The organism is Cryobacterium sp. TMT2-14 (assembly GCF_004402465.1).
GTDB classification, from domain to species: domain Bacteria; phylum Actinomycetota; class Actinomycetes; order Actinomycetales; family Microbacteriaceae; genus Cryobacterium; species Cryobacterium sandaracinum.
In genome coordinates, this window is the sequence record NZ_SOFV01000043.1 from 1 (window position 1) to 113,324 (window position 113,324).

Consider the following 113,324-nt stretch of genomic DNA (forward strand, 5'->3'; position numbering starts at 1 on the left):
CGCCTTCGGCTTCAAATCACCCGACGCCCTCATCGCCCTGGCCATGCTCAGCCTCGGCGGCCACAAACCCGCACTCCCCGGCCGGGTTTAACCCACGGAAGCAGCAGGAGAGCCAAAATCTCCGTCGAATTCGTTCGGCCGGGGGCCGGCGGCGGATGCTTCGCGATGGGTCGGGAGGTTGGGGCGCCTTCAGGCTGAGCCAGCAGCAGCCCCAGCAACAGCAACAGCAACCTCAGCCTGCAGCGGAAGCGCCCGGAAGCTCTCGAAGCGGCGCAACTCCCCGTCGATCGGATCGGTGAAGGTCACCTCGCTCGCCAGGAGCTGCAGCGGGCGGGTGAAATCGTCGAGCGCGACATCCTGAACGACCGGGTACACCGGGTCATCGATGATGGGGATCCCTAGGCCCAGCATGTGCATTCGCAGCTGATGGGTCTTTCCGGTGCGCGGCGTCAGCCGATAGACGCCCGTGTGCTGCAGAACGGTCTCCAGCTCGATCAGCGACTCGGCATTGGCCGGGTCGTCGGTCACCTCGGCTTGCCAGTGGCCGCGCCTGCTCGTGAGGTGGTTGCGCACGGTGACGGGCAAATCCAGATCCGGCCGCAGCGGGGCCAGCGCCCGGTAGGTCTTTTCGACCTCGCCGCGTTGGAACATCGATTGATACTCCCCACGCCAGCGCCGCTCCGTCGCCAGAACCACGAGGCCCGATGTCACCCGATCCAGGCGATGCAACGGCGAGAGCTCGGGAAGTCCCAACTCGGCGCGCAAGCGCACCACCACACTCTGTACAACGTGTCGGCCGCGCGGAATGGTCGAGAGAAAGGCCGGCTTGTCGATCACGACGAGTCGGGCATCCCGATGCACCACGTGGATGGTCCCGGGCACGACTGTCTCATCGGCGAGATCGCGATGAAACCAGACAAAGGTACGCGGGCCGTAGGGGTCGCTGCCCACGACCAGCGCGCCCGACTGATAGGCGAAGCGTTCCCCGGCCAGAAACCCGGCGACATCGACAAACTCGGCGAGTCGCTCGAGCAACCACGCACCCATGGTCGGCCACGGATGCGGCCCGGCCCGGCCCCCATCCGGCGTGCATACCCAGGCAGCGTCAAGCCCGTGGCGCTGTGGCAACGGGGAGGGCGGTGGCATTCACCGATCGTACGCCGCCCGGCAACCGCTCCACCAACTCGGAGACACCGGCGGCGAGCCGAAGCACATGACTGCGAAACCCTACAGGTAGTATGTGAATCGCACCCCAACCACTAGATGTGGTTCTTTCGCCCGACTCAGCGTCCCGCCCGATTGCCGTGGGTACCGACCCAAGGAGATGGCAGCGCGTGCTGAAAATGGAAAATCCCGGCGCAGGAAACCTCACGACCGAGCATGCTCTGGGCGCGCTCATGGTGGCCAAACGGGACGGCCGCCTGCTCGCCTTCGACAACGCCCGCATCTACGCGGCACTGGCCAAGAGCTTCACCGAGGTGAACGGCGAGTTGACCCCGCTCACGCACCGCACCATCCGTGACCTGGTCGCTCGCGTCGACCGCGAGATCGCCTCGCGCTTCGCGGTCGACATCAAGATCTACGAGGTGCAGAACATCGTGGAACACGCCCTGCTGGACAGCAAGGAGTACGACGCCGCCGAGGCCTACATCAACTACCGCATCCAGCGGGACTTCGCCCGCAGCAAGGCCACCGACATCAACCACTCGATCATAAAACTGATCAGCAAAGACGAGTCGGTCGTCAACGAGAACGCCAACAAGGACAGCGACGTCTTCAACACCCAGCGCGACCTGACCGCCGGCGCGGTGGGCAAGGCCATCGGCCTGAAGATGCTGCCCCCGCACGTCGCCAACGCCCACCAGAAGGGCGACCTGCACTTCCACGACCTCGACTACCACCCCTACGCGCCGATGACGAACTGCTGCCTGATCGACTTCACGACGATGCTGAGCCAGGGCTTCCGAATCGGCAACGCCGACGTCAACCCGCCCCGGTCGATCCAGACGGCGACGGCCCAGATCTCGCAGATCATCGCCAACGTGTCGTCGAGCCAGTACGGCGGATGCTCGGGGAACCGCATCGACGAAGTTCTCGCCCCCTACGCCGAGAAGAACCTCGAAAAGCACCTGGTCGACGCAGGCAAGTGGATCGCGGATAAGTCGCAGCACCGGTCCTATGCCGAGGAGAAGACCCTCAAGGACATCTACGACGCGATGCAGAGCCTCGAATACGAGATCAACACCCTGTTCACCTCGAACGGGCAGACCCCCTTCACCTCCCTGGGCTTTGGCCTCGGCACCAGCTGGTTCGAGCGAGAAATCCAGAAGGCGATCCTACAGATCCGGATCGAGGGGCTCGGCAGCGAGAAGCGCACGGCAATTTTCCCGAAACTGATCTTCACCATCAAGCGCGGCCTCAACCTTGCACCGAACGACCCGAATTACGACATCAAGCAGCTTGCGCTGGAATGTTCCACCAAACGCATGTACCCCGACATCCTCAACTACGACAAGATCGTCGAACTCACCGGCAGCTTCAAGGTGCCGATGGGCTGCCGCTCGTTCCTGCAGGGCTGGACCGACGAGCAGGGCAACGACGTCTCCGAGGGTCGGATGAATCTCGGAGTCGTGACGCTCAACCTGCCCCGGATCGCCCTCGAGGCCGCCGGTGACAAGGACAAGTTCTGGAGCATCCTTGCCGAACGGGTGAGCACGGCGCGCGACGCCCTGCTCTTCAGAATCGACCGGTGCAAGGAAGCGACCCCGGAGAACGCCCCGATCCTCTACATCTACGGCGCCTTCGGCCAACACCTGAATGCCGGTCAGCCCGTCGACACCCTCTTCAAGAACAAGCGCGCCACCGTTTCCCTCGGCTACATCGGCCTCTACGAGGTGGCCGCGGCCTTTTACGGCGGTGACTGGGAGTCCAATCCCGAGGCGAAGGACTTCACCGTCGAGATCCTGCGCACGCTCCATGGGCGCACCCAGGAGTGGAGCACCGAGTACGGCTACCAGTTCAGCGTGTACTCGACGCCGAGCGAGAGCCTGACCGACCGGTTCTGCCGACTCGACACCGCGAAGTTCGGCGCCGTGGCAAACCTCACCGACAAGGACTACTACACCAACAGCTTCCACTACGACGTGCGCAAGAGCCCGACGCCGTTCGAGAAGCTGGACTTCGAGAAGGTCTACCCGGCGTACTCCTCCGGCGGGTTCATCCACTATTGCGAATACCCGATCCTGCAGCAGAACCCCAAGGCACTCGAGGCGGTATGGGACTACTCCTACGATCGCGTCGGTTATCTGGGCACCAACACTCCGATCGACCGGTGCTACGCCTGTGGCTTCTCGGGCGACTTCGACGCCACCCCGCGTGGGTTCGAGTGCCCCGAGTGCCACAACGCCGACCCGATGACCTGCGATGTCGTCAAGCGCACCTGTGGCTACCTCGGCAACCCGCAGGCCCGCCCGATGGTGCACGGCCGGCACACCGAGATCACCTCCCGGGTCAAGCACATGCCGGGCGCCACCGGCATCCGTGGGGCGGATGCCGCGGCATCCGTCGCCGTGGATGCGTAACCCCCGGCCCGGCGAGTGGCTGTCGGAGAAACTGAGCCAGCGGTACGTCGGCGACTACAAGCCCTTCGTCTTCGTCGACGGCGAGGGGGTGCGGTGCAGCCTGTACCTGTCCGGTTGCCTGTTCGCCTGTGAGGGCTGTTTCAACGAGGCCACCTGGAGTTTTCGCTACGGGCAGCCGTACACCCAGGAACTTGAGGATCGGATCCTGGCCGATCTCGGCCAGGAGTACGTACAGGGCCTCACCCTCCTCGGCGGGGAGCCGTTCCTCAACACAGGGGTGTGCCTGGCCCTCCTCGACCGCGTGCGCCGGGAGTTCGGCACGTCGAAGGATGTGTGGTGCTGGACCGGCTACACGTTCGAAGAACTGTTGCGGGAGAGTGCGGACAAGCTGGCCCTTCTCGGCACGATCGACGTTCTGGTCGACGGTCGGTTCGAACTGGCCAAACGCGACCTCAAACTGCAGTTCCGGGGCAGCAGCAACCAGCGGATCATCGACGTTCAGGAGTCCCTGGCCAGTGGACAGGTGACGCTGTGGGGCGGGCTCACGGACGCGACCGGCACCTTCGAACAGATCGAGAAACGGAACCTGATCTAGGTCAGAACAGCGGCCAGGGCACCGCGGGCATGTCGCCGCGCGGCGCCGGGAACCGCCCTTCGGAGCGCAACCGGTCGCAGCGTGCAGCCAGTGCGGCGATCTCGGCGTCGGTGAGCAACCCGGCGAGGATGTCGCCGAGCTCGCCGGTCAGCTGCGCACTGACCCGGTCGATCCCGTCCAGCTCGTCGGCGATGAGCTCGTCGCCCAGCCAGCCCCAGAGCACGGTGCGCAACTTATGGTCGACGTGAAAGGTGAGGCCGTGGTCGATGCCGTGACGGTGCCCGTCCGGCATCGCCAGGATGTGGTCGCCCTTGCGATCGGCGTTGTTCACGATTATGTCGAACACGGCCATGCGTCGCATCGCGGCCGAGTCCTCATGGATGAGGGTCACCGCACGATTGTGCTCGTCCCGGCCGTCGAAGACGCGACGCCAGCCCGGGGTCGGCGCGGCTTCCCACGGGACGAGGTCGACGGCATCCTGATCGGGATCGGTATGCTGCCACAGCTGCACCATCCCCCGGCCCATCGGGCCACCCCGCAGCCAGGTCCGAGGCACGACGTTCCAGCCGAAGGCCTGCGAGACCAGGTAGGCCGCGGCCTCGCGGTTGGCGAGGTTGCCGTCGGGAAAGTCCCACAACGGATTCTCGCCGGCAATGGGCTTGTAGACCACCGTGAATCCGCCGATAGTGCCGAGGAAGGTCGCGTTCGAGGCCGTCGTGATGCGTCCCGTGAGCTCGAGCTCACCGTCGAGCTCACCGTCGAGGGCGGCATCGTGCATCAGGGGCTGCCGGGGAGGGTGCAGGTGTGTCCGTCGGCGTCGATGGGGTTGCCGCAGAGCGGGCAGAGGGGGCGGCCGGCCCCCACCACCTCGCGCGTGCGCTTGGCGAAGGCCCGGGCGGTACCGACGGGCATCCGTACCAGGAGCATCTCCGCCGGCTCCTGCATGATCGCGTCGAGCAGATCCTCGTCGGGCACGTCGTCACTGGCCGGATCGACTTCCACGAGCGGATAGGCCTCAAGCACGACCTGCACGGTCGAGGGGTCCCAGCCCAGGCTCATCCCGCCGGTGCGGAATTCCTCCGCGACGGGCTGATCCAGCGGCTCGTTGTCGACGAGTTCGACGGGGGTAGTGCTTGGGATGCTGAACGGGTTGCCCTCATGGCTCATCAGCTGGTCGAGCATCTCATCGATTTTCTCGGCGAGCAGCGCGGATTGTTGTTTCTCCAGGGCGATGCTCACAATCTGAGCTCCGGTGCGCACCTGCAGGTAGAACGTGCGAGAACCAGGCGGACCGACGGTGCCGATGACGACACGATCCGGCCAGGCAAACTCATGGACGATTGTGGGCATGTGGGTATTTTAGGCGACCGTTGTGTGCGGCGCCTGACCAGCCCCGCCACCCACCGGCGCGTCGGCCAGAGGGGCGCTGGCGCCGAGCCAGGCGAGGTCGCCGGCATCCGTGTTGATAGCGTGCACGCTCGGCCGGCTGGTGCCGAAGCGCACGATCGAAACGGATGCCGGACCCACGTTGATGCGCTGAAAGAGGTCGAGGTGCATGCCGAGCGCATCGGCCAGAACGGACTTGATGATGTCGCCGTGGCTGACCGCCACCCACACCGCGCCCGGACCGTGCTCGGCCTCGAACGCCGCATCGTGACGACGGATGGCCGCGACCGACCGGGCCTGCATGGTCGCCATCGACTCTCCGCCGGGAAAGGTGACGGCCGACGGCTGAGACTGCACTGACGACCAGAGCTTCTCCTTGGCGAGATCGCCGAGGGCTTGGCCCTGCCACTCACCGTAATCGCATTCGGTGATGTCCTCCTCCACCGGCGTCACGAGCGAGCCGGCCTGCTGATCCAGGATGAACTGAGATGTCTGCCGGCAGCGCTCCAGAGGACTCGACACCACGCCGACCAGCGGCACCACGGCCAGGCGCTTGGCCGTGAGGGCGGCCTGGTCTTGCCCGATCTGGTCGAGTCGAACGCCGGCAGCGCGGCCGGCCAGCATTCCGGTGGCATTTGCAGTGGTGCGGCCGTGCCGCACGAGGATGACTGTGGCCATGGGTACAGCCTAGACAGGCAGGGTGGGAACGGAGCCCGGCCAGACGATCTGATGCTTGAGGAAGCCGGATGTCACGTCGCGTCCTCCAAGCTGACCGCCGACACCGTCCACGCGGTGCAGTCAGCTGGACTCTCCGTGACTCAGTCGGTCGGGTCGGTGATGAACCCCTCGTCGATCATCCAGGCATAGGCCACATCAGCGGGTTCCTTCCCGTCGACGTCAACCTGACGGTTCATGCCGCGCAGAACCTCGTCGGTGAGCTTGGGCGAAATCCGGGCGAAGATCTCTTCCAGGCCGGGGGTGGCCTCGATCGACTCGGTGAAGAAGACCGGCGCGACGTTGTACGCAGGGAAAAACGCGAGATCGTCGATCAGAACTGTGAGGTCGAGCGCGTCGAGTCGACCGTCGGTCGTGAAAACCTCGCCGAAGTTGCAGGCGCCGTCGTCGGTCGCGCTGTAGATCGCACCGGTGTCGTAGATTCCGATGTTGCCATTGGGCACCCCGTCAGCGGCGCCACGTTCGAGTCCGTAGTGGGCGAGCATGGGGTTCATGCCGTCCGGCCGGGAGTTGAATTCGGATTCGACGCAGAAAGTGCGATCCTCCACCGGCAACGCAGCGAGTTCGGACATGGTCGTGATGCCGCCGAGCTCGGCGACCGCCTCACTGCGCACAGCCAGGGCATAGGTGTTATTCATCGGGGCCGGTGCGCCCCAGGTGATGCCGTTCTGGATGTCGATGTCATACACGGCTTGCCACATTTTGTCTTGGTCGGCGATCGACTCATCCTGACCGAGGTAGGTCAGCCAGGCGGTTCCGGTGTATTCCCAGAGCATGTCGGCCTGACCAGAAAGAATCAGCTCGCGGGTCGGCTGGCTGCCGGGCAGATTGCTGAGGTCTGTGACGTCGAATCCCGCGGCGGTCCCGGCGAGCACCGCGATCTTGCCGAGCAGTAGCTGCTCCGTGAAGTTCTTGGACGTGACCGTGAGGTCGACGCCCTCGGCGCCCTCGAGCGGGGTGATCGACCCAGGTCCGACCGCGGGAACGTACGAGGTTGCCGGCTTCAGGCCGCAACCGGTCAGAGCGACTGCGGACAGGGTGAGGAGACCGGCTACCACCCCCCAGCGGCCGAGGGACGTGAGGCGGGTGCGAGAAGACGAGCGATACATCTAGAGTCCCTTCGGGCGGGCGATGTGTTCCACAACGCGGCCGACCCAGTCGATGAGCAGGGCGAGCAGAGCCACGAGCAGCGCTCCGGTGACGAGCACGGGGGTGAGGCTGAGATTGACGCCCGTAGTGATCAGGATGCCGAGTCCGCCGCCGTTGACGAACGTGGCCAGGGCCGCGGTGCCCACCAGCAGAACGAGAGCGGTGCGCACGCCCGACAGCATGACCGGAACGGCGAGCGGGAGCTCCACCCGAAACAATACGGCGGCGGAGCTCATGCCCATGCCTCGTCCGGCCTCGATGAGGCGGGCGTCGACCTGCTGCAGGCCCACCATGGTGTTGCGCAGCACCGGAAGCGCGGCGTAGAGCACGAGACTCAGCGTCGCGGCCCAGAAGCCGAAGCCGACCCAGAACGCGAGCAGCACGACGACGCCGATCGCGGGGGCCGCCTGACCGAAGTTGGCGATGGCGAGCACCGGAGCGGTCAGAAACCGCAAGGGTCTGCGGGTCAGGGCGATTCCCAAGGGAATCGCGATGACCAACACGATCACCGCGGCGAGCAGGGTGAGCTGGATGTGCTCCACCGTGTAGACCCAGAGCGCGCCGGGAGCGAGGGTGGTGAGCACGATCGGCGACAGGTTGGCCGTCAGCAGCCAGATCACGAGCGCCAGGAACGCGAGCAGGATGCCGGCCAGCTGGTAGACCAGTCCCCGCCAGGATCGCCACACCGTGCGCGCACGGCTGACCGGTACGCCGGTCGCAGTCGGGTCGCCCGGCGTTTCAACGGCGGAATCGCCGCCGGCAAGGCCCGCCTCTGTATGCGGGGTGCGGGTACTCACTGAACGGACCGCGCGTCAGCGCCGCTGGGATCGGTCTCGATCAGGTCTGCCTCGGCGGCAGACACCTGCGCCTGGAACAGGCCGGTGTTCAGCCCGACGGGGGCCTGGTCTGACTCAAGCACGGCAGCGGACTGTGACCGGGTGATGGCGTCCATCACGGTTTGAACGTCGATGACGCCCTTGAACATGTCGCGGCGGCCCGTGACGAGCGCGGCCCCGGCGCTCGAGACGAGCATCGTGTCGAGCGCGTCATTGAGAGTAGCCCGCTTGCCGACGAGCGGAAGTTTCGGGTCGGGAACGTCGCTGATGACCTCGAGGCGGCCGAGCTGGCGCGCGGAGAGCCACTGGATGGGTCGGCGACGCTCATCGACGATGACCGCGTGGCCGTGGCCGGTCTCGACGACGCGGGCCAGCACATCCGCTGCCCGTTCACCGGGTTTGCCCACGACGGCGTCGCTGAGGCTGACCTCCGCCACCCGGGTCAGGGTGAGCTGTTTGAGGCCGGCGCCGGACCCGATGAAGTTTTCGACGAACTCGTTGGCCGGGTCGCCGAGGATGCGTTCCGGAGTGTCGTACTGCACGAGCTGGGCACCCTCGTTGAAGATGGCGATCCAGTCGCCGAGCTTGACGGCCTCGTCGAAGTCGTGGGTCACGCAGACGATGGTCTTCTGCAATTCTTCCTGGATGTTGAGCAGTTCGTCTTGCAGGCGCAGTCGGGTGATCGGGTCGACGGCGCCGAAGGGCTCGTCCATCAGAAGCACGGGCGGGTCGGCCGCGAGGGCGCGCGCCACGCCGACGCGTTGCTGCTGGCCGCCGGAGAGCTCCTTGGGGTATCGGTCGCGGTAGAGCGCCGGGTCGAGGGAAACAAGCTCGAGAAGCTCGTCGACGCGGGCCGCGATGCGGGCCTTGTCCCAGCCGAGCATCTTCGGCACGATGCCGATATTGGTGGCGACTGTCATGTGCGGGAAAAGTCCTCCGGCCTGAATGACATAGCCGATGCCTCGGCGCAGAGTGTCGCCGTTCATGTCGGTGACGTCGTCGCCATCGACGACGATGCGCCCCTCAGTCGGTTCGATAAGCCGGTTGATCATCTTGAGTGTCGTGGTCTTGCCGCAGCCCGAGGGACCGACGAGCATCACGATCTTGCCGGCCGGGATCTCCATGGTGAGACCGTCGACGGCGGGGCGCGCCTGGCCGGGGAACCGCTTGGTGACGTGGTCCAACAGGATGCTTGCACCGGTGATGCCGGTGGGAGTGACGGATTCTTCGGTGCTGCTGGATTCAGCAGGGTTGGATGCAATGTACTCAGACACGGATACCTCGAGGTGTGGTCAGGCGGCCGAGGCCGACGAGAAGGAGATCAAGAATAAGGGCGAGCACGACAACGCCGATGACGCCCGTCAGCACTGACTCGAGGGAGTTGGCGCCGCCGAGTCGGGATAGGCCGGAGAAGATGAATCCACCCAGGCCCGGGCCGAGGGAGTATGCGGCGATCGCGGCGACACCCATGACCATCTGAGCGGATACCCGAACGCCCGTGAGGATGATCGGCCAGGCGATCGGCAGTTCCACCTGCAGGAGCGTGCGAAACCGGCTCATGCCGATGCCGCGGGCGGATTCCACGATCGATGGAGCGATACCCGACAGGCCCACGACCGCGTTCCGCAAAATGGGCAGCGTGGCGAAGAACGCCACCACGACGACGGCCGGAAGGACACCGAAGCCGAGCGGCGCGATGAGCAGTCCGATGAAGGCAAACGACGGGATGGTCAGGCCGATGGCCGACACCGAGTTGGCGATCCCGGTGAGCGCGGAACTGCGGTAGACGAGTGAAGCCAGCACGACGGCAATGACGGTCGCCAGGATCAGGCACTGAACGACAAGGCTGAAATGCTGCCAACTGCTGAATAGGATCTGCTCATACTGATCCCCTAGAAAGTCCAACACATCAAAACCTCTTCGAGTTGAGAACACACTGATTCACCGCCACCGGCACGGGCACAATGGGAGGCGCGGATGCCGAACTGGATGGGGACGCAGGCTGTGAGCCTTCGGTGAGGGTTGCTGAGCATTCTCGCACGGCCACCCCCCTATTGCCGCAGCGAGATATAACGGACCGGTGTGCGCCTGACTGGCCGACTGGATGCTCCTCTAGGGTGTGAACACCGTTTACGTCAGGAAGCAGCTGAATGAATTTCGATCTCGCAGGCAAGACCGCCCTCATCACCGGCGCCAGCTCGGGCATCGGCAGTCACTTCGCCCGAGCCTTCGCCGCGACGGGGACGAGCCTCATTCTGGTGGCCCGCCGAACCGAGAAATTGGAGGCTCTCGCATCCGAATTGCGCAAGCAGAACGGGATCGACGTCCACGTCATTTCGCAGGACCTGAGCGAGCCCGGTGCGGCCGCCGCGGTCGAGCACCAACTCCTCGACCAGCAGATCACCGTTGATGTTCTCGTGAACAACGCCGGCTTTGGAACCAATGCGCGCCTGGTCGACGAAGACCGAGCCCGCCTTCACGCGGAAATCGCTCTGAACGTCAGCACGCTGGTCGACCTGACGGCTGCCTTCCTGCCGGGCATGGTGGCCCGAGACTCGGGCATCATCGTGAACATCGCCAGCACCTCGGCGTACCAGCCCGTGCCCGGGATGGCGGTCTACGCAGCCACGAAGGCGTTCGTCCTGTCGTTCACCGAGGCCGTCTGGGGCGAGACCCACAACACCGGAGTGCGGGTTTTCGCGGTGAGTCCGGGGTCCACCGACACTGAGTTTTTCGACATCGCCGGTTCGCAGTCACCCGGCAAGCGAGTGCCGGCCTCGAATGTCGTCGACGTGACCCTGGCTGCCATCAGCGCCAGAAAATCGGTGCCGTCCGTGATTGTCGGTGCGCGCAACAGAATCACCGCATCGCTCGTCACGTTCATCCCGCGCAGAACGGTGATCACACTTGCCGGTACGATCTTCCTTCCCCGGGGCTAGCCGATCGGTCTGTGGCTTTCCGAAGGTCAGGTCCAGTGCCAGGTCGAGACCAAATTCGGCCAGGGCACCATCGGCCGGCTTTCGCCTCGCGGGGCACTTCTGACGCCGCCGCGGTGAAGTGAGCGACCGGGCGCGCGTCGTGACCTCGAGGCCGACGGCAACCCCGCATCCCGCTTTTCGTTCTGACCAGACATAGGCATTTCAGTAACTGAAATGGCGTTCCACGCAGTCGGGACTAGAGCAGCGGTCCGCGCCGCGCCGATAGCCCGGCGAAGAGGGCGTGCAACAGCGGGAGCGCGGACACGGCTACGAGCACCGTTCCGAGCACGACATCTTCGGCACGAAGCAGAATGCCGCCGATCAGCAGAGCGGCGAAGAGGATTGCCGAGACGATCTGACGTGCGGTTCGCTCGATGATGACCAAGCGACGCTCGATCCGGGGAGTCTGCACCGAGACGGTACCGTCGTCGAATCGCGTCGTGAGGCTGTCGAGCCGCTGGGGAAGCCGCGCGATGATGGCCGCAACCGACGCCACTTGCTTTGCGGTCGCCTGCACCACGTTCCCGCCCTCGGCGCGGATCAATTGGGCGGAATATGGCTCGACGGAATTCCAGATATTGAAGGCGGGGTCGAGCGAACTGCACATTCCCGAGGTCAGCGACATCGCGCGCACGATGAGCAGAAAGTTCTCCGGAAGCTGAAACGGCAGCGAGCGCACCACATCACCGAACTCGATGGCGAAGGCGCGGAACTCGCGCGGGTCGACATCCTGCAACTCGGCGAAACCCATCCCGCCGAAACGGGCGAACAGCTTCGTCATCGCGCGCTCGAGTTCGGCGGTGTCAGCGGACGGCAGGAGCACACCCACTTCGCGGATGCCGTCCACCATCCCCTTTCCGTCCCGTGACGCGGCGGCGATGAGCAGATTCACCAGGCCCCGACGCAGGACATCGGGCACGTCGCCCATCATCCCGAAGTCGATGAAGGTGAACTTCCAGGCCCGGCCGTGGTCCGCTCCGGGTACACCGGCGGCGAGCGGCGTGACGAAGATGTTTCCGGGGTGCGGGTCGGCGTGGAAGTAGCCATTGACGAAGAGCTGGTCGAACATGACCGCCGCGAAGTCCTCGGCAACTTCTGACGGGTCGATTCCGGCTGCCCTCAGACCGTCGACGTCATTGATCTTGATCGCGGTCACGTCTTGGAGGGTCAGCACGCGCCGCGTGGTGCGCTCCCACACCAATTCGGGAACGCTGACCCGGGGGTCGTCTGCGAAGTTCCGCTCGAACCGTTCGGCGCTTGCCGCCTCGTGCAGGTAGTCGATCTCCTCAAGACTCGTGAACGCGAACTCCTCGACCAGGGCGGGCATGTCGACGCGATCCGAAACGAGACGCACGTGGCTGAGCCAGCGGGCAACACGTCGGAGAGCGCCGAGGTCGACCTCGACGATCTCGCTGATGCCCGGCCGCTGAATCTTGACGACGACGTCGAGCAGGCCGGTCTCGGCGGCATCCAGTTCCGACAGCCGAGCGCGGTGCACCTGACCGAGGGATGCTGCGGCCAGCGGCGAGGGATCGATGTAAGAGAACGCACGCTCGAGCGTCACACCCAGCTCGGCTTCAGCGACGGCCTGGATCGCCGGAAAGGGCACCGGCGGAACCTCGTCTTGCAGACCTTCGAGCTCTTTCGTGATCTCCGGCGGCAGCACGTCGAGGCGCGACGACATGAACTGGCCGACCTTGATCATGAGGCCACCCAGGTCGACCGCGAGCACGTGGAAGCGCTGCGCGATGTGCTGCAGTCGCGCCGATCTGCTTCGTGCCGCGACCCGCGCGAGCCCGACCCGCGGGAGAAGGACCTCGTAACACCACGTCTGCGCCAAATACAGGGCGGCGAACCGCAAAATCCGGCGGTAGCGGGCACGCAAGTCCGCGACGTCGGTCATCTGATCTCCGTGATGCCGACGTGCTGAGGGCACTCGGTCAGTCCTGGGCGAGGATGGCGTACAGCTTGCGACGCGCCTCATCCAGGATGGCGACAGCCTGCTTCACCTGCTCCGGGTTGCCGGATCGCGCGACCTGCGCGGCGGCCTGAGCCAGGTCGATGCCGGCCTTGGGCAGCGCGGCCGCCCGCCCGGTGTCCCGAGCGCTCTGGGCCTCCCACGGGGCCGGCTGGTCGGCCATGGCATCCGCTACCCCGCGGCCTTCGTCCGTGAGCGAGTAGGTCTTGCGACCGTTGGACTCCTCGGCGTTGATGAGGCCCTCGTCCGCAAGCAGCTGAAGCGTGGGATACACCGAGCCGGGGCTCGGCTTCCAGGCGCCATTGCTGCGTTCCTCGATCTCATGAATGATCTGATAGCCGTGCATCGGCTTCTCGGCGAGCAGCGCAAGCACCGCCGCACGCACGTTCCCGCGTGCCATTCTCGGACCGGCCTTGCGGTCGAACTGTCCGCGCAGCTGCTCCATGGCATCCCACATTCCGCTGGGCCAGCCCTCACCAGCACCGCCCCGGCGTGCCCTGAACCCGTCACCCATAAATGAACCACTCATGATGTCCTCCTCAGCGCCGAAGCCATCCGGCTCGACGATAGTTAACGATATATCGTTCGCGACGTGATGGCGAAACCAGGATCAATCTTCTTTCCACCGTCTGGGAGGCGCCTGTGCCCACCCTGCCGCGCGGTAATGTTGACCCCATTGCCGTCGCCTTGCACCAGGACGACGCCCCTGAATCCGAGGAGAACCAGATGTCCGTCGGCCTGCTCGCCGTTGTCGATGACATACTCACCGCCGCTCTCAAAGCTAGCGCGAAGACCGCAGGCGTCGTGATCGACGATGCGGCCGTCACGCCTCAGTACGTTCAGGGACTGTCACCGGCGCGCGAGCTTCCCATCGTGTGGCGGATCGCTCTCGGTAGCCTGTTCAACAAATTCGTCATCATCATCCCGCTCGCACTACTCCTCTCCGCCTTTGCGCCGTGGGTGTTGCCGTGGCTGCTGATCATCGGCGGTACCTATCTGTGTTTCGAGGGTGCGGAGAAAGTCACCGAGTGGTTCGGAGTTCATCACGGCACTGACGACACTGAGATGCGAGATGAGCGAAAGCTCGTCTTCGGTGCTATTCGCACCGACCTCATCCTCAGCACAGAGATCATGCTCATCGCACTGGCGGGTCTCGATCCCGATTTTGGCATCTGGATGACGCTCGGCGCCTTGGTCGTGATCGGCCTGGGGATGACGGCGCTCGTCTACGGTGCGGTCGCCCTGCTGGTCAAGATCGACGACATCGGGCTGACGCTGATGAAGCACCCGGTACGACGGGTCAGACGCACCGGTGCGCGCATTGTGCGATCGATGCCGGCCGTGTTCCGAGTGATCAGCGTCATCGGCACGGTCGCCATGTTGTGGGTAGGAGGCCACCTGGTGATCGTGAACCTGAACGACACGATCTGGAGCGTTCCCTACGACGTTCTGCACGCCGTGACGCAGGCGGTCGAACCTGCCGGACCCATCATTGCCTGGGTCACCGACACCGCGATGTCGCTCGTTTTCGGGCTCATTCTCGGCCTGATCATTGTCGCGGCCCTGTCCGGGATCTCGCGCCTTCGCAAGCAGAATCGGTCCCACCGCGTAACGGCCTGACCCCGTCGCCGGCTGGCAAGCCGCAATCAGCATGAAACGAGGATGTCCCGGTGCAGTTCTCCCTGTGGGTGGCCCTTGTCGGCGCGGGCACTCTGATCAGCTTCACGCCCGGTGCGGGGGCGATCAACACCATGAGCAACGCTCTCAACGCGGGCTTTCGCCGCTCCATCTGGGGAATCCTCGGCCAGCAGGCCGCGCTTCTCATCCACATCGTGATCGTGGCACTCGGTGTCGGTCTGCTCGTGGCCGGTTCTCCGATCGCCTTCAACGTCATTCGCTACGCGGGTGCCGCCTACCTCGTCTACCTGGGCATCCGTCAGTTTCTGGCCAAGCCGGAACTCGATGGCGAGCGCACCCGGGCCCTGAGCGATGAGCCCCGCTGGTCGATGTTCCGACGCGGGCTGTGGGTGAACATGCTCAACCCCAAAGCGATCGTGTTCTTCCTCGCGTTCCTGCCTCAGTTCATCCGGGTGGACAGGCCGATGCCGACCCAGTATCTGATCGTCGCGGCCACCGTCGTTGCGATCGACATTCTGGTGATGTGGTTCTTCTTCGCCGGAACAGCGCATTCATTCGCGCGATTCACCCGCGACGATCACGGCCAGCGCGTGTTGAACCGCGTCTTCGGTGTGCTCTTCGTGGCTGTCGGCGTGCTGCTCGCGGTCCTCCACTGAGGAATCCAAACCACCGGTTGAAGGTGTTTTTCGCAGCCGGGTGAGCAGCCGAAAAATCACATACCAAGACCACTAGGCTGTTCGAAGATCGTCCCATTGGCACCTCGGACGTGATCGAGCGCAAGGAGCACAGATGACGCCTGCCGTGGACGCCGACCTCGTGATACTAGGTGGTGGACTCGCCGGTCTCACGCTGGCCGCCCGGCTGGCCCGAGTACGTTCCGGTTTGCGCGTCGTGGTGCTGGAACCCCGCACGGCCTATCAGGACGACCGCAGCTGGTGCTTCTGGCGACCGGAACAGCACGACCTGTCACACCTGGTCTCACGAAGCTGGAAGACCTGGACCTTTTCGGATGCGGCGGGCCTCACCGTTCGGCATCGGGTACCCGGGCTGGCCTACCAGTACATTCGGGGCAGCGATTTCTACGCGAGCGCGCAGGCCGACATCGCCGAGTCTGCGAACGTCGACCTGCGCCTCGGCGTGCACGCCCAGACGGTCGACGCAGTCCCCGGCGGCGTTCGGGTTGAGACGAACGCGGGCCCCCTACTGGCCCGTCAGGTGGTTGACACCCGACCACGGGCCGCCGAGTCGATGCTGTACCAGAGCTTCGTGGGCTTCGAACTGGAGCGTGAGCATCCGTTGCCGTTCGAGCTCGGCGAGGTCACGCTGATGGGGTCGCTCGACGCCGACGCCGAGGGTTTGAGCTTTGTGTACGCCCTGCCCCTCGGCCGGAACCGCGCGATCGTCGAGTGGACCCGCTTCGGCACGGCGCCGATAGAGCGGGAGCGCCTGGTCGGCGAGCTCGACGAGGTACTCACCGGGCTCGGCCTGGCCGACGCCCGCCGGGTGCGCACCGAGGGTGGCGTGCTGGCCATGGGTCTGGGCCGGCAGACGGCGTCGCCGATCCCCGGGGTCGTGCACGCCGGCAATGCCGGCGGGGCGCTGCGGGCTGCCTCGGGCTACGGGTTCCTGCGCATTCAGCGCTGGGCTCAACTCTGCACGGAGAGCCTGCTCGCTGGCCAGGGGGCGGTGGGCCACCCAGACGAACCTCGGGCGAGGCGCGCCTTCGATCGCATCTTTCTGCAGGCCGTTCGGGCGCATCCGGAACGCACCGCGGAGTATTTTTTCGCCCTCGCCCGCGGCGTTGCCCCCGCCGCGCTGGTACGCTTTCTCAGCGACGGCGCCCGACCCACGGACTACGCACGCATCATCGCGAGCCTGCCGTGGACCCCTTTTCTTGCCCAGGTGGCCGCGCCTGCGGCGTTCAGCCCGGCACAGACCCTGCCGGCCACAAGACCGACGCCGACCACAGAAACCAGCGTGCAGCGATGACCGATCAGACCACTCCTCCCCGTAGCGAGGCCGCCCGCGTCACGCCGCGGCGGCGGCGCGTGCCCGCCGAGACGGTGGTGTTCTCCAGCCTGGCCCTGGTCATTCTGGCCGTGGTCGGACTGGGCATTCCCATGCCCTCGCCCACGGTTCAAATCGTGCTGCTGGGCATCCTCGCCGGTGTGCTGGGCCTGCCCCACGGCGCTCTCGATCCACTGATCGCGCGCCGGGCTGGGCTGTGGCGCACTCCGCTGGGCTTCGCCGGGTTCAACGCGGTCTACATTCTGGTCGTGGTCGGCGTGGTGCTGCTCTGGCTGGTCGCGCCCGTGCTGAGCCTGGTCGCGTTTTTGCTCGTGTCGGCGCTGCACTTCGGCTCCGATTGGAATGCGGACCGGTCGGTCGGGCTGCGTTTTCTCGCCGGATTCGGGCTGCTCACCGTGCCCGCGCTGTCGCATCCTGACCAGGTCAGAGCAATCTACGTGGTGCTGTCCGGTGACGGAGGCGCAGTGGTGGCCAGCGTGCAGGAGTGGCTCGGGCCGATCGCCGTGGCAGGTCTGATGATCGCTGCCCTGGTCGCCCTGCGACACCGGCCGAGCGAGAGCGTTGAGATCGTGCTCGCCACAGTGCTCGGCCTGGCCACAGAACCGCTGGTCTTCTTCGTGCTGTATTTCTGCGCACTGCACAGTTTTCGGCACTTGAAGGGAGGATTCCAGGAGGAGCGGGGCGGCGGACGGCAGACGGCCCTCCTGGTCGTGGTCTACACCGTGGTCCCCCTCCTCGCGGTAGCGGTCTTCCTCGTCGCGTTCGGCCCCGGCGGCGTTCTCAGCGAGCAGATCCTGCAGCTGGTGTTCATCGGTCTGGCAGGGCTCACCGTGCCGCACATGATGGTGGTGACCTACGAAATTCGTCAGCGACGAGCAGCTGGTGCGGTTCTGCTGTGACATCTCCTGCCCGTGCCGAGCGGAACTGTGGTCAGCACTGCGTCGCCCACCAGGGTAATGCCCCCATTCGAGGAGGTCCAGATCTCGGTCGGCTTGCTCGCCGTAGTCGATGACGTACTTACCGCCGCCCCCACGGCGAGTGCTAAGACCGCAGGAATCGTCATCGACGACGCGGCCGTCACCCCACAGTACGTTCGGGTTTTCACACCGGCACGCGAACTCCACGCTGTCAGGCAGATCGCACTCGGCAGCCTGTTCAACAACTTCATCATCATCCCGCTCGCACTGCTCCTTTCCGCATTCGCACCATGGGTGTTGCCGTGGCTGCTGATCATCGGCGGCACCTATTTCTGCTTCGAGGGTGCGGAGAAAGTCACCGAATGGTTCGGCGCCCACCATGAGGCTGACGACACTGAACCGCGGGATGAGCGAAAACTCGTCTTCGGCCCTACTCGCACCGACCTGATCCTCAGCACAGAGATCATGCTCATCGCACTGGCGGGTCTCGATCCCGATTTCGGGACCGGTTTGACGCTCGGCGCCCTGGCGGTGATCGGCCTCGGCGCGCGCATCGTGCGGTCAATGCCGGCCGTGTTCGGGCTCATTCTGGGCCTGAGCATTGTCGCGATCTTTTCCGGAGTGTCGCACTTTCTGGAACGGAATCGGACAGACCGCGTAGCGGCCTGACGAGAGCCTCGCGGGCGTCGGCGTGCTGCTCGCCGTCATCCACTAAGAATCTGAGGATGCTTCTGCGTCTACCCGGGCTGCGAACTCCTCCATGCCTGTGGCGATGTTCTCTTGTCGAGAGTCGTCATCTTCGGGGTTGTCAGGAGCGTCATACGGCCAAGACATGTACACGTTGGGGTCGATCACGAGGAACGCGGCCAGCGAGCTGCTCGGGACCGCTTCATAGTCGCGCACCTGCTCGTCTGACTGGTCCATGCCCATCCAGGCGATACCCGTGTTTTCTGGCAGGACAACCCAGCCTTGACCGCGGAACACCTCGGCGAGATCTGGTGGGACGCTGGCATGCACCTGAGCGAAACCGCGGGTGGTGAGGGCCGGTGCGAGAGTGTTGAGGAGTTCCCGGCACACCTGCGCGGATCCACCGGTGATCAGCAACTCGAAGACGGCGGTGCCGTGATCGCTGACGATTGCATCGTCGATGTCATCGTCGGTGGAGTCTTCGTCGAGCTGATTTTCGTCAACGTAGCTGTCCGGTTCGGTGACAAGAGCGCCGAGAAGCCGGCCGTCATCGGTTTCGGCGACGAGGGCCAAAGCCATGGACTCAATTTGGAGTTCGATGGTGTCGTCGAAATAGATCTCAGGCGCGTCATCGACTTCGGCCTGCGGGTGTTCAGCGAACAACGCGACGAAAGCGGTCCGATGCTTCTTATTGAGGCGTCGGACTCGGAAGCTCAGTTTCTCGCTCATGCTTGAGCCTCTCGACGATGTTCTGCGTGCTGTCATGCTCCGGTATCGGAACAATCGAATTTATCATGCGGGCCAGAGCAACATTGGCACTCCGCTCCACACCCCCGCTCGTCCTGACGCTCATCGTCAGGGAAGCATACTTCCACTTCTATTTCTTGATCTCATGCCGAGACGAAGAGTTTTCGCATGGCTCCAAGGTAGCCCGCTGCCAATGAACGTGGCTACTGTGGCGAGACGTTCGTCTTGCGACCCGAGCGGGGCGAGAAAAACAGAATCGAGACCGATCATGGGAAAACTCGACGGCAGGATCGCGCTGGTGACAGGCGGTTCCGTGGGTATGGGCGCGGCGGATGCGACGCTGCTGGCAGCAGAGGGAGCCCGGGTCATCGTGGCCGACATAGCCGATGACGCCGGACAGGCGCTGGCGGATTCGATTGGCGGCGTCTACCGACACCTCGACGTGGCAGACGAGGCGCAGTGGAAGCAGGTGGTGGCCGACGTCGACTCCACCGTCGGTCACATTGACATCCTCATCAACAACGCCGGAATCGTCGCGTTCACGCCTGTTGCCACCACAGAGTTGGAGGAGTGGAACCGCGTCATCGGCATCAATCTGACCGGAGTCTTTCTAGGCATCCGCTCGGTCGCTGAATCAATGAAAGCTGCCGGCGGAGGCGTCATCGTCAACGTGTCGTCCACCGCGGGAATCATGGGCTACTCCAACCTGAGCGCCTACGTTGCCAGCAAGTGGGGAGTGCGCGGACTTACAAAAGCCGCGGCCCTGGATCTCGGCGCTGACAACATCCGCGTAGTCTCGGTGCACCCGGGCGGCATCCGTACACCGATGACCGCCGGTATGGAAAGTTTGGAGATGTACGCGGGGCAGCCGATCCCGCGCATTGGCGAGCCTGAGGAGGTGGCGAAGCTGATTCTGTACCTGGTCGCCGACGCAACCTACTCCACCGGCACCGAATTCATCGCCGACGGCGGTGCGACGGTTGGGCAAGTCCTGAACGTGTGAGCGTCAGGTCGCCGGTTTCGACCCCTGCGGAGTGACGACCACCTTGCCGAGCGCACACCCTTGTCTGAGGGCAGGGACGCCCATCCGGCGCCCGGTCAGCAGGCCAAGCGCAACGCCGATCGTCGCGACCCCAGAAGCGTGGGCACTGCTCCGCCAACGCAGAAATAGCGGCCGTCCGAAGCAAGCGCCTACCGTGACTGAATAGTCCAACTCGACGATTTGCTGCTTCAGTCGCTTTGTCTCGGCCTGCGCGTCAGAGGCCATTTTCGAAAGGATGGCACAACACGGTCGGGCAGATGATGGGATTTCGATGGGAAGTTTTTTTGGGATTTTCCATCTTCTCGGTATTGCGGTTTGCTCTCCGTGCCGCTTGGATGCTGGAGATGAACGGTTCTCATGTCCCGAGTCAATGATGCGCCGGTTGTCGCGGTTCCCGTCTCCCGTGCGACAGGGGTTATGGTCGCGGTGCTCCGCGTCGGTGTGGCACTGATGTGGATCCAGAATGTCGCCTGGAAGATCCCTCCGGACTTCGGCCGAGCACAGGAGAACGGACTTTACTTCTGGGCGAGCCAGGCGATCGCCCATCCTGTTCTACCGCCCTACTCCTCACTCGTCGAAGCCGTCATCCTGCCCAATATCGAGGTCTTCGGGTGGTTCACCCTCCTCGTCGAAGGCGGACTCGGGGCTTTTCTGCTCATCGGCCTCGCCACGCGTTTCTGGGCTGTCGTCGGCATCGGCCAGACCCTGGCAATCACGCTTTCAGTACTTTTCGCCCCGAACGAATGGCACTGGTCGTACTATCTCATGGCGCTCGCTCACCTCGCGATCTTCGCGACCGCAGCTGGGCGAAGCTATGGAATCGACGGTGTCCTTCGCCAGCAGTGGGTGCAATCCTCAGGGCGCGCGGCCCGACTGATGATGAGGCTGTCATGAGGCGATCACCAGCCGGCTCGAGCGCCTTCGACCGCGCTAGCGTCCTTCTCGGCCTGGCCTCACTTGTGTTTGCGGGCTTTGTGTTCGGCGCCCAGCTTCCGACCGAATTCGACTTCGTGCACATCGGGGCAACTGGTGCTGTCGTTCTATTTGTGAGTGGCACACTCGCCATCGCCGGCGGTACCACTCGGCGCCCCGCGCTCTACGCTGCCGCCGGTGTTCTGCTGACCGTCGCCGCGCTCGCGCAACTCGCAGGGCTCGCGGCGTCTTTCAGGCCGCTGGGGGGCGACGCCTCTACCATGGCGGTCACCGGTGGTCTCGGCCTCGGGCTTCTCATGCTCGCCCGCGCTGTCCGTTCGCTCATTCGCACCCACGATTCCGACGAAAGGTAAGCCGTAATGGACCTGAATTCACGCGTTCAGCCCGTGCTCGACGTTGCACGAACTCACGCCCACGCAGTAGATGCGGATGGGCGTTTTCCACATGAGGCCGTCGCGGCCCTGCGCGAGTCCGGTTTGCTCGGACTCACTCTGCCCACTGAGGTTGGTGGTCTTGGTGCGGGGCCACGCGAGCTCGTCGAGGTCATCAGCCAGCTTGCGGGAGCGTGCGGGTCGACCTCCATGATCTATCTGATGCATGTGAGCGCTTCCATGCCCGTCGCAGCCGCACCGCCAGCGGGGATGCCCGCACTCCTCGAGGATCTCGCCAGCGGTCGCTCTCTTGCCTCCCTCGCGTTCTCTGAAGCGGGTTCCCGCTCACACTTCTGGACTCCGGTGTCGCGCGCGACCTCGACGTCAGACGGAATGCATATTTCGGCGAAAAAGAGTTGGGTGACCTCCGCAGGCCACGCGGATGTCTACATCATCTCTACCGGGACTGCGGATGCCGAGACCGTCGACCTGTTCGCGGTCCCGGCAGATAGCCCGGGGCTCAGCGTTGACCGGCCGTGGAGCGGTATGGGATTGCGTGGGAACTCCTCGAGCCCGATGACCATCGACATGGATTCTTCCGAGGGATTCCGTCTCGGGACGGCCGGTAGCGGATTCGGGCTCATGATGAGTTCTGTTTTGCCGTGGTTCAATCTCGGCAACTCGGCTGTGTCTATCGGGCTCAGCCGTGCGGCCGTCGACGCAGCGGTGAGGCATACGGTGGGAACCCGGCTGGAGCATCTCGACCAAAGCCTGTCAGCGCTACCGACAATTCGGGCGCAGTTGGCGAAGATGTCAATCGATCTCGCGAATGCGAGCGCGTACCTTGATCGGGCCGCTGGTCGCGTGGCTGACCCGCAGGAGGATACCCCCCTATTCGTGCTCGGCAGCAAGGCATCATCGAACGATGCCGCACTGCGAATTACGGATGCCGCGATGCGCGTCTGCGGCGGTGCGGCGTTCTCGGAGCACCTGCAAATAGATCGGTACTTTCGCGATGCCCGCGCGGGCCACGTGATGGCTCCGACATCCGATGTGCTCTATGAGTTCTACGGCAGGGCGATCACTGGCCGCCCACTTTTCGACGCCCCGGAAACCGTCGCAGCACCCGCCGCCCAAACTCGTGACACTGCCTCTACGGGTGCTGCAGCGTGAGTGCGCCCCTGATCATCGGCTCCGTTGCGTACTCTCCCAATGTCGTACCCATCTGGGAAGGGATGCGAGACTACTTCGCCGAGACCTCAACGCCGATCGACTTCATGCTGTTCTCAAATTATGCGAGTCTGGTGGACTCCCTCATCACGGGAACAATCGATCTCGCGTGGAATACCAACCTGGCCTGGGTGCGCACTGTCGCCCAGACGGATGGAGCATGCCGTGCACTCGCGTCCCGGGATACGGACCTTGTGTTCCAGACGGTGTTCGTCGCCCGAGCAGGCAGCGGTTTCACCGGGCTGGAGAGTCTTCGTGGACGTCGACTTGCCCTGGGGTCACGCGATTCAGCGCAAGCCGCCATCCTTCCCGTACATTTCCTGCGTGAGGCGGGGATCGGCGAAACGGATGTCGATCTCACTCGCATCAATAGCGATGTCGGGAAACACGGTGATACGGGCAGGAGCGAACTCGACGCCCTTCGCGCGGTGCTCGAGGATCGGGCGGATGCTGCGGCGATCGGCATCAACACGTGGCAAGCGATCGGTCGCGGTGAGCTCCTCCCCGGCGCGTTCGAGTCCTTCTGGATCTCCCCCGAGTACAGCCACTGCACCTTCACCGCCATGCCGTCGCTGACGATCGACCGGTCGGACGAGTGGGTGGCAAACCTATTCGCGATGGACTGGGAGAACCTCGAACATCAGCGAATCCTCGAGATGGAAGGCCTGCGGGCGTGGGTGTCGCCGAAACTTGACGGGTATGCCTCGCTCATCGCGGCCGTGCGGGAACAGAAAGTATCGGACCGCTGGTGACCGCGAGCCCTCCGGTAGGCGCGGGCCTGCTCCTCGACCTGGTCGAGAACGTGAGCCGGGTGGCAACAGGCCGTACGGCTTCTGTCGACTTCGGGACATGCGATCGGGAGGCCGCCCTGGAACTCATCTCAGCGTGGTGCCTTTCGAGTGGGAATGAGATCGTCAGCATGGTGGGGTCGGCCATCACCGTGCTCCACGGCCGCTCGCCCGACCCGCTCGCCGGGCTCGATCCCGGTCAGCTCCCAGGATCCCGGGTCTGGGTATACACCAATTTCGATTGCAATCTGGCTTGCGACTATTGCTGCGTTCGGTCGTCTCCGAAGGCAGAGCGGAGAGCCATCGGAATGGATCGAGTCCGGCAGATCGCGCACGAGGCTGCAGATGCCGACGTCAAAGAGCTCATCCTCACCGGCGGAGAGCCGTTCTTGCTGAATGACCTCGACGAGTTGGTCAATGCCTGCACGAACAAACTGCCCACGACGTTGCTCACCAACGGCATGCTTTTTCACGGCAGGCGGCGCGAGCGCCTGCGTCGAATGGACCGCTCCCAGCTCGTGCTGCAGATCAGTCTCGACTCTGCCACATCCGAGATCCATGACAGCCACCGCGGCTCCGGGTCCTGGGCCAGGGCCGTCGCGGGCATCCAAATCGCACACGACGAGGGATTTCGAGTCAAGGTCGCAGCCACTTTGCCGGCCGACCAGATGCACGAACTCGCGCCGTTTCACGCCTTTCTCGATACTCTCGGTATCCTGCGGGACGACCAGGTAATCCGCGCACTCGCCCACCGCGGAGTCGCTGAATCCGGCATAGAACTGACCGTTGACTCGCTCATACCCGAGGTGACGATCACCGCCGACGGCGTTTACTGGCATCCCGTTGCCGCCGACCACGACGACCAATTCGTAACGGAAAACATCTTCCCGCTTGCAGATGCGATCGCTGAAGTGACCCGCCGATTCATCGCGCATCGCCGTTCCGCCAACGCAATCTCGGAATGGTTCCCCTGCGCGTGACCGTATCGGCTCGGCGAGCATCCGCGTGGTCTCGGTTCACCCGGGCGGCGAATTCAGGTGGTGTGTGCAACACCGGTTTGATTTGTTCGATTCGAGATTAGTATGGCGAGGTCTTCTGCGGGCGTTCGGTAGCCGTGGCGTGTGCGGGGCCGGCGGTTGAGCTCGGCGGCAACGTTCTCGAGGATCCCGGACCCTACGGCCTCTGGTGGGACCCTCCGGCCTCTGCGGTCGCTGTGTTGCCCGCCCTGACCGCAACGCGGCGGCAACTTCCAAGCGCAACGATCCACGACCTTGAACGTAGCGGGCCTGGTAGATCGTCTCGTGTGACACCTGCATCTCCAGATTCTTCGGATGCTCGACTTTCAGTCGACCCGCAACCTGTTCCGGGCTGAACCGATCAGTGAGCATCACGGTGACCTGTTCCCGTAACGCTAATCCGTCCAGCTTCCGGGCTCTTGGCCGCCGAGCCCTTGCCCAGGTCTGCTCCTGCGCGAGCGAGGGCACGTAGCGGCCGGCGGCCTGTTTTCTGGTCACCTCCCGACTGATCGTCGACGGCGCCCGGCCCAGTGCCGCTGCGATGCGACGCACCCCGTGACCCCGGGCGAGCTGGAATCCGATCTCTTCTCGCTCTCGCAACGATCAAAGTCCGACACGGGCGACACTGAAATCCTGAACCGGTGATGGCAGCACCTTCTGATGCTCGCTTAACCACCGATACCCAGTAGGACGCGACACCCCCGCGGCCTGCGCCGCGACGGCGACCGACAGCCCCGCGTCCACCCCCTCCCAAAGCCCCGTCTTCCCGGTCCATCTTTCCAGTACAGAGGACGTCCATTCTCCCTGGAAAAGCTAGCCCCAGCGCCACGAGTGGCCTACCTTGGGGACGAGCGGAATACCCCGGAGGCCAATTCGCTACCGCCGTATGTCGGCGGGCACCGCTATCGAGTAAGGAAGCTCACCGTGGCATACAACGTCGCCCAGAAACTCATCGCGTCGCACCTGGTCTCCGGGGAGATGGTGCCGGGGACCGAAATCGGCCTGCACATCGACCAGACCCTCACCCAGGACGCGACCGGGACCCTGGTCATGCTGGAGTTGGAGGCGCTGGGACTGGATCGCGCGCGCACGGAGGTTTCCGTGCAGTACGTCGACCACAACCTGTTGCAGGCCGACAGCAAGAACGCGGAGGACCACGACTTTCTCCGCTCCGCCTGCCAACGGTTCGGCCTGTGGTTCTCGAAGGCCGGGAACGGGGTGTCGCACCCCACGCATATGCAGCGGTTCGGCATCCCCGGCAAGACGATGGTCGGCTCCGACAGCCACACCCCGGCCGCCGGCTCGCTGGGGATGCTGGCCATCGGCGTCGGCGGCACCGAGGTGGCCCTGGCCATAGCCGGCGAGCCCTTGTACATCAGGATGCCCGAAATCTGGGGCGTGAAGCTCACCGGACAACTGCCGCCGTGGACCAGTGCCAAAGACGTCATCCTCGAAATGCTGCGCCGGCACGGCGTCAAGGGCGGCGTCAACCGGATCATCGAATACTACGGCCCCGGCCTCGCCACCCTGACCGCGATGGATCGGCACGTGATCGCCAATATGGGCGCCGAACTGGGCGCGACCACCACCGTTTTCCCGGCCGACGCTCAGGTGCAAACCTTCCTGCGCGCCGAACAGCGCGAGCAGGATTTCACCGAACTGCTCGCGGACGAGGATGCGACCTACGACGTGACCGGGGAGATCGATTTGGCTTCTATCGTGCCGTTGATCGCGCTTCCCAGCTCGCCCGGCAACGTCGTGCCGGTGCGCGAAGTGGCGGGGCGCCCGGTGGGACAGGTCGTGATCGGGTCGTCCGCGAATCCGGGCCTGCGCGATTTCGCGATCGTGGCCGCGATCACGAAGGGGCGGCAGTCATTCCCCGGCCTGTCCCTCGACGTGAATCCCAGCTCCCGGCAGATTCTGCAGGACATGACCATCATGGGGGCCACCCTGGATCTGATCGGGGCGGGGGCTCGACTGCATCAGTCCGGCTGTATGGGTTGCATCGGCATGGGCCAGGCCCCAGCGAATGGCAGCATCAGCCTGCGCACGATGCCGCGCAACTTTCCCGGCCGCTCGGGCACCCAGGAAGACTCGGTCTACCTATGTTCGCCGGAGACGGGGGCCGCCGCCGCGCTGACGGGACAGATCACCGATCCGCGGGACCTGCCCGGGCTCTTCGGCTTGGAATATCCCCAGATCACACTTCCGGCGGTGTCGAGCGTGAACCTGGCGATGCTCGAGAAGCCCTTACCGCCGGAGGAATCCATAGCGGTGCACCTGGTCAAGGGCGAGAACATCTCCTCGTTGCCGGTCTTCGGACCGCTCTCCGAGCACATCGAGGCACCTGTCGCCCTGATCGTGGGCGATGACATTTCGACGGATGAGATCCTGCCGGCGGGTGCGCGCGTGCTCCCTTTCCGCAGCAACGTCCCCAAACTCGCCGAATTCACCTTCGACCAAGTCGACCCGACCTACCCGACTCGCGCTGCCCAAACCCGAGATACGACCGGCCACATGATCGTCGCCGGTGCCAACTATGGGCAGGGCTCCTCGAGGGAGCACGCCGCGATCACCCCGCGCTTCCTAGGATTAAGGGTGGTGCTGGCGGTCTCGTTCGCACGCATCCACTGGCAGAACCTGGCCAACTTCGGCGCGCTGGCGCTCCAGTTCGCGGATGCGGCCGATCACGATCGCATCGCGCAGGATGACGTGCTCGTGCTCGACGGGATTCGTGAGGCGCTCTCGAACGGAACGGAGATCCTCGTGCGCAACACAACCCGTGATGAGATCTACTCCGTGCGCCACGAACTCTCGACCCGGCAGATCGAGATGCTCCTCGTCGGTGGCCTCATCCCGTGGCTGCGCACCCGGAGCGCGCGCGGAGCCGCCGTTCCTGAGGAAACCAAATAGGCCCGCAAAGTGTCATTTTGCGGCAAATTTTCATTCTGTGACGGTAACCGCATCCAGTGCCCGACCGATCTCAATATCGCATCTGACGGTGAGTACCAGACCAGCCACGAGGGCGTGTCCGGCGCCGGTGATGCCAGCCGGGGACAGTCGCTCATCGTCTGGGCCTTCGCTGAAGGTCGCGCCGCAGCAGCCGTCGATCGTTTCTTGCAGGTGAGACGCAGCTGCCCTCCCCAAGCCAACGGACCACCCCTTCGCCATCTAATTGACTTTCAACCCAACGGCGGCACTATGCGCCTAGGCCGCGCGGAAAACGGAGATCAACAAGCATGAGATCCTCGAAAATCAGCAGACTCCACGCGCTGGCAGCGTGGCCGGCTCCGAACTGAGAACGGGCGGCACCGACCAGCCACGCGCGGCAATCACAGCACCGTTGACACGCGCACAGCGGTAGCGGAGCATGAGGGAAATGGAAGTTGAGAACGACATGCAAAAGAAGTCGCTCACCGCACTCGTGCGCCACCATCTCAATCACGCACGGGACGCATCCAGCGGTCGCAGCGCGGAGACCGTTTACGGCGGCCACGTGCACGTCCTCCGGCAAACGCTGATCGCGCTCCGTGCCGGGCGACGCCTTGGAGAACACGACAACCTGGCTGAAGCAACCGTGCAGGTCCTCGAGGGGCGGGTCGTTCTCACCTCGGGTGGCGCATCGTGGTCTGGATGGCGCGGGGACCTGATCACGATGCCGCCGGGCCGCAACTCGCTGGAGGCTGTCGAAGACGCGGTCATCCTGCTCACCGTGGCGAAGCTCATCGCTCCGGCGCGGCGTCCTCCGCCGATTGCACTCGGCAAGCCGACGGCAGATGGGGGCCGTGACGGGACGACCGAGGGGGCGGACACCATCGTGCTCGACGCCCGCACCATCCCGCACGCCATCCGGCACGCGGCCGTCTTCGGCGCGCTCGACGCCGTTGTGCCGGGGTTCGCCCTGGACGTGATCGAACCGCACGACCCCCAACGGATGCTGGCGGAACTTCAGCAGAGCCAGCCAAACACTTTCGACGTGAGCTACATCGAACGAGGCCCGGAGCTCTGGCGGGTGCGTTTCAGCCGCGCTTAACCGACAGAGCCGACCGGTGAATTCAAGGAAGTTGTTGGTGGCCAGGAGGCGTTCGATCTCTTGGCGGCCGTCATCGCGCCAAGTAAGTCCGTTCCACTCCAAATATTTCCCCACCTTGACCGCCAGAATCGTCAACAGCACGCGGCACGCTGAGGAGCAACCAAACCACCCGCATTTCCAGTCAGGAGAACCGAATTCCCGTGGAGTAAACGCGATGGGGAGACCATCCCTGCGGATGATCTCCCCGGAAACCGTGTGAATGGCGACTAGCTGAAGGAATCTCCACAGGCGCAACTGCTGCCCGCGTTCAACAGTGGAGACCCAGGCAGATCAGTCACCAGCTGCGGATCGATTTTCCGGGACAGCCCGAGATGAACGTCGTGCACGAAAGTATCTATCGGGCTCTGTATTCGCCGCACGCAAACGGGCTGTCCCGGGGAATGGCCCGTCACCTCCGAACCGGGCGCCGCGGGCGTCCGACCCACCGTCACACGACGAAACGGCGTTCGAGGTTCTCCGGTCCGCTGCTGGGCGAGCGCCCCGTTGAGGTCGACACCCGACTGGTTCCCGGCCATTGCGAAGGCGACCTCGTCTGCGGAACCTTTAACCGTTCAGCCATTGCGACCCTCGTGGAACGCACCACTGGCATGCTCCTGCTCGTGCACCTGAACGGCAAACGCGACGCCGCCACCGTCCGTGAACGCGTCGGTCAGGCCATGTCAGGGCCGCCGGCGCACCTACGAAAATCATTGACCTGGGACCAGGGTTCGGAAATGGCTGAATGTCTGCAGTTTCAGACCGAGACGAACATCCCGGTCGCCATGCTGATTTCCTGGTGTCGGGATATCTCCGCTCCCTGATCCCAGGTCGTCGAGGGGCGCAGCCTGCGTCGCGACGGCCACCGACAGCCCCGCGTCCAACTCCTCCCAAAGCGACAAACGAACGCTCAAAGGCGACAACGGTCGAGCCAACAACAACACCCCACAGAGCTCAGGGTGTTGCGCTCACCACCTGAACTCGCCGACGACCTCATTGGCGTGATGTCCACCTTGCCGACGGCACGCCCTTCTCGGGTCATCATTGTCGACGTAGCGTAGGCGGGTGATTCCCGGCGGCACGGCCGACAAGCTGCACGACCCCTCGTGCAATTCATCGCGTCGCTGGCCGCCGGGGTTACCTGCATCTGGGGTCAGGAAGACGATGTGGAGCGCTCCTGTTTATGGGAGGACATGCCCAGCGGTCGTGAAGAGGCGGTACCACTCCTCACGGCTGAGCGGAATTTCGGACCCTGCGGCAGACTCCACCACTCGCGCGGGCTTGGTCGTCCCCAGGACCACCTGAATGTTGGCCGGGTGCCTGGTGATCCAGGCGACCGCGATCCCCGTCGGCGTGACCCCGTGGGCGGCGGCGATGTCATCGAGGGCGTCATTGAGCGGGCCGTAATTCTCCCGGTCGCCCACGAACACGCCGTCGAAGATGCCGCTCTGGAATGGCGACCAGGCCTGCAGGGTGATGTCGTTCAGTCTGCTGTACTCGAGGAGCCCGTTGTCGCGGTCAATCGACTGGTCCAGCCCTGCCATGTTGGCAGCAACTCCCTGCGCGATCAACGGTGCGTGGGTGATGCTCAGCTGCACCTGGTTGAAGGCCAGCGGCTGGTTGACCGAACGCTTCAGCAGTTCGATCACCCCGGGCGTCTGGTTGGAGACACCGAAGTTGCGCACCTTTCCCGCGGCGTGCAGCGCGTCGAACGCCGCAGCAACATCCTCGGGCTCGACCAGAGTGTCCGGACGGTGCAGCAGCAAGATATCCAGGTAGTCGATGTTCAGCGCCGCGAGAGACTCGTCGACCGAGCGGAGGATGTGCTCCTTGGAGAAATCGAAAAAGCCCTGACGGATGCCGACCTTTGACTGTATGATGACTGCCTCACGCTCTGCGTCCGTGAACGTGACCGCGTCACCGAACCGCTTTTCGCAGCCGTGCGCGCCACCGTAGATATCGGCGTGATCAAAGAAGTTGATGCCGGCATCCCGCGCGGTGCCGACGAGAGCGCGGATCTCCTCATCGTCCATGTCCGAGATCCTCATCATCCCGAGAATGACATTGGATGCCTGCAGATTTGTACGCGGAGGGTTGTATATCTTCATCAGACCATCCTGCCCTACTTCGAATTTTTGCCAGCTCGCGCTCAAAGAAAAACCAAGGGGGAAGAGGGAGCCGAAAACCGAGTGAACTTTGCACCGTCAACGGACGCATGGAATCGTCAAAAGTGGTCGAGAGCGTGTTGGATCTGTCTTCACAAACAGCACTCACCTTGGGCCATCGCCTAGGTGGTGGTGAACCGATCTACTCGAAGAAGGTTTTCTGAGAAAGACCGGCGGCGTTTGCGGACGAGAAGAAGTCCCGTCAGGAAGAGCAGAGTCGCGAGAATTATCGGTTGGCCAGGATCGGCGCCCGTGGCTGCGAGAGATCGACCAGCATCGACTGGCGGGCCGCCTACCACGCCGACCTTCACTGTGACAGTGGCGGTGTCGCAATTGCCGTCAACGTCACAAACTTTGTAGGTGAAGGAGTCGGTGCCGGTGTAGCTGGAGTCGGGCGAATAAGTTACCTCTCCGACATCAGGGTCAACATCGACGGTGCCGTGGCTGGGTCCGGCAACGATCGAGACCGAAGTCGGGTCAAGATCACCATCACGGTCAGTGTCATTGTCGAGGACATCGATGACTACTGGTTTGCCGGTAGTCGTGGTCACGTCGTTGTCTGCAGCAACTGGTGGCGTACTGGTTGCCGGAGGAGCCGTAACCCTGACTGTGACGATTGCGGTGTCGCAACGGTCTGTGGTGTCGCAGATCTCATACGTAAACGTATCGGTCCCCGTGTACAACGAGTCCGCGGTGTATCTGATCTCACCAGAAACAGGGTCGACCGAGAAGGCACCGTGTGATGGCGCCACAGTCACCGACACGGTCGTGACATCGAGATTTGCGTCGACGTCCGAATCGTTGTCCGCGACATCAATCACTAATGTGACACCGGAGACGGCCGGCGAGCTGTCATCAACAGCCACCGGCGAAGACTGAACCACCGGAACTGCAGTGACGTTGAGGGTCACCGTGGCGGTGTCACACACCGGTCGACCATCACAAATGCGGTACTCGAACGAGTCCGAGCCGACATACGAACCCGACGGCGTGTACGTGACAACACCCGTGGTCGCGTTGACCGACGTCGTCCCGTGGGCAGGCGGTGTCGTGACCACGACCGATGTCAGATCCAGGTCGCCATCAACATCAGTGTCATTCGCCGGAACATCAACCGTACGGGCCACCCCAGAAGTCGCCGCAAACGGCCCATCATCAACAGCCACCGGCGAAGACTGAACCACCGGGTTCGTGGCGGTGACGGACTTGGTATACGTGCCGAGATCGGAGTTGTAGTGGTACGAGGAGCCCGAATAGTCGTAGATGTTTGCATTGACAAGACCGGTACCTGGAGCTTTTACCAAGGCTGTGACCGTGACCACGATCGAGTTGCCGCCTGCCTTGCCCGTCCCTAGACAGGACCTGTAGGACCCACTTGTCGTAACCGGGTCCCATGTGCACGCGTTGGCGTAGAAACCGGCGGTCGGCGGACCGCCAGCCCCTGTTTCTGGCTGCGTATAGGTGCCAGTCACGGACAGAATTTCAAAAATGGTGCCGTCAAGTGAGGGCCCAGCGGACAGCTGCTCGTAACCCTGTGTGGCAGTCTTTCCCGTCAGTGAGTAGCTGACTGTCTGACCGACAACAACATTTGTCGGTCCTGTCACGGAGGTCACTGCGTTGCGGTTTTGAGAGACGAGCTTCTCAACGTAAATCTCGCGTGTCGTCGGGGTGCTCACGGTGGTGACTCCCGGGGCCGCAGCCGAAATCGTGAAGCCACGTTTGGCGTTGTAGGCCGCCGCATCGCGTGTGATCTCGACCGTCCACCATAGCTTCGTGCACGAATTGGCAGCGATAGCGGGAACACTTTTTGTCGCAGTGCTGTCGAGATTGATGTAGGTATTGGCAGTCGTCCAATTCCATGCCACGTCAACACCGCTAACCGCCGTGCCGGTTACGTTGCATACCTTGGCACCAACCGAAAACTGGTTGGGCCCTGACGTAACACTGTTGCTGTCCAACCCGACGACGTTCCACTCGGTGGGGGTGATCGTTAGCGAATTAGTAGCGGCAGAAGCGGGTGAAACGCACACAGCGAGAATAATGGCGCTCAGGGCCGTGATCGCACCAACGCGAAATTTGACAGGAATCAAGACAGGGGCCTTTTGCTAGTCGGGTTTCTCGAGGGTGCAAGTTCCTCCGAGCAAGACCATGCCGCCGCTAGGTGTCGGTGGCGAGATCTTGAAGATCCTGTCAATAAGGGTCCGGACTGTACATACCCCAGTTAGGGACTGTGCGGAAGCCGGATTGAGCCAAACACATCGCATCCGACGAGACCGGTGGAACACCGCTACGGGCCCGACGGTCTCGGTATGGGCCACATACTGCCCGAGGGGGCGATTCGCTTAGCATTTAAGATAATCCGACGCGCGTGAACAGGGGCAAACTTGAACCAACCTCCGAGCGATCTCAAGACTTTTTTCGACCGGGCCGATTGGATGCGCAACTTCAGCAAGCCGTCCGAGCCCGAGTACCCGAATCCGTTCGACCCGGCACAATTGAACCATGACCCCGCTCCCCCGCAGCACCCCCGAGGCCGAGGGAATCTCCTCCGCCGCCATTCTCGATTTCATCGCCGCGGCGGAGGCGCAGCTCGAGAGCCTGCACAGCCTCATGGTCGTTCGACACGGTTGCGTCATTGCGGAGGGCTGGTGGTATCCCTTCGCGGCGCAGCATCCGCACCTCATGTTCTCGGTGAGCAAGAGCTTCACCTCGACCGCCGTCGGGCTCGCCATCGGCGAGGGCCGGCTCACATTCGACGACCTCGTCGTCGACCTGCTACCAGACGACCTGCCCAAGCAGATCCACCCGCACCTGGCCGCGCTGACTGTGCGCCATCTGCTCACCATGACCACGGGGCATCCGACCGATACGGTGTCCCTCGCCGACGACTCGCACGGTGACAACTGGGCGCGCACCATCCTGGCCCAGCCCCTCGAGTTCGCGCCGGGCACCCACTACGTCTACAACAGCGGCGCGAGCTACCTGCTCTCGGCGATCCTGCAGCGGCTCACCGGAGAGCGTCTGTTCGACTACCTCACCCCGCGGCTGTTCGACCCGCTCGGCATCATCGGCGCCACGTGGGAGTCCTGCCCGCGCGGCATCGACGCCGGCGGCTGGGGGCTCTCCCTCACGACCGAGCAGCTCGCGACCTTCGGCCAGCTGCTGCTGCAACGCGGCGAATGGAACGGCACGCGACTCGTGCCGGCGGAGTGGATCGACGAGGCCACCCGGGTGCAGGTGGACACGTCGGGCACCGAGCACGACGTCGACGGCCGTCAGGGCTACGGCTACCAGTTCTGGCGGAACCGGCCGACCGGTTACCGCGCTGACGGAGCGTTCGGTCAGGTCTGCCTCGTGCTTCCAGAAACGGATGCCGTGGTCGTGCTGACTGCGGCGCTCCCGACCGCGCAGCGCGCGCTCGATCTCGTCTGGGAACACCTGCTGCCCGCTTTCACCGACCAGCCGCTCGCAGAGATACCGAGTGGTCTTGCCGGAAAGCTGGCGGGCCTCACCCTGCCGACCGTCGTGGGCGAACCCACGTCACAGACGGCGGCGCGGGTGGCGGGCGTCCGCTTCGACTTCGACGATGCGGACGTGACCGCGGTAACTTTCGAGCCGGGACTGCTCACGATCATCCGTGGCGGCGTGGGCCGGCGGCTAGCCTTCGGCCACGGCGAATGGGTGGCATCCGCCGATGCCCGGGTACTGGCGAGCGGCGCGTGGGTCTCCCCCAGCACTCTGGTCGTGCGGGCGCACAACGTGGGCACGCCGTTCTCGCGCACGTACACGCTCGAGTTTCGGGATGACGCGTTGACCCTCGACATCGAGCAGAGCGTGGCGTTCGGGGATCCGCCCCCTACTCGCCTGGTCAGCCGGTAGCTGTGCAGATCCCCGTGGTTCCGTGCCTGAACGTGCCTGCATGATGGCGATCGTGAGGAGACACGGCCAACTACACGGCGTTCCGTATGAATCCGCGCAGATAGGCGCGAAGGACTGGATCACAGACATAGACGATTTCGTCGCGGACTGAAATTTCGTCCATGCCGCAAACCTAGCAGTGTCGAGTTCCATCGGACTTTGGCGGCAGATGCGAGGCCTTCCAGCGAAGCCTTGCCGCTGGCCAACTTCAGCCTGCCCACAATCGCCACTTATGGGTTCCGGGCCCGGAAGCCCCGGCGCGCTGGCCCGGAACGACCCGGCCGCTACCCCTCGATCCCGAGCTTCACGGATCCGCCAACCACATCCCGGTCCCCCAGCGGCTGCGCCGGCCGTGCATTGTGACTGTGTGCGCCTTCAAGTGTGCCGATCTGCTCCGCCAACATCGAGATCGGCGTGCTCGTCACGACCCACTGCACATCCTCGGTGCACGGCGGTGTGGTCAGACTGCCCGAGTACTCGTAGTTGTCCAGCGTCCGCGGCAGCACGGCCGCGATATCCATTGTCACGTCCTCGTCGTCAGCCATATGCGTGGCCCTGTCGATGAACGGCGCCAGGACGCCGGATGTTTACCCCTCGGCCACGAGGATGCCCAGCACCAGTGGATTGCCAGCCGCATCCGCGTGCACCAGGTGCAGCTCGGCCGCCGCCGGCTGGTCGTTCACGGTGTGCTCCGACGGCACGTGGGCGTGCATCTGCTGCAGACTGTACTCGTCGCCGGCGAAAGTCAGGGTCTCGCCCTCGCCGTCGGCCTCGAACTCCACCGCGTGCCCGGTGTCGAACACATCGGCCTCCGCGTCCTCCGCGCTCAGCTGGATGACCGAGCTCGGTGCGGGCATGGTCGCGGGCAGGTCGATCGAGGACTGGGCGGTGCCCGCGCCGCAGGCCGCGAAGCCGGGGTCCACCTCCGCCCACGATGCCGGTCCGCTCGCGCCGTCGCAAGACCATCGCGCCGGCTCCGCCACCGGTGGCTTGCTCGACTCCGGCGTGGGCTGGGCGCAGCCGACAAGGGTGATCGCGGCCACCATGAGAGCTGAGGTGATGAGCCAAGGTCGTGCGGACCTGGGAACTCCTGGAAAACGGCATAGAAAAACGCCACACCGAACATGTGGCGTGACCACTCTTGTGACAGAGCTGCTTTCCCGAATTATCCTCTCGCTGCACCCGGTCTACGGTCACCGCCGATCTCCTGCAGTGCGAAAGCACCTCGCCTGAAATCCCCACGCCCCTGCCGGACATCCCTCAGTATGAGAGTTGTGACCGACACCGATCGCGAGAAGCGAATGCATAACCTCGCCGTGCTCGTCGTCGACCCTGTGCGCCGCTATCTGCACCGACGCACCGACGCCGCGACGGCCGACGACGTGATCGGCGACACTCTGCTGGTGTGCTGGCGCCGCCTCGACGAGGTGCCCGACGACGCACTTCCCTGGGCGATCGTCGTCGCTCGACAGTGCCTCAGCAACGCTCAACGCGCCGAGCGCCGGCGCATCCGTCTCATCGGCCGCATCATTGCCATCGACCCGCCGCCGGCCGCTGCGGACGAGAACCCCGCAGCATCCACCGTCGATGGCGCCGCCAAGACGGCCCGCGTGACCACCGCCCTCGCCGGCCTGCGTCGAAACGACGCGGAGATCCTGCGGCTGTGGGCATGGGACGAGCTGAAAAGCCCGCAGATTGCCGTCGTGCTCGGCATCAGCGCGAACGCAGCGGCGATCCGCCTACACCGTGCGAAGGCTCGCCTCAAGCAGGAGCTACTGAAATCCGGCGACCCGACCGGACATGTACCGTACGACGAAGGGAGCGAAGATGCACGACGATGACCGTGCGCTGCGCGATCAGCTGCGTGCCGCCGATCCGGCCCGCACGCTGCCCCCTGCCTCGCCGACATGGCTCGACCACAGAATGGAGCAGATCATGACCGACCAATCCCCTATCACCACGACCGTCACCCCCACGGCGCCGCGACGCGCCTTGCGGCGGTGGATGCCGGTGGTCGGCATCGCCTCCGGCCTCGCCATCGCCGCCGCAATCGTCGTGCCCCTCGTCGTCGTCGGCCCGGAGCCCACCGTCGAGGCGTTGCAGCCTCCCATGGACGGAGGCCTCGCGAGCGGCAGCTGCCTCAGGCTCGAGCCGGCGACCGTCGCGGCGCAGGAGCAGGCGTTCGCCGCGACGGTGCTGCAGATCCAGGGCGACACCGTTCTGCTGGAGGTCAGGGAGCGCTTCGCTGGCGACGTCGCCGACCGCGTGGAGGTAACGCAGGTCGACGCGATGACCTCCGACTTCTCGGGCGTGCCCTTCGTGGTCGGCCAGAGCTACCTCGTCGGCGCAGTCGATGGAACGATCACCGGCTGCGGCGTCACCGGGGCCGACAGCGCTGAGCTTCGCGCGGTCTACGACGCAGCGTTCCCTGGCTGATCCACGCCCGCGAGCGGATGACGGGACCGGTGCCGGAATCGTCACATCTGGTTTCGGACCCCGCGGCGGTCAGTGAGACCGTTGTGTCGTGCCCCGGAAGAAAACGAGTTTGCCGGATGCGACAGTAACTCACTGCTGCGCCGGGATAATCTCCTGGCCGATCAACAACGATGTCCGACCGACCGGTCGGTTCGCATCTAGGATGGTCCCATGGATCGTCGGTCACTTATTCTCAGCGCAGCCCGAAACCTCACTCTCGAGCGCGGTGTTGTGCCGTCCTTGAACAGCACCGCGAGTGCTGCGGGGGTGTCGAAGGGCGGACTGATCCATCATTTTCCTTCGCGCGCGGCTCTTGTTCAGGGCTTGGCCATCGGGGCGTTGGAGGAGCTCGACGTAGCGATGCTTGCGGCGTCGATGGAGGGCCGGGCGGCGGAAGCCTGGCTCAGGCTTTCCGTGCCGACGGGTGATGACGTGGCTCTGTTCCGAGCTTTAGCGGTCGCGCACCGGGCGGTCGAGTCGCCGGGTGATGACGTCGCTACCGCCGCGCAGGAAGCCGGCTCTCGGTGGGAGGCCATGATTCAGAAGGAAACGGGCGACGTCACACGCGCGCGGGTGATCCGCCTCGTCGGTGACGGACTCGCAGCCAACGTGATCGCCGGCATCGAGCCTGCCCCCACCCCCGCACAACTCGACGCACTCCTCGACGCCCTGATCCCTCGACCCGGTGGTGCGTCAAGACAATGAGTGGAGCGCTACTGGGCGCGATTGCCGGCCTAGCGGCCCTCGACGCCTTCAATCCTGCGACCATCGTCGCCGTCACACTCATCCTGCTTGTTGCACCCAGTCGGCCCGGACTAACGGCACTGGTGACCATTCTCGGCGCGGCCACAACCGTGTTCGTGGCGGGTGCAGCACTGTTTCTCGGCGCTAGCGCAGCCGCAGGCGCCGTCGGCGGCATTGTGCTCGCGCTGCGCTATGTCGCCTTCGGGGCAGCGGGAGCCGCGGTGGTTATCGCTGGCGTTCGACGCTTCCGAACCCGACCCCGCAAACCCATCGAACTGCCCACGTGGTTTACCCCGTGGACTGCATTCCCTTTTGGCGCACTACTCACGGCCGCCGATCTGCCCAACGCGTTCCCCTACTTCATCGCTATCGAAAGGCTCCTCGACGCGCAAGCCAGCACAGGTGAAGCGCTCCTGGTGCTGGCCGGGTATACGGTCATCTACTGCCTACCCTGCCTAACGCTCCTAGTCATCGGCCTGCTCTCTCGCCAACGAACCCATGCGCTCCTGGCCCGCATCACCAACAGACTCGGAACCGGAGACGTCCCAGCGTCACATCCGGCGGCGATCGCGCTCATGACCCTTGGTCTCTTCGTCGGGACTCTGCCTCTCTGGGCTCTCAGCTAACATCGTCCGCCCCTTCTTTCTGGGTCTTCATCCTGTCTGGCCATTCGCGACGCATGGGTCCACTACCTCCTCGGTAGCTTCATCGAAGTGGTACTTCTCATCGCCATTGCCGTAACCGCATGGAAGTGGCCGCCGACTCAAGTCGCATACTCACCGACGTAGGCAACCAACGCGAAGAGCCCGCGTCACAGTCCCACGGACATCCACTCGCGGGAGCAACGACGCCGGGTGCACTGTGCTTGCTGCGCCAATTCCATGAGCGCGGTTGATGTTGCCGGAGATGGGCACTAAATTGTGGATTCCCTGAATTTAACCGTCGTCTTCACGCTTTTCTCCAGTCCAGCCAGTCCATATTCGACCTCACTGCCAACAAAGGGGATGTCCCTTGGATTCATTGAGAAGGCTCACAACCGTCGCACTCGCGGGGTTATCCGTGTTCGCTTTGGCCGCCTGCGGAACCGGAACAGCAGTAACCCCCAACGCGTCCGACGCCAGGGCGAGGTTAGCTCCAGCGGTCGCAATCGTGCCGACAACGGTCGCGTCTGGCGCATTCAGTGAGACGGCGCAGGTCTCCCTTGGGAAGGACGGGGCGCGCTCTACGGCCGGCGCGGCCGGAAGCGGTGACGTGTACTTCCCCAACGCCGGCAACGGCGGGTACGACGTCCAGCACTACGACCTTGCCCTTCGCTACACGCCGCCGACGGAACCCACGGTCCTCACAGGCCGCCTCAGCGGCGTCGCGACCATCACACTCCGCGCGAAGCAGGATCTGCAGTCGCTTAACTTCGACTTACGCGGCCTCGACGTTTCGTCGGTCCGGGTGGACGGCAAGGCGGCGGCACACGGGAAAGCGCAAGGCAAAGACAGCGCCGAGTGGTCACAGAAGCAGGACAATGCAAACCGATACTGGGAACTCACCGTTGAGCTGCGGCCGAAGCTCGAAGCAGGACAGACGACGACCATTGTCATTGAATATGGCGGGATCACCGGGCGGCCACTAGACACCACCGGGGCCCTTTACGGGTGGGTCACCACTGCTGATGGCGCGATGGTAGTCAACGAGCCCGATGGAGCGGCGACCTGGTACCCCGTGAACGACGACCCGGAAGACAAGGCAACTTACAGGTTCCGCATCACGGTGCCGGCCGGTAAGACAGCTGTGGCAAACGGGCTGCCCGCCGGGGCGCCCAAGACAAAGGCCGGCTGGACAACATGGACGTGGCGGGCATCCGACCCGATGTCCAGCTACCTGTCGACGGCGAGCGTAGGCGACTACGCCTTGTCCCGCGACGTGAGTCCGGACGGTCTGCCGATCATCAATGCGATCGACGATGGAGTGACGGGCGCGCCTCTTGCAGAAACAGCGGCGGCACTCGCGCTGCAGCCCCAGATGATCACCTTTCTGGAGGCCCAATTCGGGCGATACCCGTTCGAGTCGTTCGGCGCCATTGTCGACGACGACTCGGTCGACTACGCCCTAGAGACTCAGACCCGCCCGGTGTACTCCGAGGTCGCGGACGAAAACACAGTGGTGCACGAACTGGGGCACCAGTGGTTCGGCAACTCTGTGACCCCGGCTGATTGGAAGGACATCTGGCTGAACGAAGGCTGGGCGACCTATATCGAGTGGCTCTGGGCAGAACATCAGGGCACCGCATCAATTTCCAATCAGTTCGCCGACACGGTGGCATACCTGGACGCAAACGACGGCTGGGCACTCAACATCGCAGACCCGGGTCGCGACAGCCTCTTTGCGAATCCGGTCTATCTGCGAGGCGCGGCTACCCTGTACGCATTGCGCGCGAAGATCGGTGACGACGCGTTCTTCGCCGGCGCCCGCTTGTGGCTGACTGAGTACGACGACTCGAATGCGACCACTGCGGACTTCGAAGCCGTAATGGAAGAGAGCTCAGGCCAGCAACTCCAGACTTTCTTCGACGACTGGTTGCGCGAAGGCGACCGCCCGGCAATGCCCTAGCCACCAGCGCAGTCCCTGGCAAGGAGAACCCGAAGGTTCACGGCTCGATGTGCCCCGAGCAATCGAGCCCGACTGACTTCATGCGCCCGGACAAAGTGAAACACACAGCGTTCGAGACCATCCGACACAGGTGAACACAGAAAAACAGCCGGAGCTACGGCGCTGAAGAAGAACTCGCAGCCACACGAAACCGCAAGATCCACTCAAACCAGAAATCGTTCCTGAGAAGCCTCAGGTGCGATTTCTTTATATTTGCCTTCACTGATCCGGTTGACCGACGACTCTATCCAGTAGCGCTTGCCGAGGTTGGTCTTCCGGCAGCGTCAGGCCTTCACATCTCCGCGCCATCCGCCGTCGGAGGTTCCCTTCGCCTCGATGAACTCCTTAAAGTTCCTGAGGTCTTTTTTAATGGCGTGATCGTCGATACCGAGAGCGGCCCCAGCCTTCTCAAGCAGCCCTGTCGCCTCCCAATCAAGCTGTACCGTCACCCGTGTCTCGTTCGCGGCCAACTTATGGAACGTGACAACTCCCGCGTGGTCAACCTGGCCGCCGGTGCTGTTCCAGGCAACACGCTCGTCAGGGTGCTGCTCAGTTATCCGAGCCTCAAACTCGCGCTCCACGCCACCGACTTTAACCTTCCACTCGGTGAGAGTGTCGGTCACCTGCGTGACGGATTCAACAAAACTGAGAAACTTTGGAAACTCCTCGAATTTTGTCCACTGGTTATACGCGACGGTAACGGGAACGTTGACGTCGACAGTCTCGATGGCGTTGGGCATGATGACCTCCTAATGCGAATTCGACGGATGAAATAGTTTCTGCAATCCCATTCACAGTACCGAAGGCTAATCCAAGGTCAACCCGGGTAAGGAAAAACTCGCGGGAACGAGAAGGTTCCTGTGCGCGGAACCTCAGCAGCGTGAACAGGCGATGGGACGGGCTGAACGACGGGCGAGGGAGACTCTTCAGAATCTCTTTCGGTCCCAGGGCGAAGGGCGACCAAAATGCACTTCAGATCGATGACGATCGCGGCCGTGGGGCTAAGCGACGTCGCCCCGGCACCCAACTCTTGCATGCCGTGCAGAATCGCCTCGACTGCCGCTACGGCGGCATCAAGGGGCGCGCTATCACGCGGGCCATCGTCCGGGGCACGCAAGGTTTCTGCGACTGCGTGCAGGGCATCGCTGAGAACCGGAGGCAGTTCGGGCGGCAGCTCAAGGGGAATCGGTTTACCCCAGATCATGCCCGCAAAAACCTCGGTCAGGTTGCGCACGTGAAAGGTGACGTTCTCCAGGGCCGCGAGGTACTCCTAGTCAACAACAAGATTTCTGCGGTTGAAACGAGCGCGAGGGTTACCCTTACGACTCTCATCGGCGCGTTGCACAGCCGACCTGACGTCTCGTGCCGCGTCCGTGAGTGCGCTGCCCCTGGTCGCCCGGAGTTCACGCTCGGGAGGCCAACTCCCAACCAAGGCCACGCCGATATCGCTGAGGTGCGTGGCGAGGGTGCCTCAAAAACTGCTCAACCGCTCGACCTCCGCCCACAGTAAGCCATCGCATGCCTCCGATAAGGGGGCTGAGGCCGATGACCAGCCAGATCGTCTAAACGCTGGGCTCGCTCAGGATGAGCACGGCCCCGGCGAGGGCGATTCCGAAGGCCAGCCCAGCGAGGGTTTGTAAAGCGCTGCGGAGCGAACGCATGAGGGTTGGGTGCATGCTCAGAAGTGCGCCCAGCGGCGCGTAGTACCGCAATTCCTGAGCGTTTCCAGGGAGGAAAGGGAACGGTGTCCAGGCAATCGCCACAGCAACAGAGATCTCGGTGATCTGGAGGAATCGCGGAGGTTGGAGACGACGACGAACCGACGTCACCGTCTCATGCCGCTGCATCTCTTGCGCTGCTCATTCAAAAAATTATTTCGCGTGACGTTGAGACCAGATCAACTTCTGAGATGCTCTGAACGCTCGTTCGCGCGTTGCTCGCCAGGAATGCATACGATAACCAAGTGACTTTGCCGAACGGATTTCATCTAGCGAACCGAGAGTTCTTTGCCCGCGAGGTGCTCAATGTCGCACCCGAAATTCTCGGCTGCATCCTTCAACGCACCGATGACGACGGCATTGTGACCATTCGAATTACCGAGGTCGAGGCGTACGCGGGTGAACGCGACCCCGGCGCACACGCCTATCGGGGCCAGACGAATCGGAACAAGACAATGTTTGGTCCCGCCGGGCACCTCTACTGCTACTTCACCTATGGAATGCACCACTCGCTGAACCTCGTCGCCGGACAACCAGGACAGCCATACGGTTGTCTCATCAGGGCGGGAGACGTGATGGGAGGTGCCGCCATTGCCCGCAGCCGTCGAGAAAGCAAACCACGAAAAGTTCCTCTTCCCAGTAGCAGTTTGGCGCGGGGCCCAGGCTGCGTTGCCCAAACCTTCGGGGCAACCCTGGCAAACGACGGTGACGATCTTTTTGGCGGACAGTGGAAGTTTTTCGTTCCGGACGATGGCCTGGTGTTACCCCACCGAACCGGACCACGCGTTGGCGTCAGCGGACCCGGCGGCAATGCGACGAATTTCCCCTGGCGATACTGGTTAGCTGATGCGGCATCCGTCTCAACCTACAAACCAGGCCGCCCGTAACCGTGGCTCGCCGTTTGTATGCATTGGTGGTCACGAATGGCTAGATTTTCGTCAGGGCCTCGCCCTTGTGCATCGCCACGTGGTCGGTCGTGTCACTCGTGATCTCGTACTGCGGATCATCGGGACTGCAGCGGTGAGTGTGCCCCTTGTATTCCTCGTCTATCGTATGAATTTTCGCGATGGTGCCGTGCACATGGCCGGCCTCGGAGTTCCAGCGCACGTGATCGCCGACTGAGTATTTTTTTGTCATTGGTATGCCTTCCACTGCCATAATCTTGCTGGATCTTTCGAGCGTATTCGCTGCACCATCTTGCTTCGAATTGGCACCCTCGGGTTTCACTCTTCCGGTGGATACCAGAGGCGGTTACCGTCGACTTTCGCGAAGCTGGTGAGGGTGTGGGGCTTGGTCGAGGTCAGGCTCATGATGTCGGCAACCTGCAGACCGCGAGCCAGCAACGCGTCTCCGATCAGTGATCGGTGACAACGCCAGGGCACGGCCTCGGCACACATGATCGCCACCGTCTGCTTCTTCGTCAGCGCCACCAACTCGTCAACGCCGGCAACGAACTCGGGCGTTTGCATGTAGTCGGCATAGTTGCGAAAGCTTCTGTTACGCCACGCTCCGTTGATAGATGCTTCTGCCGCCGGAGTGTGCCGTAACCCGCCTAGCTCGGGAAGTCGCTGATAGTCAATACCTGCCTCCGGCATGCTTGTGTCGAGTTCGTGTTCCCCAAATTGTGGGTTGTGACGAGACCCGGGAACGGTGCGAACGTCGATGAGTCGTTCGACACCATTTGCTTTCAACATTCCAACGAACTCATCAACGGGATGAGTGGAATGCCCGATCGTGTACACACAGATTCCGGCCATGTTCCCATTGAACCGCAATGCTGAAGCCCGCATCAGAAATGTCAGATTTATGCGCCCGACACTCGGCTCCGCGATAAAGGGCGCAGCCTCGTATGGTGGCATCGCTCTGTTGCCGTCCTGAAGCCGTCGGTAACCTGATCAGTGACGAAGCTTCTTCGTTCCAGTCCGCCGGTTCACGCGGGCAAGGCGAGGATACCTCCGGTGAAGCCGCTGTCACTGGAAGTCCTGAACGAACGGAAGAAAGCATGCAATCTATCCCGGCCCGTTCCGACCATTCGCATGCGAATAAAACTGCAGGGGCTGGTGGTGTCCCACTGACAGTGTCAATGCCGGTGGGCGTAGCCCGGGCTGGAGTCATTGTGCTCCACGAGGTCTGGGGCCTCTCCGCACCGGTCACCGCTCTCGTCGTCCGCCTAGCCGGCTGCGGCTATATCACCGCCGCGCCGCACCTCTACCACCGCATCGCAGACCCCGTCGTCACCAATGGGAAATTCACACAAGCCCGCCGTCACCACGACACCCTCACGAGGGAAGGGCTCACATTTGACATCGAGAGCGCCTTGTCCTGGGTCCGTGCCCAAGGAGCACAGAAAGTAGCGGTAATAGGATTCTCCCTGGGAGGCACCCTCGCATTGTGGGCGGCAGCAACACTGCACATCGATGCCGCAGTCACCTTCTACGGTGCCGGCCTGGCTTCGCCACGCTGGCCTGGCATCCTCAGCGGAATCGATGCCGTACGCGTGCTCAAGGCTCCCTGGTTGGGAATATATGCCGGCACAGACGCCAGCACCCCGGCCCGTGACCTCCAACAGGTGCGCGAAATCCTCACCCACAACACCACGCAATCCGCGGTGGTTGTTTACCCTAAAGTCCGTCACGGCTTCGCCCTGGACCCGGACCTTCCACGCCACGCCGCAGACGAGGCGACAGACGCATTCGAGCGAACATCCCTCTTCCTAAAAACCCATTTACGCTAAACCAGCCAGCCAGTTCCGTAAACGGTGTCGCTCGTCGGTCACCCGGCGCATCACACCTAGCGCCATACGCCATGCACGTGGCCCAATGAGGACGGAATGGCCCATCATCGATACAGCAACAAACCGGGAGCGCATCAAGAGCCGCACCGCGTTATAACTCCACGTCAAGGAGAAGCCCGATGCAACTGGCCGCGTCGTGCTGCGCTGCCCCGCACTGGCCGCCAGCCCGACCGTGACCTGCCCCTTATGAGAACTGCTCAAGACCGTGACGGACAAGATCCGCCCCGCGGTCGACGTAGAAGATCTGCCCGACTTCGCGGACAAGATCTGCAGCCAGCATTCCGTGTCCTTTGACATTGCCAACAACCGGCGCAACGCGGAGGCGTTCGAATACGGCACGAAGGAATGGGATGAATTCCACGACCATGCTCGCAACTCCATCGAGTCCCTGAACGACCAGATCAAAAGCAACGGGCCTGAGGACATCGAGTCCGCCAGGCGCCGCCGAGTGCGCGGATTCGGCGCCGCGCAAATTATCGTCGCCATCCTGCTGACGAACTTCAACCTCCGCAAAATCGCCGCTTTCATCAGCGACAAAATTAGGGACAACGCAAAAAACACGTTCACGGAGAACCCGTCGTCCGCCCGATTCGCCGCCGCGACCGCGAATGGCACAACCCCTACACCGACACCTACCCGGCCGGCGTGATGCGGCCCGACAAGGTCAAACACCTCGCATCGGACGAAACCGGCGGACCACCGCTACGGACCTAACAGTCCCGCTCAGGACCAGATACCGCTCAGATGGCAAAAACACTTAGCATTCGAGACAATCCGGCGCGCGCGCAAACGCTTAAAAAGCTGCAGGACAGCCGATGGCACGACCACAACTCAAGCATCGCGACCGAAATCGGACGCGAGAACCCCTTCAACCAGAAATCGCTCCCGAGAGGCCTCAGGAGCGATTTCTTTTTGTTTCGACCGGACCATTTCGTGAAGAGTTTCGCGAACGGCCCTTTGGTCGGGCTGACAGGATTTGAACCTGCGACCCCTTTAAGGTTCAGGCCTTAACTTCGATTTCGCCAAATGTCTTGGAAAACTCGCGGATTCCCGTGTTTTCACAGGGAACCGGGCGGTTCACTATAACTAACTGCACCCGGTCGATTACGGTCGGCCAAGAATGATTTTGATGGGTAAGCGATGGGCAACTGCATCCACTCGAACCAAGGACGACTGATAGTCGTCTCGACGGTATCGCCCACCCGGAACTGCTGCAGAGTACCCGCGGATTTCCACGGTTTGCGTGTTCAGCCGGTTGTGCAGGAAGCCATAAGCCGATCCGGTCGGCCCAGACCACGTTTTCAGGCGGCTTCGACACTAATGAACCACGGACTATGGCGAATCGAATGATGCCCAGATTAGAAGCAACAACCTGGCCAGCCTCGGAAAAGCTGCCGTCCGTACCGGCTGGCATGCCCGGCAGCGGTCACCGTTGCCGGGTGTCTCGATACTCAGCGACGCTGTAATCCTCTTTCTGGATCTGCAAGTGGACCCACGTTGAAAGCCCTACGACCCGTGGCTCGCGTCGAAGCGTCTCCACGAAGTCGTTCGCCTCCCGCAGAGTATTGAAAACTGCTGTGGCGATGATGCCGAAATCACCCGTCGTCGTGGCAATGAACTCTGCACCCAGTCTGCTCAGGACTTCTACACAAGTGCCGCTCGCTCCCTGGTGTCGCACGCCCAGACCGAGTGCGATCGTGTGTGCGCGGCCAAAATCCCGCTTCGGCACTGCGACCACACGGATTATTTCGCCATCGATGAGCCTCGTCATCCGGTGACGTGCGGAGCTTTCAGGCAGACCGAGCGCCTCGGCAAGCACCCGCACGGGAGCGCGACCATCTCGTTCGAGCGTTTCTATCAGGCGCATATCAAGCTCGTCGAGATAGGACTCATCCTCTGCCTGCAACGTGGGTGCGTAAATATTATGGACGATGCTTTCATAACGGTGCACCTGGATCGAAAGCACCTCGACGTGTTCTCTGATCGCAGCAAGTAACTCGACCAGTTCTGTCTCGAAGCGACATCGCACCTGAACGCACAGCCCCGCATCGCCGGTCGTTGTAGAGACGTAAGTCGTCAGTGATGACCCGACCATTTCTTCGTAAAGAGCACTTGCGTCACCACGGAGAACAATGTGAAGGTGACCCTCGACTTGAAAGCCAAACATGCGCGGATTGACGCTCGCCGTGAATCGCAGCTGACCGCTGTCGACCACTGATTTCACGATTTCAGAAACACGATTCCTGGTGAGCTCGAGCGCCTCTGCAATGGATGAGTAAGACGCACGCCCATCACGACGAAGGTAGTCAATGACGCGATCCTCTTCAATTGAGAACCCTAAGCTGCCCGGCACTTTTCGCCTCGTCTCAAGATCAGGTCCAGGGACTCCTGCACCACGAAAATACAAATCCGTGCGCATTCACCCTGATTGTTGGGAAACTGTATAAATATTCTCCGATTCTGGATAGTCTTTGTCCATAATATCTGGAATTAAGGCCTGAATAGCATCAACAATGGGGCTGGTCGTCGCTCAGGTCAACAACCGCGCCCCGTGCGGACTCTGAGGGGGAACCGTGAAGGTCATTATTGTTGGCGCAGGCCTCGCGGGCCTGACGGCCGCATGGAAGCTGAGACAACTCGGTCATGACCCTGTTGTTCTTGAGGCTCGCAACAGGGTCGGTGGGCGCACGTGGTCAGAGACACTCGGCAACGGTCAGGTCACTGAGCGCGGTGGGGAGTACATCTTTCCCACAGAATCTGCTATTCGTCGTTTGTCAGCGGAGGTTGAGGTTCCGATTCTCACTCACAATGTGCGGTACGCACGGCGAACCGTCAACGGTTCACACTTGAGCCTCAGCGAGCTGAATGCAGTAAGTGGTCGTCTCATCCGCACGCTAGAGCGGATGCTCGCAGATGGCGTGACCAAGATCTCGGTAGACACCGTATTCAAGGAGACGATTGGCTCAGGTTTTCACGGCCACCCGGCGTATCGGCGAATAGCAACATCGCTTGCCGGTGATCCTGAACTAATCAGCGCAGAAGCTGCCCTGATGCATGAGTCCTCGGCCGATGGAGGTTACATAGAGGACGGCGGCCGATTCCTCAGGGGCAACCAGTCGCTCGCCAGTGAACTCGCCCGCTCGCTTGGCCCGGCCATAAGGCTGGAGTCCCCCATAACCGCGATAGACCAGTCGAGTTCGGGTATTCAGGTGAACCTCCGCGACGGCAGCACAGTCGATGGGGACGCTGCAGTGCTCGCAGTGCCGCTCCCAATCCTGCGCACGCTCAACCTCGGGTTCACGCTCCCTGCTACCCAGCGAGCTGCGCTTGACCACCGTTCGATGGGCACGGCAGCAAAGCTCGGCGTTCCTCTGTCTGCTGTCGATGACGACACAGCACTCCAGAGCGCTGATCATGCGTGGTGGTCGTGGCGCTCCATGTCGGTCGATGGGGAAAATCGTGTGCCGGCGCTCTCGTGCTTCGCTGGCGGATCCCGCACACTGAAGTCACTCGATACGGCGAACGGGCCCCAACGCTGGGTTGCCGAACTGAAAAAAATGCGCCCTGAACTGGACATCGACGGGGATGTGCTGCTGACCGACTGGACAAACGACGAGTGGACACTAGGGTCCTACTCAGCGCCGTCCCTCGAATGGAGGCCAGAGGACACGACCGCATTTGACAGCGCGGCAGGGCTCGTTGCAATTGCTGGCGAGCACACCGGCCTCCAACAGTCCCTGAACGGGGCGGTCGTGTCCGGTTTTCGAGCAGCCAGAGCGATCTTGGCCGTCGCAAATGAAACTCAAGATCTGTGAAGGCCGGCCTGGTGGATGCAGCAGACGTGATCGTCATCGGCGCCGGATTCGCCGGACTCGTGGCCGCACGAGAACTCGGGAACAGTGGTCACAGAGTGATCGTGCTCGAGGCTCGCGACCGAGTTGGCGGTCGCACGTGGACCGAGCATGCTTTAGGGCACGACCTGGAACTGGGCGGCACCTGGGTGCACTGGGTACAACCCCACGTGTGGGCGGAAATGACTCGGTATGGTCGGAAAATCGATCGCAGCCCGATCGCCGAAGATGCCTACTGGCTCGGTGCAGGAGGCGCACCAAGAAAAGGCACACTCGAAGACTTCATGGCTCTCATCCATGAAGGGCAACGTCAGGTAGTTGAGGATGCGCTCACTGCCATTCCGCGAGCGGTAGATCCAACAGTCGGCGGAATCACCGAACGGGATGACCAGTCACTACAGCAGCGCCTAGACGAAATACTCCTGGACGATGAGGCCCGCTACGCGAACGAATCTGTGTGGGTCGGACACGTGAACGCACCACTGCACGAGGTCGGTCTCGCCAGCGCTCTACGCTGGGCGAGCGCGGCCGGCGGCCACTGGCCTCTCATGCACGAGGCCTCGTCGACCTATCGAGTAGCGGGAGGCATGTCGTCCTTCACGGCAGCAATCGCCGCGGACATCGGCGGCGACATCCAACTCAGCTCGACAGTCACGGCCATCAAGCACAATGCGCACGGGGCCACCGTCACTCTCTCCGACGGTCGACAGCTGCGGGCGCAGCGAGTGATTATGACCCTGCCCATCAATGCCGTCGATACGATCACCATCACGCCCCCACTCCCCGAAGTTTGGAGGCGCGCCAACCGCGAGCGCGTGGCATCACAGGGAATCAAGGTGTGGATAAAGGTGCGCGGTCGTCTGCCACGGTTCTTCGCTTACGCGTCTCAGCACCACCCGATCTCGGTGCTCAAGAGCGAGTTCATCGAGGAAGACCATTCGATTCTGGTTGGCTTCGGGCCGGATCACACAGCCATTGACGTGAACAGCATCGAACAGGTCCAGGCGGCCGTGGGAGTGTGGCGTGATGACCTTGAAGTGATCGACGTTGCTGCGCATGACTGGATGAAGGATCCCTTGTCGAAGAATACGTGGATGACCCACCGGCCAGGACAGCTCACTCGTGACCTTTCAAAATTGCAGCTGGCGGATGGCGTGCTCCACTTCGCTGGATGCGACACCGCCGATCTCTGGGGCGGGTTCATCGACGGCGCCATAGAGAGCGGGCTTAGAGAGGCCCGCCTCGTTTCGACGTTGCTCGCGAAATGAAGCCATCGGGCCTGATCTGGTGCGGCCCGACAGCTCCACAATCACTCACTCTCTGACCAGAGACTAGGTCAGTGACACTCCTGCATCACCGGTGTCTTCAAGCAGCACCCCGGAATCGACGTTCCAGCTCATTGACGCACGAGTACCCGGCTCCCGCACAACAGCGGAGTGCGCCTCACGAACAGTGCCGGTGCTGCCATCCGGAAGTTGCACCTCGCAACGCCAGGCTGCACCCAAATAGTTTGCGTCCAGCACGATCACTGGCAGCGAGTTCACCTGCGAAGACTCCGGAACGGTGCCTTCATCCTGAAGCGTTATGTTCTCGGGACGAATGAGAATCGCTAGCGAAGCTGAACTCCTGTGGCCGGGAACACGGACTTCATGTCCGGAAATATCCAGGGTGGTCATTCCGCCGAGGGAATCGACCGCCCGGCCGGACAACACCGTAGATTCACCGAGAAAGCGCCCAACAAAAAGGGTCTCAGGCCTTTGATAAAGTTCTGTCGGACTGCCGACCTGTTCTATCTTCCCGTTGTTGAATACTGCGATTCGGTCAGAAAGAGACAAAGCCTCTTCTTGGTCATGCGTCACGTAGACAAATGTTGATCCAACCTCGCGGTGGATTCGTTTGATCTCTTTCTGCAGCCATTCGCGCAATTTCTTGTCGAGGGCACCGAGCGGCTCATCCATGAGCAGCACGCGTGGCTTGTAAACGAGCGAGCGAGCGAGAGCCACTCGCTGTTGTTGACCACCCGAGAGTTCCGCCGGATATCGATCGCCGAATTCCCCCATGCGCACCATATCGAGAGCACCCGCGACCATCGCCTTTTGCGCTGATTTCGCAATCTTGCGCCGGTCCAGGGGGTAGGCAATATTCTCGAAGACGGTCTTGTGCGGGAAAAGGGCGTAATTCTGAAACACCATGCCGATGTCTCGTTTGTGGGGAGGCATCTTGGCAACAGGCTTGCCGTAAATGTGAAGCAGCCCCTCCGTTGCAGTGACGAAGCCAGCGATCATGTTGAGAGTCGTCGTCTTCCCGGACCCCGATGGGCCGAGAAACGTCATGAACTCCCCCGGCTCTACGACGAGGTTGATCGCATCAACGACAGCTTTACTCCCGTAGCGCTTTGTCACATCGCGAAGGCTGATGCCCGCGTCGTTGATCACGCCAATGACCTCAGTATTGAGGTGCAATTGCCGGAGTTCACGTTCGTTTTGGTCTCGTGCGGCAGTGGTACTTTCCGGACTCATGCCGAAACTCGCTTTCTCTTGCGGGTAGCAAATTGTGCGGTGAGCATCACAAGCACTGACGTGAACATCGCCACGACGGCGACGGCAGCGACAGTTGGATCACTCGCCTGAGTCACGCTGTTGTAGATTTTCACCGGCAGCGTCTGCAACTGCGGACTCTGGATGAAGAGCGACAGAATGATCTCATCGAAGGACGTGACGAAGGCGAACAACGCTCCCGCCGTCACCCCGGGCATGATGAGCGGGAGGGTGATGCTGAAAAAGGTGCGTAGACGGCCAGCCCCCAACGTGGCTGACGCCTGCTCCAAGCGAGGATCTACGCCTTGGAGCGAAGCCGTCACATTGAGAATGACCAGTGGCAGCGCAACCACGGTGTGCGCCAGCACAAACCCGGGAAGGGTGCCAAGGAGGTTGAAGCGCAGGAAAAGCGAGTAAAGCCCAATGGCGATCACAATGCCGGGGACGATGAGCGGAGTGAGGAAGTAACTTTCCAGCAACGCCTTTCCGCGGAATTTGACCTTGGACAGCCCGATTGCCGCCATGATCCCAAGCGACGTCGCGACAACCGTGGTGATGAGGGCCACCTGCAGCGATGAGCCCAAGGCGCGCAACCATGATGGGTCGGTTAGGAAGTTCTCGTACCACTGCAAGGAGAAACCCTGGGGTGGAAAATTGAACGACGCCGCCGCGTTGAACGACATAGGAATGATCACCAGGGTGGGAAGGAGTAACCAGAGAACGATGAGAACCGCCAGGGCACTTAGTGCGCGTTTCATTGTCATTTGGCCCGCCCCACAAACAGATTCGCGCCCTTAGACACGCGGCTCAGGAGCGCAAGCACCACGATGGTCGTTGTGAGCATGAAGATTCCAAGGGCGGTGCCGTGGCCCCACATGAGGAAGCCACTGATCTGCTGGTACATGAGTGCAGACATCATGATTTCCTTCGACGAACCCAATAGCGCGGGGATGATGTAAAACCCGAGTCCCAGAATGAAAACCGTTACCGAACCCGCAAATATCCCTGGTCGAGAAAGCGGCAAGTAAACCGTGAAGAATGCCGTGACGGGTCTCGCCCCAAGGTTCGCCGCAGCGGGTAGCAACCGCTTGTCGATCTTGGCAAGCGCGGAATAAAGGGGCAGCACCATGAACGGCAGTAGCACTTGGGACATGCCGAGAGCGACGCCAAAAGTGCTTCGAATCAGCGGCAGTGGACCGATCCCGAACAACGTCTCAAGAAGCCCGTTGATGGGGCCGGTGTCTTGCAGGAGAACCATCCACGCGAGTGTGCGCACCAAGATGCTGGTCCATAGGGGCAGCATGATGAAGAGCTGCAACATATTGCGAGTGCGATCACTCACAATCGTCATCAGATACGCGTAAGGGTAAGCGATGAGCAAGCAGACGAGCGTAACGACGAGCGAGGTTCCGAATGTGCGAAACGCGACCACCATGTTGGTCGGAGTGGTGAACAGCCACACGTAATTCTGGATTCCCAGCGTTGGATCGCTGATGCTCCGGATGAAGACATCAATGAGTGGCGCGAGAAAGAAGAACGAGACGACTGCAAAGGCTGGTAGCAGCAGCAGAAACGGGCGCCAATTCTTTGGCTCTCGAATCGTCCTGCTCGTGTCACCGCCGTCAACGGAGCGATTGCCCCGGCCGCGGATGGATAGAACAGCCATGCCGGTCAGCTGCCGGTAACCCAGCTGGCCCATGCGGCCGACAGGGCATCGTAGTTCTCCACCCAGAAGTCAATGTTCGGAGCGTGCCCGGTCTTGAGATGCTCTGTGGTGAGCCACGTCTTCAACGTCGCGTCAACCTTTGGCTCCGCGTCGACATTCACCGGCCCATAGGAGGTCAGCTCCGTCATGCGTGCCTGCTGTTCTGCGCCGAGGTAGAAGTTCACGGCGGCGAAGGCCGCCTGCGGATCCTTGACACCCTTGGGAATGGCAGTCGAATCGACCATGATCATCCACTCGTCCCACATAGGAGCAACCGGCGCGCCGGCCGCCGCTGCACCGTATCCGCGGCCTGACCACACCAGCCCCATGACAGCTTCGCCCGATTCAAGCTGCTGCTGTGCCTGAGCGCCGGAGGTCCAGCCGATGACGTTGTCACCGAGGGCACGGTACTTGTCAAAGGCGGTCGCGATGTCGGCGACCTGCACGTTGTTGATATCTTCGCCGTCCGCCGCCAGGGCGAACTCCACCGTCTGGGGGTCGACATACGGGGATTGGCTGACCGTACGCTTGCCCGGGAACTTGTCGGTATCGAAGAAATCGGCAGCACTGGTTGGAGGGTTGTCGCCGAACGCATCAGTGTTGTAAGCGACGACCAGACCATAGAGAATATTCGGCACCATGCATTTGTCTGTGATCGTCCCCTCGGGAACCTTCGAGATGTCCACCTGCGAGTAGTCATACTCTTCGTACAGCGTTCCACAGCCACGGGCGGTGTCGAACTGCGTCGCGTTTGTGATGTCCCAGGTCACGTTTCCGCTGTCAACCATGGCCTTGAGTTTGCCGGCGTCGAATGCGTCCTGCAAAAATTTCGAACCTGAGATTTTTGCGAAAGGATCCCACGCTGCGTCGCGTTGTCCATCCTGGAAAATACCGCCAGAAGCCGCGTAGGTGAGCGTGACACCATCAAAAACGCCCTCGGGGACGACTCCTGCCACCGGAGTGCCAAGGTCTCGATCTGCCACGGGTTCAGCTGCGTTACCTCCCGCGCAGCCAGCCATGATCAAAGTCGCCACTCCCCCCAACGCGATTGTGCTCAGTTGCCGCTTCAGTTTCTGGTTTCGCATGGTGATCCTTCTTCTTTCACTCCGTTGTGAAATCCCGTGAGACCCGTAGACACGCACCCGGTGCATGGCCAGCCCGTGGAATCGGTTGGCCCCAACGTAGCAATACCGGTCCGGAAGTGCGAACAATTTACCAATATCAGCCAACTTTGTCGGCGAAAAAAACGAAAATACGCACTTAGTAACCCTCAATTTTACAATTCCTCCCGTGCATCAGGACGAAATGTGCGCACTTCCGAACTCGCCGAGAAACGCGGTCACCTCCCGCTGGCACCCGGAAAACGCTCGCCTGGACCGAAGTATGGGCGCGAGTATGGGCCGAGCACCCAAACTGACTCGGAACAAGCCACCGTCCGCCGCAATTCGGGTCTGTTGGTGCTCAAGCTGTGGGGTCCCCGATTCGTTCCATCCACGACTCGGGGATATCCAAAGCCGTGAACCCTAACCTGGAATACAAGCCGTGCGCATCGTTTGTCGAGAGAGCTATTCGTCGCAGACCAAGTGGTTCACACTCTTCCAAGACTCCATCGATGAGAGCACCGCCTATGCCGCGGCCTCGAACCTCGGGGTCGACGAATACGTCGCAAAGCCATGCAAAAGTCACTCCATCCGTGATGACCCGGGCGTAGGCGACTTGCTTGTTTGATTCGGTGTGGTAGATACCGAAGTTTCGTGAGCCGTCTATGGCTGCGTCCTGCCTGGCACGTGACCGCCCTGGCGCCCAATAGGACAGCTCGCTGATCCAGCGATGCACCTGGTCACGGTCTATCTCAGCGACGTCGGCTGAGAACCGATAGTACGAATCCATTCCCCATCCAATCGGTCTTGGGCGGACTGCGCCCCGGCAATCGCCCGATAGCACGTGATTATGCACATCCATGGTTGGATGCCGGCTAGAGGAGCTTCTCTATCTCGACGAACTCGATCGTGTTGGCCCCACGATTGATTACTGTGTGCTCAGCGCCGGCCGGGCGTGTGTAGCTCTCCCCGAGCCGAATCTCCGCCACGATCTCCGAGCCGTCGGAGTTCAGCACTCGCATGCTGTCGTTGACGAGCGGCACCACCACGTACTCGAACTCGTGCACGTGCATAGGAATGGCGTCATTCGGCTCGATGGTCCACTTCGTGACCCTGAAGATCCCATTGTCGATCTGCGTTTCAGCGGTTGCCATGATCGCTCACCTGTTCTTCGTCGTGTCGTGGGACGTTCCCGGCCGCGCTGATCACTGGCCACGAGATGACCCCGGTGCAAGCTCGGGACGGTGGACCGGGGTCAGCGGAAGGCGGCGACTCCGGTGATGTGGTTGCCGACGATCAGCGTGTGAACCTCATCGGTGCCCTCGTAGGTGCGCACGCTCTCGAGGTTGTTCGCGTGGCGCAGCGGCGAGTAATCCAGAGTGATGCCGTTGCCTCCGAGCACTGTGCGGGCCTCACGGCAGATGGCGATCGCCTCGCGGGTGTTGTTGAGCTTGCCGATGGAGATCTGGTGCGGCTTGAGCGTTCCGGCGTCCTTGAGACGGCCCAGGTGCAGGGCGAGCAGCGTGCCCTTGTTGATCTCCAGCGCCATGTCGACGAGCTTCTGCTGGGTCAGCTGGTAGCCGGACAGAGGCTTGTCGAACTGCATCCGCTCACCGGCGTAAGCCAGGGCGGTGAGGTAGCTGTCGCGCGCCGCGCCCATGACACCCCAGATGATGCCGTACCGTGCCTCATTCAGGCAAGAGAACGGGCCGCTCAGCCCCTTGGCCTTCGGCAGCATCGCCGAGGCAGGCAGGCGCACGTTGTCCAGGTCGATCTCGCACTGGATGGACGCCCGCATGGAGAGTTTCGGTCCGATCACCGTGGCCGTGAAGCCGGCGGTCTCGGTGGGCACGACGAAGCCGCGCACCCCGTCGTCGGTGATCGCCCAGATCACGGCGACCTGGGCGACGGCGGCGAGCCCGATCCACCGCTTCGTGCCGGTGATCACCCAGTCGTCTCCATCGCGGCGGGCGAACGTGGTCATGCTGCTGGGGTCGGAGCCCGAGTTCGGCTCGGTCAGCCCGAAGCATCCGATCGCCTCGCCGGCCGCCATCTTCGGCAGCCACTCGTTCTTCTGCTCTTCCGAGCCGTGCTTGTGGATGGCGCTCATGGCGAGGGACCCCTGCACACTCACGAAGGTTCGGAGGCCCGAGTCCCCGGCCTCGAGCTCCAGGGCGGCCAGACCGTACTCGACACTGCTGCGGCCCGGGCAGCCGTAACCCTTCAGGTGCATTCCTAGCAGGCCGAGCTTCGCCATCTGGGGCACGATTTCGAGAGGGAAGACCCCGTTCTCGTACCAGCCGGCGATGTTGGGCCTGATGGTGGAATCAACGAAGGCCCGAACCGAATCGCGCAGCTTGACCTCCTCGGCGGTGAGCAGGGACTCGATGTCGATGAGATCCGAGGTGTCGATCAGAGGCGAGGCAACGATACCGGCGGGAGCTGTTGTCAAGGTCAGGTCGATGCGGGATGCGAGGTCAGTCATGGTTTCGCTTTCGTTAGGTTGAACCGGAAGTCAGAGGGTGGGGAGCGTCAGTCGCCCGTCGATGCGCCGAGGAACTCGCCAGGGGTTGTCAGGGTGGAGGGCATCCGAAAGGTGCGCGGGTTCGGCATTCTGCACCGCGACCGGTCGCACGAATCGGCCCAGCGCGCCCGCTCCAACGCTCGTCGCGTCGGACCGGGACGTGGCCGGCCACGGCCCGCCGTGCTGCATGGACCAGCTGGTGGCCACTCCGGTCGGCCACGCATTCAGCGCGACCCGGCCCACCTGCCCAAGCAGCCGCCGCACGACCTCCGCCGACTCCGGGTCGCCCGGGCCGCTGGTGAAGACAGATGCGACCAGGCTTGGCTGCAGGCGCGTCAGAGCATCCAGTGCAGCCCCGGCATCCTCGTATTCGCAGACCAGAGCGACCGGGCCGAAGCACTCTCCCAGCAGGCGTGAGCCGGGGTGAAGGTCCTCCAGCCGCACCAGGACGGCCTGCGGGGCGGCCACGTAGCCGTCAGCGGGGTCGGTCGGCGTTTCCCCGGTGACGACCGTCGGCGTGACGTTTCCCGCGACATCGGCGGCCTCGATGAGTTGCGCCACACCGGCCCGATAGCCGCACGCGATGCCGGCGGTCAGCAGCGGGGCCCGCGGGGCCTGCGACAGCTGGGCCAGCACTTCCTCGAAGATTCCGGCTCCCGCGGGGGCGAAGAGCAGCCCGGGTTTGGTGCAGAACTGGCCGGCACCGAGGGTGAAGGAGCCGACAAAGCCAGCTGCGATCCCCGCGGTGTCGGCCGCGGCATCCGTCGTGACGAAGACCGGGTTCACGGTTCCCATTTCGGCAAAGACCGGCACGCCGCGCGCGGCGGCGCGCTGCACGAGAGCCATCCCGCCGCCCTGACTGCCGGTGAACGCTACCGCCGTGACCTCGGAGGCGTCGACGAGCTGGAGGCCCGCGTCGAAGCCGACGACGAGCGCGTAGCTGCCTGCCGGGGCACCGGCCCGGTTGAGCGCGTTGGAGACCAGCTCCGCCAGTCGCACGCTGAGTCGCGGGTGGGCCGGGTGAGCCTTGACGATGACGGCGCAGCCGGCGCCGAGCGCAGTCGCCACGTCGTGGCCGATCACGCCGAACCCGAACGGGAAGTTACTCGCCCCGAACACCGCGACCGGGCCGAGGGGGATGTTCCAGCGGGACAGCGTGGAGTCGCCGCCGATGACTTCGGTGCTGGCACCCAGGTAGCTGCCCTCGGCCGCGACCGCGCCGTAGAAATCGGTGCTGGTGGCGCACTTGGCGAGTTCACCGCGCAGCCGGTCCGCGCCGAGGCCGGTCTCCTCTCCGGCGAGCTGAACGAGTTCGTCTTCGTGGGTTCGGAGGGATTCCGCAATCGTGGTCAGCCAGCCCTGCCGGGTCGCGGGGCTGGTGTCGGCGAGCTGGGATGCCGCGCCCTGCGCCCGCCGCAGGATCTCGGCGACCTGCTCCGGGGCAGTGTGAGAGACGCTTCCGTGCTGCGCGCCCGTGCGGGGGTCGTAGCTCGGGTCAACGGCCGAGTCGACGGCCGGTGCGAATGTTTCGGTCACGCGTGCACCGCCGCAGCGCCGACGGTCGATTCGGCATAGATGGTCTCGACGGCTGTCCGGAGCACGGCGAGCCCGTCTTCGAGTAGATCCTGTTCAATAACGAGCGGGGGCAGCAGACGGATGACGTTGCCGTATGTGCCGCAGACAAGCACGAGCACCCCCTGTTGGTGACAGCGGGCGGCAACGGCGGCGGCGAGCTCGGGGCGTGGTTCGAGGGTCCCGGAGTCGGCGAATTCGATTGCGAGCATGGCGCCGCGGCCACGGAAGTCGACGATGGGGGAATCCTCCGCCACGAGCGGCTCCAGGAAGCGGCGGGCCGTGCTCTCGATTCGCAGTGCCCCGGCGAGCAGGTCGCCGTTCTCGAACGCCTCGAAGACGCCGAGCGCGGCCGCGCAGGCCAGCGGATTGCCGGCGTAGGTGCCGCCGAGTCCCCCGGTGTGCACGGCGTTCATCAGTTCGACGCGGCCGGTCACGGCTGTCAGAGGCAGTCCTCCGCCGAGCGCCTTGCCCGTGACAAGGAGGTCCGCGGCAACGCCCTCGTGCTCGCTGGCGAACATCGTGCCGGTGCGGCCCATGCCGGCCTGCACCTCGTCGAGCACGAACACGATCCCGTGCCGGGCCGCGATGTCGCGGAGCCCGGCCAGGAAACCGGGAGCCGGCACGATGAAGCCGCCCTCGCCCTGGATGGGCTCGATCACCATGGCGGCGAAGGTCTCGGGACCGTGCTCGGCCAGAACAGCCTCGACCCCGGCGACCGCCTCGGCGGTGGCGTTCTCCGCGCCGCTCGGCCATCGCAGCGGAGCCGCCATCGGCGCACGCACGATCTCGGTGGGGAAGGGCCCAAAAGTGATCTTGTAGGGCTTCTCCTTGGCGGTCATGGCCATAGTCAGCAGGGACCGGCCGTGATAGGCGTCGTCGAAGACCAAGACCCTGGCCCGGCCGGTTGCGGCCCGGGCGATCTTGATGGCGTTCTCCACAGCCTCGGAACCAGTGGAGAACAGCGCCGTGCGCTTCTCGAAGTCGCCGGGCGTGTGGGCGTTCAGCCAGGAGCAGACCGCCGTGAACGACTCGTACTCGGTGACCATGAAACAGGTATGCGTGAAGCGGGCAAGCTGCGCGCTGACGTGCGCCTGCACGAGCGGATTGGCGGCTCCGACGCTGGTGACCGCGATACCCGAGGCGAAGTCGATGATGCGGTTGCCGTCGACGTCCTGCAGGATGCCGCCCTCGGCCCGTTCGATGAACACCGGCAGCGCGGTCCCGAACCCGCTGGAGACCTGTCGCATCCGCTCGGCCTGCAGCGCATTGGACCGAGGGCCCGGGATAGCCGTCCGGAGGAGTCGGGTCTGGGGAACGGTCGCTGTGTCCATCGACTAAAGGTAGGGCAGGCCACGCCGCTTGACATCGTATGAAACGTCTAAGAAGGCCGGGCGGCGTGGCTAGAATATCCAAGATATTGGCCTTTCAGAGTTGAAAAGGAACCCCATGGTGACGATCAGCCTCACCCAACTGCAGGATCAGCTCGGCAGCGACCTCCAGTCAGACGGTGGCGGGCGACCGACCCGCCGCGACCTCACGGGAGTCCACATCTCCGAGCTGACCGACCCGACTCCGTACCTGGGCGGCGGCGAACTACTGCTGACCACGGGAATCCCGTTGGCCGGAACCGACGAGCATGTACGCCGATACGTGCGGCGGCTCGTCGACCACGGGGTGTCAGCCCTCGGGCTGGGCCTCGGCGCGGGCACCGACCACGTTCCGCCGCACCTCGCCGCCGCGTGCCGCGAGGCGGGGCTGGCGCTGCTGATCGTTCCGGACGGAACCCCCTTCCTGCAGGTTTCCCGGGCGTACTGGGACATCGTGGGCCGCACCGAACAGGCCGATTTTGCAGCGAACCTGGGGCTGCAGACCTCGCTCGCGCGCGCCGCCACGCGGCCGGGAGCGGCAGCATCCGTGGTGAAGGTCCTGGCCGAAGCGCTGGGCGGCTGGGCCGCGTACCTGCCGGCCGACGGCACGCCGGAGTCCCTCTGGCCAACGACCGAGAGCCGGGTGCTGCCGAAGCTCCGAGAGGAGACGGCCCGGCTGAACCTGGCCGGCACGCACGCCGCAGCGACCTTCCCGCTGCTGGGAACGGATGTCGTCGAGTACTCCATCGTGTCTGGCCGGCGAACCGCCGGGTTCCTGGCGGTCGGAGCCGGGCGGGCGCTCCGCCCCGCGGACCGGCAGCTCATGCTGACCGGCTGCATGCTGCTGTCGATCACGGCGCAGCAGGACTGGGAAATGCGCCGGGCCAACGCGATCCTGGGCGGAACCGCCACTACCCTGCTCCTGCACGGCTACGTCGACGCCGCGCGCCTTGCTGCGGCGGAGTTGGGACTGCCCCCGGTGACGGACCGGGTGCGGGTCCTGGCCGTCACCGGCGAGCAGGTGGACCTACTCTCTACCGAGGAGCTCGCCGATGCGGTAGCCGCGATGGCGACGCGGGAGGATGCCGCGGAGCTGCGGCAAAGCATCCGGCGCTCGAGCCTGCGGTGTATCTTCGACGGACTCAGTTACGTGGTCCTGGACGTGCCGCACGTCGCTCCAGACGTCGCTGGCGGCGCAGCTGCATCGGCCAAGACGGTGAAACTGGAGCATCCGGCGCCTGTGCCGAGGCGACTGCCGGGTGTCGCTCCCGACCGACTAGGGGCCGCGATGAGCGGTCCGGTGCTGCCGTCCCAGGTCTCTGGCATCGTGGTTGAGGTGGGCCGGGCCTGCCGGCGGGCAGCGCCGGGACAACTGGTACAGATGGAGAACGTTCTCGACCCGCTGGCCGATTCCTGGGTCGAAGCGCTCAAGGGCTACACCAGGGCGGATCTCGTGGATACCGTGCGCTGCTACCTGCGCCATCGCGGCCAGTGGGAGACGACCGCTCGGGATCTGCAGCTGCACCGCAATTCGCTGCGGCACCGGATCGAGATCGCCTCCCGACTGATCGACGCGGACCTCGACGATCCCGATGTGGCGGCGAACCTGTGGCTGGCGCTGCGCGGCGTCACCACGCAGCCGGTTCAGCCTGCTTAGCCCCGGGGTGCGACGAGAACCGCAGCGCCGGTGAGCCAGGTGCGAATGGAGTCGTTGTGCTCGCCGAGGGCCGGCGGCGCGCTCGTGCGCGGGGCCAGCGGCGGCGTCCAGCTGACGGGGTGCCGAATCTGGCGGCCCATGGTGGCACCCGAGGCGTCCTGCACCTCGATCGTCGGCTCCAGGCCCAGTGATTCGGCGAGCTCGATGCCCTCGGCGATGGTGGCAACCTGCCCGGCCGGTACGCCGGCATCCGTGAGCCGGTTCTGCCAAGACAGCGCCGGAGCCTCCGCGAGGCGCGCTTCCAGGAGGAGCACGAGTTCCTCACGGTGGTGCACACGGGCCGAGTTGGTCGAGAACCGCGGGTCGGTTGCGAGTCGCTCGTCGCCGAGCACCCGGGCGAGCTTGGCGAACTGGCCGTCGTTACCGCAGGCCACGGCCAGTGGTCCGTCCGCGCAGGCAAGCAGCTGGTACGGCACGATCGACGGATGCCGGTTGCCCATTCTTCCGGGAACCACGCCCGCGCCGAGGTACGCCTGCGCCTGGTTGGCGAGCGCCCCCTGCAGGCTCGACAGCAGGTTCATTTCCAGCCGGGCACCGAGGCCGGTGCTCGCTCGGGCCGTCAGGGCGGCGAGCACGCCGATGGTCGTGTCTTTCGCGGTGAGCACATCTACGAGAGCGACGCCCGCTTTCATCGGGCCACTCTCGTCCCCCGTGACGCTCATCAGCCCGCCCAGCGCCTGGACCATGAAGTCGTAACCGAGCAGGTCGGCCCCGCCGCCGCTGCCGAAACCGGTGATCGAGGCGTAGATGAGGCCGGGGTTCTCTGCCTTGAGGCTCTCATAGCCCAGGCCGAGCCGGTCCATCCCGCCTGGCTTGAAGTTCTCGACCACCACGTCGGCCCTGAGGGCGAGAGCGCGCGCGACGGCGAGGTCGGCGTCGTCGGTGAGGTCGAGGCAGAGGGATTCCTTGTTGCGGTTCACGCTCTCGAAATAGGTGGCCCCCGTGGCGGAGAACGGCGGACCCCAGCTGCGGGTGTCGTCACCGCTGCCCGGCCTCTCCACCTTGACCACCCGTGCTCCCAGGTCGGCCAGCGTCACGGTGGCCAGCGGACCGGCCAGTACCCGGGAGAAGTCCGCGACCAGGATCCCGGCGAGCGGCTTCGAGGTTGGACTCCGGCTGTCTTCGAACTGATTCTGCACTCGTGCTCCGTTGACTCGGTTCAGATGATGTTCGGGTTTCCTCGAATCTAGTGGCGAGTCAGAGCGGTTTCATTGGACGGATCATCCAGAGTCTGGACATGTCTGCACCCAGGCCTGCGGACATCCGATGCACGGATGCCCGGTTCAAACACCGCCACGCGGTGGAACCCGATTTGGGTGATGGATGCCGCGACGCCGGCCAGTACAAGGGCGATATTTGTTGCCCGGCCGATGCCCGGTTCGAGCACCCCGCCGCACCAGACCGGAACACCGGGCACGTCCGTGACACCGTGGATAACGCTTTGCTAACGCGTCGAATAGCGGACGTCCTCCTGGAGGTGTGGAGGGTCAACGGGTGGGACGGCGACACCTTCAATGCGGCGCCCGATGAACACGACGCTTTCGGCTGGTTCAGTTTGGACGAGGCGACGTCTTTGGACCTAGCTGATGATGAGTACCCAGCGCTCTTCAAACAGGTGCTGACCTAATCCCTGAGGGACCGGTTCCCACCTGCCGGCCGGCCCAGAGAGCCGAGGCCAAGCTAGCAGAGCCTTGGACGGCCATACGGGCACTGGATCGGAACCGTAACGACTGCCGTACGCCCTCAGGGTTCCCAATTCGGAAACTCGTTTGAGTCCGCAGAGCGAGTCGGGGGCCGGTGTCGATGCGAGAGTGGGCCCGTGCTGGAAAACAACGAACGTCGACTCGTGACTGCCGCCGAAGCGATAGTGCGATCACTGCCAGACGATGACACGCACACGGTCGCCTCGGCGGCCATGGATCCCCAGGGCAATGTCCACACGGGCGTGAACGTTTTTCACTTCACGGGTGGGCCATGCGCCGAACTCGTCGTCACTGCAGCCGCCGCGCAGGCCCTCGCCGGCTCCCTCGTCACCATCGTCGCGGTCGGTGACCGTGACCGTGGTGTGCTCGCTCCGTGCGGACGGTGCCGACAGGTCTTGCTCGACCTTCACCCCGATGTGGCAGTCATCCTGCCCCTCCCCGGTGGCGACGTGACCGCGGAACCCCTACGCGATCTACTACCTCGCAGCTACTCGGCACCGGAGCCCGCATTCGGCCCCAGAATCGTCTACTTCAACCCTCGCTACTACGACAGCATTGCTTCGGGTCAGAAGACAATCACGATCCGCCACCACGATCCCATCCAGACTGGATCGGCAGTGCTTGTATTCGACGACGGAGACACCATTCGGCGGCTCAACGTCAAGATCGAGAGCATCGAATCACGCCGCTTCGATCACCTGAGCAACGACGACGCTCGCCAGGAAGACCTCCCCGACGCTGACGCTCTTCGCGGAGCACTGCGCACGCACTACCCGGACCTCGAAGGCCACGATGTCGTGGACGTAGCGACGTTTCACCTGGTGACTGCTTGACGCGGTCACGGTTCCGCTGCTGAGGGACTTCCGTCTGGCCTGGACGGCCGAGTCTGTCGTGCCAGACTCGCTGGATGGACCAGGCAAGAGACACGGAATTCGACACCATCCTGATCGGTGGTCGTGAGCAACGTGCGATCGTCATCGTCGATCACGACGACACATGGCCCTCAAAAGCAGCTTCCATGGCTCAAAAGATCCAGGACTCCCTGGGCCCAGCTGCGCTGTCGGTCGAACACATCGGTTCGACCTCAGTCCCTGGACTGGCTGCGAAACCGGTGATCGACATGCTGCTTGTCGTGGCCAACATTGACGACGAGGAGTCCTACCTTGTGCCAATGGAATCCATCGGGTTGCAGCTCCGTGTCCGAGAATACGGCCACCGGATGCTCCGCACGGCGGAGCTGGACTTCCACGTGCACGTTCTTCCGCCAAAGTCCGCTGAGCAAATCGACTACCTCGACCTCCGCGACTGGCTCCGGGTCAGCGCTGCAGACCGTGCACTCTACGAATCCACGAAGCGGACGCTCGCGGAGAACACATGGAGCGATATGAACCACTACGCCGATGCCAAGAGTGCAGTCATCCAGCAGATACTGACCCATGCACGCAACTGGCGAGCAGGACAGCCCACCAGCTGAACCGTCCCCACGGAACCACGTCCCGGCGACGGTTCCACCGATGCAACGGTCGCGGATCTGGTGCGGGGTGTTTTCATGGCGGGCGGCGAGTAGCTTGTTGCTATGACTGAGCTGTTGGCGGCTCGCGTGACTGTGCCGGATGCTGTCGGGCTCCCGTTCCATGTCGGCCGTGACTTAGCCGCCGAGTTTGGCGTCACTCTCGCTAACCCCGATCCTGATGGGCCGCCGATCGGTGGCCTCGCGTGGCCAGGGTCGTTCTACATCACGTCGCAGAACCCCCCTGCGGGCACTGAGCTTTACCTTTGACTCCGTCACAGTCGAGATCGTTGGCTATGGCGAGGCGGACCGCGATTCGCTCCGGAACTCTCCGGTCGCGCCGCCGGCGGACGTGACCCATGCAAAAGTAGAGCCGGTGAGTTTAGTCGACCTGACTCCGACCGCCAGCGTCGACCAGAACCCGGACTGACGATCGGTGGGTCTTGTCGCCCGCGTCCGTTGGCGGTTTCATTTCACCACGTAACGCGAGAGACCCTCGACGTGAGCGGGGTTCGGAGAAAGGGCTGTTCCTACGTGTCAGGGCCAGTACCTCAGAGCAAGTCCGCCGTTTGACGCTCAGGGCGGATGTTCGCTGGATTTATTTGCCGGCCAGAAGAGCGAAATATCCCGGAATCTGCTGCGAAAGACCGGTGGATTTCATCGGGACCACTTCGATGTTCACCGGCCCGTCCGCGATCAACTGCCAGTCCGAATCCGAAAATGTGCTGTGCCGTTCCTGGGCGCCGAAACGCCCGGGGCGGGGCAGGTTTTCCAGGGCGCTCTGCAACTGCCGGGGTATGCTTCGCGGCGTGGCACCCAGCTGCTGCAGGTAAGCGAGGCTGTTTCCTTGGAAGTTGGTTTCGGCGAGGAACACCCGGCCGCTGCGCCCGATGACGGTTCGCAGGTTGGCAGCTAAGCTGGACTGTTTGTCGGGTTTCAGGACGTGAAAAACTCCGCGGACAAAAACGTTGGCAGGCCCCATCCGCTCCAACAGGTGCTCTCCCGCTCCTACTCCCGCAGCATCCATGACCATGAAGTCGGCGTTCTGGACGCCTTCAGCTTCCCTCCTCGCCAACTCGACCGCGCCGGTTGAAACATCGATGCCGAGCACGCTTGGAAAAAGACCAGCAAGCCAGCGGGTGTAGGTCCCGTTACCACACCCGACGTCAATCACCGGAAGAGCCGGATCAAAGTGGGCTACGACGGCGTCGGAGTACTGCGCATGCTCGGTCCGGGATCCGGAGTCCCACAGCACGTCTCCGGAACGGCCGGTGGTGTGGATTCCGCGCCAATACCCATCCCACGCGGCCGCCGGGTCTCTCGGTACCCGGGAAGTGAGGCGTACTACTGTTGGGACAAGCAGCATCTGTTCCCAAAGCTTTGACATGCCCTAACTCTACCGACGCTGCGCGAGGCTCCGGAGCTGATCCAGTACCTTCGCGGGCGGCAGCGGGTAGCTGTAGTAATAGCCTTGCCCGTAAAGGCAACCCATGGCCTGCAACTGGATCGCCTGCTCGGCGGTTTCGATGCCTTCCACGATCGCTTTCAGTCCCGCAGAGGAAATCAGCTGAAGAATGGCAGCAATGAATTTCAGCTGCTGCGGGTCCGAGCCCATGTCCTGAATCAGGGATTGGTCGACCTTCACCGTGTCCGCGGGAAGCGACCGGAGATAGCTGATGGACGAATAGCCGGTACCGAAGTCGTCAATTTGCAGCCCCACGCCCATGTCCCGCAGCCCGCTGAAGACCTGTTCTTCCGCCGTTCCCCTAGACATCAACACGGTCTCGGTGATCTCCAAAACCAAACGCCGCGGAGCCACGTGATTCCGGTCCAGCGTATCCCTGATATCCTCCAGCAGATCACTGCGAAGCAGTTCGGCGGCGGAAAGATTGATGTGCAGACGGAAGTCCGTCAGGTCAGGTGCGGTTTCGCTCCAGCGTCTCATCTGGGCGACTCCTTCATGCAGCACCCACCGCCCCAGCTCTAGGATCAGGCCGGTCTCTTCCGCGATGCGGATGAAGCTGTCCGGCATAATAATTCCGCGCACGGGATGATGCCACCGAAGGAGGGCTTCGATGCCTATGACCCTGCCGGAGGCCAATTCGACCACCGGCTGGTACCGCAGTGCCAGTTCGCCGCCGGCAACAGCGCTGCGTAGTTCGGCGGTTATGCGCGAGCGTTCCCGGACAGCGTCGAGCATATCGGGGTGGAAGAGCTGGACGTTGTTGCGACCCTGCTCCTTCGCCTGATACATGGCAATGTCAGCATCGCGCATCAGCGCCTCGGCCGGATACCCCGGCGTGCCGATGCAAACCCCGATGCTGGCCATTGCCCAGACCGTTTCGGTTCCGACACGCACGCTGTCCTGCAGTTGCTCGGATGCCCGGTGCGCAATTTGCAGGATCTCCTCTTCCGTGGCCTCGGTGATGACGATGGCAAATTCATCCCCACCCAGACGGGCCACTGTATCGGCGGCCCTGACGGCGGACCGGAGACGCTTGGCAACCTCGACCAGCACGGCGTCACCGGCACCATGGCCCAGAGTGTCATTTATGGCCTTGAAAGAATCCAGATCCAGCACCAGCACGGCCGGGGCTTTCCCGCTGTCCGCACTGGCCAGGATTGCCTCCTGGATCCGCTCGTTGAGCAGGGTCCTATTCGCAAGGCCTGTTAAGGCATCCGTCTTGGCCATCTGCTCCAGCTCAGCCTGCGCTCGCCCCAACATGGCCGTACGGTCGGCAACCCGCCGTTCCAGATCCGAGTAAATATGGTCAAGTTCCTCCGCGAGCAGGTTGACACCCGTGATGACAGCATCGATGTCATCCCTACGTTCCGAAGTTTTCATGCGTGTGTCTAGCTCACCGGCAGCCAACCGGACAATGCCCTCCACCAACTGCTGCAGGCGCGGGTCCTCAGCGGCCTTTCCCGAGCTCATATCGTCCAAAGGTGCAATCCACGACGGGAAGTCTGGCCCTTTGCAGACCCCGGCCGAAGAACTGGCAACTGCCCCGGGGTCGCCCTGAATCGATCTGTCACGCGCTGAATCCTGCGGTCACCAGCGACCTCCGATGTGGGCCCACTATCGATACTCCACCAAGAGGAGTACCCACCCGAAGGCGCCTGCCAGCCCGACGGGCGGTCAGTAACCCTGCCGGTTGGCCGAAACGTGTCGGGCACCGCCACCGCCGGTTCCCCGCTCAAAGGACAGACGCCCGGTGTGGCCCTCATCGCGGCAGGCAGCACTTCCCGGCGCTCATGCACGGGCACTAAGCCAGTCCAAGGCCTCGCTGCGCGATGTAAAAAAACGAGTCGGACAAGGCGGGACGTGCACACCGAGGAAGAAGTTCGCCAGGACCCGATCTACAGGCGATTCGCCTAATAGAGCAATGCGTGAGGCGCTGCAGGGAATGGACCAAACAGCCCTGGCCTCACGGCTAACCGAACCGACCGCTGCCATATCGACGAGCATGGGATGCTCTTCCTGCTGGCAGACCTCGTTGACTTTCGCCATCGCGGCCCGAGCGTCCTCGACCTGAACGTGGACCCCGGGCAGCCAGCGCAGATGGAGAAGCCCGCTATCACTCATTTCAATGCTGAGCTTTGCCTCGTTTGCAGCGACCGGATCCACCACCACGTGTCCTCCCCCGAGCACGCCGCCGAACCATTCAGCCGCTCCTCAAAGGTACTCGGGTTCATCGATTTCTCCCGTCACGAGGACGGTGGGTTGCAGGCTGAGAGCGGTTCTTGCCTCTGCAGGCACGGAGGATGCAATGTATTAGCGCGAGTATCCAAATGCCGGGTCCAATACCGATCAGGTATGCAGGTTACTGATCTCACAGCGGCCATGAACGAATTACGACTGAGCGACCTCTCACGGGACATCCGGAGCTCCTACACGGCAAAAAGCTGGGGCCTGTCTCCCGACGTAACTGTGGGCGGAGTGGCCCCGGGCTGCTCCCCAAGGTTCGCTTTTGTTTATCGCGGGTCAGTTGTTGGTCACGAGGCCAGTTGCAGAATCGAAGGTTACGCCGACACCGGAGGAGTCGTCGGTGATGCGGATCCGCTTTACGCAGGGAAGTCAAGGAGGAGCTCGGTCTCGAGGTCGACATTGTCGCCGTGGTCGATAGCTATGGTGGCGTCGACTTGACGAACGAGTATCCGAACGGTGACGTCGTGAGCTACGTCACGACCGCCTACCTCTGCCGCCTTGCCGAGGAACTGCCAGTCCTCGAAACGGAAGAGTTGACCGCTGTCGGCTGGTTCTTTCCCCTCCAGATCAAACAGCTCGATCGGTTCGAATGGATAGATCGAGTCATTGACGACATCGGGCCCAGCTTGAACGGGCTCGATTCAGCCCAAACGGTACCCCCTCACGCGATCACCTAGAAGACAGCAGCCTAGACATCACGTTTACCGCGCTCGACCTGCCAGCTGACCACGCTGCACTGATGCAGTTCATGATGTCTAACGAGTTCCCCTTCCACGTGAACGCCAGACCGTCCCGCACGGATCTCGAGCGAAAGACCTCCGAGGGAGCATTTGGCGGCCCCGATCACGCGAGCTTCTGGGTCCAATCGGAATCCGAAGGGCGCGTAGGCCTCGTGATCCTCGAAGACCTCCTCGACGACGCACACGGTGTCGAGGAACTCCACCACTCCGCGGGACGTGACCTAGGGCAATCGAATGCCCGCGAGTCGAGGCGTGGTCGAGATGGAATTCGGTTTTTTGGGTTGGTGGAACTTTTGGGTGGTCGTTCAGGGTTTCCTTGTGGTTGGGATCATCGTGGCTCTGGCGTTCTTTATCCGCTGGGGGCGGCGCAAGAGCGCGATTCTTGAAGCAAACGAATCCACAGAAGGTCAGGGAGGCGCTGGCCACGGAAGGTAGTGGGCGGGAGGTGCCCCGCGTAGGGTTCCCAGAAGGGGAACGAAAAATAGAGAGGGTTTCGGCGTCCGCGACGGCCCTCTATTCCTCGTCTTTCGCGAATGCTCTGTCGAGTAGAGCCGCGGTCGCCGGGTTCACCAGCTCGCTCCGCTGCATATAGTGCTGCACCGTGCTCTTCGTGTCCGTGTGGCCGAGCAGCTCCGCGGCGAGTTCGATGTTGGCGTTGGCGTTGACTGCAGTCGCAACCGTGCGGCGGAACATGTGCGGGGTCACACCCTCGATCCCGGCTCCCCCGAGCACATGACGCAACTGACGTTGCACGTTCGCGGTGGTCAGCGGAGTGCCGTCCGGGGACTGGAACAGCAGCTCATCCAGGCCCATGCTGCCGGCATTGGCAAGCCGCCGGCGGACCGCGTCAGCGGTGAATGTGGGCAGTGCAACGACTCGACGCGACTTTGCGGTCTTGGGATGGTCCTGCCGAAAGGTCTGCTCGCCGTTGCGGCTCACGATCGTACCGGCCAGGCGGATGGACGGTATAGCGCTTGTGATGTCGACGTCCCGCCGGCGGATGGCCAGCACCTCGCCGATCCAAGCTGAGGTGCCGAGCATCACCTCGATGATCGCACTGAGCTGGCCGTCAGGCTTGGGCCCGGAGATGTGATTGACGGCGCTTTCCCACTGGGCGATCGCCGCGCGGATTACGTTCACCTCCGGGGCCGTGAGCGCATCGAGGATGTGGGGCTCACAGTACAGGCGGGCCACGTGATCCATTGGCTTGCTGGAGAGAATCTCATGCCGCACCGCCAACTCAAGCGCCAGCCGCAGAACGACACGACCATGCTCGGCCCGGCTGTGGGAAAGCTTGGCCAGCTGCTTGATGAAGTGATCGCAACGAGCGACGCCAATCTCTCGCAGCGTGAGACAGCGGGACACCGGGAGCACGAGCGTTCGCATGTTGCGCTCTTATAGATTCCGGGTCGTCTTCGACGATTCGATTTTCCATGTCGATGTCCTCGAACCAGTACGTCGCCAAGTCTCCGAACGAGCTGTCCGGCGTCAGCGACGTGTTCGTCGGCTGCTGCAGGTATCTCGTCGTGAGCTTGCTCTTCAGCGATCGCTCAGCAGCCCTGGCGGTGTCGCCGGTGGCCTGAACCTGGCGTGTCTGATCGTCCCAGTCCCGGTACGCACCGCAATCCCGGAGGATCGGGATGAACCGAAAACGACGTCGGCGCCCCGGATGGGAAGGCCGTTTCAACGGCTCCAGGGAGGAGTAAAAGATGGGTTTGTGATGGGGTAGTCAAATCTCTAACCAAAAAAGTCCCGGAAACCCTTGAGTTTCCGGGACATTTGGTCGGCTGTTTACGAAAGGCAGTGGGGCACGGGTCTCGCAAGATCGCAGAGGGCGTTTTTCTCCACGATTTCTGGATTTTCCTCCACTTAACGAAACCTCTCTATGCCGCCGTGGCGAGATGGGGCATATCGACGTGAAGGAGCTCGGTCGTATCCCCGACGGCGGCGGTTGGCGGGCCCAGCCTGGTCAACCCGCACCAACCACACAGCCGGGCAGGTTCGGGTCAGTTATGACTACGTGCACGCTGTCATCGACGACCACGCCCGCCTCGTCTACGCCGAAGTGCACGCCGACAAAACGGGCGTCACGGCTGTCGGCGTTCTTCTCCGCGCTAGCTGTACTGCCCAAGGAGGTTAGTTCAGCGCCTGATGGGCGGCGATCGCGAGAGATGCTTCACCGTCCGCTGCTCTCTTCAGAGCGGTGAAAAGCCGTTTCGGTTGGTCGTCACCGAATGTTTCGGAACCTCGTGGGAGTTTGCAAGGTCTAGATCAGTCGGCATCAGAGCAAAATTATGGGAGCCGAAGATCACCGTTGGCGGTCTTCGGCTCCCACTCGTAAGGGTTCAACCCTTCAGCGCCGTTTCGATCCAGTCGGCTGGAATGATGTCGGAGAATGCGGGAGCATCGTCCACCAACCCTGTTTGGAGGTGGAAGTCGACGGACTTCTCGAAACCGGATTCGGTGGGTTGTGAGCTGGCTGAGACGTGCGCCTGAATGATCGGGATCAGGGCTTCCAGGGTGGCGGGGTCCATGGCCTCTTCGTATAGGGCAAGGAGTCTTTCCACCTCGGCTGAATCACTCACAATGAGTTGCTCGGCCCGATCGATGGCTCGGAGAAATGCTGCCACGGTGGGACCCTTCTCGTCCAAGACGTCCTGCGCTTCTACGCCTCAGAATCAGCCCGTCGAAACGCACTGCCAGCATGGATCCACGAATACGATCACCACAAAGCCTTACACCGCCATCGGAAAATACCCGCCCATCAGCCGCTTAACTAACGTCTCTGGGCGGTACATCTAGGTCGATGGCCAAGAACGATCCAGATTCATGCGTCGTGCATCTGCAAGCGGATTTCCATGGTCACGTCCTACCAGGTTGTGCAATTCATCGGCAGCGCGCCGGTGATCTTCTCGCAGTGACCGCTCCTGGTAAGAACTGCCTGCCGAAGTGCCCGCTATTTGTTTGCAGACTCCAGCGCGGCCGCCATCGCGTCAATGCTCGCGGACGAGAGGGCGAAGTCGATTGCCATGACGCTGGCTCCGATAATGCCGGCGTCGGCACCGGCTCGAGATTGTGCCACGATGAGATGTTCCGTGGCCAGCGGCATCGTGCGCGAATAGACAACTTCGCGAACGCCGGCAAGAAGATGGTCGCCGGCGAAGGCGAGGGAACCCCCGATCGAGATGATGGAGGGATTCAGGACGCTGACGCAGGTGGTGAGGACTTCGCCGATATCGCGGCCCGCCTGTCGAACTGCCTGAATGGCGGCCAATTCGCCAGCCTTTGTGGCGGCCACCACGTCGCTGAGAACAGCGATGGACTTGCCGTTGTATTCGACTCCGGCGAGGGCTAGTCGCTGAGCCAACGCTGGTCCAGCGGCCATAGCCTCCAAACAACCGCTGTTGCCGCAGCGACAGGGCACGTTCTGACCGCGGGTGATTTGCACGTGCCCGATATCTCCTGCGATACCTTCGGCGCCCCGTTGGAGTACGCCGCTGCTGATAATTCCGGAGCCGATCCCCGTGGACGCCTTCAGAAAGATGATGTTCTCCATGTCGGGCCAGGCGAACTTCTGCTCTCCGAGCGCCATGATATTCACGTCGTTATCGACAAGGACGGTCGCTGTGAGATGGTGGTTGACGAAGCCAGGTACATCGAAGTCATCCCACCCTGGCATGATCGGTGGGTTCGAAGGGCGCCCGGTAGAGTGCTCGACGGGGCCAGGGAGACCGATTCCGATGGCGATCAGATCCGCTTCTTTGAGGCGGAGAGATGCGAGTTCTGAGCGAATTGTCCTAACCATCCAGCCGAGGCATGTTTCAGGACCATCCGCAATGATGATTTTTGACGATGTTCGGCCGAGGATCTCGCCTGCCAGATCTGTCAGAGCCAGGCTCGCTTGCGTTGCCCCAAAGTCCACGGCCGCAATCACACGGGCTTTGGGGTTGAGGGCTACTTGGGCTGAGGGTCGACCACCGGTAGAAACGGCATCATTGACAGGTGCAATGAGGCCCAGCTCAAGCAAAGTGTCGATGCGGAGCTGGATGGTCGATCGAGCCAAGCCCGTCATTGTCACCAATTCGGCCTTTGTTCGTGGCTGCCCATCTCGTAGGAGCTGAAAAAGGGCTGCGGCACTGAAGCCGTTGAATTTGATTTGAATCTCAGCCATCCCCGAATTTTACTGGCGCCGGACGCAACGATCTGCCCCTGATCTGGTTGTTATCGACAGTAGTTGATAACAGGTAGGTAACGTAATGTTGATTTTCGGCAGAAGACCATTGTTCACTGTCATTATCGATCCACACACAGAATCACCATGAGATCAATGCCACAGGGCAGTGGAGCTTTACTTATGAAAGGCACATCGATGAAGATTGGCTACTCGACCATTACATGGGGCGGGGTCGTAGGGCATCCCTCCGGTGTCACGGCTGTGAAAGACCTCTTTTATCGTGCGAACGGCGATACCCTCGAAGCGATCTCGGACATCTCATCCGCTGGTTATCAGGGGACAGAGGTGTTCGACGGAGATCTCGCCGAATATGCGGATCGGCCAGACGTGCTGATTGATGCTTTCAAGAAGGCCAAGCTTGAGCTCGTTGCCGTCTACACCGGCGCCAACTTCATTTATGACGACATCCTCGAAGATGAGCTTCACAAAATCTCCCAGTCGGCCAAGCTCGCCTCGGAGTTCGGCGCCACCAGGCTGGTTGTGGGCGGTGGCGCCAAGCGCGCTCGAGGCGAGCAGCCAGACGATATGGCCAAGCTGGGTCGTGCCCTTGACCAGGTTGTGGAGATCGCCGCCTCCTTTGGTCTGGACTGCACCTACCATCCTCACCTCGGAACCATCGTTGAGGGGCCGGACGCCCTCGAACGGCTGATGGGTCTGTCCACAATCAAGTTCTGTCCCGATACCGCCCACCTGACTGCTGGTGGCGGAAATCCGGTTGAACTGATCGAAAAATACGCCGACCGTCTGGCCCACGTACACCTCAAGGACTACAAATACGCCACCGGTGATTTTCTTCCCCTTGGACAGGGAGACATCGATATTCCTGGCGTGATTGCAGCAGTTCGATCAGCTGGCTACGACAGCTGGCTCATGGTCGAACTGGATTCATACGATGGCGACCCCACCGACGCCGCCGTCATCAGTAAGCGGTACCTCGATGACGTTCTTGCCCACTAGCAACACGCTTCGAGACTAATCCCCCCTCTCCCACAAAAAGAAAGCTATTTCAATGAAGAAATCAATTGCAGCGCTTGCCCTCGGCACAGCGTTGATGCTTGGTCTTGGAGCATGCTCAACAGCAGCCACCGGAACCGCGAGCAGTGAAAACGCTGATGTGTCGGCGCAGGTAGACGCGGCACTGTCCGAATTGTCAGGACAGGTGTTGAGTGTTGGTCCGAACGGCGAAAAACCCGCGGGTTTCGATGCAACGACGCTGACCGATGACGAAGTTGCCAAGGTCAAGACCGGAAACTTCAAGGTCGCGATTGTTATGCACTACGCCGGAAACGACTGGTCCACTGCACAGGTGGAAGGGCTCGAGTCAGAATTCACTCGCCTGGGCATGGAAGTCGTTGCAGTGACAGACGCCAACTTCAAACCCGAGCAGCAGGTCTCTGACCTGGAGACCGTACTCGCGTTGAAACCCGACCTGATCGTGTCTATTCCCACCGACCCGGTGGCAACCGCTTCCGCGTACGCACAGGCTCGCGACGCAGGCGTGAAGCTCGTCTTCATGGACAACGTTCCTGCTGGTTTTGTCGGCGGCAAGGATTACGTTTCGGTTGTCTCCGCCGACAATAAAGGCAACGGTGTCGTATCAGCTCACCTTTTGGCCAAAGCTCTCGGCGGCCAAGGCGAGATCGGTCTCGTCTTCCACGACGCGGAGTTCTTCGTGACAGCACAGCGCTACGAGGGTTTCAAAGAAACGATTGCCTTGTACCCCGGCATCACCATTGTTGAAGAGAAGGGTATCGGCGGCCCCGACTTCGCTGGCGACGCGCAGGCAGCCACCACCGCCTTGCTGACCAAGTACCCGAACCTCGCCGGAATCTGGGGAGTTTGGGACGTTCCTGCCGAAGGCATCATGGCCGCTGCCCGTGAGTCCGGTCGCCCGGACCTGAAGATTGCAACCGAAGACCTCGGAACCAACGTTGCTATTGCTCTGGCCAAGGACGAGCTCATCGTAGGCCTGGGCGCTCAGCGCCCCTATGACCAGGGTGTAGCGGAGGCTCGTCTTGGCGCAGCGGCACTCATCGGCAAGGCAGACATTCCGAACTTCGTTGCCCTCGGCGCCCTCCCGGTGACGCACGAGAACGTCCTCGAATCGTGGAAGACGGTTTACCAGGTCGAAGCACCTGATTCGATCTCGAGCGCTTACACGAAATAAAACGCACTTCCAACCGTGGGACCGGCAGCAGACATTTCATCTTTTGCTGCCGGCCCCACGGACTTCACGCTTTGCCCGAAACAGCTAGGTTGCAGCCTTTCCAAAGCTTTCGCCTAAAACGACAAGGAATTCACAATGAAGAGAATCAATGTTGGCCTCATCGGCGGCGGATTCATGGGCAAGGCCCACTCGCTGGCTTATTCGGCTGTCCCCATGTTTTACTGGCCCACCGACATCATGCCGGTCAAACACAGCATCGCGGAGGCCACGGATGACCTGGCTTCAGACGCTGCGGCGCGCTTCGGTTTTCAGAAGTCCACAAGTGACTGGCGCTCCATCATCGATGACCCGGAGATTGACCTCGTTGACATCGCAACCCCTAATAATCTTCACGCGGAGATCGCCATCGCCGCTCTCGAAGCCGGTAAGCACGTCATCTGCGAGAAGCCACTGGCCCGCACAGTGGAAGAATCAGAGAGAATGTACGAAGCCTCGCGCGGAAGCGATCGCGTCCACATGGTGGCCTTCAACTACCGCCGAACCCCCGCTGTCGCTCTGGCGAAACGATATATTGACGAAGGCGCCATTGGGCGCATCCTGAACCTTCGTGCGACGTACTTACAGGACTGGTCGGCCGACCCAAACTCTCCTCTGTCGTGGCGTTTCAAGAAGTCAATTGCCGGTTCAGGCGCTGTGGGCGACATCCTGACCCACGTGCTTGACATGGCTCGTTACCTCGCAGGTGAGATCACCGAAGTGAGCAGTCTGACGGCCAACATCATCACGGAACGCCCCTTGCAGCAGGCTGGTGCCGACTCGCTCGGGAATTCCAAAACCGATGGCGGACCAATGGGATCCGTTGATGTAGAAGACGAGGTCTTGTCGCTTGTGAAGTTCGCCAGCGGAGCCATCGGTTCCGTAGAAGCAACGCGTAATGCCTGGGGTCGCAACAACTTCATCACCCTCGCAATCCATGGTTCGGAGGGGTCCATCGTCTTCAACTACGAGAACAGGGACGAACTTCAGGTCTGTTTCAAGAGCGATGAAAACGATCGTCGCGGATTCCGCACGGTATACACCGGCCCCAACCACCCCAGTGGCGCCAATCTATGGCCCATCCCTGCGTTGGGTATCGGTTATGGCGAAACGAAGATCATCGAAGCCCATGACCTCTTCACCGCTATTGCAGGTGGTGACCCTGTTCGCCCCGACTTCGGCGATGGCTACCAGGTTGCTTTGGTCGATCACGCCATTCTCACCTCGGCAGCGTCCGGGCAGTGGGTTAAGGTTCCTCAGCTCAACCGCGAGACCAGAAGGGTCGAATAAACCAGATGTCCACGACTCCTGTGCTCGCAGTTGAGATGTCCGGCATCACCAAGGCCTTCAGCGGAGTTCCTGTTCTTCGCGAGGTCGATTTTGAACTGGTCACTGGTGAAGTGCACGCTCTCGCTGGTGAAAATGGTGCGGGCAAGTCGACTCTCATGAAGATACTGCAGGGCGTGTATCAGCGTGACAGCGGCGAGGTGAGGGTTGCGGGTGAGACAGTCTCCTTGACCGACACCTTCGCTGCGCGGGCTGCAGGCATCGGTATGGTTTTTCAGGAGTTCAGCCTCATCCCCACCCTCACCGTCTGGGAAAACGTCTTCCTGACGGCTGAACCCATGGGCAAATTCGGTCTCATCAATGATTCACTCGCCCGTGAGAAAGCGCACGCCATTTTCGTGGACATGGGTGTCAGCGTCGACGTCACGAGCCTGCTCGAGAATCTGCCCACGGCGCTCTGGCAGCTCACCGAAATCGCCAAAGCTTTGGCCCAGAACGCCCGTGTGCTCATCATGGATGAGCCCACGGCATCGCTGGCCAAGCACGAGACGAATGCGCTCTTCGAACTCATCGAGCGACTCCAGGCCCGTGGAATCTCCATCATTTACATTTCACACCGCATGGATGAGGTTTACCGGGTTGCCGATCGCATCACCGTGCTTCGTGACGGCAAGAAAGCTCTGACCGCAAAACTCTCCGATGTCTCTCCGGCGCAGATTGTCGCGGCCATTGTTGGACGAGAAATGTCCGGAATCATGGCCTACGAAGACCGCAGCGCGAAGATCAGCACGGATGCCGTGATGACCGTGACCGGTTTGGCTTCCGGCAAACGTCTGTCAAATGTCACTTTCGACTTGCACCGCGGAGAAATTCTCGGTCTGGCAGGTCTCATGGGCAGCGGTCGCACGGAACTCGTGAACACGTTGTTCGGAATCGATCGGGCCTCCGCTGGAACCATCACGATCAATGGACAGACCGTATCCATTCGCAATCCAGGGCACGCGATCTCCCTCGGGCTCGCACTCATCCCCGAAGATCGCCGAGCTCAGGGTCTGGTGCTCGAGCACTCCGTGCAGGAAAACATCACCCTTCCTCTTCTCGACGAACTCAAGAGTGGTCCGCTCCTGCGTTCCTCCAAGATAGCCATACGAGCACAAGAGATCATTGGCAAGTTTTCCATCAAGGTCGCCGACCAAACAATGGATGTCTCGAGGCTCTCAGGTGGAAACCAGCAGAAGGTCGTGATCGGAAAATGGCTCGGCACTGATCCAGACATCCTCATGATGGATGAGCCCACGGCTGGCGTAGACATCGGTACCAAGAAGGAGATCTTGGCCATGGTTCGCCAGATTGCCGACGACGGCAAGGCCGTCATCATCATTTCGTCCGAACTTCCGGAACTGCTATCGGTGAGCGACCGCATCCTCGTTCTCCAAGATGGCGAAGTGGTTCGCGATCTTTCGCGGGCCGAGATCCCATCTGAAGAATTCCTTCAACTCGCTGTGCAAGGAGCATAAATGTCTACGCTGTCTACGCAAATGACCCGCAGTTTTCGAATTGTTCAGCGCTTTGACTGGCGTCAGAACATTATTTATGTCGGTTTTGTAGTGGTGTTTATCCTCTTCGCCGTACTCCTGGGCGACAGCGGTTTCACGAGTGCCAACAACCTCCTGAACATTGCGCGCCAGACGGCCACCATTTCGATCATGGCCGTGGCCATGACATTCGTGATCGCCACCGCCGAAATCGACCTCAGTATCGGGTCTGTCGCGGGTCTGTCCTCCGTGGTTTCTGCCCTGGCCGTGTCTTCCTATGGACTGGTACCGGGCATTCTCGCCGGCCTCCTGGTCGGACTCGTTGTCGGTGCTGTCAACGGCGGACTCGTGGCATGGCTCAAGGTCCCGTCTTTTCTCGTGACCTTGGGAATGCTCGGCCTCATTGTGGGCGTGGCTCGCTGGATCACGGCTTCTGCACCGGTGCCGATCGCCGATGCCACGTTCATCCAGATCTTCGGTGGCGGTAATGTCGGCGCGATTCCTTCCCTTCTGATTTGGGCCGTGGTCGTTGTGACCATTGGCGCGGTCGTCATGAACAAGACGAAATTCGGCCGCCAAGTTCGGGCTACGGGTGGGAATACTCAGGCAGCCATGTTTACTGGAGTCAACACCGCCCGGATCAAATTCTACGTTTTACTCCTCTCCGGGCTCGTGGCCGCCATCGCAGGCATGCTCTACGCGGGTCGACTTCAGTCGGGACGCTTCCAGTGGGGAACCGGTGATGAACTCTCAGTCATCGCTGCTGTGATTCTTGGGGGAACGTCCCTCTTCGGCGGCCGCGGTGCAATCATTGGATCACTCTTCGGTGCGCTTTTCATCGGCCTGGTCAACAACGGTTTGATCCTCGCCGGCCTTGAAGTGAGTCAGCAGCAGGTCGTTCGTGGCGCCATCATCATTGTCGCCGTCGCCCTGTCGAGCAAAAAGGCCTCAAGCTGATGCAGCCCCGACTCCGAGCCGGTATCCTCGGCGGTGGTTTCATGGCAGAAGTACATGCCCGGGCAATCCGGGCAGCCGGCTCCGAGGTTGTACTGATCGCGAGCTCTTCGCCCGACAGCTCCGCTCGCGCTGCGGCTCGGTTGGGTATCCACGGTATCGCTCCAAACGCCCGCGCCTTGATCGAGTCCGATGCGGTGGATGTCATTCATGTCTGCACACCGAATGCGTTTCATTCTGAGCAGGCAGGGCTGGCTCTTCTAGCCGGAAAACCTGTCGTGTGCGAGAAACCGTTGGCGACGCGGGTGTCAGACGCGGAAGACCTGGTGAGCCGCGCCAGGATCTCTGGAACACCGACTGCCGTTCCGTTCATCTACCGTTATTACCCTGCGGTTCGTGAAATTCGGTCGCGCATCTCACACGGTTCGGCCGGAGAGATGCACCTGCTCCACGGCTCGTATCTCCAGGATTGGCTCGCACTGCCCACAACCACAAACTGGCGGGTCGATGAGAAGGTCGGCGGCTCATCGCGTGCCTTTGCTGACATCGGCGTTCATTGGTGCGACCTGATGGAGTTCGTGACAGGGCACCGCATCACCAGACTCGTCTCAGCGCTCTCGCGATCACATCCTGAACGCGGGTCGACCGAAGATGCCGCATCCATCTTGTTTGAGACAGATCGCGGCGCATCCGGCACGCTCATCGCCAGTCAGATTACCCATGGGCGCAAGAACCGGCTCCACTTTTCCTTTGATGGGGAATTGGAATCATACCGATGGAACCAGGAGCACCCGGGAAAGTTCACGGCTTCGAACCAGAGTAGTGAAAGCACAATCTACTCTGGCTCCGCAGAGCTGTCCGCCCTGTCGTCCCAGCGTCTGGCACATCTTCCTGCCGGGCATCCGAAGGGATATCAAGATGCTTTCAACGCTTTTACAGCGGATGCCTATGCTTCATTTCAGGACCAGAATGTCGATGGCCTTCCCACGTTTGTCGACGGTTTACGGGCTGCGATCATCACAGATGCAGTGTTGACTTCCGCACAGTCCGGCCGATGGGTCGACGTCGTGGGTCCTACTGATGGAACTACTGCTGTGACGAACAACAGCCTCAGCGTCCTCGACGCAGCCCTAACTCAGTAGATTCATACTGACCACGAAGGAGGAACACATGTCTCGACCCGTCACCCTTTTCACCGGTCAGTGGGCCGACCTGCCGCTTGAGCAGGTCGCGAAGTATGCAGCCGAGTGGGGCTACGACGGCCTGGAAATCGCCTGTTCAGGCGAACACCTCGACGTATGGCGTGCCGCCGAAGATGATGCCTACCTTCAGGAACGCCTCGATATTCTCAAGCGCCACAACCTCAAACTCTTTGCAATTTCGAACCATCTCAAGGGCCAGGCCGTCTGCGATGATCCCATCGATTTTCGCCATCAGGCCATCGTTGGTTCGCGAGTATGGGGAGACGGTGAAGCCGAGGGCGTTCGCCAGCGCGCCGCCCAGGAGCTCAAACTCACCGGCATCGCCGCTCGCAGGCTTGGCGTCGACACCGTGGTGGGTTTTACGGGCTCAAAAATATGGCCGTACGTTGCCATGTTCCCGCCGGTACCGGAGCATGTCATCGAGGCGGGTTATGAAGATTTCGCGGACCGATGGAATCCGATTATGGATGTCTTTGATGACAATGGTGTGCGGTTTGCCCTTGAAGTTCACCCAAGCGAAATTGCCTACGACTGGTATACGACGGAGAAGACGCTTGAAGCCATCGGACACCGTCCGGCGTTTGGCCTGAACTGGGACCCTTCACATTTGATGTGGCAGGACATCGACCCTGCGGCGTTCATACATAACTTTGCCGATCGGATTTATCACGTGGATTGCAAGGACACCACTTTGCTGCTGAAGGACGGCCGTCGCGGGCGGCTTTCATCGCATTTACCGTGGGGCGACCCGAAACGCTCATGGGACTTCGTCTCGGCGGGTCACGGCAGCGTGGATTGGGAAGCCAGTTTCCGCGCCCTGAACACGATCGGCTATACCGGTCCCATCTCCATCGAATGGGAGGACTCCGGTATGGACCGACTTCGCGGTGCCCCGGAAGCGCTCGCTTTCATTCGGGCACTACTCTGGACGCCAGCGGCGACTTCGTTTGACGCGGTGTTCAGCAACCAGGACTGATGGGGCAGTCCCGCACAAAGTCGCTGAGAGCTATGACATCAATCACATGCCGGGTTGAACCGTCCCTGGTTTCCTGCCAACGCGTTGCTGGCGTAAACAGCTGTCCACTGACTTGTTGATCTGAGTACTCAGCCCCGGCTCATGGGGTCCCCGATAAGACCGGTTACATCAGCCCGGCCGAAACCCACCAGTCCGGCCGAGCGGCACTCCCCCACTCATTCAGAGTGCGGCAACCGATGCGTCCTCCACGAACCAGACGTGTCGGATCTTTGCATCGTCGCTTCTCGGTGTAAGGCTAGCGCTGCGAACTTTAAATGTCGTGGGCACGCTCACTGAATTACCGAAGATCAGTGCGTGCTGTTTTGGCAGAGACGGCAGGCGGCTGAGCACCACTTCGGATATGAAAGGAGTCATTCGTCGGACGTGCTGGAGGTCTTCCGGGTTCTGGATCCGGTGCACCACGAAGTTAGAGCACTGCGAAAGTACCGTTTTGGAGATTTGGGACTGGCACCAGCGCCTCGGGTCCGGTGTTCACGCGGACGCAATCATGTACCGGATCATCCACAACACCATCTGGGTCGAGACCGGCACCTACAACATGAGGGAGCACACCGCACTGGCCACCGCCTAATCGATGACGGAGGCCGTCAGTGGTTCCCAACCACACCACCATTGGCGCGCTCCCGCATGATCGGTGGTGCTCAACCGCACGATTAGGTGGTGCTCACCGCCTCAAATACTCAAGAGCGCCTGACCCGTGTCACGTGTCGGTCTTCGGGCGTCACTGGTCATATGAGGGCTTCATGCTCATCCGCCTCTTTTCATTCCTTTTGGCGCACGACCAGGATTCTTGGCTGCGCTACAGCCAAAAGCCTGCGGCGTCGGAAATCACGCAAAGTTATTTATGGCTCTTTCATTTCGGCGTATAGGCGTCCCGTGTGGAGGGCGAGGTATGAGATTTCATCGATGGAGACTACTCGGTGAATCGCATCGCCAATCAATTGGGCGATGTCGATTGCGGCCTCCACGGCTTCCGGGTAAAGCTGCCGTACCGCTGCAAGCAAATCCTGATGGGAGCTGTGAAGCTGTTCGTCGGCGGCGGCTCGGGCGAACACGTAGCGCAGATGCGTCACAAATCTAGCGGCACTGCTCGCGTTCTCGTCGATGGGCTGACCCCACCGCTCCGCCAGGCGAAGAAATACTCGGGCAATAGTCTCGGTCATGACGACGGTCCTTGAAAAGTCACCCTTCGTCCACTGCTGATTGACGAAGTGCAGGGCGAAGGCCACCCACTCATCGTCCTGCAGTCGGACCCCAAGTCGTTCGGACACCAAGGTCACCACCTGACGCCCCAAGGCTGCTTCGGACGGGTAGAGCTGGGCCACCTCCCAACGGAGCGGGAAATCGATGCGAATTCCTTCTATAGCCCGACGCACTGCGAAGGTGAGGTGGTCCAGGACCGGGATCATCAGAGATTGTCGCGGTTCGAGGCCGAGTGTTGCATGACCCAGTTCAGTGATTGTCTGGGCCAAGGTGATTTGGTCCAGGGGTGCCTCACTCAGCAGCCCGGCGACCTGGGCTGCGCGGTAGGCCCCGTCAGCTACGAAGCGCTGATTGGCCAAGGAGGTGTCGATGGTCTCTCCTGGACGGCGCTGAAATCCGATACCTTTGCCCAGTAACACGACCTCCATCGTGTCGGACTCTATGGCGAGAACCACATTGTTGTTGTAAACCCGTTTGATGCTCGCTTGCGTGGATGGCTTCACTTCCATCGGGTGCGCTCCTGAAAATGTTGGCAGTCTCGTTTGTGGTGGCGAGTCTCCTCGTCGTGCTCGTTTCGTTTCTGTCCCGCAGTCTTCGCTGGACTCAGGACTTCATGAATAGACAGATGCAATTGAGGCACCGAATCCTGGCATAGGGCCGTGATGGGCCCGTTTGCCCAAAAACGCGGCTTTTCACGTCGGCGCAGATTCACGTTTGCCGTTGGGGGAGAAAAACCGGTCGACAGACCTAAGACCGTTTCTGGATCGCGTTCGCCGGCCGACCTGGCAATCATGGGCGCCGCAAGGCAACCCTCATCTGCGGGCGATTCGCGGGCGTTTCCTTCCATGATTACCTTTTTACTTCCGCCGGACCGTGATCACGGACTCACCATTGGCCTCAAGGTCTGGCGAGCTCATGGCAAATTTGGCACCGTTCATCAAAACGACGGGGGTGACCATCGAGGGCACCTTCATCTTGATGTCGTCGAGGTCGCAACTGATGATGACGTCCCCGCGAGCAACCCGCTCGCCAACCTTCCGATGTCCGATTAGCCCTTCTCCTTTGAGAGTGACGGTGTCGATTCCGATATGGACCAGGACCTCCGCCCCGGCGTCGGTGCGGACAGCGAAGGCATGCCGTGTCTCCGCCATCAGGACAAGTTCGCCATCCACCGGGCTGCGGAACGATCCGTTGGTCGGCTCGATGGCGAAACCGTCACCGACGGAGCGCCGTGCGAAGACAGGGTCCGGGACTTCGTCCAGAGAAACGATTCGCCCTGCGACCGGACTGTAGACGGACTCGCCCCTTTTCTTGAATGGGTTCTGCATCGTCGTGCTCCTTCAGTCGTCGAGGCCGAGGCTCTCATTGATAGCGTTCTTGTACAAGATGGCTTTGCCGCCGTAGACCGCCTGAACGCCGCCCTGGACTTCAAAGACATCCGTGGCGCCGAGCCTGCGCAACGCGGTCTTGTCAACCTTGGCGGGGTCCTTCACGGATACGCGTAAGCGTGTAATGCAGGCGTCGACCTCTTCAAGGTTGGCGGCACCGCCAAGTGCTTCCAAGACCTTTGCGGCTTCCGTTTGAACTGCGCTTTGGCCGGTGAGGTCGCCGATCATAGCCGGGACGAGGGCGGCGCCTTCCGGGGCAGCCGGTTCTGCATCCCTGGCGATAGTGTCCTCCAAGTGTCCGGGAGTGCCGATTCGGAACCGTTTGATCGCGAAGCGGAAGGAGAAGTAGTACAGGGCGAACCAGACCACGCCAATAGGTAACACGAGCAACCAGTTGGTCCGTTCGTTGCCCTGCAGCACGCCAAAGAGCATGAAATCGATCACTCCGCCGGAGAAAGTGTTTCCAATACTGATGTTCAGGATGTCAGCGATGAAGAAGGATGCACCGTCGAGCACGGCATGGAACACGTACAGCGCCGGTGCGACGAACAAGAACATGAACTCGATGGGCTCAGTGATGCCCGTGATGAATGAGGTCAGAGCCACGGAGAGAAAGAGGCCCGTGTACTTGGCGCGACGGCCCTTGGGGATGCAGTGCCACATTGCCAGGCAGGCTCCCGGAAGGCCGAACATCATGGTCGCGAAACGGCCGGCGAAGTAGCGGGTGCCTTCGGTGAACATTCCGACGTGATTGGGATCGGCCAGCTGGGCGAAGAATATCTTCTGTGCGCCGTCAACCGACACTCCGTTGACGATCTCGGTTCCACCCAGAGACGTGAACCAGAACATGGGGTAGATCATGTGATGCAAGCCAACAGCTCCGCTGAGACGCAACAAGAACCCGTAGAAGAACGTTCCTATCGGCCCAAGGCCCGCGATCGCCGTGCCGGCGCTGACCATTACCTGCTGGATGGGTGGCCATGCGAGGAAGAAAAAGATTCCCACGAAGATCGCTGCGAACGCAGTCACGATCGGCACGAAACGGGATCCACCGAAGAAACCAAGGACGGCCGGCAATTCGATATTGCGGTAGCGGTTGTGCAGCCATACGGCCGTTGCGCCGATGACCAGAGCGCCGACTACGCCTGTATCTACAGGCTCGGCGCCAGGCTTGAAGATGTCCAGCATCGCCTTGATGGTGGCGGTCATCACCAGGTAGCCCACGATGCCGGCCAAGGCCGCGGTGCCCTTGTCGCGCTTCGCCAAGCCGATGCAGAGCCCAATAGACAGCAGAAGAGCAAGATTAGTGAAGACCGTCGCCCCGGCGGCGGACATAACGCCGAAGATTCCCTGCAGGATCGCGTTGTCCAATCCCGGGTATGCCTTGACAGTATTCGGGTTAGACAGGGCGCCGCCGATGCCGAGCAGGAGGCCGGCGGCTGGAAGGATGGCGATCGGTAGCATAAATGCTTTTCCGACCTTCTGGAGTTGCTTAAACACTGTTGCTCCTTTCATTTCGGGCACGACGACTCCGTCGTGGGTGAAGGGAAGGGCGATCGCTTACGCGAGAGCCGTTACGAAGTCCGTGGTAATTTCCAGTGGCCGGGTAATTGCACCGCCGACCACCACGCAGAAGGCACCCAGATCGATCATCTGGCGGGCCTGCAGCGGAGTGCGGATCCGGCCCTCAGCGATGACTGGCACGGCAGTCCTGGCCACCAACTGTTCGACCAGCGAAAAGTTCGGACCGGGGGCCCCTCGGGATTGGGGCGTATACCCGCTTAGCGTGGTCCCCACGAAATCGACACCAGACTCGGCCGCGGCCAAGCCTTCCTTGAGGGTGGCGACATCTGCCATAAGGACAAGATTCGGGAATGCGGCCCGGATCTGAGCAATGAAGCCAGCCGGGCTGAGTTTGTCCACACGCTCACGGAGAGTGCAATCCACTGCCACGATATCTGCGCCCACGGCCACAAGAGCTTGCACCTGAGTCATCGTGGCGGTGATATATGGCTCGTACGGCAGGTACTGGTGCTTTATGAGACCGATCACAGGAAGCCCAACAGCCGCCTTGATTTCGAGGACGTCACGCGCGGAGTTGCACCGGATCCCGACTGCCCCTCCCTGCTCAGCGGCCATCGCGAAGAGCGGCATCACGCCGCCTCCGGCAGCGAACAGGGGTTCGCCTGGAAGCGCTTGGCAGGACACAATGAGACCGCCACGGAGGCGGTCTATAAGACGGGGATTAGTCATGGATATTCCTCGGACCCTAGAAGACGTATTTGCCCATGCGCATAACCGCACATGAAGTTACGTCTCAGGTTTTGCCGAAAGTAACAATCCCGATGACATACGCGAAAATTCGCGTTGATCTAAGGATACATCTGCCACGCCGATTTCGGTTGGACAGTATCTAAAGACCCGAGCGAATTGTGACAAAAGGTCGATGCTATCGGGTCACCTTAAGCGCAGGTCTATGCCGGGGCTTGACCGAGGCGCCGATCGCACGTCTCGTCACGCTGTGGCAAGTTCTTACCCCGCCCGAGTGCGATCCGCGAAGTTGCCTTGTAACCCTAGGGATACGAGAAGTCTCACGCCCATGTCTTGGATCCCTCCGCGTTCGCCGGAATTTAGCGGCGCGCCGATTCTCATAACTACGTCCCGGACAACTTGGCGGCCGGGCCAGCGTCGCCTTTGGTGCGGTATCGGTGTAATCCACCGGTGGGAGTACTGCCGCGAGATGCCGAGTTCCTTCGCAACATGAGTCACTGGCTGGCCTTTACCGATGACGCGCTGAACGAGCACAGCCCTTCCGTGATGGTTCAATCGGTCATTAGCGTGGGACGAGAGCACTTCCTTGTTCGTGGCGACTTTGACATCTTCGTCAGAACCAGGGGTTCTTCCTATTTCAGCGGTCGGCTGTCACCAACCTGGCGGCTCAATTCACCGAGCGCGCCGCCAGTGCCTTGGTGAGGGAGCTTGTGGAGGTTGTGGAGCTGTTGATGCGCCAGTCGGTCTCCTTGAGGAAGTGGAACCAGACGAAACCGGTGACGTCGGGTTGCTTCGCCAGGTAGGCCACCAAGGCGGTGTTCCACTTCGACTTCGACCCGCCGGCCTCGGCGGACGAGGTTTCGGCGATAATGATCTGCTTCCCGGGCGCCAGTGCGCGCAGTTGGCCGAGCCCGGTGTCGAAGAGGGCCGCTGGTGCCTGCCAGGTGCTCCAGGCCGCCGACGTACCCCAGTTGTACCCGTCCAGCGCAACGACGTCGACGTACGCGGCGCCGGGGTAAAGGCCGGCCAGCGGGGTCGAACCGGTGAACGGGATGTTCGGGCTCCAGACCCAGGACACGTTGGTGGCTCCGGCTGCGGCGACGACGTCGTGCACGTGGCGCCAGGCCGCGGCGTAGTCGCCCGGGGCGTTGCCGTTAACGCTATCCGCCCAGGGATACCAGTTGCCGTTCATCTCATGGCCGTAGCGAAGCATCACCGGCTGCCCCCAGGCGGCCAGGGCCTGGCCCCACTGGGTGAGGTAGGTGTCGTAGGTGCCGTCAGTGACGCGAGTAGAAGAGTAGGCCGGCTGGCTTAGCCCGCCGCCCCAAACCCAGGGTTCCCAGGTGATTAGGCTCGTGGCTCCGCGCGCCCGCACGGAGTCGAGTTCGGCGATCGACAAGGCCTGGTTGAAGTCTTTGTACGACATCACGATCGAGGGGCTCTCGTTTACGAGAGTGGCGACCGCGTCCAGTTCGGAATTCGCCAGGGCGCCGCCCGGGGTGGCCACCCCGAAACGTAGACGGGACGCGCTGATCGGGGCGCTCGTTTTAATGGCCTGCTGGGTGAGGGTGGTGGCGGCTGCCGGGTCCACCGCGGTGGAGACGGGGGCGAAGCTGACGATGAAGGACGCGCTGGCCGTCACGGTGCCTACTGTTGCCGTCACCGGCAGGATGCTGGTTGTGGTGTTGGGAACCGTCAGATCGGCGCTGAAGGTTCCGTTCGCCCAGGTTTGAACCGCAAGACGGGTAGTTCCCATGGTCACCGTGCCCGCGGTGTTTCGCGGAAATCCGCGTCCGCTGGCGGTGAGTGTGGAGCCGGCCGGGCCGGTATTCGGGCTCAATGAGAGAGTGGTGGCACTCGACGCGGCTGACGCGCTGGGGGCGGCAGCCATGCCGGTGGATCCGGCCAGGATGGTAAGTAACACGACCGAAACCGCGACCGCGGATCGGATGTGACGGTGTGCGCGCATGGAAGCTCCCGGGTGGGGAGATTCACTCGGATACCACGGCACAATGCCGCAGTGAAAATCTCTTGTGTCGTCAGAGTAGGGCATCAAGGGGGCCCGCGGAATCCGCGGGGTCTGCTGGCCGCAAATAAAAATAACGTCGGTCCGCATGTACTTCAGGCCAGCACGTTGGGGTACCCAGGAGGTGGTGGCGTGCGAGGAGAGTCGCGCCGTGCCTGCTGGCGGATCCGGCTCGCCCGGGAACACCTCACTCCTGCGAGACACCGAGGAGCAGAGCTCGGTCACCTGCAACAAATCGCCCCTTTCACCCGAGTGCACCTCCACGCGGGCGAGAGCGAGGCCGTTCAACTCGCCCTCGAACCGCGGAGCTGTACCCACTGGGATGAGAACGCCGCGGCGTTGCGCATTGTCGGCGGTACTTACACCGTCACAGTCGGCATCATCGGGGCCGGCGGCTGGACCAAGGAGGCCACATTCCCGCTGAGAAGACTGAATCAGCTCGACTTGTCCCCGTCTTGAGCCGGAGCCAGGAAAGCGCCGACCAGCTCGCTGAAGAATTAAAAGTTTCGAATGCTTTCGGCGGCTACAACGACCTCATTGCTCACCCGAATATCGACTCGTCGTCGTCCCCACTCCGGGTCCGCAACGCAGAGTGCTAAATTACTTAGTAGGTCATCGCTAGTTCGGATGCGTTCAACGACGTCTAGCGTCGCGATTGAGCGGCCGCGGAGATTTCGGATTGACGTTGTCCACCTCCCCCTTGATGGGGGCGGTATCGACACCCCTACCGAATCACAGATCGGACCCGCATGTTCAGCAACCTAACCGGATGGCATTCCCTGATCATCCTTGCAATCGTCGTGCTTCTCTTCGGCTCGTCCAAACTTCCCGCCCTTGCTCGCAGCCTTGGGCAGTCGACAAAGATTTTGAAGAGCGAAATGCAGAGTACGACCCCCGCCGAATCAGGCCTCGATGCCCCGGTGGCCGCTACACCCGAGTCACCGGAGCCTGCCCCCCGTCTCTGAGACGGTGCCAAAGGGCAGACAAGGAACGCCCGCGATATTGTCGCGGACGTTCCTTTTTTCGTAGCTGGTCCGGGGTCAGCCGGAGATGACCTTCCCGCCCTCGCTGCCCTGCGTGTCCTGGTTGAGCTGGGCGTCGGTACAGACCCGTCGGACCTTTACAACCTGCACGGTCAACGTCAACCAGATGGCGGCGACGATGGTGAAGATCGCTATGACCGTGACCTTTCCCGTCGTGACAAAGGGTTTGGGTTCGGCCGGATGGTATGCCGACTGGCCCACCGTGACATTCACGGTTACCGAGTCTGTGATCGGTTGCTCGCCCATAGACGGTGTGTAGTGGGCGAAGAATTCCTGCGGCCCGGCCTCTGACGGCCGGTAGAGGTGGTCAGAGTCTCCGCCCAGGGTCAGGACGGCGACGCCCGTGGTATCGGTGGCGATTGTGCCCAGGGGAAGGAGCCGTTCCCCCAGTGCGCTCGTCGTCGTGAGGAATTCGACATCCCCCTGGGACATGGGTCGACCGTCCGGATCGGTGAGGGTCGCGGTGAGCCGCACTAGGCCGGTCGCTTCCACCCCGGTCAGGGCGATGGATGCCGTGTCTGACGTCGTGTCCGCCTGAGCGGGAGCCGCAGCCCCGACTGCCGCCCCACCCATTAGCCCCACGAGCAGGACGACGATACCCACGGATCGGGCCATCCGCCCGTTACCATCGACCTTTTGCCCGGATTCTGCTTTCCGGACAGTCCCATTTGCGGCGTCGATCTCCTCGATCTCGTCGATGGACAACAGGGGCACCACCCGGAAGAGCAGCATGAGCAGCAGCGGAACGGCGGCCGCTGCGGCGAGGGTCATGGCCACTCCGACCCATGTGATTCGAAAGTCGCCGAAGGTTCCGGTCATGTTGTCGAATGTGGCCGGAGCAACGACCATGAGCATCCGTTTCAGCCACATTGCCGGAACGACGAGGGCCGCCGCTGTGACGATGCCCCACACATTCCTGGTCCAGGGCAACGCCATGATCACGATCGGCAGTACGCCCCCGACGATAACGAATAGCCAAAACCAGACGGCCAGGCGGCCGAGCAGGAGCTCGTGAAACACTGCGAGGGTGTCTGGTTCACCGATGTACGCGCCAGGCAGGAGATCCGCAAAGGTCATATAGAGGTAGGTCGCGGAGAAAGTGACCAGCAGCATCCCGAGACGGACGAAGTGTCTTGGGGTGATAAACGCCTCCAGGTGGTAGCCACGACGGAATGACGCGACGACAAGAATGACCAGCGCTACGCCCGAGTAGAGTGCTGCGACGACGAAGTACGGCGCCCAGATGCTTTCATTCCACCAGGGGCGGTTGGTTAGTGTGAAGGCCCATGACAGCACGGAATGCACCGACACCGCCAAGGGAATGATCATGATCGACACCAGTCCAAGTGACCGGTTCAGCACCCTCCGTTGTACAGGGTTACCCACCCAGCCGCGAGATAGGACTCTGTACAAGCCGGCTCTGAACCGGCCGAGCCGGTGCGGGCCCTCACCATGCAGGATGGCCATGTCCGGCACGAGTGGCAACAGGAAGAACACCAGGGATGCGGCGGTATAGGTCATCACGGCGATAAAGTCCCAGAACACTGGGGCCGCGAAGTTTGGTTGGGTCAACAGCTCCCAGACGCGCTCCGGGCGTCCCAGGTGCGGGATGATGAGTGCCGTGCCCACAAGCACAGTTACTACTGCGGTGCCCTCGGCAAGCCGGGTTAGCGGTGCACGCCAGTCGGCGCCGGTGAGGCGCAGGATCGCGGAAACTACCGCTCCGCCGTAACTGACCCCAATGAATGTGATCACGTCGGCGATGTAGATGCCCCAGAACGCCTGATCGTTGTAGCCGGCGACGCCCATCCCAAACACAAGCTGTACGATCCAGGCGACGACACCGGCCAGGACCACAATGCCGAGGGCGGTGATCGCGTACCAGTAGCGGCGGCTGGGGGTCCCGAATGGGCGAAGCGCTGCGGCCCGGACCGGGTTGCTCACGAGAGGTCCTGTCCGTGGCCGCGAATGTAGTAAACCCGCGGGTTGGTCCCGAGTTCCTCCTTGAATCGCACGGCGTCGTTCTCTTTGAGAAATTCGGAGAGTACCTTGACGTCACCGAGGCCATTCACGGCGACGTCGGTGATCAGGTCGCCGACATACATGACACCCATTGGGCAGCCGGTCACGCACGCGGGTAGTTCACCGTACGGCAGTCGGTCTGCGCATAGAACGCACTTGCCGACTGTTCCCTTCTGTTGGGGCACCGGCATTTGCGGCGTCGGAGGGAATGGCATCATGGTGACTGGTTTTGGTTCGTTCCAGTTGAAGTAGCGCGCCTCGTAGGGGCAGGCCGCCATGCAGGCCCGGGAGCCGACGCAGGTGTTCGGGTCGACGAGGACGAGCCCTTCGTCAGTGCGGAAGGTGGCGCTCACCGGGCAGACCGACAGGCACGGCGGGTTCTCACACATCATGCACGGCCGTGGCATCGGATAGGTGCCCCCTGTGCTGTCCTCCATCGAATACACCTTTATCCAGGTCTGCTCCTCCGGTAGCTTGTGCCGCTGTTGACAGGCGATTGTGCACGCTTTGCAGCCGTCGCAGCTTCGGAGGTCGATGACCATGCACCACGCGTGCTCCGGTCCTTTCCCCTTCTTTCCATTCGTTCCTCCCTGCCCGGTTGTCGCCTCCGCGTCGTCGTTGAGGAACCCGAGGGCTATGGCACTTCCGCCGGCTGCCGCGATCCCGAGGGTGGCGAGGAGGTTGCGACGGCTGAGAGTGTGCGACTTGCCTTCCGTGCCGACGCCGGTTTTTCTCACCCGGTTGTCGCCTGCCTCGACTGGCTCGTCTGCTTTATTAGACATTCGAATGTCCTGCCAAACTGCTTGGTGTTCGTGAGTGGAACGGGTGAGCGCTGCGTTCAGCGCTCGGAGACACGCCGTGGGATGCGTCGTGGGATAGTCGGGGCGAACGTCACCAGTGCGGCGGCGGCCGCGATCAGCGCGAGAGCCGATCCGGGAATGCCCCACATTGTGAAGTTCATAACCACGGTCGGGCCCACGACCAGTGGGGTGAAAGAGTCGATGGTCATCGGTGCGGAACCATCCAGGTTGTGTCCCATCTGCCAGAGGCGGAACTGCACATCGGCCAGCGCCCCGACAGGTATAAGCCACAATCCGGTGCAGGCGAGACGTCGCCACCAGGCTCTGTCCGCCGCTGTCGCAATGATTACTCCCAGCACAGCGAGCAGGATCACAAACGGCCACAGCGTCATCTCGGGCATCCCCGTAGCGTCGAAGCGCGGCATCCCGATGTAATGCGAGAGCACCGTGATCTCACTCAGGTCGCCACTGACGCTGTTGCCGTACGCTTTGATGTCGAGGCCGGCTGGGTATTGGGGGGCGAGGAACCTCATTTGCCAGATCGGCAATGTGGCAGCGACGAGTACCAAAGCGATCCCGGCGACACCGGCAACGATCCGCGCGATTCCGATTCGCGTCACCGAACCTTGCCGGAAAAAGCGGGCGAAACCTTCGGTTCCTGCCGTCATGAGACCGTCAGCGTTCCTTCCATTCCGCCTGACCGATGCCCGGGTATCGAGCAGTACACCGCGTATGTGCCCGGTGCTAGGGTGACGTCTGCCTCGACGGTTTCACCGGCATCAGCCATGAGATGCACATGCAACTCATCGATCAAGAGGTCATGCCCTGTCGTTCCCTTGTTCGTGAAGCGGATCGTCGTTTCGCCCGCGACCGCAGTGAGGGCGGCCGGCGTAAAGGAGAACTCCTTGCCGACCACGGCAAGCACCGCGGTGGACGAGCTGGACGAGGACGTCGCCGACCGGTCAGGCTGAGCCCCGCCGGTGCTGCATGCCGTCGCCAGCAGGACCACGGTCAAGAACAACGATGCAAGGCCCGCGCGTCGCGAGGATGCCGGCCTCATCAGGCACCCGCCGGTGCTACAAGCAGCCACCCGTACATTTCCATGTGCATGGCAGAGCAGAACTGAGCGCAGTAGAAGGCGAACGATCCCACCCGGTCGGCGGTGAACTCCACGCTCACGGTCTCCCCCGGGTCGAGCGTGGCCTGAAGGTTGTGATTGGGCACTGCGAATGTGTGTGTGGCGTTTTCCGCTGTCTCGATGTTGGTCAGGTGGATGCGCAGCTTCTCACCGACAGTGACCGGGATCTGCTCAGGAGTGAAGTGGCTGCGCATGACAGTCGCGTAGACATCGACGAAGCCGTCCGCGCGCACGATTCGTTCCTGCCCGGAGGCGGTCGCGAACTCCGATTTAGCCATGGTCTCCGGGTTGGTACCCGGAGGGTAGACCGTGAGCGGGCTGAGCCGGTCGACGCTGATAATCTGCGCATAGTGCGGCTCGGATCCGCCGAGGGGCAAACTGCTCAGCACGCGTGGCGGCGTGTGATCAATGTCGAAAAGCTCCAAGTTCACCGGATGCTGCGGACCAAGTTTCTGCACCTGATCGAGCGACCACTTGTTGAGGGCGACCATGTACGTCCCGACCGGCGCTACAGTGTCTCCGCCGGGGATCGCGAGGTGGCCAATGTTGTAGTGCACGGGGATCTTCTCAAGAACGGTAAACGGTTTTTCAGTCACACCGGCATCGGGACCCAGGGTCCACTTGATGATCGCACTGTCGATGAAGAGGCTCGTGTACGCGTTGCCTTTGCCGTCGTACTGCGTATGGAGCGGCCCGGCACCGAGTTCGACATGCGCCGCAGTAACGGCCGTGATTGGGATGATCGGAACGCCGTAACGGTCCGTGCCCTCGAAGTTCTTGTCCTCGATGGCCTTCTTGATCATCGTGATCGAGTACACCGTCACAGCCGGGTCGAGCTTGCCCGCGATCACGATGTAGTTTCCGTCGGGAGAGACCTCAACTCCATGCGGATTCTTCGGCTCAGGAATGAAGTGCAGGATACCCTCGCTGATGGCGACCTCCAGCGGGATCACGCGGATGCCGTTCCGCATAATGACCTTGCCTGCAGCGACGACCTTTTCGGCTTTCTTCCAGTCAATGACGTGGAGGTAGTCGTATTTGTTCTTGGCCGCCCCGATTTCAATCGGCGGGTTCTTGTGAGACATGCCGACCGAGAGCTCGGCGTTGAACGAATTCAGGAACCCGTAGCCCGCGCTGGCCAGCTTGCCCATGTCCGCGAGATCCTGATTATAGGGTGGGAGCTCGATCTGAAAGCTTTTTTCGGGCACCAGGTGGCCCGTCGTCTGGTCGATCGCACACCAGCTCGAGAAGCCTCGATAAAGGTCCGCGTAGCTTTCGAGCGGCGCATATCCGTTATCGGTAATCGGCCGGGGAGTGATGGACGACACATGGGCGTACTCGGAATCGGGCGTGACGAACACTCCGCCGTGAGCGCTGCCGATGTTGGGGATGTCGTAGATCTGCTTCGTCTTGTAGTCGGCGAGGTCAACCATACCGATCCGCCCGTTGGCACGGTCGTTGACGTACAGCCAGCGGCCGTCATACCGGCCTTCGGTTTCCGAGAGGGCGGGATGGTGGGTGTCGCCCCAGCTCAGCAGATTGCTCTTGGTCGGATCGGACCCCCGCGGGATGACGCCGTCAACGTCCGTACCAAAGCCATATCCAGAGAATGAATCGCGAGAGAACACGGGAATGATCTTTAGCAGCCGCATCGAAGGGATGCCGATGATCGAAATCTGACCGGAGTGCCCGCCGGACGCGAACATGAAGAACGGATCATACTTGCCGGGTGGCACCACCGACGTCAGAGCCGCACGGGCCTCGGCACCGGTCAGTCCCCGGCTTGAGGCCACAGCCGCGAGTTCCCCACCGGCTCCTAGATTGTTGCCAACGTTCGTGCCGGTGATGCCAACGGCCGCGCCAGCGACCACACCACCGCCAACCTTGAGAAAATCTCTTCGTTTCATGGCGGGGATCTTCATGGCATGTTCCTCCTACTTGTCGCAGGTTCACACGGCTTTTCGGCGCGCAAAACAGGCACTAATGGCAGGTCATGCTCGCCCAGCTGAGGATCCCGAACAGGAGGCGGGCCACTACGGGCAGTGGGTCGCGTCAAAATACGCTTGACGCACGTCGTCACGTTTGCCGCGGCGGCTCCCACGATGCGACCGGCGAGACTTGGCCGGGGGCATGGGGTGGACGCACTCCACTTGGAATGCGTTTTAGCCTACCAATTGGATGATGCTCATCGAAGCATACCGGGTCTCGCCCCCGGTTCCGGAACAAGGGCGGTAGTTCTCATACTGTCGCCGTCGGCACAACTGTGGATTTCATGGGTGAACGGATCGACACCAGTCGGAGCCAGAGCGCCGACGCTTCTCAGCCTTTGTGAATCAGGTCTACGATTCTTTGGGCGTTGTCGTCTGGAGCGATGCTGATCTGCACATGATCATCCTCCAAAGCTTCCATCACCACGGCGGCAGCCTGTATCTCGCCGCCGATCTTGATAATCAGGCGCGCCGAATCTCCGGCTTGGACAGCCTTCACCGTGAGGGCGTTAAAGACGATCGCCCCGTCTTCGGTGAACGTCACGTCAACCGCGTTCTGCCCCTCACCTTCGGCGATGGTGGCATCCTTCACTCCAGCTCGCTCAAGTGCGGATGGGAAAACAACATTCTCGCCATTGACCTGAACGCATTGCGGGTCCGCCCCATCAGCGCACGTCTCCGATACTGCCAACTCGATCGCTCCCCCTGTAGCCGACGCTGTATCGCTGGCGCCAACACCAGCCGAACACCCACTTAGGGCCAACACGATAAGTACGACCAGAGAGAGCCTGGGGGTTCGAGAAGCCATGAATATTCTTCCTTAGACGCGGGAGATGAGTGCTGGTACAGCTGCCGCGTCCAACCATTGTTGCCCGCCGCGGATTGGCGATCTACAAATTGGTCATTTGCACCAGCAGCGTCTCGGCGGCACTGGAGATGCTGCCAATTGAGGAGAGAGTGACGATGCCAGCAACGCCCCAGAACCAGTGGACGCGCTTTCCATCTCGGGGCACAGGTTACCAGGCATGGACTGGCGAGCGTTCGGGGCGTTCACTTCGCGGGCATCACGGCCGGGCGCCGCTCCATGTGCCGCCAAGCTCCTCCGGTCAGTGGACTCAGCGTGACGAGCGTGTAGACGACCGCGACGATTCCGAAGGCGAGCGACAGTCCGATCGTGTCGGCGGCGATGCCGCCGAGCAGGGCGCCGAACGGCACCCCCGCCCACGCACCGGCGTTGATCAAGCCGAACACCCGGCCGCGCATGTGTTCAGGAACGCGTTCAAGCTCCACCGCGCCGAGAATCGGATTAATCGCCCCAGCCGCCAGGCCCGAGAGCACGGTCATCGCGACGAGCACGGGCAGCGGCGCACCGATAGCGAAGGCAGCGCTGGACGGGCCGCCAGCCACGGCGAAGCAAACCGCCAAGGTCACACGGCGGGGCACCCGGTGAGCGACGAATCCGAAGGCCACGTTGCCCACCAGAGCGCAACCGCCCATGACCGCCACTAGCAGACCCAGAGCGGCCACGCCTCCCAGACGATCGTTCGCGTAGAGGGGCATCAGGGTCGAGCCGCGGGCGGCGTCGAGCAGGTTCGTGACCAGCACGAGGCCGACGACCAAACGCATCAGCGGGTCGTGGATGACGAAGCGGAAGCCTTCAGCCAGGTCGGCCCAATACGAGGTATGGGGAGTGTCAACGCTGTCGCCGCTCAGCCTGACGGTGGCAGGGACGGCTGCCACGAACGCCCAGGTCAGCAGTGCTGAGACCGCGAACGTTGCCGCGTTGACGAAGAGGGCTGCGATCGGCCCCAGGAGCGCGACGAGCAGGCCGGCGATCGAGGCGCCGATCAGCTTGGCGAAGCGCTCAGAGCCGTCGAGAAGCCCGACACTCTGCTCGATCCGCACGCCGGCCCATACCGTCAGCCCGGGCAGCATGACGCGGCGGGCGGTCTGTCCCGGGGTGTCGAGTAGTCCGCCCGCGAATACCAGGATGAGAAGGGCCCAGAATGGCAGCCCGACGGTCAGCGCCAGTACCGGCATGGCCAGCACGGTGGCACCGCTCACGAGGTCCGCAACGATCGCCGCTCGGCGGTGACCCACCCGGTCCACGACAACCCCGCCAAGCGCCCCGCCGACCACAACCGGGGCGGTAGCGAAGAATGCCGCGATTCCCACCTCGACGCCCGAGCCGCCGAGGCCGAGGACGTAGAAGGGGATGGCGAAGGCTGTGATCACGTTGCCCGTTTGCGAGATCGCGTGGGCAGTCAGCAGGGCCGAGAGGGCGCCGGTTGCGCGGCGGTCGCGAGGCAGCGCCTCCTTCATGTTCTTGCTCATCGGCGGTCTGACTCAGGGACGGCGATAGGCCTGGTAGACGAGCACCACAGGCTCGGCGCCATCGGCCGTCGCCGGGTCGTGAGCAGCGCTCGCGTCGACCCACCGGGTGACCAGGACTTCGAGCTCGGCACGCATGGTGCCCAGCTCCTCGACCGTTAGACGCAGGCTGCGATCCCCGCTCGCGCCTGCCGCGACCCACTCACGAGGCAGGGCAGGTGTCGCGTCGATGTAGTCGGTGAACCGGGCGGCGTAGGCCTGAGCAATCGACTTCTGCAGAACAGAAGACGCCGCGAGCTTATCGGGGTCGTCGAGCAGATCGGCGGGCTCCCAACTGGTCAGTAGGGTCGTGGCCTTCCACCAACGTTCGCGGTGGTCGGTGCTCTGAGCCTCGGCGGGCTCGATCAGGGCGATGGAGGCAAGCTTGCCGAGATGGTAGCTGATGGTACCGGGAGCCTCATCGACGACGTCGCCGAGCTGGGCTGCGGTCAACGGGCCGCGTTCGCGAAGCAGGCCGAGCAGACGCAACCGGGTCGGATGCGCGAGGACCCGCATGGATGCAGCCGAGCTGAGCGTGGTGCGTGAAGCGTCGCGGGGGGACATACCGCTGACCCTATAAGAACAACAGTTATTGCGCAATGATTGTTGCGCGATAACTGGTACTCGAGCGCCCTCTCGCTCCTAAGCTGAGCCCATGGTCAACGAGGCGAAACATGAGGGCCGGGCTCTTCGGATCGAAGGTTTGGTGAACGCACGCGATCTCGGTAGCCTCCCACGACAACTCACGGCACGACAATAGAGGGCGCATTTCGCTCCGCACTTCTCGGCCTCGACCTGGTCACACTCCTCGAATCCCCGGGACTCAACGACGCCAACCGGGCCGCGGTCACGAACTGGCGAGGCTCCGTCTGACCCGGGTGCACGACATTTCGCCCTGAGGTTCCGCTTGCAGCCTTTAGGTTGGTGGGATGGATGAAGAGGTTCTGGCCGGGGGAAACTCGAGCATTGTCGTGCGGGTGGGCGATACCGTTCACCGCCCCGCCGGTCCTTGGACTCCTGCGGTACATCAACTTCTGAGCACACTCCGTGCGGCGGGCGTGATGGAAGTACCTGAGCCCCTGGGTCTGGACGAGCAGGGCCGCGAAGTGCTCTCCTACCTTCCGGGGATCGTCGGCAACTACCCGTTGCCCAGCTGGATCTGGTCGTCGACGATCCTGCACGAGGCTGGGTCCTTGCTCCGACGGGTGCATGACGCGAGCGCACCCCTCGCGCACTCGGCAGCCACATGGCAGTTGCCTGCACACGAGCCAATCGAGGTGGTGTGCCTGAACGACGTCGCACCGTACAACATGGTTTTCCAAGACGGGCACATCACCGGTCTCATCGACGTTGACATGGCCTCCCCCGGGCCTCGGATTTTGGATCTGGCTTACCTCGCATATCGACTCGTCCCGCTCGGCGAGTACTCAGACCCTGACGCGCCCGGACGAGATGCTCGCCCGGGCCGGCTCGATGCGCTCATCCGTTCCTACGGCTATGAGTTTGACCAGGCTGCCGTTCTTCGGGCGGCAGCGGACCGTATGGAGGATCTGGCCGTGTTCACGGATCAACGTGCCGCCGACACGGGCCGCAATGATTTCCTGGAGCATGCCGCACTGTACCGCCGCGACCGCGACCGACTTCTCGACATGATCGCAAGCCTGAAGGCCCCGTGAACGCGGATATCCAGATAGTCCAAGTCAACGATCCACGCTTGAAGCGTCTAACCGAGGCGGGGTACTTCGTTGTCGGCGAATCGTGGGGTGCCCGCCTGCGCCTGAGCGATCCACCCAACCTGACGGTTCTGCACGCCGCCGTCGTGGCGGCAACAGGCCAAGGATTCCGGATCGAGGAACTCGATGCCAGCTGGGCGCCTCAGGTCACAGCACTCGAAGCCATGAACCACGCCGACTACCCGTACACGCCAGCGACATCCGTGCCCCACCGCGACGAGTCCGACGTGCTCGACCTGTGGACATTCGGCTGCCGTCTCTTTGGCGCCATCCATGACGGACAACTCGTGGCCGTCAGCGTAATGAGCCTGACTGCCGCGCGCGCGGAAACCGAATTCACTTCCGTCCACCGCACTTACCGCCGACGAGGGCTCGCCGTTGCCGTCAAGGCCGCATCGATCACGGCGTTGGCCCACGACGGCGTCAGGATCTTCGGCACGGGTGGTGCTCAAGTCAACGCCGGCAGCATCCGTATGAACGAACACCTCGGCTACGCCATCGAAGAACGCTGGCTCAGCCTCACCGTGCCGCATTAGAACAAGAACACACGCGCTCGGAGGAGGTTTCTACACGGCCACTATCCCCTGGGCGGCGGTTCATGCCCTGAAGCGGCGTTCAGGCCCAAGGCGGCGGGACCGAGGCGCCGCCACGCAGTGCCACCTGGAGGTTCAAATCGTCACCGGCCTGGAGCTGGCGGCTAGTGAGTGGGTTGAGGAAGCCGAGATCGTCGACCGTGATGCCGAAGCGGTCGGCGATGTCGTTGAGCGTGTCGCCAGCGACCGCCCGGTAGGAGATGGGGGCACCATCGGTTGTGGCGGTGGCGCCGCCGGCGCCGAACCGGGAACCGGTGTCAACGGCGAGCAGCCCGGGCCGGGTGTCCGGCACGTCCCAGGTGATCGTGCCGACCGCCCGGGGAGTGAGCACGCAGCCGTCAGGATCGGTCGTGCTCGGGTCGGTCTCCGTGATGACGGCAGTCAGGAAGTAGCTGGGGTTGCCCCGGGAGTAGTCTCTGTCTCCCAAACTCAGCCCGGGCTGATCGGCTTCCGTGGATAGGTTGCCGAAGGAGAAGTTGTACATGTCGGCCAGGCAAGTCGTGGTCTCCGACCAGGGACTGAAGAACAGTTGCAAGCCTCCGGGAACGTCCGAGTGGAAGTCTTTCAGTGCGACGTCGAACCCGCCGCCTGCGGCCGTGACGACGACGGTTCCGGAGACGGTGTCGTCCCCCGAGGCCGACGTGAGCTCGGCCGTGCCGATGACACCGTCGGGGATGACGACGTCGACCGCGCCGTCGGGCGGGGCCGACGCATCAGTGTGAACGGCCGTGTCGAGCGGTGGAGTCTGGGTTGTCGGGGGCGAGCAGGCCACCAGTCCGAGCACCAGAGCGATGCTCCCCAGAACGGATGTCGTCAGTCGTGGCATCAGGTCCCCTCCCCGCCGGGCCCAGTATGGCAGTCGGCCGCGTCGCCGGTCCAGCCGCGGGCCCGAGAAACGAGATGGCTCGACCGACGTCGCCACCGGACGCACTGGTCGCTATGAACCCTCCCGTTGGCGGTTGGGCTTGCGGGCGAAGCAGGGGGACTTTTCAGTCGCCTGAATTGCCCGGATGCCGCGGTTCAGACGTGCTCGTGGGCTACCTGCCGGGGCTGGCAATGAGGCGCGTCGCGGACCTGCACGCGGGCGAAGCCAAGACCGACGCCCGCGATGCCGCGATCATCGCCCAAGCCGCGAGGAGCCTCCCGCACGCTTTGCGGTCGCTGCAGCTGGCCGATGAGCAGGTCGCTGAGCTCTCGATGCTTTGCGGTTTCGACGACGATGTCGTCGGCCAGATCACGGCCACGAGCAACCGTATCCGGGGCCTGCTCGCCCAGATCCACCCTGCGTTGGAGCGGGTCCTGGGCCCGCACCTGGACCATCCGGCGGTGCTGGATCTGCTGCAGCGCTACCCAACGCCAGCGGCGATGAAGGCCGCTGGCCCAACTCGACTTGGCAACCAGCTGCTGAAGTTGGCACCGCGAATGGGCCGGCGCCTCGCGGACGAGATCACCCGGGCGCTGGGCGAGCAGACCGTCGTGGTGACGGGCACGAACGCGACCAACGTCGTGCTCCCCAAGCGTGCCGAACAGCTCGCCGCGCTCCGCCGGCACTCGCAGACGCGAACCGACTTCCGACCGCCGCTCTAGCTCGAAGCCTGAGTGGGTCCCTGGCCACTCCGATGACAGCTACAAAGCGATGGCACTAGTGAGGTTGACGAGCACATGGTGAGGGGCAACGGCCAGCACCACGTTTGCATATTGGCTGAGTATGGTTACTCGCAATGGTCGATTGGTTCCTTGGGCTGCTGACGCCCGCTCAGTGGGATGCGTGGCGCACCTGGCTCGCGACCGATGGGGGGGCTCACCGCGCTGCTCATCGAAGCCCTCCGGTCCAACGGCTAAATGAGGTCGGGTCCATCCGCTTCCGAGATCAGACGCTTATCGCGACCTTTCCACGGGCGTGCTCGTCGACGAAGTACCGCATGGCAGCGGGCACCCCGGCAAGCCCATAGATGCGATCGATTACGGGGGTCACCCGCCCGGCCTCAATCAGGTCGCGTCGCTCGTTCAGCGTTTTCGTGCTGCCATTCTGGGTGAATGGTTTGAGTTTTTGGCCAATGAATGGCGATATGGCAACGGCTTTGAGGATGCGCCCCGTAGGCCCGACCACGCGTCCGCCTGTGCCACTGGAGAGCACGAGGACTCCCTTGGAAATGAGTGCGCTGCGCAATTCGGTCAGCGTGTGGTTCCCGATCAGATCGAAGATGACGTTGTGCCGAGCGGTTCCACGGGTGAAGTCGTCGCGGCCGTAATCGACGACGTGGTCGGCACCGAGTGATTGCACGAGCGCAGCGTTGGCGGCGCTGCTCACGGCGGTGACCTCGGCGCCGAGCGCCTTCGCGATCTGCACAGCGAAAGTCCCCACTCCCCCGGATGCCCCATTGACCAGCACCCGCTGACCGGGCGTCACCGAACCGGCATCGCGCAAGCCGACCAAAGCTGTCATCCCGGACAGAGGCACCGCGGCGGCTTGCTCGAAGGTCAAATTGACCGGCTTTCGCGCCAGAAGGGAGGCGGGTGCGGCGACGTACTCCGCAAAGGTTCCTGAACTGAGCTCTCCGTAGACCTCGTCGCCCTGGCGGAAGGCCGTGACGTTGGTGCCGACCGACTCGACGACGCCCGCGACATCCTTGCCCCGCGTCATCGCTTTCGGTCTTCGAGTGCCGAAGGCCAATCGCGCGACAAGCGGTGTGCCCGACATGTGAATCCAGTCGGCATGGTTGAGGCTCGCGGCTACCAAGCGGACGAGAACGTCGTTTTGACCAACGACCGGATGGTCGATGTCTTCCACTTTGAGCACTTCTACATCGCCGTAGTCCCGCTGAACTATTGCCTTCAAGATGTGCCTCCTAGTTCGGCTGCAGGGTACCGCTTACCGGTAACGTCTTTCGGCGCTGCGCACAGCCGGGCGGCGGTGACGCGACCGGTGGCCGGGCCGGAGCGGTGCCCAATCACGGCTGGCCTTTTGTGGGACAGGGGACGGTCATGCCCGAGCCGTTACGGCTGCGGTCGTGCCAAAGCCCCGCACAATGAGCCAAATGGCGAAGAACAGCTCGAACAGGCCACCCGGAACGGTGGAAACGAGGCTGGCACCCACTACGCCGGCGAGTTCGAGAAAGCACCCGCCCGCGAATAACGCGTAGCCAATAAATCCCCACACGGCCAGGAACCGTGGCACGAGGCGTGAGCGGTAGAGCGCAATGCAGAACAGCAGGCTACCGACGCCAAGGCCCGCCATCGCAATGTTGTATGCAAGGAAGTTGGTGCCGCCCATGCCTGCGAGTAGCGCGACCGCGCCGACCGCCAAAAACCCACCCTCGAAGATCCGGGTGGCGAGGTAGCTGGCCGCGATTCCTGGAGCGTGTGGCCAAAGGACAGGAAGCATGACAGCTCCGATCGCGATCACGGCCACCGAGTTCAACACCATGAGCACCACTCCTGCGGTGAGGAGGCCGCCGGGGGAAGCGGTCGTCGCGATAGAGCTTCCAGTGCCGTAAAGGAAAAAGGCGGCAAGCATCAGCGCGCCGACTGTGCGGGCAATTGTGCGTGTATTACTCATACGTTTCTCATCTCCAGTCGTCGCACCTTACGGTGTATGGTGGACAGTGCGAAAGTACCATACGGCGTATGGTGATGTCTATGGCGAAGCTTGAAGATAGAACACCGGTCACCCGTGAGCGAGCGATCAGGGTCGCCATGGCGCTGGCCGATGCCGACGGGATCGAGTTGCTCAGCATGCGCAAGCTGGCCGCCGCACTCGACATAACGGCCATGTCGCTCTACTACCATTTGAAGGACAAGGAAGATCTTCTCGACGGGATGCTCGACATCGTGCACTCCGAATTCGCGACGCCGAGTGCTGGGGACGAGTGGCGGGCGGCGATGCGGAAGCGGGCGGGGTCGACGCGCAGTGTCCTGGCACTGCATCCTTGGGCCATCAGCATGAAGGCCCGCACATCCCCTGGACCGGCGACCCTCGGTCACCTCGATTCGGTCATCGGCTGCTTAACGGCTGCGGGCTTCTCGATGGCCATGACGGGCCACGCCATGTCGATCCTGGACAGTTACGTGCTGGGCTTCGCCCAGCAGGAGGCCTCGCTGCCGCTCGACCCGTCCGGCGACATCGGCGACGCGACCGAAGCCATTATGGCGCAGCAGGAAGCCATGACCGACTCCTTTAAGAACCTCGCCGCGATGGCAGTATCGCTGATCCTGCAGCCCGGATACGCCTTCGGCAACGAATTTGACTTCGGTCTCGAACTGATTCTCGACGGTCTCGAAGTAGCCCTTCTCAGCGACTCCGTTCCTCCTAGTCAGTAACGTTCGGCCGGACAAGGCCAAACACCTTCCATCGGATGAGACCGGCGGACCACTGACTCCCGATCTGACCCAGCGCGAGGCGCGAATTCATTCGCTGCTCGGCCTCAGACGAAGGCGACCGCGCGCACCGGCGCCCCGTCGCAGCCGAGTCGCAGGGGGAAGAAGCCGATCCGCACCTGTGACGGCAGGTCATCCAGGCCGCAGAGGTTCTCGACGATCAGCCCGCCGCGGCCCAGCACGACCTCGTGCACGGGAAAGGCGGCCGACGACGTGCCGGTCGGGTCGGGACTCAGCGTGTCGACCGCGAGGATCCGCATCCCGCGAGCGACGAGTTCGCTCGCGGCACCGGCATCGAGGGCCGGATGCCGCACTGCGCGTGCGTCGCCGAACCACCGCGCCCAGCCCGTGTCGATCACGACGATCGGGGGCAATCGATCCGGTAGCGGATGCTCCGCATTCAGCCGGTCCCACCCGTATACCTCGCCCTCGGCGAGCGCTCGCACCCGCACCACCAGCGCATCGCCGAGGAGCTCGTCGAGGGCCACATCGGCCATTGTCCGGCCACCGGGGACGGTATGGGACGGCGCATCTATGTGCGTCCCGGTATGAGACCCCATTCGCAGCCCTGTCACGGCCACCCCGTCGCGGTCGAGGACCAGCGCGGCTTCGACGTGGACCGCCGGGTCGCCGGGATACACCGGCATCCCGTCGGTGATCGGGTGACTGAGGTCCCGGAGTGCCGCGCGCGGCGGCGCTCCAGGGCCGTCAGCGAGAGGTGTCGGCATCGGCGAGGTGCTGGCTGGGCTCGAAAGGCGTCCTGCTGCGGCGCGCGAGCGAGAAGGCCAAGTACACGGCGAAGGTCAGGAGGAATGCGGGAACGGTCGCACCGAACGGAAGCGGCCACACGTACGCCCACACGTAGGCGGACACCGCACCGACCACCCACGACGCGACAGCGAGCCAATTGATGCCGCCGGTGTACCAGTAGCGACCGCCTTGAGCCTTCAGGATGTCGGCGCTGTAGCTGCCGCGTGCGACGATGTAGTAGTCGACGATCATGATCGCGAAGATCGGTGCGAACAGGGCACCGATCGTGACCAAGAAGGTCGTGAACTGGGCCAGCAGACCGAAGAAGGTCGAACCGATGATCGAGATGAGCCCGAGGACGATCGCGGTGGGCAGGAACTTCATCCGGCGGCCGGGGAGCGCGTTGACCACGCTTGTGACCATGCCGTAGACGACCATCGTGTTCGTCGCCATCACGGATAGGAAGATCGCGACCGCGAACAGGGCGCCGAAGGGTTCGATGATCGTCACAGGGTCGAACGCCATCGCGTCGCCGCCCCGCAGGACGACGTAGCCGATCGCGCTCGCGCCGAGCGTCATCGAGATCACCGTCGACAGGGTGTAACCGATTCCCGAGCCGACCACGCCCGCGCGGGTCGTCGATGCGAAGCGGTTGAAGTCGGCCGAGAGCACCGTCCACGATATGGCGGTCGCGACCACGACATCGAACGCCAGTCCCGGGGAGTAGAACGGCTCTAGCGTCGCCGGGATGGCCGCGAACTCTGCCGGCGGGAACGTAGAGAACGCTACGACGAAGATGTAGGCGGCGATCGCGAGGATGACCGCGGCGAACCACGGTTCCACCCGAGCGACTCCGGCGTGGCCGAAGATCGCAAGGATCACGACGATCGTCTGGCAGAGCACCGCGAAGATGACGGGGTTCGAGAACCCGGTCATCGACGCGACGATGTAGTTGAGGGCGATCCCGGCGAGCATCGCCTGCACCCAGCTCCAGCCCATGAGGATGACCACGTTGGCGGCCACCGGCAGCAGGCTCCCGCGCGTCCCGAACGGTCCGCGCGTGATTGCCATCGTCGGCAGGCCGGTGCGCGTTCCGATCGCACCGACCGTCACGAGCACTGCTGCTCCGACGATCGTTCCGCCCACGATCAGAGCGATGACGAGGCCGAACGGCACATCCGGCACGAAGAGCGTGCCGGTCAGAAGGGTGGTGACCACAAGGTTCGCGGCCAGCCAGATCATGAGTACGCGGCCGAGCGAGTAGGTTCCGCGAACCGGGCCCGCGTCATCTGAGTTGGTGTCCAGTCGGCGGTCGAGACGGGTGTAGAGCGACATCTTTGGGCTCCTCGATGAATAGGGACTGGTCACGGCTGGGGTGACAGGTGTTCGTGGATGGCGATGAGACCGGCAGAATCAGACCGGAAGACGATCGTTTCGCGCTCCCGGTAAGACATGGGTCCGTCCGCGGTGCTCACGCTCGTGCTGACGGAGTGGGTGAAGACGGCTCCGCCGGGAAACACCTGCACCGCGGCCGCGCTCGATACGCAGGATTGCACGCTCCAGCCGCCGCCCACCCATTCCTCCCACATGGCTTCGTAGGCAGCCCGGTCCTCGATTCGCGCAGGTTCGGTGTGGAATACGAAGGTTGCGTCAGGTGCGAAGAGTGAGAAGTAGCGCGGGCCGTCGGTGGCGGCGAACGCCTCGACGATGGCGGATGCCGCGGCACGGACTTCTTCGTCCGTTGGGGTGGGCAGTGTCATGGGTGTCTCCTGCGTCGGGCTTGTCGGTCGGGTTCGGGACTTCTACGTCAGGTCGGGGCTTTGTCGGTCGGGGTGGGTCACCCCAGGCGCCATCGCGCTCAGCAGCTCGTAGACGATGTGGCTGGCCGCGACAGCGGTCAGCTGGGCATGGTCGTACGCGGGGGCGACTTCGACCACGTCGGCGCCGATGATGCGCAGGTCGGCCAGGGCACGCAGCATCCGTAGTAGTTCTCGACTCGTGAGCCCGCCCGCCTCCGGAGTTCCTGTTCCCGGCGCGTGGGCGGGGTCGAGTACGTCGATGTCGATCGAGATGTAGAGCGGCGCGTCTCCGACTCTGGCGCGGATGCGTTCGACGGCGGCCGCGACCCCGTGCTCTTCGACGAATTCGCTCGTGACGATCGCAAAGCCGAGCCGGGCGTCGTCTTCGAGGTCGTCCTTCGAGTACAGGGGGCCGCGAATTCCAACGTGCATGCTCGCGGTCAGGTCGATGAGGCCTTCTTCGGACGCCCGCCGGAAGGGGGTCCCGTGAGTCATCGGCGCCCCGAAGTACGTGTCCCACGTGTCGAGGTGGGCATCGAAGTGCAATACCGCGACGGGCCCGTGCTGCGCGTGCGCGACGCGAAGCAGCGGCAGAGCGATCGTGTGGTCTCCGCCGATGGCGACTAGTCGGTCGGCGTGCTCGCTGAGCTGGCGCGCGCCCGCCTCGATCTCGGCCACGGCAGCAGCGATGTCGAACGGGTTCGCGGCGATGTCGCCGGCGTCGGCGACCTGCTGGGCGTCGAACGGGAAGACGTCCTGCGCAGGGTTGTACGGTCGCAGTAGGCGCGAGGCCTCGCGCACATGAGCGGGGCCGAACCGAGCACCGGGTCGGTAGCTCACTCCGCTGTCGAAGGGAATCCCGACGATCGCGATGTCTGCCCGCTCGACCTCGTCGAGCCGCGGGAGTCGCGCAAAGGTCGCGATTCCGGCAAACCGGGGCACGACACTCGCGTCCACCGGCCCGCGGGGCTCATCCGTCGCATCTTTGCTGAGCGGTTGCATATTCGACAACTTTCGGTACGCTATAGACAACTACAGCGCTACCGTACGCTGTCCCGTGCAGATCGTCAAGGACGAATGTGTGAGCAGCTTCGAGGAGGAACTGTGCGCGCCATCCACCCCACCGCCGAAGGCACCGCGACACCCATCGGCGCCAAGCTGCGCTCCGCGCGCACCGCTCAGGGCATGTCACTCGCCCAGGTCGCTCAGACGACGGGCCTCAGCAAGGGCTTCCTCAGCCGGGTCGAGCGCGACGAGACGTCACCGAGCGTGGCAACGCTTGTCCAGTTGTGTCAGGTGCTCTCGTTGCCCGTCGGAGCGCTCTTCGCCGAGCCCGACGTTCACCATGTCGCGTACGCCGACGCTCCGCGGATCAACTTGGGCGGAGTGCACGCCGACGAGCGACTGATGTCGCCGCGCGGCGAGGAGCGGGTTCAGCTGCTGCGATCAGAACTCGAGCCGGACGCGCACGGCGGGACCGATCTGTACACGATCAACTGCGACGTCGAAGCGCTCCACGTCGTCTCGGGATCACTCACCGTGCGATTCGCCGGTCGCACCGTGGCCGTCCACGCCGGCGACGCACTGACTTTCCCCGGTCGAGAGCCGCACACCTGGCAGGTCGAGGGCGGCGAGCCAGCCGTCGTGCTGTGGGTCATCGTGCCCGCGCCGTGGAGCGGCTCGGCCTGACCGAGACCGCGTCGTATTCGAACCCCAGCGTCCAGATCAGCGCAGGCAGGGGCGCGGCCGCCCCGAAATCGTTGAGGAATCCGCTGATGGCATCCAGGAGCCCGGCAGATAAAACCCTGTCCAGGTCGGGACCGAGGCCGGTCATCCACTTCGTCCCTTCCGCAGCGCGGTGGTCCGCCACAGCTTCGTCGACGCGTTCCAAGGCGACGCTCGGGCCGGCGAAGTCGAACTCGGCCGCCCGCAGCACATCCGGGTCCACGTCGACCGCTTCACACTAAAGCCTGTCCGCGTCTCACTCTGAACGTTAGGCTTGCTAACAGAACCCTTGAGATCGGAGGAGCAGCATGAATGGTGACGGCACACAGAGTGAACCGATCCAAGACCAGCATTCTAAATCGGACGAGGACAAGGTGGCGGGGATTCTCGCACAGGAGGAAGCTGACCTCGCCGGCCACAGTGAGCCCCAAGTCCTCGACGCGCTGCGTGAACGATTCGCAGATGCTGGACACACCGTGAGCGAAGAAGCACTCCACGAGCATGCGCGTCGAATCGCCGGCCTCGACCCGAACGATTTCTCCAGCAAAACACGGTGACTTCCTAACGACGATGCAGCGCCACCATCGCGGATGCCGACAGGGTTCTGCGTGGGCATTCAGGAACGGCGTAGGAACCGGATCAGAACCGCGGACCCAGGCTAGCGACAAACAGTAGCGTCGCCGCTACCGGCCGAGCACCCCTCGACATGTGCGAGTCCTCATCGCGACGGCGGAATCTGGACGGGGCGGCCTGGGTGCGAGCCTCTTCGGTCACCCCACTCTCGGCGAGCGGATCGCGGTTACTGCCCATCGAGGCGGCCACCCGTTCTCCACCGCGTCGACGCAGTCGGATGCCAGAAGCGGGAGCGAGTGACCTCTAACTCTCTCCCGGCTTCATCAGCAAGGGGGTCGTCCCGTCCCCTTCCGAGTATCGCCAGGAACAGGGATCTCAATAAGAATCGCTCAACGATGGTTCGGCGACCGCAAGGAGGTGCGCGAGGGAGAATGCTCCGCACGGTCCCGGATGCCCCGGAGCATCCGCTCGGTCATGAGGAAGCTCACCATCTCGATCGGCTCCACGAGTACCTTGGCCCAGTCGGTGAGGTACGCGTACCGCTCGCGAACGACAAGCCGCGTCGCCCCGTCGGTTCGAGGTTGAAGGACAAACGCCCACGTGAAGTCGTAGGGCGCTCCGGCGCCCGTGCCGTCGAGGGCGATCGCCATCGCGCCGGCTAGCCCTCGCATCCACACCATGAAGTTACTATCCCACCCGTGCAAATCGAGGGCAACGGATGCCGCCGCACTGGAGTCTGGCGCGCGCCCGACCTCATGGACTAACGACGCTCGAGCAATAGTCCGGCGGACACTGACTCGGATCGGACCCAGCGCGAGGGGCAAATTCATTCGCTGCTCAGCGGTGTCGACGCCCAAAGGGCAGGTCGATAAAACCACACCCATCAAGAAGGCCCGGAACGCAAACTTCCGCTGGGGCTGGGAAATCAATATCGCCGTCCGCGTCGACTCCGAAACCCCTGGGAAGCACCGGTTTCCCGGACTGGCCGTCGCCGCAGATCTCGCACACAACTCAAGAATCGCGGCCGGAAACGGACGCGAGAACCCCATAAACCAGAAATGGCTCCTGAGAAGCCTCAGGAGCGATTTCTTTTTGTTTCGACCGGACCGTTTCGTAATGAGTTTCGCAAATGGCCCTTTGGTGGGACTGACAGGATTCAAACCCGCGACCCCTTGAAGGCTCAGGCCTTAACTCTGTCTTCGCCGAATATCCCGCAATACTCGCGGATTCCCTTGTTCTTACAGGGAACCGGGCAGTTCACTGCCTCCAATTGTACTTTGTCAAATTGGGTCGAATCGAGATGAATGTGATGAGTAAATGATGACCATTTGAACCGTCCCGGTCGGCACCGCGATCCCAAGTCCTTCAGCACTTTGGGTCGCGACTTAGGACTCTGAGGGCACCAAAGGCAGTTCGGCTCCGTAGTTCCACGACAAGATGGCCGGCTGCTCTCGGTAATAGCTCAGCACGGAGACTGATCCAGCATCCAGGCTGATTTGAGCACCGAATCGAGGGGCCATCCTCAGGTACACGGCGGTGAGAATGCGCAGGAAATGTCCGTGCGCGATCAGGGCGACATCTCCCTCCTCCATGGCAGGCAGCACCCGCGTGAGCACCCGCGACGCGCGGGCGGCGACCTCCTCCACCGTCTCACCAGGCGTGTCACCACGAATCACACCGTGGGTGAATGCGCTCCAGTTGTAGCCGAGTTCACTGCGGATGTCCCGCGTCGTACGCCCCTCGTACCCGCCGTAGTCCCACTCAACGAGAAACGGATCGACCTCAGCATGAAGGCCAGCGAGCTCAGCGGTGCGTCGCGCACGCTGCAGCGGCGAGGTCAGCACGAGGGAGAAATCGTAACCGGCCACTAACCTGCCCGCGCCGCGGGCAAGTCCCTCTCCCCGGGCAGTGAGCGGAATATCCGTGAGCCCAGTGTGTTTGCCATCCTTCGACCACTCCGTCTCCCCATGGCGCAAGAGAATCAGCTTCCCCGACGGGTTATCCGGAGCGGGGTGGCTGGGCAGCGGCTCGATCGTGAACATACGGCAACAGTAGTATCGCACCCCCGTTTCGATGGAGGTGCTTGATTGCTGGAAAGGCCAACGTTCACCCCTGCGGGTGTTCGAAGCAGGTGGGGGAACGGGCATCCCAGCCATCACGCGGCTACGGCCGTTCATGGTGAGCGCAGACGGCTCGGAAAGCGAAGAGCTGCTCGCCCACCCCGGAACAACGGATGTTTCAGGCAGCACTTACACGAGGACGATTCGGGATGAGAACGTGCCGGCAGGGTTCTCCCGTCGCAACATAGTACTAGACAAGTCCGTCCTGGCGAGTGTCTAAAAATGCCGCAGAGTGCTAACCGTCTTGGCCGAGCCGACCTGATCGACGGCCTCCGGGACCTTGTCCAACGTCCGCAGGGCGACGGTTTGAGCACCGGTGTCTACTTCATTGGAGGCGCCGCATTGTCCTTCGATACATCCCTGATCGTGGTCTCACCGACGATATCGACGCTGAGATTCGTCCCTCTTCCCGAGCGCTTGAGTAGGCCCTCGAGATCGCCGACAACCGAGGGCGGGGTGGCGACTGGCTCAACGCCCACGCCGCGACATACATACCCATAGCGAAGAACCCCGGCTGGGAATCCCTCTACGACGATGACTTCGTGTCCGGGTGGGTGGCCTCACCGCCCGCAGCCCCGCCGGCTCCAGAACGGGGACCGTCCCGGAACAACTAGCGACCCACCAACGCCCCAGCCACCGGACACCATGCCAGGGCCAGAACCGGAGGGACATTCTCGCCCGTTGCTCATCATCTGCGGTTAACTGACCGGCGTCGGGGCGCTCGTCACTGCGAACCGAGCGACAAGCGCACCTCGACCTCACGTTCGACGAAGATCCATTCCTCGGTGCTCCGCAACTCATCGAGCAGCTCGTCGAAATCCGCGACACTTTCGGGCGCGTACTCAAACCAGGTCAAAAAATCGAACGGCCCACCCCCATCACGGCTGTGATGGAGCCGCCGAGCCACAGCTGGCAGCGAGTTCATGGAACGTCGGATGTGGTGACTGGTTTCCTCGAAAATCTGCCGGCGTTCGTCTTGGGCCAATTCCCACCACTCCTTTGACTTGGTGATGGGGATAAAGGAGGCGACGGTCGCGCCGGGTCGGCCCAGAGCCGGTGACCGCGCCGTCAGCTCGGCCAGTTCGGCAGCGGTCGTGTAACGCTGATGACTAACGGTGCCGCGCAGGGTCCACCCCGGGGCGTCCGTGGCCGATGACCCCGACAACCATGATTCATCCTCTGCCGCTCCTTCACGAATCAGCAGACGCGCGGCGGCGGGGAGCCCGTCACCGGTCACCGCGATGATGCGATCAATACGCCACTGGCCAGCATCGCCTGCAGTGAAAGCGACGGGTAGGGCGTCGGTCATTGGAACTCCTGACGGTATCGGCGACTTCGACGCTAACATCATCTTGAGAACCGCCCCAGCAGGCTCTGATGGCGTGCGATCAGGCATCCTCAGGTCGAAGCCCCAGCGTCAGCCCAAAAAGGTTCGGCCGCCAGATCTGGGCCTGGCGTTCATCATGGTTGACGGTGACCAGCTCAGCCCGGTCGATTGCTTGGTTGGATCCTCGGGCTTCCAGGGGGGTGCCTCCTGTGACTCCTCGTCGTGCTGCGGCCTTCTCACCGACGTGCTCTGCGATGAGGACGTCGATGGTGGCACCGCCGCGGGTCCACCGGTGCTGATGGCCCTCTGGGCTTTCACCGGCGGACTCGAAGCCGACGTCAACGGGAGCTTTAGTCAAACGATGCCGTCCTCATCGTCAATTGTCTCCCACTCGACGACGCGGCCGAGGGTCGGGACGGCGTCGGCCT

Annotated in this window: 112 protein-coding genes and 6 pseudogenes (1 of these 118 running past the window's edge); 53 read left to right on the forward strand and 65 right to left on the reverse strand. The window is 62.7% G+C overall.

The annotated features are described in order from the left end of the window. Positions 1 to 189: 189 nt before the first annotated feature. The gene (locus E3O28_RS14950; protein WP_241973156.1) at positions 190 to 1,035 is read right to left on the reverse strand and encodes a pseudouridine synthase; all 846 of its coding nucleotides are present in this window, start codon (positions 1,033 to 1,035) and stop codon (positions 190 to 192) included. Positions 1,036 to 1,343: 308 nt separating this feature from the next. Between E3O28_RS14950 and nrdD the strand changes: the two genes are divergently transcribed. Both nrdD and nrdG read left to right on the forward strand, forming a co-directional pair. Continuing rightward, a complete protein-coding gene (gene nrdD, locus E3O28_RS14955; protein ID WP_104101561.1) occupies positions 1,344 to 3,581 on the forward strand; it encodes an anaerobic ribonucleoside-triphosphate reductase in 2,238 nt (745 codons plus the stop codon). After that, on the forward strand, positions 3,574 to 4,176 hold the full coding sequence (gene nrdG, locus E3O28_RS14960; RefSeq protein WP_134401141.1) for an anaerobic ribonucleoside-triphosphate reductase activating protein: 603 nt from the start codon (positions 3,574 to 3,576) through the stop codon (positions 4,174 to 4,176). Before nrdD ends, nrdG begins: the two co-directional genes overlap by 8 nt. A 1-nt stretch (position 4,177) precedes the next feature. Here nrdG and E3O28_RS14965 read toward each other — a convergent pair whose 3' ends face one another. The 7 genes from E3O28_RS14965 to E3O28_RS14995 all read right to left on the reverse strand — a co-directional run bounded on the left by E3O28_RS14965 (position 4,178) and on the right by E3O28_RS14995 (position 10,190). Next, a complete protein-coding gene (locus E3O28_RS14965; protein ID WP_134416634.1) occupies positions 4,178 to 4,954 on the reverse strand; it encodes an SCO1664 family protein in 777 nt (258 codons plus the stop codon). Next, positions 4,954 to 5,526 (reverse strand): DUF3090 domain-containing protein, encoded by a 573-nt coding sequence (locus E3O28_RS14970; protein WP_104101569.1) that lies wholly within the window; start codon positions 5,524 to 5,526, stop codon positions 4,954 to 4,956. Before E3O28_RS14970 ends, E3O28_RS14965 begins: the two co-directional genes overlap by 1 nt. A 9-nt stretch (positions 5,527 to 5,535) precedes the next feature. After that, entirely contained in the window at positions 5,536 to 6,240 is a 705-nt protein-coding gene (locus E3O28_RS14975) for a histidine phosphatase family protein (RefSeq protein ID WP_104101572.1), read from the reverse strand. Between the two features lie 140 nt (positions 6,241 to 6,380). Further along, positions 6,381 to 7,406 carry a glycine betaine ABC transporter substrate-binding protein gene (locus E3O28_RS14980; RefSeq protein WP_104101575.1) on the reverse strand — a complete coding sequence of 342 codons (1,026 nt, stop codon included), beginning with the start codon at positions 7,404 to 7,406 and terminating at the stop codon, positions 6,381 to 6,383. After that, positions 7,407 to 8,075 carry an ABC transporter permease gene (locus tag E3O28_RS14985; RefSeq protein ID WP_233191449.1) on the reverse strand — a complete coding sequence of 223 codons (669 nt, stop codon included), beginning with the start codon at positions 8,073 to 8,075 and terminating at the stop codon, positions 7,407 to 7,409. A 164-nt stretch (positions 8,076 to 8,239) separates the two neighbouring features. Then, positions 8,240 to 9,487, reverse strand: coding sequence for an ATP-binding cassette domain-containing protein (locus E3O28_RS14990; RefSeq protein ID WP_104171244.1), 1,248 nt, complete (start codon positions 9,485 to 9,487; stop codon positions 8,240 to 8,242). Between the two features lie 61 nt (positions 9,488 to 9,548). Beyond that, a complete protein-coding gene (locus tag E3O28_RS14995) occupies positions 9,549 to 10,190 on the reverse strand; it encodes an ABC transporter permease (RefSeq protein ID WP_104101578.1) in 642 nt (213 codons plus the stop codon). A 242-nt stretch (positions 10,191 to 10,432) separates the two neighbouring features. Here E3O28_RS14995 and E3O28_RS15000 point away from each other — a divergent pair, with 242 nt between their 5' ends. Then, on the forward strand, positions 10,433 to 11,221 hold the full coding sequence (locus E3O28_RS15000) for an SDR family oxidoreductase (RefSeq protein WP_134416636.1): 789 nt from the start codon (positions 10,433 to 10,435) through the stop codon (positions 11,219 to 11,221). A gap of 235 nt (positions 11,222 to 11,456) precedes the next feature. On the opposite strand, the gene E3O28_RS15005 is transcribed toward E3O28_RS15000, so the two are convergent. Beyond that, the gene (locus E3O28_RS15005) at positions 11,457 to 13,163 is read right to left on the reverse strand and encodes an AarF/UbiB family protein (protein ID WP_134416638.1); all 1,707 of its coding nucleotides are present in this window, start codon (positions 13,161 to 13,163) and stop codon (positions 11,457 to 11,459) included. A gap of 37 nt (positions 13,164 to 13,200) precedes the next feature. Continuing rightward, positions 13,201 to 13,767 (reverse strand): PadR family transcriptional regulator, encoded by a 567-nt coding sequence (locus E3O28_RS15010; protein ID WP_104101585.1) that lies wholly within the window; start codon positions 13,765 to 13,767, stop codon positions 13,201 to 13,203. Between the two features lie 197 nt (positions 13,768 to 13,964). Here E3O28_RS15010 and E3O28_RS15015 point away from each other — a divergent pair, with 197 nt between their 5' ends. The 5 genes from E3O28_RS15015 to E3O28_RS15035 all read left to right on the forward strand — a co-directional run bounded on the left by E3O28_RS15015 (position 13,965) and on the right by E3O28_RS15035 (position 18,490). Next, positions 13,965 to 14,858, forward strand: coding sequence for a DUF808 domain-containing protein (locus E3O28_RS15015; RefSeq protein WP_104171245.1), 894 nt, complete (start codon positions 13,965 to 13,967; stop codon positions 14,856 to 14,858). 50 nt (positions 14,859 to 14,908) lie between these two features. After that, positions 14,909 to 15,532 (forward strand): LysE family transporter, encoded by a 624-nt coding sequence (locus tag E3O28_RS15020; protein ID WP_104101588.1) that lies wholly within the window; start codon positions 14,909 to 14,911, stop codon positions 15,530 to 15,532. Between the two features lie 133 nt (positions 15,533 to 15,665). Next, the gene (locus tag E3O28_RS15025; protein ID WP_134416640.1) at positions 15,666 to 16,865 is read left to right on the forward strand and encodes a lycopene cyclase family protein; all 1,200 of its coding nucleotides are present in this window, start codon (positions 15,666 to 15,668) and stop codon (positions 16,863 to 16,865) included. Continuing rightward, positions 16,862 to 17,803: a Brp/Blh family beta-carotene 15,15'-dioxygenase gene (locus tag E3O28_RS15030; RefSeq protein WP_104101593.1), complete on the forward strand. Its 942-nt coding sequence runs from the start codon at positions 16,862 to 16,864 to the stop codon at positions 17,801 to 17,803. The genes E3O28_RS15025 and E3O28_RS15030 overlap by 4 nt, the downstream gene beginning before the upstream one ends. 57 nt (positions 17,804 to 17,860) lie before the next feature. Then, positions 17,861 to 18,490 carry a DUF808 family protein gene (locus tag E3O28_RS15035; protein WP_347232395.1) on the forward strand — a complete coding sequence of 210 codons (630 nt, stop codon included), beginning with the start codon at positions 17,861 to 17,863 and terminating at the stop codon, positions 18,488 to 18,490. A 42-nt stretch (positions 18,491 to 18,532) separates the two neighbouring features. Here the strand turns inward: E3O28_RS15035 and E3O28_RS15040 are convergent, their stop codons facing one another. Beyond that, positions 18,533 to 19,237 (reverse strand): hypothetical protein, encoded by a 705-nt coding sequence (locus tag E3O28_RS15040; protein WP_134373454.1) that lies wholly within the window; start codon positions 19,235 to 19,237, stop codon positions 18,533 to 18,535. A 286-nt stretch (positions 19,238 to 19,523) separates the two neighbouring features. On the opposite strand from E3O28_RS15040, the gene E3O28_RS15045 reads away from it, so the two are divergent. The 3 genes from E3O28_RS15045 (at position 19,524) to E3O28_RS15055 (ending at position 21,583) form a co-directional block, all read left to right on the forward strand. Next, positions 19,524 to 20,258, forward strand: coding sequence for an SDR family oxidoreductase (locus E3O28_RS15045; protein WP_104101598.1), 735 nt, complete (start codon positions 19,524 to 19,526; stop codon positions 20,256 to 20,258). 396 nt (positions 20,259 to 20,654) lie between these two features. Next, the gene (locus E3O28_RS15050; RefSeq protein WP_134341957.1) at positions 20,655 to 21,191 is read left to right on the forward strand and encodes a TQO small subunit DoxD; all 537 of its coding nucleotides are present in this window, start codon (positions 20,655 to 20,657) and stop codon (positions 21,189 to 21,191) included. Beyond that, entirely contained in the window at positions 21,188 to 21,583 is a 396-nt protein-coding gene (locus E3O28_RS15055; RefSeq protein WP_134416642.1) for a hypothetical protein, read from the forward strand. The genes E3O28_RS15050 and E3O28_RS15055 overlap by 4 nt, the downstream gene beginning before the upstream one ends. Positions 21,584 to 21,601: 18 nt before the next feature. On the opposite strand, the gene E3O28_RS17090 is transcribed toward E3O28_RS15055, so the two are convergent. Beyond that, positions 21,602 to 21,829, reverse strand: a complete 228-nt coding sequence (locus tag E3O28_RS17090; RefSeq protein WP_233191443.1) for a hypothetical protein — start codon at positions 21,827 to 21,829, stop codon at positions 21,602 to 21,604. 348 nt (positions 21,830 to 22,177) lie between these two features. On the opposite strand from E3O28_RS17090, the gene E3O28_RS17095 reads away from it, so the two are divergent. The 7 genes and pseudogenes from E3O28_RS17095 (at position 22,178) to E3O28_RS15095 (ending at position 29,528) form a co-directional block, all read left to right on the forward strand. Next, positions 22,178 to 22,774, forward strand: coding sequence for an acyl-CoA dehydrogenase family protein (locus tag E3O28_RS17095; protein WP_233191444.1), 597 nt, complete (start codon positions 22,178 to 22,180; stop codon positions 22,772 to 22,774). Further along, the gene (locus E3O28_RS15065) at positions 22,771 to 23,583 is read left to right on the forward strand and encodes a PhnD/SsuA/transferrin family substrate-binding protein (RefSeq protein WP_104101612.1); all 813 of its coding nucleotides are present in this window, start codon (positions 22,771 to 22,773) and stop codon (positions 23,581 to 23,583) included. Before E3O28_RS17095 ends, E3O28_RS15065 begins: the two co-directional genes overlap by 4 nt. A gap of 50 nt (positions 23,584 to 23,633) precedes the next feature. Next, the gene (locus E3O28_RS15070; RefSeq protein WP_198411435.1) at positions 23,634 to 24,599 is read left to right on the forward strand and encodes a radical SAM protein; all 966 of its coding nucleotides are present in this window, start codon (positions 23,634 to 23,636) and stop codon (positions 24,597 to 24,599) included. Between the two features lie 960 nt (positions 24,600 to 25,559). Continuing rightward, on the forward strand, positions 25,560 to 27,548 hold the full coding sequence (locus E3O28_RS15080; protein ID WP_134341953.1) for an aconitate hydratase: 1,989 nt from the start codon (positions 25,560 to 25,562) through the stop codon (positions 27,546 to 27,548). A gap of 72 nt (positions 27,549 to 27,620) precedes the next feature. Next, positions 27,621 to 27,814: pseudogene (gene gltD, locus E3O28_RS17100) on the forward strand (glutamate synthase); the annotation flags it as partial. 200 nt (positions 27,815 to 28,014) lie between these two features. After that, positions 28,015 to 28,668 (forward strand): DUF2249 domain-containing protein, encoded by a 654-nt coding sequence (locus tag E3O28_RS17355; RefSeq protein ID WP_194087722.1) that lies wholly within the window; start codon positions 28,015 to 28,017, stop codon positions 28,666 to 28,668. A gap of 278 nt (positions 28,669 to 28,946) precedes the next feature. Beyond that, positions 28,947 to 29,528 carry an IS30 family transposase gene (locus E3O28_RS15095; RefSeq protein ID WP_134416648.1) on the forward strand — a complete coding sequence of 194 codons (582 nt, stop codon included), beginning with the start codon at positions 28,947 to 28,949 and terminating at the stop codon, positions 29,526 to 29,528. A 357-nt stretch (positions 29,529 to 29,885) separates the two neighbouring features. On the opposite strand, the gene E3O28_RS15100 is transcribed toward E3O28_RS15095, so the two are convergent. Together E3O28_RS15100 and E3O28_RS15105 are read right to left on the reverse strand one after the other, a co-directional pair. After that, positions 29,886 to 30,812, reverse strand: a complete 927-nt coding sequence (locus E3O28_RS15100; RefSeq protein ID WP_104171202.1) for an aldo/keto reductase — start codon at positions 30,810 to 30,812, stop codon at positions 29,886 to 29,888. A gap of 179 nt (positions 30,813 to 30,991) precedes the next feature. Continuing rightward, positions 30,992 to 32,959, reverse strand: coding sequence for a tandem-95 repeat protein (locus E3O28_RS15105; RefSeq protein ID WP_134416650.1), 1,968 nt, complete (start codon positions 32,957 to 32,959; stop codon positions 30,992 to 30,994). A 412-nt stretch (positions 32,960 to 33,371) separates the two neighbouring features. On the opposite strand from E3O28_RS15105, the gene E3O28_RS15110 reads away from it, so the two are divergent. Beyond that, complete coding sequence (locus tag E3O28_RS15110) at positions 33,372 to 34,748, forward strand: serine hydrolase (protein WP_134416652.1); 1,377 nt, start codon at positions 33,372 to 33,374, stop codon at positions 34,746 to 34,748. 323 nt (positions 34,749 to 35,071) lie between these two features. Here the strand turns inward: E3O28_RS15110 and E3O28_RS15115 are convergent, their stop codons facing one another. Together E3O28_RS15115 and E3O28_RS15120 are read right to left on the reverse strand one after the other, a co-directional pair. Then, positions 35,072 to 35,332: a carbonic anhydrase family protein gene (locus E3O28_RS15115; RefSeq protein WP_134416654.1), complete on the reverse strand. Its 261-nt coding sequence runs from the start codon at positions 35,330 to 35,332 to the stop codon at positions 35,072 to 35,074. A 42-nt stretch (positions 35,333 to 35,374) separates the two neighbouring features. Then, a complete protein-coding gene (locus tag E3O28_RS15120) occupies positions 35,375 to 35,833 on the reverse strand; it encodes a carbonic anhydrase family protein (protein ID WP_134416656.1) in 459 nt (152 codons plus the stop codon). A gap of 228 nt (positions 35,834 to 36,061) precedes the next feature. Here E3O28_RS15120 and E3O28_RS15125 point away from each other — a divergent pair, with 228 nt between their 5' ends. From E3O28_RS15125 to E3O28_RS15145, 5 genes are all read left to right on the forward strand, one after another. After that, entirely contained in the window at positions 36,062 to 36,628 is a 567-nt protein-coding gene (locus E3O28_RS15125) for a sigma-70 family RNA polymerase sigma factor (protein WP_104101734.1), read from the forward strand. Next, positions 36,615 to 37,223, forward strand: coding sequence for a hypothetical protein (locus tag E3O28_RS15130; protein WP_134373423.1), 609 nt, complete (start codon positions 36,615 to 36,617; stop codon positions 37,221 to 37,223). The genes E3O28_RS15125 and E3O28_RS15130 overlap by 14 nt, the downstream gene beginning before the upstream one ends. A 210-nt stretch (positions 37,224 to 37,433) precedes the next feature. Further along, positions 37,434 to 37,967, forward strand: coding sequence for a TetR/AcrR family transcriptional regulator (locus E3O28_RS15135; RefSeq protein ID WP_104101666.1), 534 nt, complete (start codon positions 37,434 to 37,436; stop codon positions 37,965 to 37,967). Further along, complete coding sequence (locus E3O28_RS15140) at positions 37,964 to 38,632, forward strand: GAP family protein (RefSeq protein ID WP_104101668.1); 669 nt, start codon at positions 37,964 to 37,966, stop codon at positions 38,630 to 38,632. The genes E3O28_RS15135 and E3O28_RS15140 overlap by 4 nt, the downstream gene beginning before the upstream one ends. A gap of 625 nt (positions 38,633 to 39,257) precedes the next feature. Beyond that, entirely contained in the window at positions 39,258 to 40,610 is a 1,353-nt protein-coding gene (locus tag E3O28_RS15145; protein WP_233191446.1) for a M1 family metallopeptidase, read from the forward strand. A gap of 323 nt (positions 40,611 to 40,933) precedes the next feature. Here E3O28_RS15145 and E3O28_RS15150 read toward each other — a convergent pair whose 3' ends face one another. The 3 genes from E3O28_RS15150 to E3O28_RS15160 form a co-directional block, all read right to left on the reverse strand. Further along, the gene (locus E3O28_RS15150; RefSeq protein WP_104101671.1) at positions 40,934 to 41,389 is read right to left on the reverse strand and encodes an SRPBCC family protein; all 456 of its coding nucleotides are present in this window, start codon (positions 41,387 to 41,389) and stop codon (positions 40,934 to 40,936) included. A 77-nt stretch (positions 41,390 to 41,466) separates the two neighbouring features. Next, on the reverse strand, positions 41,467 to 41,883 hold the full coding sequence (locus E3O28_RS15155) for a hypothetical protein (RefSeq protein ID WP_134401126.1): 417 nt from the start codon (positions 41,881 to 41,883) through the stop codon (positions 41,467 to 41,469). Positions 41,884 to 42,211: 328 nt separating this feature from the next. Next, positions 42,212 to 42,412: a hypothetical protein gene (locus tag E3O28_RS15160; RefSeq protein ID WP_134401125.1), complete on the reverse strand. Its 201-nt coding sequence runs from the start codon at positions 42,410 to 42,412 to the stop codon at positions 42,212 to 42,214. 200 nt (positions 42,413 to 42,612) lie between these two features. On the opposite strand from E3O28_RS15160, the gene E3O28_RS15165 reads away from it, so the two are divergent. After that, complete coding sequence (locus tag E3O28_RS15165) at positions 42,613 to 43,254, forward strand: DNA-3-methyladenine glycosylase (RefSeq protein WP_104101678.1); 642 nt, start codon at positions 42,613 to 42,615, stop codon at positions 43,252 to 43,254. Positions 43,255 to 43,294: 40 nt separating this feature from the next. Here the strand turns inward: E3O28_RS15165 and E3O28_RS15170 are convergent, their stop codons facing one another. Beyond that, on the reverse strand, positions 43,295 to 43,594 hold the full coding sequence (locus tag E3O28_RS15170) for a DUF2945 domain-containing protein (RefSeq protein WP_347232396.1): 300 nt from the start codon (positions 43,592 to 43,594) through the stop codon (positions 43,295 to 43,297). Beyond that, positions 43,591 to 44,124: a DUF488 domain-containing protein gene (locus E3O28_RS15175; RefSeq protein WP_134416658.1), complete on the reverse strand. Its 534-nt coding sequence runs from the start codon at positions 44,122 to 44,124 to the stop codon at positions 43,591 to 43,593. Before E3O28_RS15175 ends, E3O28_RS15170 begins: the two co-directional genes overlap by 4 nt. A 326-nt stretch (positions 44,125 to 44,450) precedes the next feature. On the opposite strand from E3O28_RS15175, the gene E3O28_RS15180 reads away from it, so the two are divergent. Together E3O28_RS15180 and E3O28_RS15185 are read left to right on the forward strand one after the other, a co-directional pair. After that, positions 44,451 to 45,101, forward strand: a complete 651-nt coding sequence (locus E3O28_RS15180; protein WP_255570273.1) for a dienelactone hydrolase family protein — start codon at positions 44,451 to 44,453, stop codon at positions 45,099 to 45,101. Between the two features lie 265 nt (positions 45,102 to 45,366). Beyond that, positions 45,367 to 45,810 carry a hypothetical protein gene (locus E3O28_RS15185; RefSeq protein WP_134416662.1) on the forward strand — a complete coding sequence of 148 codons (444 nt, stop codon included), beginning with the start codon at positions 45,367 to 45,369 and terminating at the stop codon, positions 45,808 to 45,810. 777 nt (positions 45,811 to 46,587) lie between these two features. Here the strand turns inward: E3O28_RS15185 and E3O28_RS15190 are convergent. Next, positions 46,588 to 47,580, reverse strand: a complete 993-nt coding sequence (locus E3O28_RS15190; RefSeq protein WP_134341939.1) for an Lrp/AsnC family transcriptional regulator — start codon at positions 47,578 to 47,580, stop codon at positions 46,588 to 46,590. Positions 47,581 to 47,734: 154 nt separating this feature from the next. Here E3O28_RS15190 and E3O28_RS15195 point away from each other — a divergent pair, with 154 nt between their 5' ends. Together E3O28_RS15195 and E3O28_RS15200 are read left to right on the forward strand one after the other, a co-directional pair. Next, complete coding sequence (locus E3O28_RS15195; protein WP_134341938.1) at positions 47,735 to 48,976, forward strand: NAD(P)/FAD-dependent oxidoreductase; 1,242 nt, start codon at positions 47,735 to 47,737, stop codon at positions 48,974 to 48,976. After that, a complete protein-coding gene (locus tag E3O28_RS15200; protein WP_241973157.1) occupies positions 48,973 to 50,280 on the forward strand; it encodes an NAD(P)/FAD-dependent oxidoreductase in 1,308 nt (435 codons plus the stop codon). The genes E3O28_RS15195 and E3O28_RS15200 overlap by 4 nt, the downstream gene beginning before the upstream one ends. Before the next feature lie 63 nt (positions 50,281 to 50,343). Here the strand turns inward: E3O28_RS15200 and E3O28_RS15205 are convergent, their stop codons facing one another. From E3O28_RS15205 to E3O28_RS15245, 9 genes are all read right to left on the reverse strand, one after another. After that, positions 50,344 to 51,531 carry an ABC transporter ATP-binding protein gene (locus E3O28_RS15205; protein WP_134341937.1) on the reverse strand — a complete coding sequence of 396 codons (1,188 nt, stop codon included), beginning with the start codon at positions 51,529 to 51,531 and terminating at the stop codon, positions 50,344 to 50,346. Beyond that, positions 51,528 to 52,313 carry an ABC transporter permease gene (locus E3O28_RS15210; protein WP_134416664.1) on the reverse strand — a complete coding sequence of 262 codons (786 nt, stop codon included), beginning with the start codon at positions 52,311 to 52,313 and terminating at the stop codon, positions 51,528 to 51,530. Before E3O28_RS15210 ends, E3O28_RS15205 begins: the two co-directional genes overlap by 4 nt. Beyond that, positions 52,310 to 53,248: an ABC transporter permease gene (locus E3O28_RS15215; RefSeq protein WP_241973158.1), complete on the reverse strand. Its 939-nt coding sequence runs from the start codon at positions 53,246 to 53,248 to the stop codon at positions 52,310 to 52,312. The genes E3O28_RS15210 and E3O28_RS15215 overlap by 4 nt, the downstream gene beginning before the upstream one ends. Beyond that, positions 53,221 to 54,339 carry an extracellular solute-binding protein gene (locus E3O28_RS15220; RefSeq protein WP_134341935.1) on the reverse strand — a complete coding sequence of 373 codons (1,119 nt, stop codon included), beginning with the start codon at positions 54,337 to 54,339 and terminating at the stop codon, positions 53,221 to 53,223. The genes E3O28_RS15215 and E3O28_RS15220 overlap by 28 nt, the downstream gene beginning before the upstream one ends. A gap of 376 nt (positions 54,340 to 54,715) precedes the next feature. Next, positions 54,716 to 55,216, reverse strand: coding sequence for a GNAT family N-acetyltransferase (locus E3O28_RS15225; RefSeq protein WP_347232397.1), 501 nt, complete (start codon positions 55,214 to 55,216; stop codon positions 54,716 to 54,718). A 13-nt stretch (positions 55,217 to 55,229) separates the two neighbouring features. After that, a complete protein-coding gene (locus E3O28_RS15230) occupies positions 55,230 to 55,508 on the reverse strand; it encodes a cupin (RefSeq protein WP_134373405.1) in 279 nt (92 codons plus the stop codon). A 101-nt stretch (positions 55,509 to 55,609) separates the two neighbouring features. Further along, on the reverse strand, positions 55,610 to 56,839 hold the full coding sequence (locus E3O28_RS15235) for an acyl-CoA dehydrogenase family protein (RefSeq protein WP_134416666.1): 1,230 nt from the start codon (positions 56,837 to 56,839) through the stop codon (positions 55,610 to 55,612). A gap of 30 nt (positions 56,840 to 56,869) precedes the next feature. Continuing rightward, positions 56,870 to 58,414 (reverse strand): aldehyde dehydrogenase family protein, encoded by a 1,545-nt coding sequence (locus tag E3O28_RS15240; protein ID WP_134416668.1) that lies wholly within the window; start codon positions 58,412 to 58,414, stop codon positions 56,870 to 56,872. After that, positions 58,411 to 59,784 (reverse strand): aminotransferase class III-fold pyridoxal phosphate-dependent enzyme, encoded by a 1,374-nt coding sequence (locus E3O28_RS15245; RefSeq protein WP_134416670.1) that lies wholly within the window; start codon positions 59,782 to 59,784, stop codon positions 58,411 to 58,413. Before E3O28_RS15245 ends, E3O28_RS15240 begins: the two co-directional genes overlap by 4 nt. Before the next feature lie 115 nt (positions 59,785 to 59,899). On the opposite strand from E3O28_RS15245, the gene E3O28_RS15250 reads away from it, so the two are divergent. Then, entirely contained in the window at positions 59,900 to 61,477 is a 1,578-nt protein-coding gene (locus E3O28_RS15250; protein WP_134416672.1) for a PucR family transcriptional regulator, read from the forward strand. Here E3O28_RS15250 and E3O28_RS15255 read toward each other — a convergent pair. Beyond that, on the reverse strand, positions 61,474 to 62,676 hold the full coding sequence (locus E3O28_RS15255; RefSeq protein ID WP_241973159.1) for a CoA transferase: 1,203 nt from the start codon (positions 62,674 to 62,676) through the stop codon (positions 61,474 to 61,476). The two genes, E3O28_RS15250 and E3O28_RS15255, sit on opposite strands and share 4 nt — an antisense overlap. A 98-nt stretch (positions 62,677 to 62,774) precedes the next feature. Here E3O28_RS15255 and E3O28_RS15260 point away from each other — a divergent pair, with 98 nt between their 5' ends. The 3 genes from E3O28_RS15260 to E3O28_RS15270 all read left to right on the forward strand — a co-directional run bounded on the left by E3O28_RS15260 (position 62,775) and on the right by E3O28_RS15270 (position 64,714). Beyond that, positions 62,775 to 63,164 (forward strand): NUDIX hydrolase, encoded by a 390-nt coding sequence (locus E3O28_RS15260; RefSeq protein ID WP_134416674.1) that lies wholly within the window; start codon positions 62,775 to 62,777, stop codon positions 63,162 to 63,164. A gap of 192 nt (positions 63,165 to 63,356) precedes the next feature. Further along, on the forward strand, positions 63,357 to 64,073 hold the full coding sequence (locus E3O28_RS15265; protein ID WP_198411620.1) for an ASCH domain-containing protein: 717 nt from the start codon (positions 63,357 to 63,359) through the stop codon (positions 64,071 to 64,073). Positions 64,074 to 64,147: 74 nt separating this feature from the next. Beyond that, a complete protein-coding gene (locus E3O28_RS15270) occupies positions 64,148 to 64,714 on the forward strand; it encodes a GrpB family protein (RefSeq protein WP_134416676.1) in 567 nt (188 codons plus the stop codon). Positions 64,715 to 65,348: 634 nt separating this feature from the next. Here E3O28_RS15270 and E3O28_RS15275 read toward each other — a convergent pair. From E3O28_RS15275 to E3O28_RS15285, 3 genes are all read right to left on the reverse strand, one after another. After that, positions 65,349 to 66,137, reverse strand: a complete 789-nt coding sequence (locus tag E3O28_RS15275) for a class I SAM-dependent methyltransferase (protein ID WP_104101742.1) — start codon at positions 66,135 to 66,137, stop codon at positions 65,349 to 65,351. Positions 66,138 to 66,146: 9 nt separating this feature from the next. Continuing rightward, entirely contained in the window at positions 66,147 to 67,685 is a 1,539-nt protein-coding gene (locus tag E3O28_RS15280) for an EAL domain-containing protein (protein WP_134416750.1), read from the reverse strand. Between the two features lie 318 nt (positions 67,686 to 68,003). Continuing rightward, entirely contained in the window at positions 68,004 to 68,336 is a 333-nt protein-coding gene (locus tag E3O28_RS15285; protein ID WP_104102200.1) for an STAS/SEC14 domain-containing protein, read from the reverse strand. 488 nt (positions 68,337 to 68,824) lie between these two features. Here E3O28_RS15285 and E3O28_RS15290 point away from each other — a divergent pair. Next, a pseudogene (locus tag E3O28_RS15290) lies at positions 68,825 to 69,136 on the forward strand (NUDIX domain-containing protein); the annotation flags it as partial. A gap of 315 nt (positions 69,137 to 69,451) precedes the next feature. Next, positions 69,452 to 69,634 (forward strand): hypothetical protein, encoded by a 183-nt coding sequence (locus E3O28_RS15295; RefSeq protein WP_134341923.1) that lies wholly within the window; start codon positions 69,452 to 69,454, stop codon positions 69,632 to 69,634. Between the two features lie 78 nt (positions 69,635 to 69,712). Here E3O28_RS15295 and E3O28_RS15300 read toward each other — a convergent pair whose 3' ends face one another. After that, positions 69,713 to 70,585, reverse strand: a complete 873-nt coding sequence (locus E3O28_RS15300; protein WP_241973161.1) for a tyrosine-type recombinase/integrase — start codon at positions 70,583 to 70,585, stop codon at positions 69,713 to 69,715. Positions 70,586 to 70,632: 47 nt separating this feature from the next. On the opposite strand from E3O28_RS15300, the gene E3O28_RS17115 reads away from it, so the two are divergent. Together E3O28_RS17115 and E3O28_RS17120 are read left to right on the forward strand one after the other, a co-directional pair. After that, complete coding sequence (locus E3O28_RS17115; RefSeq protein WP_241973162.1) at positions 70,633 to 70,782, forward strand: hypothetical protein; 150 nt, start codon at positions 70,633 to 70,635, stop codon at positions 70,780 to 70,782. Positions 70,783 to 71,094: 312 nt separating this feature from the next. Then, positions 71,095 to 71,318 (forward strand): annotated as a pseudogene (locus tag E3O28_RS17120) (IS481 family transposase); the annotation flags it as partial. A gap of 226 nt (positions 71,319 to 71,544) precedes the next feature. Here E3O28_RS17120 and E3O28_RS15305 read toward each other — a convergent pair. Next, positions 71,545 to 71,850 carry a hypothetical protein gene (locus tag E3O28_RS15305; protein WP_134416678.1) on the reverse strand — a complete coding sequence of 102 codons (306 nt, stop codon included), beginning with the start codon at positions 71,848 to 71,850 and terminating at the stop codon, positions 71,545 to 71,547. 9 nt (positions 71,851 to 71,859) lie between these two features. On the opposite strand from E3O28_RS15305, the pseudogene E3O28_RS17125 reads away from it, so the two are divergent. Further along, positions 71,860 to 72,001 (forward strand): annotated as a pseudogene (locus E3O28_RS17125) (IS481 family transposase); the annotation flags it as partial. A 154-nt stretch (positions 72,002 to 72,155) separates the two neighbouring features. On the opposite strand, the gene E3O28_RS15310 reads toward E3O28_RS17125, so the two are convergent. Beyond that, positions 72,156 to 73,370 carry an ROK family protein gene (locus E3O28_RS15310; RefSeq protein ID WP_134416680.1) on the reverse strand — a complete coding sequence of 405 codons (1,215 nt, stop codon included), beginning with the start codon at positions 73,368 to 73,370 and terminating at the stop codon, positions 72,156 to 72,158. A 198-nt stretch (positions 73,371 to 73,568) separates the two neighbouring features. Between E3O28_RS15310 and E3O28_RS15315 the strand changes: the two genes are divergently transcribed. The 8 genes from E3O28_RS15315 to E3O28_RS15355 all read left to right on the forward strand — a co-directional run bounded on the left by E3O28_RS15315 (position 73,569) and on the right by E3O28_RS15355 (position 82,221). Then, a complete protein-coding gene (locus tag E3O28_RS15315; RefSeq protein ID WP_134341921.1) occupies positions 73,569 to 74,390 on the forward strand; it encodes a sugar phosphate isomerase/epimerase in 822 nt (273 codons plus the stop codon). A gap of 52 nt (positions 74,391 to 74,442) precedes the next feature. Next, positions 74,443 to 75,600 (forward strand): substrate-binding domain-containing protein, encoded by a 1,158-nt coding sequence (locus E3O28_RS15320; RefSeq protein WP_104100458.1) that lies wholly within the window; start codon positions 74,443 to 74,445, stop codon positions 75,598 to 75,600. Positions 75,601 to 75,735: 135 nt separating this feature from the next. Then, positions 75,736 to 76,926: a Gfo/Idh/MocA family oxidoreductase gene (locus tag E3O28_RS15325; RefSeq protein ID WP_134416682.1), complete on the forward strand. Its 1,191-nt coding sequence runs from the start codon at positions 75,736 to 75,738 to the stop codon at positions 76,924 to 76,926. 5 nt (positions 76,927 to 76,931) lie between these two features. Beyond that, positions 76,932 to 78,440, forward strand: a complete 1,509-nt coding sequence (locus tag E3O28_RS15330) for a sugar ABC transporter ATP-binding protein (RefSeq protein ID WP_198411621.1) — start codon at positions 76,932 to 76,934, stop codon at positions 78,438 to 78,440. After that, positions 78,441 to 79,415, forward strand: a complete 975-nt coding sequence (locus E3O28_RS15335; RefSeq protein ID WP_134416684.1) for an ABC transporter permease — start codon at positions 78,441 to 78,443, stop codon at positions 79,413 to 79,415. Then, positions 79,415 to 80,554, forward strand: coding sequence for a Gfo/Idh/MocA family oxidoreductase (locus E3O28_RS15340; protein WP_104100455.1), 1,140 nt, complete (start codon positions 79,415 to 79,417; stop codon positions 80,552 to 80,554). The genes E3O28_RS15335 and E3O28_RS15340 overlap by 1 nt, the downstream gene beginning before the upstream one ends. 28 nt (positions 80,555 to 80,582) lie before the next feature. Next, on the forward strand, positions 80,583 to 81,590 hold the full coding sequence (locus E3O28_RS15345; RefSeq protein WP_134341917.1) for a sugar phosphate isomerase/epimerase family protein: 1,008 nt from the start codon (positions 80,583 to 80,585) through the stop codon (positions 81,588 to 81,590). A gap of 490 nt (positions 81,591 to 82,080) precedes the next feature. Then, positions 82,081 to 82,221, forward strand: coding sequence for a hypothetical protein (locus tag E3O28_RS15355; protein WP_277874728.1), 141 nt, complete (start codon positions 82,081 to 82,083; stop codon positions 82,219 to 82,221). Positions 82,222 to 82,492: 271 nt separating this feature from the next. Here the strand turns inward: E3O28_RS15355 and E3O28_RS15360 are convergent, their stop codons facing one another. From E3O28_RS15360 to E3O28_RS15385, 6 genes and pseudogenes are all read right to left on the reverse strand, one after another. Beyond that, positions 82,493 to 83,362 (reverse strand): PRD domain-containing protein, encoded by an 870-nt coding sequence (locus E3O28_RS15360; protein ID WP_134416686.1) that lies wholly within the window; start codon positions 83,360 to 83,362, stop codon positions 82,493 to 82,495. Between the two features lie 348 nt (positions 83,363 to 83,710). Continuing rightward, positions 83,711 to 84,181, reverse strand: a complete 471-nt coding sequence (locus E3O28_RS15365; protein WP_134341915.1) for a PTS glucose transporter subunit IIA — start codon at positions 84,179 to 84,181, stop codon at positions 83,711 to 83,713. Positions 84,182 to 84,193: 12 nt separating this feature from the next. After that, on the reverse strand, positions 84,194 to 85,741 hold the full coding sequence (locus E3O28_RS15370; protein WP_134341914.1) for a PTS transporter subunit EIIC: 1,548 nt from the start codon (positions 85,739 to 85,741) through the stop codon (positions 84,194 to 84,196). A gap of 60 nt (positions 85,742 to 85,801) precedes the next feature. Further along, positions 85,802 to 86,494 (reverse strand): N-acetylmannosamine-6-phosphate 2-epimerase, encoded by a 693-nt coding sequence (locus tag E3O28_RS15375; protein ID WP_134416688.1) that lies wholly within the window; start codon positions 86,492 to 86,494, stop codon positions 85,802 to 85,804. A gap of 459 nt (positions 86,495 to 86,953) precedes the next feature. Beyond that, positions 86,954 to 87,094 (reverse strand): annotated as a pseudogene (locus E3O28_RS17130) (leucine zipper domain-containing protein); the annotation flags it as partial. An 85-nt stretch (positions 87,095 to 87,179) separates the two neighbouring features. After that, the gene (locus tag E3O28_RS15385) at positions 87,180 to 88,481 is read right to left on the reverse strand and encodes a glycosyl hydrolase (protein ID WP_134341912.1); all 1,302 of its coding nucleotides are present in this window, start codon (positions 88,479 to 88,481) and stop codon (positions 87,180 to 87,182) included. Between the two features lie 806 nt (positions 88,482 to 89,287). Here E3O28_RS15385 and tatA point away from each other — a divergent pair. After that, complete coding sequence (gene tatA, locus E3O28_RS15395; protein WP_104100451.1) at positions 89,288 to 89,503, forward strand: twin-arginine translocase TatA/TatE family subunit; 216 nt, start codon at positions 89,288 to 89,290, stop codon at positions 89,501 to 89,503. A 75-nt stretch (positions 89,504 to 89,578) separates the two neighbouring features. On the opposite strand, the gene nrfD is transcribed toward tatA, so the two are convergent. The 8 genes from nrfD to E3O28_RS15435 form a co-directional block, all read right to left on the reverse strand. Then, the gene (gene nrfD, locus E3O28_RS15400; protein ID WP_134341910.1) at positions 89,579 to 91,525 is read right to left on the reverse strand and encodes an NrfD/PsrC family molybdoenzyme membrane anchor subunit; all 1,947 of its coding nucleotides are present in this window, start codon (positions 91,523 to 91,525) and stop codon (positions 89,579 to 89,581) included. After that, positions 91,522 to 92,385: a 4Fe-4S dicluster domain-containing protein gene (locus E3O28_RS15405; RefSeq protein WP_104100449.1), complete on the reverse strand. Its 864-nt coding sequence runs from the start codon at positions 92,383 to 92,385 to the stop codon at positions 91,522 to 91,524. Before E3O28_RS15405 ends, nrfD begins: the two co-directional genes overlap by 4 nt. Before the next feature lie 56 nt (positions 92,386 to 92,441). Continuing rightward, positions 92,442 to 93,023, reverse strand: coding sequence for a hypothetical protein (locus tag E3O28_RS15410; protein ID WP_134416691.1), 582 nt, complete (start codon positions 93,021 to 93,023; stop codon positions 92,442 to 92,444). Positions 93,024 to 93,067: 44 nt separating this feature from the next. Beyond that, positions 93,068 to 93,412 (reverse strand): cupredoxin domain-containing protein, encoded by a 345-nt coding sequence (locus E3O28_RS15415; RefSeq protein ID WP_233191351.1) that lies wholly within the window; start codon positions 93,410 to 93,412, stop codon positions 93,068 to 93,070. A gap of 50 nt (positions 93,413 to 93,462) precedes the next feature. Next, positions 93,463 to 95,463: a Sec-dependent nitrous-oxide reductase gene (nosZ, locus tag E3O28_RS15420; protein ID WP_134416693.1), complete on the reverse strand. Its 2,001-nt coding sequence runs from the start codon at positions 95,461 to 95,463 to the stop codon at positions 93,463 to 93,465. Positions 95,464 to 95,860: 397 nt separating this feature from the next. Further along, positions 95,861 to 96,121 carry a hypothetical protein gene (locus tag E3O28_RS15425; RefSeq protein ID WP_104100445.1) on the reverse strand — a complete coding sequence of 87 codons (261 nt, stop codon included), beginning with the start codon at positions 96,119 to 96,121 and terminating at the stop codon, positions 95,861 to 95,863. A gap of 458 nt (positions 96,122 to 96,579) precedes the next feature. Further along, positions 96,580 to 97,863, reverse strand: coding sequence for an MFS transporter (locus E3O28_RS15430; protein ID WP_134416695.1), 1,284 nt, complete (start codon positions 97,861 to 97,863; stop codon positions 96,580 to 96,582). A gap of 12 nt (positions 97,864 to 97,875) precedes the next feature. After that, positions 97,876 to 98,463 (reverse strand): helix-turn-helix domain-containing protein, encoded by a 588-nt coding sequence (locus E3O28_RS15435; protein ID WP_134416697.1) that lies wholly within the window; start codon positions 98,461 to 98,463, stop codon positions 97,876 to 97,878. A 365-nt stretch (positions 98,464 to 98,828) separates the two neighbouring features. Here E3O28_RS15435 and E3O28_RS15440 point away from each other — a divergent pair, with 365 nt between their 5' ends. Then, a complete protein-coding gene (locus E3O28_RS15440) occupies positions 98,829 to 99,575 on the forward strand; it encodes a phosphotransferase (protein WP_104100442.1) in 747 nt (248 codons plus the stop codon). Between the two features lie 38 nt (positions 99,576 to 99,613). Then, on the forward strand, positions 99,614 to 100,168 hold the full coding sequence (locus tag E3O28_RS15445; protein ID WP_134373162.1) for a GNAT family N-acetyltransferase: 555 nt from the start codon (positions 99,614 to 99,616) through the stop codon (positions 100,166 to 100,168). Between the two features lie 79 nt (positions 100,169 to 100,247). Here E3O28_RS15445 and E3O28_RS15450 read toward each other — a convergent pair whose 3' ends face one another. Continuing rightward, positions 100,248 to 101,051 (reverse strand): LysM domain-containing protein, encoded by an 804-nt coding sequence (locus tag E3O28_RS15450; RefSeq protein WP_134416699.1) that lies wholly within the window; start codon positions 101,049 to 101,051, stop codon positions 100,248 to 100,250. A 200-nt stretch (positions 101,052 to 101,251) separates the two neighbouring features. Here E3O28_RS15450 and E3O28_RS15455 point away from each other — a divergent pair. Beyond that, a pseudogene (locus tag E3O28_RS15455) lies at positions 101,252 to 101,773 on the forward strand (transposase); the annotation flags it as partial. 322 nt (positions 101,774 to 102,095) lie between these two features. Here the strand turns inward: E3O28_RS15455 and E3O28_RS15460 are convergent. Further along, positions 102,096 to 103,064, reverse strand: coding sequence for an NAD(P)-dependent alcohol dehydrogenase (locus E3O28_RS15460; protein ID WP_134416701.1), 969 nt, complete (start codon positions 103,062 to 103,064; stop codon positions 102,096 to 102,098). Between the two features lie 144 nt (positions 103,065 to 103,208). After that, positions 103,209 to 103,784 (reverse strand): DUF4386 domain-containing protein, encoded by a 576-nt coding sequence (locus E3O28_RS15465; RefSeq protein ID WP_134401350.1) that lies wholly within the window; start codon positions 103,782 to 103,784, stop codon positions 103,209 to 103,211. An 80-nt stretch (positions 103,785 to 103,864) separates the two neighbouring features. Here E3O28_RS15465 and E3O28_RS15470 point away from each other — a divergent pair, with 80 nt between their 5' ends. Beyond that, on the forward strand, positions 103,865 to 104,545 hold the full coding sequence (locus tag E3O28_RS15470; protein WP_198411453.1) for a TetR/AcrR family transcriptional regulator C-terminal domain-containing protein: 681 nt from the start codon (positions 103,865 to 103,867) through the stop codon (positions 104,543 to 104,545). 104 nt (positions 104,546 to 104,649) lie between these two features. Here E3O28_RS15470 and E3O28_RS15475 read toward each other — a convergent pair whose 3' ends face one another. From E3O28_RS15475 to speB, 4 genes are read right to left on the reverse strand one after another with little or no spacing between them, the layout of a single operon-like run. Continuing rightward, positions 104,650 to 105,330, reverse strand: a complete 681-nt coding sequence (locus tag E3O28_RS15475) for a cyclase family protein (RefSeq protein WP_134416703.1) — start codon at positions 105,328 to 105,330, stop codon at positions 104,650 to 104,652. Beyond that, positions 105,311 to 106,687, reverse strand: coding sequence for a cytosine permease (locus tag E3O28_RS15480; protein ID WP_134416705.1), 1,377 nt, complete (start codon positions 106,685 to 106,687; stop codon positions 105,311 to 105,313). Before E3O28_RS15480 ends, E3O28_RS15475 begins: the two co-directional genes overlap by 20 nt. Before the next feature lie 29 nt (positions 106,688 to 106,716). Beyond that, entirely contained in the window at positions 106,717 to 107,112 is a 396-nt protein-coding gene (locus E3O28_RS15485) for a nuclear transport factor 2 family protein (RefSeq protein ID WP_134416707.1), read from the reverse strand. Between the two features lie 42 nt (positions 107,113 to 107,154). After that, on the reverse strand, positions 107,155 to 108,153 hold the full coding sequence (gene speB / locus E3O28_RS15490) for an agmatinase (RefSeq protein ID WP_104194494.1): 999 nt from the start codon (positions 108,151 to 108,153) through the stop codon (positions 107,155 to 107,157). 102 nt (positions 108,154 to 108,255) lie between these two features. Between speB and E3O28_RS15495 the strand changes: the two genes are divergently transcribed. Then, complete coding sequence (locus E3O28_RS15495; protein ID WP_104100433.1) at positions 108,256 to 108,840, forward strand: XRE family transcriptional regulator; 585 nt, start codon at positions 108,256 to 108,258, stop codon at positions 108,838 to 108,840. Here E3O28_RS15495 and E3O28_RS15500 read toward each other — a convergent pair. Further along, positions 108,806 to 109,099 (reverse strand): hypothetical protein, encoded by a 294-nt coding sequence (locus tag E3O28_RS15500; protein WP_134416709.1) that lies wholly within the window; start codon positions 109,097 to 109,099, stop codon positions 108,806 to 108,808. The two genes, E3O28_RS15495 and E3O28_RS15500, sit on opposite strands and share 35 nt — an antisense overlap. Positions 109,100 to 109,184: 85 nt before the next feature. On the opposite strand from E3O28_RS15500, the gene E3O28_RS15505 reads away from it, so the two are divergent. After that, entirely contained in the window at positions 109,185 to 109,433 is a 249-nt protein-coding gene (locus tag E3O28_RS15505) for a hypothetical protein (RefSeq protein ID WP_134341898.1), read from the forward strand. 405 nt (positions 109,434 to 109,838) lie between these two features. On the opposite strand, the gene E3O28_RS15510 is transcribed toward E3O28_RS15505, so the two are convergent. The 5 genes from E3O28_RS15510 to E3O28_RS15530 form a co-directional block, all read right to left on the reverse strand. After that, positions 109,839 to 110,129, reverse strand: a complete 291-nt coding sequence (locus E3O28_RS15510) for a hypothetical protein (RefSeq protein WP_174721920.1) — start codon at positions 110,127 to 110,129, stop codon at positions 109,839 to 109,841. A gap of 705 nt (positions 110,130 to 110,834) precedes the next feature. Continuing rightward, the gene (locus E3O28_RS15515; protein ID WP_134416711.1) at positions 110,835 to 111,491 is read right to left on the reverse strand and encodes a histidine phosphatase family protein; all 657 of its coding nucleotides are present in this window, start codon (positions 111,489 to 111,491) and stop codon (positions 110,835 to 110,837) included. Between the two features lie 802 nt (positions 111,492 to 112,293). Further along, positions 112,294 to 112,878: a chlorite dismutase family protein gene (locus E3O28_RS15520; RefSeq protein WP_134416713.1), complete on the reverse strand. Its 585-nt coding sequence runs from the start codon at positions 112,876 to 112,878 to the stop codon at positions 112,294 to 112,296. 79 nt (positions 112,879 to 112,957) lie between these two features. Continuing rightward, a complete protein-coding gene (locus tag E3O28_RS15525; protein WP_134416715.1) occupies positions 112,958 to 113,254 on the reverse strand; it encodes a hypothetical protein in 297 nt (98 codons plus the stop codon). Continuing rightward, positions 113,251 to 113,324 carry the 3' end of a hypothetical protein gene (locus tag E3O28_RS15530; RefSeq protein WP_134373132.1) on the reverse strand. The gene runs 289 nt beyond the window's last position, so 74 of the gene's 363 nt are visible here — the last part of the coding sequence; the start codon falls outside the window, past its right edge; its stop codon occupies positions 113,251 to 113,253. The genes E3O28_RS15525 and E3O28_RS15530 overlap by 4 nt, the downstream gene beginning before the upstream one ends.

Excerpts from the sequence above, each read along its gene's own strand:
- speB (WP_104194494.1), bottom strand. The coding sequence starts at position 108,153 with ATGCAACCGCTCAGCAAAGATGCGACGGATGAGCCCCGCGGGCCGGTG.
- E3O28_RS15385 (WP_134341912.1), bottom strand. The coding sequence starts at position 88,481 with ATGCGCGCACACCGTCACATCCGATCCGCGGTCGCGGTTTCGGTCGTG.
- E3O28_RS15270 (WP_134416676.1), top strand. The coding sequence starts at position 64,148 with ATGGACCAGGCAAGAGACACGGAATTCGACACCATCCTGATCGGTGGT.
- E3O28_RS14970 (WP_104101569.1), bottom strand. The coding sequence starts at position 5,526 with ATGCCCACAATCGTCCATGAGTTTGCCTGGCCGGATCGTGTCGTCATC.
- E3O28_RS15360 (WP_134416686.1), bottom strand. The coding sequence starts at position 83,362 with ATGGAAGTGAAGCCATCCACGCAAGCGAGCATCAAACGGGTTTACAAC.
- nrdG (WP_134401141.1), top strand. The coding sequence starts at position 3,574 with ATGCGTAACCCCCGGCCCGGCGAGTGGCTGTCGGAGAAACTGAGCCAG.
- E3O28_RS15275 (WP_104101742.1), bottom strand. The coding sequence starts at position 66,137 with ATGTCAAAGCTTTGGGAACAGATGCTGCTTGTCCCAACAGTAGTACGC.
- E3O28_RS15345 (WP_134341917.1), top strand. The coding sequence starts at position 80,583 with ATGTCTCGACCCGTCACCCTTTTCACCGGTCAGTGGGCCGACCTGCCG.
- E3O28_RS15465 (WP_134401350.1), bottom strand. The coding sequence starts at position 103,784 with ATGAGTAATACACGCACAATTGCCCGCACAGTCGGCGCGCTGATGCTT.
- E3O28_RS15230 (WP_134373405.1), bottom strand. The coding sequence starts at position 55,508 with ATGGCAACCGCTGAAACGCAGATCGACAATGGGATCTTCAGGGTCACG.
- E3O28_RS15510 (WP_174721920.1), bottom strand. The coding sequence starts at position 110,129 with ATGGTGTGGATGCGAGGGCTAGCCGGCGCGATGGCGATCGCCCTCGAC.
- E3O28_RS15115 (WP_134416654.1), bottom strand. The coding sequence starts at position 35,332 with ATGGCTGACGACGAGGACGTGACAATGGATATCGCGGCCGTGCTGCCG.
- E3O28_RS17095 (WP_233191444.1), top strand. The coding sequence starts at position 22,178 with ATGACCATCGACATGGATTCTTCCGAGGGATTCCGTCTCGGGACGGCC.
- E3O28_RS15120 (WP_134416656.1), bottom strand. The coding sequence starts at position 35,833 with ATGGTGGCCGCGATCACCCTTGTCGGCTGCGCCCAGCCCACGCCGGAG.
- E3O28_RS15520 (WP_134416713.1), bottom strand. The coding sequence starts at position 112,878 with ATGACCGACGCCCTACCCGTCGCTTTCACTGCAGGCGATGCTGGCCAG.
- E3O28_RS15130 (WP_134373423.1), top strand. The coding sequence starts at position 36,615 with ATGCACGACGATGACCGTGCGCTGCGCGATCAGCTGCGTGCCGCCGAT.
- E3O28_RS15430 (WP_134416695.1), bottom strand. The coding sequence starts at position 97,863 with ATGAGCAAGAACATGAAGGAGGCGCTGCCTCGCGACCGCCGCGCAACC.
- E3O28_RS15245 (WP_134416670.1), bottom strand. The coding sequence starts at position 59,784 with ATGGACACAGCGACCGTTCCCCAGACCCGACTCCTCCGGACGGCTATC.
- E3O28_RS15480 (WP_134416705.1), bottom strand. The coding sequence starts at position 106,687 with ATGTCGCTCTACACCCGTCTCGACCGCCGACTGGACACCAACTCAGAT.
- E3O28_RS15280 (WP_134416750.1), bottom strand. The coding sequence starts at position 67,685 with ATGAGCTCGGGAAAGGCCGCTGAGGACCCGCGCCTGCAGCAGTTGGTG.
- E3O28_RS15210 (WP_134416664.1), bottom strand. The coding sequence starts at position 52,313 with ATGACAATGAAACGCGCACTAAGTGCCCTGGCGGTTCTCATCGTTCTC.
- E3O28_RS14980 (WP_104101575.1), bottom strand. The coding sequence starts at position 7,406 with ATGTATCGCTCGTCTTCTCGCACCCGCCTCACGTCCCTCGGCCGCTGG.
- E3O28_RS15030 (WP_104101593.1), top strand. The coding sequence starts at position 16,862 with ATGACCGATCAGACCACTCCTCCCCGTAGCGAGGCCGCCCGCGTCACG.
- E3O28_RS15250 (WP_134416672.1), top strand. The coding sequence starts at position 59,900 with ATGGTGACGATCAGCCTCACCCAACTGCAGGATCAGCTCGGCAGCGAC.
- E3O28_RS17355 (WP_194087722.1), top strand. The coding sequence starts at position 28,015 with ATGGAAGTTGAGAACGACATGCAAAAGAAGTCGCTCACCGCACTCGTG.
- E3O28_RS15320 (WP_104100458.1), top strand. The coding sequence starts at position 74,443 with ATGAAGAAATCAATTGCAGCGCTTGCCCTCGGCACAGCGTTGATGCTT.
- E3O28_RS15485 (WP_134416707.1), bottom strand. The coding sequence starts at position 107,112 with ATGACACTGCCCACCCCAACGGACGAAGAAGTCCGTGCCGCGGCATCC.
- E3O28_RS15285 (WP_104102200.1), bottom strand. The coding sequence starts at position 68,336 with ATGAGTGATAGCGGGCTTCTCCATCTGCGCTGGCTGCCCGGGGTCCAC.
- E3O28_RS15365 (WP_134341915.1), bottom strand. The coding sequence starts at position 84,181 with ATGCAGAACCCATTCAAGAAAAGGGGCGAGTCCGTCTACAGTCCGGTC.
- E3O28_RS15135 (WP_104101666.1), top strand. The coding sequence starts at position 37,434 with ATGGATCGTCGGTCACTTATTCTCAGCGCAGCCCGAAACCTCACTCTC.
- E3O28_RS15015 (WP_104171245.1), top strand. The coding sequence starts at position 13,965 with ATGTCCGTCGGCCTGCTCGCCGTTGTCGATGACATACTCACCGCCGCT.
- E3O28_RS15475 (WP_134416703.1), bottom strand. The coding sequence starts at position 105,330 with ATGCCGACACCTCTCGCTGACGGCCCTGGAGCGCCGCCGCGCGCGGCA.
- E3O28_RS15025 (WP_134416640.1), top strand. The coding sequence starts at position 15,666 with ATGACGCCTGCCGTGGACGCCGACCTCGTGATACTAGGTGGTGGACTC.
- E3O28_RS15300 (WP_241973161.1), bottom strand. The coding sequence starts at position 70,585 with ATGCGAACGCTCGTGCTCCCGGTGTCCCGCTGTCTCACGCTGCGAGAG.
- E3O28_RS15335 (WP_134416684.1), top strand. The coding sequence starts at position 78,441 with ATGTCTACGCTGTCTACGCAAATGACCCGCAGTTTTCGAATTGTTCAG.
- nrdD (WP_104101561.1), top strand. The coding sequence starts at position 1,344 with ATGGAAAATCCCGGCGCAGGAAACCTCACGACCGAGCATGCTCTGGGC.
- E3O28_RS15260 (WP_134416674.1), top strand. The coding sequence starts at position 62,775 with ATGTCTGCACCCAGGCCTGCGGACATCCGATGCACGGATGCCCGGTTC.
- nosZ (WP_134416693.1), bottom strand. The coding sequence starts at position 95,463 with ATGAAGATCCCCGCCATGAAACGAAGAGATTTTCTCAAGGTTGGCGGT.
- E3O28_RS15010 (WP_104101585.1), bottom strand. The coding sequence starts at position 13,767 with ATGAGTGGTTCATTTATGGGTGACGGGTTCAGGGCACGCCGGGGCGGT.
- E3O28_RS15315 (WP_134341921.1), top strand. The coding sequence starts at position 73,569 with ATGAAGATTGGCTACTCGACCATTACATGGGGCGGGGTCGTAGGGCAT.
- E3O28_RS15435 (WP_134416697.1), bottom strand. The coding sequence starts at position 98,463 with ATGTCCCCCCGCGACGCTTCACGCACCACGCTCAGCTCGGCTGCATCC.
- E3O28_RS15450 (WP_134416699.1), bottom strand. The coding sequence starts at position 101,051 with ATGCCACGACTGACGACATCCGTTCTGGGGAGCATCGCTCTGGTGCTC.
- E3O28_RS15040 (WP_134373454.1), bottom strand. The coding sequence starts at position 19,237 with ATGAGCGAGAAACTGAGCTTCCGAGTCCGACGCCTCAATAAGAAGCAT.
- tatA (WP_104100451.1), top strand. The coding sequence starts at position 89,288 with ATGTTCAGCAACCTAACCGGATGGCATTCCCTGATCATCCTTGCAATC.
- E3O28_RS15235 (WP_134416666.1), bottom strand. The coding sequence starts at position 56,839 with ATGACTGACCTCGCATCCCGCATCGACCTGACCTTGACAACAGCTCCC.
- E3O28_RS15205 (WP_134341937.1), bottom strand. The coding sequence starts at position 51,531 with ATGAGTCCGGAAAGTACCACTGCCGCACGAGACCAAAACGAACGTGAA.
- E3O28_RS15055 (WP_134416642.1), top strand. The coding sequence starts at position 21,188 with ATGAGGCGATCACCAGCCGGCTCGAGCGCCTTCGACCGCGCTAGCGTC.
- E3O28_RS15220 (WP_134341935.1), bottom strand. The coding sequence starts at position 54,339 with ATGCGAAACCAGAAACTGAAGCGGCAACTGAGCACAATCGCGTTGGGG.
- E3O28_RS15225 (WP_347232397.1), bottom strand. The coding sequence starts at position 55,216 with ATGGATGTGCATAATCACGTGCTATCGGGCGATTGCCGGGGCGCAGTC.
- E3O28_RS15035 (WP_347232395.1), top strand. The coding sequence starts at position 17,861 with ATGCCCCCATTCGAGGAGGTCCAGATCTCGGTCGGCTTGCTCGCCGTA.
- E3O28_RS15440 (WP_104100442.1), top strand. The coding sequence starts at position 98,829 with ATGGATGAAGAGGTTCTGGCCGGGGGAAACTCGAGCATTGTCGTGCGG.
- E3O28_RS15310 (WP_134416680.1), bottom strand. The coding sequence starts at position 73,370 with ATGGCTGAGATTCAAATCAAATTCAACGGCTTCAGTGCCGCAGCCCTT.
- E3O28_RS14965 (WP_134416634.1), bottom strand. The coding sequence starts at position 4,954 with ATGCACGATGCCGCCCTCGACGGTGAGCTCGACGGTGAGCTCGAGCTC.
- E3O28_RS15110 (WP_134416652.1), top strand. The coding sequence starts at position 33,372 with ATGACCCCGCTCCCCCGCAGCACCCCCGAGGCCGAGGGAATCTCCTCC.
- E3O28_RS15140 (WP_104101668.1), top strand. The coding sequence starts at position 37,964 with ATGAGTGGAGCGCTACTGGGCGCGATTGCCGGCCTAGCGGCCCTCGAC.
- E3O28_RS14975 (WP_104101572.1), bottom strand. The coding sequence starts at position 6,240 with ATGGCCACAGTCATCCTCGTGCGGCACGGCCGCACCACTGCAAATGCC.
- E3O28_RS15505 (WP_134341898.1), top strand. The coding sequence starts at position 109,185 with ATGAATGGTGACGGCACACAGAGTGAACCGATCCAAGACCAGCATTCT.
- E3O28_RS15515 (WP_134416711.1), bottom strand. The coding sequence starts at position 111,491 with ATGTTCACGATCGAGCCGCTGCCCAGCCACCCCGCTCCGGATAACCCG.
- E3O28_RS15340 (WP_104100455.1), top strand. The coding sequence starts at position 79,415 with ATGCAGCCCCGACTCCGAGCCGGTATCCTCGGCGGTGGTTTCATGGCA.
- E3O28_RS17090 (WP_233191443.1), bottom strand. The coding sequence starts at position 21,829 with ATGCATCAGATAGATCATGGAGGTCGACCCGCACGCTCCCGCAAGCTG.
- E3O28_RS15050 (WP_134341957.1), top strand. The coding sequence starts at position 20,655 with ATGTCCCGAGTCAATGATGCGCCGGTTGTCGCGGTTCCCGTCTCCCGT.
- E3O28_RS15330 (WP_198411621.1), top strand. The coding sequence starts at position 76,932 with ATGTCCACGACTCCTGTGCTCGCAGTTGAGATGTCCGGCATCACCAAG.
- E3O28_RS15325 (WP_134416682.1), top strand. The coding sequence starts at position 75,736 with ATGAAGAGAATCAATGTTGGCCTCATCGGCGGCGGATTCATGGGCAAG.
- E3O28_RS15180 (WP_255570273.1), top strand. The coding sequence starts at position 44,451 with ATGCCGGTGGGCGTAGCCCGGGCTGGAGTCATTGTGCTCCACGAGGTC.
- E3O28_RS15175 (WP_134416658.1), bottom strand. The coding sequence starts at position 44,124 with ATGGCCGGAATCTGTGTGTACACGATCGGGCATTCCACTCATCCCGTT.
- E3O28_RS15375 (WP_134416688.1), bottom strand. The coding sequence starts at position 86,494 with ATGACTAATCCCCGTCTTATAGACCGCCTCCGTGGCGGTCTCATTGTG.
- E3O28_RS15190 (WP_134341939.1), bottom strand. The coding sequence starts at position 47,580 with ATGCGCACGGATTTGTATTTTCGTGGTGCAGGAGTCCCTGGACCTGAT.
- E3O28_RS15150 (WP_104101671.1), bottom strand. The coding sequence starts at position 41,389 with ATGCCCAACGCCATCGAGACTGTCGACGTCAACGTTCCCGTTACCGTC.
- E3O28_RS15100 (WP_104171202.1), bottom strand. The coding sequence starts at position 30,812 with ATGAAGATATACAACCCTCCGCGTACAAATCTGCAGGCATCCAATGTC.
- E3O28_RS15470 (WP_198411453.1), top strand. The coding sequence starts at position 103,865 with ATGGCGAAGCTTGAAGATAGAACACCGGTCACCCGTGAGCGAGCGATC.
- E3O28_RS17115 (WP_241973162.1), top strand. The coding sequence starts at position 70,633 with ATGTCGATGTCCTCGAACCAGTACGTCGCCAAGTCTCCGAACGAGCTG.
- E3O28_RS15000 (WP_134416636.1), top strand. The coding sequence starts at position 10,433 with ATGAATTTCGATCTCGCAGGCAAGACCGCCCTCATCACCGGCGCCAGC.
- E3O28_RS15405 (WP_104100449.1), bottom strand. The coding sequence starts at position 92,385 with ATGTCTAATAAAGCAGACGAGCCAGTCGAGGCAGGCGACAACCGGGTG.
- E3O28_RS15045 (WP_104101598.1), top strand. The coding sequence starts at position 19,524 with ATGGGAAAACTCGACGGCAGGATCGCGCTGGTGACAGGCGGTTCCGTG.
- E3O28_RS15005 (WP_134416638.1), bottom strand. The coding sequence starts at position 13,163 with ATGACCGACGTCGCGGACTTGCGTGCCCGCTACCGCCGGATTTTGCGG.
- E3O28_RS15215 (WP_241973158.1), bottom strand. The coding sequence starts at position 53,248 with ATGGGCCAGCTGGGTTACCGGCAGCTGACCGGCATGGCTGTTCTATCC.